Here is a 101,789-nt window from a genome sequence, read left to right as displayed (position 1 = left end):
CCGACCGGCGCGGCCCGGCCCGACGCGGCCCCGGCGGCACCGGCGTGCGTGCGCGGGGGTGGCGGTGGGCGGCGGCCGGCCCGCGACCGCACCTGGCAGGATGGATGGGTGACTTCCCCAGGCGAGTCGATGACCCTCTTCGAAGCGGTCGGCGGTGAACCCACCTTCCGCAAGCTGGTGGACGAGTTCTACGCCGGTGTCGCCACCGACCCGTTGCTGCGGCCGATGTATCCGGAGGAGGACCTCGGCCCGGCGGCCGACCGGTTGACCCTCTTCCTCATGCAGTACTGGGGCGGCCCGCACACCTACTCCGAGCAACGCGGTCATCCCCGGCTGCGGATGCGGCACGCGCCGTTCCGGATCGGGGCGGCCGAGCGGGACGCCTGGCTGCGCCACATGCGGCGGGCGGTGGACCGGCTGGACCTGCCGCCGGAGATCGCCGCCGCGTTCTGGGACTACCTGGAGCGGGCCGCGTACTTCATGGTCAACGTGATGGAGGATCCGGCGGCCGGGGCCTGACCGCGCCCGGCCCCGACGTCCCGCCGGTCAGAGCAGCGCGCCCTCGTCGTGCAGCCAGTCGACGAACGTGGTCGCCACCGCGGCGCCGCAGTCGAGCATCTCGACCAGCAGCGCGTCGTGGGTGCCCGCGCCGAGCGGGACCTGGAGCTCCGCGTAGATCGGCAACTGGCCGCGCTCGGTCGGGTCGCCGATGTACGCCTTGCAGAACCGCCGGGTGTGGTTCCACTCGTTGACCACCCGGTAGGCCCGGTCGGCCCAGTCCGGCGGCACCGTCGCGTGCGGCCGGGCCCGCATGACCAGGATCTCGTCCTCCGGCCCCTCCAGGGTGACCAGCACGGCGTGCCGCTCCCACATGGCCAGCAGGTTGCCGTCGCCGTCGGCCAGGTAGCGCACGTCGAGCAGGTCGAGCGCCTCGCAGACCCGGCTGAGCGTGACCGGTGCGACGGTGGCCGGCATGTCGGTGATCACCGACCGCTCGGCGGCCACGTCGTCCGCCGGCTGGCGGGGGGTCGGTGGTCCGACCCGGACGTTCTCCTCCACTGTGATCCCGGTTCGAGTTTCCGGATCGCCGCCGCCGGCGGCGGGACCTGGGCGCCATGACCACCACGGCATCGCTCGCGCACCTCACTCCCCAGCGGATCCAGCCGCCTACGGTGCGTTGGATCCGAGGATGGACGGTACCCGGACAGCCGGGTTGAGGCATCCCCCCAACGGCCGCCCCAAACCGGAAGAACGAATAGGGGTCATCCTTTCGGCTGACCCACGGTCGGCCTCAGCGCGAGTTCCGCGACCTTCCGCGACCAGGTCGCTCCGTACGGTCCAACGAGTCCGACCCATCGGCCGGCCACCCGCACCTGGACGTCGCCGGGGCCGAGAAAGCCCATCCGGACCAACCCTTGGACCAACCGCTGCGACACCTCCACCGGCGTGTCCGGCGCGTCGTCCGGGGTGACCACCACCGCCACGTGGTCCAGCAGGGCGTCCCGCAGCATCCGCTGCCCCACCGCGCGGCCACCCACCCCGTGTGCGACCGCCTCGCGCAGCGTCCCGGCCGCCGCGGCGGCGATCCGGCGTACCTCGTCGGCGGGCAACGTCTCCACCGCCCGGGTCGCCGCCGGCGGCAGCGCCCAGCGCCACCCGTCGTCCCGGCGCCGGGGCAGCGCGGATCCACCCGCCTCCAGCTCGCCGAGCAACTCGGCGGCGGCCACCGTGACGTCGCCGGGGGCCGAGCCCGCGACGGTACGGACCACCAGCACCTCCCACGGGAGCCGGGCCCAGAGGGCGGTCCGTCCCGCGTCCGGCACCGGCCGGAGCCGGACCAGGGCGCCCCGGTCCAGCCGGACCAGCCGGGCCAGGAAGGCGCCTGCGTCGGTCACCCCGGACAGCCCGTGCCCGACCGCCGGCCCGGCGCCCCCGGTCACGGCGCCAGCCCGGGGGCGTACCGGAGCAGGAAGGCCCGCTCCTCCGGAGAGATCCGGCGCGGTCGCTGCGCGGCCAGGTCGAACGGGACCAGCACCGACCGGGCGGTGCTGGCCAGCACCTCGCCGTCGTACAGCTCGTAGGCGACGGTGAACGACGCGGCCCGCAGCTGCTCCACCCAGAGCTCGATCCGGACCGCCGGGGCGGCCTCCGCGGTGGCCCGGCCCAGCGCGTAATCGACCGGGCGCAGGTAGTCGACCTCGTGCCGACGGATCACGACCCCGTCCGCGAACGAGCCCACTCCCCAGGCCCGGCCGCCGGCGAACATCATCGCCACCCGGGCCTCCTCGTAGAGGGTCAGGAAGCGGGCGTTGTTGACGTGCCCGTACGCGTCCAGGTCGGACCAGCGCAGCGCGCAGTGGTAGACAAACCGGTCAGCCAACGGTCAGCACCGGTCAGTCACGGGTGAGCTTGCGGTAGGTCACCCGGTGCGGACGGGCGGCCTCGGCGCCGAGCCGGTCGATCTTGTTCTTCTCGTACGCCTCGAAGTTGCCCTCGAACCAGAACCACCTGGCCGGGTTCTGGTCGTCGCCCTCCCAGGCCAGGATGTGCGTGGCGACCCGGTCCAGGAACATCCGGTCGTGGGAGATGACCACGGCGCAGCCGGGGAACTCCAGCAGCGCGTTCTCCAGGCTGCCGAGCGTCTCGACGTCGAGGTCGTTGGTCGGCTCGTCGAGCAGGATCACGTTGCCGCCGATCTTGAGGGTCAGCGCCAGGTTGAGCCGGTTCCGCTCGCCGCCGGAGAGCACCTTGGTCGGCTTCTGCTGGTCCGGCCCCTTGAACCCGAACGCCGCGATGTAGGCCCGCGACGGCATCTCGACCTTGCCCACCATGAGGTGGTCCAGCCCGTCGGAGACGACCTCCCAGACGGTCTTGTCACCGGCCAGGCCCTGCCGGTTCTGGTCGACGTAGGACAGCGAGACGGTGGGGCCGACCTTGACCTCGCCGCTGGTCGGCTGCTCCAGCCCGACAATGGTCTTGAACAGGGTGGTCTTGCCGACGCCGTTCGGGCCGATGATGCCGACGATGCCGTTGCGCGGCAGCGAGAACGACAGGTTGTCGATCAGCACCCGGTCACCGAACGCCTTGGTCAGGCCGTGCGCCTCGATGACGGTGCTGCCCAGGCGCGGGCCCGGCGGGATCTGGATCTCCTCGAAGTCCAGCTTGCGGGTCTGCTCCGCGGCGGTGGCCATCTCCTCGTAGCGGTCGAGGCGGGCCTTGGACTTGGTCTGCCGCGCCTTCGCGTTGGAGCGGACCCACTCCAGCTCCTCGTCGAGGCGCTTCTTCATCTTCGCGTCGCGGCGACCCTCGACCGCCATCCGGGCGGCCTTCTTCTCCAGGTAGGTGGAGTAGTTGCCCTCGTACGGGTAGGCGCGGCCCCGGTCCAGCTCGAGGATCCAGTTGGCCACGTTGTCGAGGAAGTACCGGTCGTGGGTGATCGCGATCACCGTGCCGGCGTACTTGGCCAGGTGCTGCTCCAGCCACTGCACGCTCTCCGCGTCCAGGTGGTTGGTGGGCTCGTCGAGCAGCAGCAGGTCCGGGGCCTCCAGCAGTAGCTTGCACAGCGCCACCCGGCGCCGCTCGCCACCGGAGAGCTGGGTCACGTCGGCGTCCGGCGGCGGGCAGCGCAGCGCGTCCATGGCCAGTTCCAGCTTGGAGTCGATGTCCCACGCGTCGGCGTGGTCCAGCTCCTCCTGGAGCTTGCCCATCTCCTCCATCAGCTCGTCGGAGTAGTCGGTCGCCATCTGCTCGGCGATCTTGTTGAACCGCTCCAGCCTGGCCTTGGTCTCGGCGACCGCCTCCTCGATGTTGCCGAGCACGGTCTTGGCGTCGTTGAGCGGCGGCTCCTGGGCCAGCATGCCGACGGTGTAGCCGGGCATGAGCCGGGCCTCGCCGTTGCTCGGCTGGTCCCAACCTGCCATGATCTTGAGGAGGCTGGACTTACCCGCGCCGTTCGGGCCGACCACACCGATCTTGGCCCCTGGCAGGAAGTTCAGCGTCACGTTGTCGAGCACGACCTTGTCGCCGTGCGCCTTGCGCGCCTTTTCCAGGACGTAGATGAACTGGGCCACGGTGCGGGCTACCTCCGTCGGTTGCGATCGCGAGCTTGCGGGGCGCGGGCGCGGGCGGCGAGGTCCGCCCGCCGCCGGCCGGGAGCCGGCCGCGCGCACGCCATCGTCAATCCTGACAGGTACGCCCGGCTGCGCCCACATCGCCCCGCCCGCGGGGCCGGCCGGCGGGCCGGGCCGTGCCCGGTGTCGACAAGATCACGAGGGGGGTTCGGTGGATCTGGAACGGGTAGGTGACTCCGGCACGGGGGAACAGACGCCGCAGCTACGCTCAGTACGCTCATCGCGGTGGACCCGTCAGCACCCGGAGGTGGCCGATCGTGACCGTCCGTAGCTCCTTTGTCGTAGTGGCGAACCGCCTGCCGGTCGACGAGGTGAGCACACCCGAAGGGCGGCAATGGCGGCGCAGTCCGGGCGGGCTGGTGACCGCGCTGCATCCCGTCCTGGCCGAGCATCAGGGCACCTGGGTCGGCTGGGCCGGCGGCACCGGGGCCGCCCCGGAGCCGTTCGACCTGGAGGGCATCCGGCTGCACCCGGTGCCGTTGAGCGCCGAGGAACTCGAGCGCTACTACGAGGGCCAGTCGAACGCGACGATCTGGCCGCTCTACCACGACGCGGTGGAGACCCCTGCCTACAAGCGCCGCTGGCGCGAGGCGTACCGGCTGGTCAACGCGCGGTTCGCGGAGGCCGCGGCGGACGTGGCGGCCGAGGGGGCGACGGTCTGGGTGCAGGACTACCAGCTCCAGCTGGTGCCGGCGATGCTCCGCGAGCTGCGGCCGGACCTGCGGATCGGGTTCTTCCTGCACATCCCGTTCCCGCCGATCGAGCTGTTCATGCAGATGCCGTTCCGCACCGAGATCCTGCGCGGCCTGCTCGGCGCCGACCTGGTCGGCTTCCAGCAGCGGCTGGCGGCGCAGAACTTCGTCCGGCTGGCCCGGCACCTGCTCGGCCTGCGCTACGAGGGCCAGATGATCCAGGTCGACGGCCGGCAGGTGAAGGCGGGCGCCTTCCCCATCTCGATCGACACCAGGGAGATGGAGCGGCTGGCCGAGGACCCGGCGATCCAGGCCCGGGCCAAGCAGATCCGCGAGGAGCTGGGCAACCCGAAGACGATCGTCCTGGGCGTCGACCGGCTCGACTACACCAAGGGCATCGAACTCCGGCTGAAGGCCTTCCGGGAACTCCTCGCTGACGGAAAGTTGACAGTTCCGGACGCGGTTATGGTGCAGGTCGCCACGCCCAGCCGCGAGCGCGTGGAGCACTACCAGGCACTTCGCGTCAAGGTGGAACGCGAGGTTGGTCGGATTAATGGCGAATTCGGACGGGTCGGCGTGCCGGCCGTGCATTATCTGCATCAGTCGTACAGTCGCTCCGAACTCGCCGCGATGTACGTCGCGGCAGACGTGATGATGGTGACCCCGCTGCGAGACGGAATGAATCTGGTGGCCAAGGAGTACGTCGCATCGCGCGCCGACCAGGGCGGCGCGCTCGTGCTCAGTGAGTTCGCCGGCGCCGCCACCGAGCTGCGCCAGGCGTTCCTGTGTAACCCGCACGACCCCGACGCGGTGAAGGACGCGCTGCTGCGCGCCGTGCACGTCGAGAAGCCCGAAGCCCGCCGCCGGATGCGGATCATGCAGCGCCACCTCCGCAGCCACGACGTGGGGCACTGGGCGAAGTCCTTCCTGACCGAACTGGGCGTGCCCGATGCGGAGGCCGCGTGAGCGCGAGCAGTGCGCCCGTCCTGCGAGCCCCGCAGTCGCGAGCAAAGGTGATGCCGTGAACGCCCCTGCCCCCACCACCGGGCACGTCGGGACGCTGGACCCCGAGCTGCGCGCCGCCATCGGCCGGATCGCGCGCGTCCCGCAGCTCCTGGTCGCCTGTGACTACGACGGCACCCTCGCGCCGATCGTCGAGGACCCGAGCAAGGCCGTACCGCTGCCCGAGTCGGTGGCCGCGGTCCGCGCCCTCGCGTCGCTGCCACAGACCAGCGTCGCGGTGGTCTCCGGGCGGGCGCTGCGCGACCTGGCCACGCTCTCCCGGCTGCCCAGCGAGGTCCACCTGGTCGGCAGCCACGGCTCCGAGTTCGACATCGGCTTCGTGGAGCGGCTCACCCCCGAGCTGATCGCGGTGCGCGCCCGGCTCCGCGCCGAGCTGCGCGACATCGCCGCCGCGCACCCGGGCATCCGGCTGGAACGCAAGCCGGCCAGCGTGGCCGTGCACACCCGCGGGGTCGACCCGCAGGTCGCCGCGGCGGCCGTCGAGGCCGTCCGCAACGGCCCCGCCACCTGGGACGACGTCACCGTCACCCAGGGCAAGGAGGTCATCGAGCTGTCCGTGGTGGCCACCCACAAGGGCACCGCCGTCGACCAGCTCCGCACCCAGCTCGCGGCGAGCGCGGTGCTCTTCATCGGCGACGACGTCACCGACGAGAACGCCTTCGGCAACCTGGCCGGACCGGACGTCGGCATCAAGATCGGTCTCGGGGACACCCGGGCGGACTACCGGGTGGCGGAGCCGATCGAGGCGGCCCGGGCACTCGGCCTGCTGCTGGAGACCCGGCGGCACTGGCTCTTCGGCGAGCGGGCGGTGCCGATCGAGCGGCACTCGATGCTGGCCAACGGCCGGACCGTCGCGCTGGTCACCCCGGCCGCCAAGATCACCTGGCTGTGCCACCCGAAGCCCGACTCGGCGGCGATCTTCGCCGACCTGGTGGGCGGCAGCCCGGCCGGGCACTTCACGGTGGGCCCGGAGCGCGCCGGCATCCCGCTCGGCCAGCGCTACCGCAGCAACACCATGACCGTGGAGACCCGCTGGTCCGGGCTGACCGTGACGGACTGGCTGGACCTGCCGGCGCGCGAGACCACCCCGGACGGCCCGGCCGTCGTCACCGGCGACTCGACGCTGGTCCGGGTGCTCAGCGGCACCGGCCGGGCCCGGGTCGAGTTCGCCCCGCGGCCGGAGTTCGGCCAGGTGGCCGTGCAGCTCCAGCCGCTCGACGACGGGCTGCTGGTGCTCGGCTCCAACGAGCCGGCCGCCCTCTACTCCCCCGGCATCGAGTGGGAGGTCACCAACGACGGCGGGTACGAGTCCGCCAAGGCCGTGGTGGATCTCGCCGCGGCCGGCGGCCAGGTGGTGCTGGAGCTGCGCTTCGGCACGCACAGCCTGGAGCACCACCGGGTGCCGATCCACGAGCGGCAGGCCACGGCCGAACAGCCCTGGAAGGACTGGGTCGGCACGCTGCGGCTGCCGACCACCGCCCGGGATCTGGTGGCCCGCAGCGCACTCACCCTGCGCGGGCTCTGCCACGAGCCGACCGGCTCGATCCTCGCCGCCGCGACCACCTCGCTCCCCGAGGAACTGGGCGGGGTCCGCAACTGGGACTACCGCTACTGCTGGCTGCGGGACGCCGCGATGACCGCGCGGGCGCTGGTCGACCTCGGCTCCACCGAGGAGGCCGAGGGCCTGCTCCGCTGGATCGACGGCGTGATCGAGCGCACCGGCGGCCACCCGGAGCGGCTGCACCCGCTCTACACCGTCGACGGCTACGAACTCGGCGCCGAGGCGGTCATCGACACCCTGCCCGGGTACGCCGGCTCCCGGCCGGTCCGGGTCGGCAACCTGGCCAACCACCAGCTCCAACTCGACGTCTTCGGCCCGGTCGCCGACCTGATCGCCGCGGTGGCCGACGCCCGGGGCTCGGTCCGGGAGGACGAGTGGCGGGTGCTGGAGAACATGGTCGAGGCGGTCCGCCGCCGCTGGCACGAGCCCGACCACGGCATCTGGGAGGCCCGCCTGCCGCCCCGGCACCACGTCTTCTCCAAGGTCATGCTCTGGATGACCGTGGACCGGGCGCTGCACGTGGTGCGCCAGCACGGCGGCGAGGACCGGCCGGAGTGGGTGGAGCTGCGCGACCGGATCGCCGACAACGTACTGGAGCACGGCTGGCACCCGGAGGCGGAGGCCTACAGCGTCGCCTACGGGCACGAGGAGATGGACGCCTCGTCGCTCTGGATCGGCATCTCCGGCCTGCTCGCCGGCGACGACCCGCGGTTCCTCTCCACCGTGCTGAAGATCGAGGCGGAGCTGCGCAGCGGCCCGGTCGTCTACCGGTACCACTGGGACGACGGCCTGCCGGGCCGGGAGGGCGGCTTCCACATCTGCACGGCGTGGCTGATCGAGGCGTACCTGCGCACCGGCCGGCGCGGCGACGCCGAGGAGCTGTTCGCCCAGATGATCGACACGGCGGGCCCCACCGGGCTGCTCCCCGAGCAGTACGACCCGCTCGCCGAACGGGGCCTGGGCAACCACCCTCAGGCCTACAGCCACCTGGGCCTGATCCGCTGCGCCCTGCTGCTCGACAACCTGCTCAAGCAGTAACCCCAGGGGCGACCCCCGCCCCCGCCCGCTGATCATGAGGTTGTTGTCACCCGCACCGCGGCGGCGTGACAACAACCTCATGATCAGCCCTCGGCGTCCTCCGCCAGGGCGCTGGGGGGCGGTGGGGTGAGGGCGTGGACGACGTCGCCGATGACCACGATGGCCGGTGGGCGGAGGGCGGCGGCGGCCACGTCGGCGGCCACCGCATCCAGGGTGGAGCGGAGGATCCGCTGGCCGCTGGTGGTGCCCTCCTGGATCACCGCGGCCGGGGTCTGCGCCGGCCTGCCGTGAGCCACCAGGGTGGCGCTGATCGCGGCCAGGTTCTTCAGGCCCATCAGGACCACCAGGGTGCCGCGCAGGCCGGCCAGCGCGTCCCAGCGGACCAGTGAGGCCGGCGAGTCGGGCGCGACGTGTCCGGAGACCACGGTGAACTCGTGCGCCACCGCCCGGTGGGTGACCGGCACACCGGCCACCGCGGGCACCGCGACCGCGCTGGTGACCCCGGGCACCACGGTCACCGGCACGCCCGCCGCGGCACAGGCCAGCAGTTCCTCGCCGCCCCGACCGAAGACGTACGGGTCGCCGCCCTTGAGCCGTACCACGACCTTGCCGGCCAGGGCCCGGTCGACCAGGATCCGGTTGATCTCCTCCTGGCTGCGGGACGGCCCGTACGGGATCTTGGAGGCGTCGACCAGCTCGACGTCCGGGCGCAGTTCGTCCAGGAGCAGCCCGGGGACCAGTCGGTCGGCGACCACCACGTCGGCCTCGGTGAGCAGCCGCCAACCCTTCAGGGTGATCAGCTCGGGGTCGCCAGGGCCGGCACCGACCAACGCCACCCGACCCCCGGCCGTCCCGGCCGAACCACCGGACCCCGCAGGACCACCAGCGGCGAGCGGATCACCCGGCACGGCGGGGCCGCCCGACGCGGCGGGATCACCAGGCGCGGTAGAGCCGCTGGTCGAGACCGGGCTACCGGGTGCCGTGGGGAGCCCGATCCGGGCCGCCAGCAGCTCGCGGACCGCGTCGCGGACGGCCACCGCGCGGCGCGGGTCGCCGCCGCCCAGCACGGCCACGGTGACCGGGCCGTGCCGGGTCACCGCCGGGGTCCACGCGGAAGCCGCGGCCCGGTCGTCGGCGCGGACGCAGAAGACCCGGCGTTCGGCGGCGGCGGCGCTGACCGCCGCCGCGGCCATCCGGTCGTCGATGGCCACCTGGACCAACCAGGCGCCGTCCAGGTCCTCGGGGACGAACCGGCGCGCCGCCCAGTGCAGCCTTCCGGCGTCGGCGTGCGCCCGCAGCGCCGGGGTCAGCTCGGGGGCGACCAACAGGACGTCCGCGCCCGCGTCGAGCAGCGCCGGCACCCGCCGGGTGGCCACCGCTCCCCCGCCCACCACGACCACCCGGCGGCCGGCCAGCCGCAGCCCGAGGGGGTACGGGTTGCCCGACCCGCCCGGCGCGCTCACGCCGCCGCTCCGGGCGAGGCGGGCCGACGCCGCCGGGCCACGCCATGGGATGCCCGCTGCCGGGCCGGTGCCCGACCGCAGGCGGAGCAGGACCGCCGGGCCACGGCGTGAGGGGCCCGCTGCCGGGCCGACGCCCCGCTCACTTCTCGGCCACCCCGGCCGAGTCGAAGGTGGCCACCTCGTGCAGCACCCGGACCGCCCCGGTCACCACCGGCAGCGCGAGCAGCGCGCCGGTGCCCTCACCGAGGCGCAGCCCGAGGTCGACCAGAGGTTCGAGGGCGAGGTGCCGCAGCGCCACGGTGGCGCCCGGTTCGGCGGACCGGTGGCCGGCGATCATCGCGCCGACCGCGTCCGGGGCGAAGGCGGCCGCGGCGAGCGCGGCGCTGACCGCGATCACCCCGTCCAGCAGCACCGGCACCCGGCGGGCGGCGGCACCGAGGATCAGCCCGGCCAGCGCCGCGTGCTCCAGCCCACCGACGGCGGCCAGCACGCCCAGCGGGTCGGTCGGGTCGGGGGCGTGCCGCGCCAGCGCCGCCCGCACCACGCCGACCTTCCGGGCGTACGTCTCGTCGTCCACCCCGGTGCCGCGCCCGGTGACCTCGGCCGGGTCGGCGCCGGTGAACGCGGCGACCAGAGCGGCGGCCGGGGTGGTGTTGCCGATGCCCATGTCGCCGGTGAGCAGGATGCCCGCCCCGGCGGCGACCAGTTCCCCGGCGACCCGGATGCCGGTCTCCACCGCGGCCCGGGCCTCGTCCCGGGTGAGCGCGGCGGTGCCGGTCATGTCCCGGGTGCCGGCCCGGACGTTCGCCGCCACCAGCCGGGGACCGGCGGCGCCCGTGGCGGCCGGGTCCACCGGCAGCGGGGTGGCCACCCCGACGTCGACCACGGTGACCGAGGCGCCGGCCTGCCGGGCGAACGCGTTGACCACCGCGCCGCCGGCCAGGAAGTTGCCGATCATCTGGGCGGTGACCTCCTGCGGCCACGGGGTGACGCCCTGGGCGTGCACGCCGTGGTCACCCGCGAAGATCGCCACGGCGGCCGGCTCGGGCAGCGGCGGCGGGCAGCTGCCGGCCAGCCCGGCGAGGCGGACCGAGAGGGGTTCCAGGGCACCCAGCGAGCCGGCCGGCTTGGTGAGCCGGCCCTGTAGTTCCCGCGCCGCCGCCATGGCGGCCTCGTCCAGCGGCCGGATCGCCGCGACGGTGGATTCCAGCATCATGCCTCCAGGATCTCGGCCAGCACGTCGATGAACGCGTCGGTCGTCGCCGGATCGCGCACCGCGATCCGCAGCCAGTCCGGGCCCAGCCCGGGGAAGGTGTCGCCCCGGCGGACCGCCCAGCCGCGCTCGCGCAGCCGCTCCCGGACCTGGTCGGCGCCGGGCCGGTGGATCAGGACGAAGGCGCTGGCCGGGCGGCCCGCGACGCGTACCCCGGGCAGGGTGGAGAGGCGTGCCACCAGGTGCTCGCGGTCGGCGGCGAGTCCGGCGGCGATGGCGCGCTCGGCCGCGACCGCGGCCGGTGAGGCGCAGGCGGTGGCGGCGGCGAGCGCCGGGGTGGAGACCGCCCAGAGCGGCTGGGCGGCGGCCAGCCGGTCGAGCAGCGCCGCCTCGCCGAGCAGGTAGCCGACGCGCAGCCCGGCCAGCCCCCAGGTCTTGGTGAGGCTGCGCACCACCAGCAGACCGGGCAGGTCCCGGCGGTCGGCGAGGGACTCGGGCTCGCCCTCGACGCCGGGGGCCAGGGTGGTGTCGGCGAACGCCTCGTCGACGACGAGCGTCCGGCCGGGGCGGGCCAGTTCGGCGAGCGCGCCGGCGGGGTGCAGCACGGACGTCGGGTTGGTGGGGTTGCCGACGATCACCAGGTCGGCGTCGGCGGGCACCCGGGCCGGGTCGAGGCGGAAGTCCTCGGCCGGGTCGAGCAGCACCCGCTCGACGGTGTGCCCGGCGGCGCGCAGGGCGGCCTCCGGCTCGGTGAACTGCGGGTGCAGCACCACCGGCCGGCGGGCGTCGCGCAGCGCCCGGGCGATCAGCACGAAGCCCTCGGCCGCGCCGGCGGTGAGCAGCACCTCCTCCGGGGGGCGGCCGTGCCGGGCGGCGACGGCGGCTCGGGCCGGCGCCGGGTCCGGGTACGCGGCCAGCCCGCCCAGGGCGGCGACCAGCGGGTCGGCCAGCCAGTCCGGCATCGGGGCGCGGCGCACGTTGACCGCCAGGTCCACCAGGCCCGGGGTGGCCTCGGCGTCGCCGTGGTGGCCGAGGTCCGGCTCGCCGGCTGCCGGCCGCGGCGTGCCGCGCTGGGGTTGCCGTAGGTCCGGACCGGCTTCGGTCGTTCCGGTCAGCTGAGCACGCATGTCCGCGATCCTGCCGGGAAGGCGACGCCCGGGACAGCAGGTGCCGGCGTGGGCCGCGTCACCACCGCGCCACCCGGTCGCCCGTTTATGAATTCTTCTCATTTCCGAATCGGAAATGTCATAGCTTGGCCCTGTGAGCAACCGACCCCTTGCCTCCGCCGGTCGTGCCATTCCTCTCCTCCGCGCCGGGCTGATCGCCGGCATCGTGGTCGCCGCCGCGGCGTACCCACTCGCCGCCGTCACCGGCCTCGGCGCCAAGGCCACCGCGCACGCCGTGCAGCAGAAGACGGACATCCTGAAGACCGCCGTGCCCGCCGAGACGTCCTACGTCTACGCGCCGGACGGCAGGACCGTGCTGACCATGTTCTACGAGGAGTACCGGCAGTACACCAAGATCGAAGACATGTCGCCGAACATCCAACAGGCGATCGTGGCCGCCGAGGACAACCGCTTCTACCAACACCACGGCGTCGACCCGAAGGGCGTCGCCCGCGCCTTCGTCTCCAACGCCCGCTCCGGCGGCGTCTCCCAGGGCGCCTCCACCATCACCATGCAGTACGTCCGGATGGCCCTGCGGGACAGCGCCAAGACGCCGCAGGAGGTCCAGGAGGCCACCCAGCAGACCAGCCTGCGCAAGGTCAAGGAAATGCGGATGGCGCTGGACATCGAGAAGCACCTGACCAAAGAGCAGATCCTCGAGCGCTACCTCAACTCGGCCTACTTCGGCCACCGGGCGTACGGGATCTACGCGGCCTCGCAGATCTTCTTTTCCAAGACCCCGGCCACCCTCAGCCCCGTCGAGGCGGCCACCCTCGCCGGCCTGGTCAAGTCGCCCTCGGAGTACGACCCGATCACCTCCGACCAGAAGGACGCCACCGGCCGGCGCAACTACGTGCTCGACAACATGGCCCGCCTCGGCTACCTGTCGCCCGACGCCGCCACCGCGGCCAAGGCCGAACCGATCCGGCTCAAGCTCACCGACCCGCCGAACGACTGCGCCTCGATCGACGACAAGTACCGCACCTGGGGCTTCTACTGCGACTACCTGAAGAACTGGTGGAGCGCCCAGCCGGCGTTCGGCGAGAACCGGCTGGAACGGATGGACAAGCTACGCCGCGGCGGCTACCGGATCGTGCTGGCCCTCGACCCGAAGATCCAGGCGGCGGCCGAGAAGAACGTGGGCGCCAAGGACGGCACCGGCAACCCGTTCGCCAACGGCGTGGTGGTCGCCGAACCGGGCACCGGACGGATCAAGGCGATGGCGGTGAACCGCACCTACTCGCTGGACCTCAGCCAGAACGGGCCCAGCTCCAACCCCGAGGCCGGCCCCAAGGTCAAGGCCAACTATCCGAACACGGTCGCGCCACTGCTCGGCGGCGGCACCCTCCCCGGCTACCAGGCGGGATCGACGTTCAAGATGTTCCCGATGCTCGCCGCGCTCAACGCCGGCATGCCGCTGTCCACCGCGTTCGACTCGCCGTACCGGTACAAGTCCGCCGTGTACGACGGCTGGGCCCCGTCCAACGCCAGCGGTGCGATGACCGGCCGGCAGACCATGTGGTCCGGCTTCGGCAAGTCGGTCAACACGTACTTCGTGCAGCTCGAGGAGAAGGTCGGCGCGGACACGGGGGTACGCCTCGCCGAGCAGCTCGGCCTGCGCTGGCGCACCGACGTGGACCGCGACCAGGCGTCGCCGGGCAAGGCGAAGAAGTGGGGCGCGTTCACCCTGGGCGTCTCCGACGCCACCCCGCTGGAGATGGCCAACGCGTACGCGGCGGTGGCCGCCGACGGGCGGTACTGCGAGGCGATCCCGGTGAACTCGATCATGAACCGGGACGGCACGCCGGCCACGTACACCACCCCCGGCGGGGTGCAGCGCGAGGTCGCCAAGCCGCGCTGCCGGCAGGTGGTCAGCGCGGACGCGGCCCGGGCGGCCACCGACGCGGCCCGCTGCCCGACCGGCGACACCCCGGCCAAGGGCAGCTGCGGCGGCTGGTCGACCGCGGACAGCGTCCGGGGCACGGTCGGCCGGCCGGTCGCCGGCAAGACGGGTACCACCGACAGCACCCGGTCCGCCTGGTTCGTCGGCTACACCCCGGAACTGGCTGCGGCGAGCTTCATCGCCGACCCGGACAACCCGTTCAACGCCGTCGGCGACGGCCAGTCCCAGATCCCGGTGAACGCGGTCGCGATGACCCTGCGGGACGCCCTGAAGGGCCAACCCACCCGCCAGTTCACCCCGCCGTCGGACCAGATCGTCGGCTGACCCACCCTGGACCGCCCGGGGGTGCGCCCGGGTTAGTAGATCAAGAGGTTCGCGCGCGGGAACTCCCGGCGCGAACCTCTTGATCGGTCTTCCGGAGACTCCGCTTGATCGGTCTCCCGGAGACTCCGCTTGATCGGTCTCCCGGAGGCTCAGCGCAGGTCGGCGGCGACGAAGGACCAGAGTTCCAGGTCCACCCGGGCGCCCCGGACGAAGCCGGCGTTGCGCAGCAGCCCCTCGTAGCTGAAGCCGGCCTTCTCCGCCACCCGCCGGGAGGCCACGTTCCCCGGCGCCACCCGCAGCTCCACCCGCTGGAAGCCGTGCTCCAGGATCAACGCGATGGCCAGCGCGTCCACCGCCTCGGCGGCCAGGCCGTAGCCGCGGGCGTCCGGGGCGATCGCGTACGACACCTCGGTGAGCCGGGCGCCCCAGTCGGTGCGCCGGGTCCACAGGCAGCCCACCACCCGCTGGTCCTCCCGGCGGAGCACCCCGTAGTGGTCACCCTCCCCGCTGTCCCGCCGCTGCCGGGCCAGCTCGGTGCACCAGGCCCGGCCGTCGATCTGCCCGGACGACTCCGCCAGCGGCAGCCACCGCTGGGTCTGCCGGTCGGCGAAGACCGCGTCGACCGCGTCGGCGTCGGCTGCCGCCAGCGGGCGGACCTCGGTGCGCGGGGTGGAGACGGTCAGCGCCGGGAAGCGGCGTACGGCGACCTGACCGATCACGCCGTGGCCTCCGCCGGAACCAGGGCCGCCGCGACCAGCCGGGCCGCGATCTCCGGGTACGCGGCCCAGTGCGGCACGAGCTGCGAGGCGTGCACGCCCCGCCAGACGAAGCCCTCCGGCGCGCCACCCTCCCAGCTCCACGCGGCCCGCTCGCCGGCCCGCGGGGTGAGCACCGCGGCGTGCTGCTTGTGCCCGACCACGGTGGCCCCGGCCGGCGCCACCACGCTGTCGGTGCGCGCGGTCGCCGCCCGGTAGCCGATCACCAGGCCGTCCCGGCTGGCGCCCACCGCGTCCAGCACCCCGCACATCGGCAACCCGTCCAGCTCGCGGGCCAGCCAGAGCAGGCCGGCGCCCTCGGCGATCACCGGCCGGCCGGTACGCGCCAGCTCGGCCACGGCGATGCAGAGCCGACGGTTGGCGGAGAGGCGTTCCGCGTACGCCTCGGGGAGGCCGCCGCCGACGACCAGCGCGCGGGTCCCGGCCGGCAGGGCCTCGTCGCGCAGCGGGTCGACGATGACCACCTCGGCGCCGGCGGCCCGCAGCAGCTCGGCGGTCTCCGGATGGCTGTAGCTGCCGCCCGGGCCGCCGGCCAGCGCCACCACCGGCCGCTCCCCGGCCGGCACCGCTTGGCCGGGCGGCGTTCCGTCGGGCGCGGTGCCGTTGGCGGCGGCACCCGGCGCGGCTCCGGCGGGCGCCGTTCCGCCCGGCGCGACTCCATTGGGCACGGCTCCGTTGGGCGCGACTCCGGCGGGCGCGGCTCCGGTCGGCTGCGGTGACCACGGCGTGACGGGCAGCTCCGGGGCCGAGCCGGCCAGCGCCAGCAGCCGGTCCAGGTCGACGGTGGCGGTGACCGCCTCGCCGAGCCGGCGCACCGCGCGTTCCGCCTCGGGGTCCCGCTGGACGACCGGGACCATGCCGTGCCGCCGGGCGGGCAGCACCGGGGGCAGCTCGTGGCGGCGCAGCGCGCCGTAGACCGGCACGCCGACGTCGTCGAGCGCCTCGCGCAGCATCGCCTCGTGCCGGGGCGACGCCACCCGGTTGAGGATCACCCCGCCCAGCCAGAGCTGCTCGTCGTACGCCCGGAAGCCGTGCACCAGGGCGGCCACCGACTGACCCATCGCGGCCACGTCCACCACCAGCACCACGGGGCTGCGCAGCGCGGTGGCCACGGCGGCGGTGGACTCGGTCTCGGGGTGGCCGGAGATCGAGTCGTAGAGCCCCATGGTGCCCTGCACCAGCGCGAAGCCGGCCCCAGCCGCGCCGTGCGCGAAGAGCGGCGCGATCCGCTCGGGGCCGACCAGCCGCGGATCCAGCACCCGCCCCGGACGCCCGGCCGCCAGCCCCAGGTAGGCCGCGTCCACCTGATCCGGGCCGATCTTGAAGCCGGCCACGTCCAGCCCCCGGTCGGCGAGGGCGGCGAGCAGGCCGAGCGAGAGGGCTCCGGTGCCGTGCCCCGAGGAGGGGGCACTCAGCACCACGCGCGGCACGACGGTCATCATCGACTCCTGGTCCGGGTGGTTTTCCGCCCGCGTGACCATACCCGCCCGAGCCGGCACGTGGCGGCCGCCGGCCGGCCCGATTCGGCCCGCCGCAGCTCAGTGGCGCCGCTCATACGGGTAGCCTTGGCCAACGTGTACCGGTTCCTGCTGACCCCGCGCTGGCTGGGCTATCTCGCGCTGACCCTGGTCGCCGCCGCGGTGATGGTGTTCCTCGGCAACTGGCAGCTGGACCGCTACCGGGCCCGCACGGCGGTCAACGAGCGGATCGACGCGGGCGCCACGATGAGCCCGGCCCCGCTGCGTGACGCCCTGCCCGCCCCCAGCGGCGGGCCCGGCGGCACCGGCCCGGCCCCGGTCGAGCGGGTCACCTGGACCAAGGTGACCGCCACCGGCCGGTACGACACCGCCAACGTGGTCCTGGTCCGCGGCCGGACCGTCGACAACGAGGTGGGCTTCGAGGTGCTCACCCCGCTGGTGCTCGCCGACGGCACGGCGGTGCTGGTCGACCGGGGCTGGATCCCGGTGGCCCCCGGCGCCGGCGCCACCGCCCAGCCGTCGGTGCCGGCCGTGCCGGCCGGCGACGTCACGGTCACCGGCCGGGTGGTGCCCAGCGAGAACGGCGGCACCGTCGGCCGGCGCGACGGAAAGCTGGAGACCCGGCGGATCAGCGTGACCCGGATCGCGAAGCAGTTGCCCTACCCGGTGGCCGGCGGCTACGTCCTGCTCGACGAGCAGACGCCGGCCGCCGACCCGGCCTTCCGCGCGGTCCCCATCGGGCACACCAACAACTGGCAGAACTTCGGCTACGTGGTCCAGTGGTGGATCTTCGCGGCCATGAGCCTGGTCGGCTACGGCTGGGTGGCCCGCCGCGAGGCCCGCCGGCTGGCCAACCTCGACGGCCCGCGCCAGCCCCTCGACCGGGCCGCCGAACCGGCCCCCGCCACCCCCGCCTGACGGTCCCGCCACCGGCCCCGGCCACCCGTCCCGGCCGATCTCGACCACCCGTCCCGGCCGCCCCTCGGCCACCCGCCCCGGCCGGCCTCAGGATCACCCGCCCTGGCCGGCCTCAGGATCAGCCGGCCCGGCCGGCGTGGAGGGCCCGGACCGCGTCGATCGTGTCCGCCTCGGCGGCGGTCTTGTCGTGCCGGTAGCGCACCACCCGGGCGAAGCGCAGCGCCATCCCGCCCGGGTAGCGGCTGCTCGTCTGCACCCCGTCGAAGGCGATCTCGACCACCTGCTCCGGCCGGACCCGAACCACCCAGTCACCCTTCTCGACCGCCAGGTCGAGGAAGCGCTCGGTCTGCCACCGCAGCACCTCGTCGGTGAGCCCCTTGAACGTCTTGCCGAGCATGACGAACTCGCCGGTGCGCGGATCCCGCGCGCCCAGGTGCAGGTTGGACAGCCAGCCCTGCCGCCGGCCGCTGCCCCACTCCACCGCCAGCACCACGAGATCCAGGGTGTGCCGGGGCTTCACCTTCACCCAGGCGGTGCCGCGCCGCCCGGCGTCGTACGGGGCGGCCGGGTCCTTGACCACCACCCCCTCCTGGCCGGCGTCGATCGCCGCGGCGAAGGCGGCACCGGCCTGCTCCGGGCCGTCCACCTCCAGCCGGCCGACCAGCAGGGTCGGGTCGACCGCGCCGGCCAACGCCGCCCACCGCTCCCGGCCGGGCAGGTCGATCAGATCGGCGCCGTCCAGGTGCAGCAGGTCGAAGAAGTACGGCGTGAGCACCGTGTCGCCGGTGCGCTCGGCGGCGGCGAGCACCGCGGGCGCCACCGGGGTGCGGCCGGTGGTGCTGGGCGTGGTGCGCCGGGCCGCCCGGCTGGACGTCTCCTGGAACGGCAGCGGCCGCCCCTCGGCGTCGAGCCCGATCGCCTCGCCGTCGAGCACCAGCTCCCGCGCGGGCAGCGCGCGCACGGCGGCCACCACCTCGGGCAGCCGGGTGGTGATCTCGTCGAGACTGCGGGTGAACACGGCGATGTCCTGCCCGGACCGGTGCACCTGGATGCGGATGCCGTCCAGCTTGACGTCGACCACCGCCGGGGTGCCGGTGGCGGTCAGCGCCTCGTCCACGGTCGGCGCGCTCTGCGCCAGCATCGGCGCCAGCGGGCGGCCCACCTGGAGCCCGAACCCGGCCAGCGCCGCGGCACCGCCGGAGAGCGCCGCGACCGCCACCGCGCGCAGGTCGCCGGCGAGCAGCAGGGCCCGGCGTACGGCGGTCAGCGGCACCTCGGCGGCCCGGGCCACCGCGTCGGCGAGCAGCCCGGCCTGGGCGCCCTGGCGCAGCTCGCCGCTGAACAGGCCGACCAGCATCCGCTGCTCGTCGGCGGTGGCCGCAGCGAAGAGACGGCCGACCAGCTCGCGCCGGCGGGCCTGCGAGCCGGCCCCCCGGACTGCGGCGATCTCCGCGACGGCCGCGTCCACCCCGCCCACGGTCAGGGTCGGCTCGGCGGCCGGTGGCGGCAGGTCACGCAGCCCGGCCCAGCCCACCCCGGTCTGTCGTTGGCGCAGCTCACCGGCGAGGTAGCCGGCGCCGGCCGGGACCTCGTCGGGGTCGAGCGAACGCAGCGCCGCGGCGAGCAGCTCCACCTTGGCCCGTCGGCCGCTGGTGGCGCCCACCGCGGCGGAGGTCGCCGCCAGGTCGAGGAACCGCACGTCCCTCATCCTGCCAGCCACACCGACACGGCGGGCTCTCCCCGGCCGGGCGACGGATCCCGAAACGCCGCCCGCCCGGAGCCACCGCCGGCCGGGCTGCCGCCCCCGGACCGGCAACCGGCGTCGGCCCGGCTCAGACCGAGACCGGCTCAGACCGAGACCGGCTCAGACCGAGACTGGCTCAGACCGGGACCGGCTGAAGACCGGACCGGCTCGGGCCGACACCGGCTCAGGCCGACACCGGCTCAGGCCGAGACCGCGGTTCAGACCGGGACCGGATCAGGCCGAGACCGGCTCCTCGATCCGCAGGCCCCGGCCGCGCACCTCCTCGGCGATCCGGCTGAGCAGGCCGTCGAGCGTGACCAGCGCGGCCGACAGGTCGCCGAGCTGTGCCTTGAGCGTGTCCTCGGGCCACGCGGAGACATCGACGTCCCCCAGAGCGCTGACGGCCGCCTGCAGCCGCGCCATCTCGTCATTCGTACGCATGTACGAGAGGCTATAACACCCCGTCGCCCGACACACCGCAAACTCCGACATCGACCGCGAAGTTACGGTTCCGACACCTCAGGGCCGATTTCGCGGTCTGCCGTGGCCCGCCGGCCAGCCGTCCTGGACTACCGGTCCACGCCCGCCTCGGCGACCTTGGCCAGCAGCAGCGCCTCGGCCAGGCAGACCCGCGCGAACTCGCCCAGGTGCAGGCTCTCGTTCGGGCCGTGGGCCCGGGCGTGCGGGTCCTCCACCCCGGTCACCAGGATCGCCGCCCGCGGGAACATCTCCTGGAAGGTGGCGATGAACGGGATCGAGCCGCCGACGCCGATGTCGACCGGGTCGGTGCCGTCCCAGGCGCCCCGGAACGCCGCCCGCGCCGCGTCGAACATCGGACCGGTGGCGTCGATGACGCACGGTGCGCCGTCGTGCTCGAAGGTCACGCTGACCTGCGCGCCCCACGGGGCGTGCCGCTCCAGGTGCGCGGTGAGTGCCGCGTACGCCTTCTTCGGGTCGTCGCCCGGCGCCAGCCGTACGCTCAGCTTCGCCTTGGCCGACGGGACCAGCGCGTTCGGCGCCTCCCCGGTCGCCGGGGCGTCCACGCCGAGGATCGCCAGCGCCGGCTTCGTCCAGAGCCGGTCGGTGATCCGGCCGGTGCCGAAGAGCTGTGCCCCGTCGACCAGGCCGGCCTCGGCGCGGAACCGCTCCTCCGGGTAGTCGACGGTGGCACCCTCCCGGCCGACCAGGCCCTCCACGGTCACGTTCCCGGCCTCGTCGTGCAGCGTGCCGAGCAGCTTCACCAGCGCGGTCAGCGCATCCGGGACGGCGCCGCCGAACATCCCGCTGTGCACGGCGTGGCCGAGGGTGCGTACCTCGACGAAGCAGTTGACGATGCCGCGCAGCGAGGTGGTCAGTGCGGGCACGCCGACATCCCAGTTCGCGGAGTCGGCGATCACGATCACGTCGGAGGTCAGCTCGTCGCGGTGCTCGGCGAGCAGCCGCTCCAGCGAGTCCGAGCCGTACTCCTCCTCGCCCTCGATGAAGAGCACCACCCCGACCGGGAGCCGGTCGCCGAACGCGCGCAGGGCGGCGACGTGCGCCATGATGCCCGCCTTGTCGTCGGCGGCGCCCCGCCCGTAGAGGCGGCCGTCCCGCTCGACCGGCTCGAAGGGGTCCGACTCCCACAGCGCGGGGTCGCCGACCGGCTGGACGTCGTGATGGGCGTACAGCAGCACGGTGGGCGCGCCGGGCGGGGCCGGCTTCGTCCCGATCACCGCCGGCTGGCCACCGGAGCGCACGATCTTCGTGTCGAGGCCGCAGCCGCGCAGCAGCTCGGCCACCGCCTCGGCGGACCGCTCGACGTGCGAGTGGTCGAAGCCCTCGAAGGCGATGCCCGGGATGCGGACGAGGCGTTCGAGGTCGGCACGGACTCCGGGCAGTTCACGCTCGACGGCGGCCCGCACCTCGGACTCGGAGATGATCGGTGTGGTCATGACCGGCATCGTATGCCGGCCTTACCGACGCCAGCCCCCGAGCCCGGCAGTGGCCGGCTGGCCCCGGTGCGGGTCAGGCCGCGGGCCGGGTGGACGCGGCCCGGGTACCCCGGCGGAGGTAGTAGCGGTCCGGGTCGTGCGGGAGCTGGGGAGCGCCGTCGACCACCACGTCCGCGGCCGCCTCGGTGCCGTCGGCCGCGAAGTGCGCCCGCTCCCCCGCGTGCCAGCGGCGCAGCTCGGGCCCGATCTCCGCGCCGTCGCGGGCGAGGGCGCGGGCCCGCCGCAGCCCGGCCGGCGCGGTGACGAAGACCGACAGGGTCAGCTCCGGCCGCACCTGGGCCCGCGCGGCGCTCACCCCCTCCACGATCAGCAGCGGCCCGGCGGGGACCGGCACCGGCCGGTCCAGGAAGGTGCGGCGCACCCAGCTGTACCGGCGGTAGCCGCCGGGCCGGCCGGCCCGTACCGGCGCGAGCACCCACTCCTCCAGCCGGGGCCAGAAGGTGAGTTGGTCGTCCCAGCCGTCGAGCAGGTCGTCGGTGCGGACCACCGGCGGCCGCTCACCGCCGGGCAGGGCGGCGACGGCGTCCGCGAGGCGGGTCGCGAAGACGCTCTTGCCCGCGCCGCTCGGCCCGTCGACCGCCACCAGGCGGGTACGCCCCAACCGCGCCGGCCCGGCCAGCACCCGCTGGGCCAACCCGGCGTACGCCTCGACCACCGCGACCGTCACCCGCCCGAGGCTAGCCGCCGGTTGGCGTACGCCCAGGGCGTCCCCCGTCCGCTGGATCCTGCGGTGGCGCGGCCCGTTCGCCGGGCGGGGCCGCGTCGCCGGCGTCATCATCGGGTGGTGCTCCATGACGTGATGTGTCCGGGCGTCGACGCCCTGCTGGAACAGGCCCGGGCCGGGCTGCGCCGGCTCACCCCGCACCAGACCGTCGAAGCGGTCCGCAACGGGGCGCTGCTGGTCGACACGCGAAGCGAGACGCAGCGCCACGAGCAGGGCGAGCTGCCGGGCGCGATCGTGATCGACCGGACGGTGTTGGAGTGGCGGCTCGACCCGGCGAGCGACTGGCGGATCCCCGAGGCCACCGGTTACGACCGGGAGATCGTGCTGGTCTGCCGGCAGGGCTACAGCTCCAGCCTGGCCGCCGCCAGCCTGCAGACGCTCGGCCTGCGCCGGGCCACCGACATGATCGGTGGCGTGCAGGGCTGGCGGGAGGCCGGGCTGCCGATGTCCGACCGCCCGGCCGACGTGCGGCTCTGAGGGGCGCACCCGCGCCGGCGGTCGTGGCGCGGCCGGGCACCACCAGGTCCGGCCGGCCGGCACTCGCGGCGCGGCCGGGGGCGGCGCGGCGCACGCCTCGCCCGCGGACCTCAGTGGGGCGCGCCGGGCGGGACGAACGGCAGGCCCGGCGGCGGGCCGGCCTCGATCAGCCGCCACAGCGCGTCGGTGTCGAGGTGTTCCTCGACCAGGTCGCCGAGCAGGTCGAGGGTGCGCTCGCGGGCGGTGGCGAACGCGGTGTCGGGCGCGACCTTGAAGCCGGTGCGTCCGGCGAGCCGGGCCACCTCGGTGAGGAACCGGCGGCGGAACTCGTCGGATTCGAAGGCGCCGTGCCAGTGGGTGCCGTGCACCGCGCCGAGCCGGGCGCCCTCTCCGGTGCCGTCGGCGTGGCGCAGCAGCGGCGGCAGGGCCGGGTCGGCCGCCGAGACGTACCCGTGGTGGATCTCGTAGCCGTGCACCGGGACGTCCCCGTCGGCGGTGCCGGCGGCCCGGCGGACGGTCTTGCGCGGGTCGAAGGTGATCTCGATGGGCAGCAGCCCGAGCCCGGGAACGCTGCCCCGCCGGCTCTCCACCGGGTCGTGGATCGCCCGGGCCAGCATCTGGAATCCGCCACAGATGCCCAGCAGGGGCCGGCCGGCGGCGGCGTGCGCGGTCACGGCGTCGGCCAGCCCGGTCTCCCGCAGCCAGGCCAGGTCGGCCACGGTCGACTTGGAGCCGGGCAGCACCACCAGGTCGGCGGCGGCCAGTTCGGCGGGCTCGACGGTCAGCCGGACCCGGACGCCGGGCTCGGTCGCGAGGGCCTCCACGTCGGTGGCGTTGCTGATCCGGGGCAGCCGGACCACCGCCACGTCGAGCCAGTCGGTGCCGCGTGGCGCGGCCGGCCGGCCCAGCACCCGCCCGTAGGCGAGCGAGTCCTCGGCGTCCAGCCAGAGGTCCAGCTCCCAGGGCAGCACCCCGTAGGTGGGGCGTCCGGTGACCCGGTGCAGCATGTCCAGCCCCGGCTGGAGCAGCCCACGGTCGCCGCGGAACTTGTTGATCACGAAGCCCGCGACGAGGGCCTGGTCGGCCGGGTCGAGCAGGGCCACCGTGCCGAACATCGAGGCGAACACGCCGCCCCGGTCGATGTCACCCACCACGATCGTGGGCAGGCCGGCGTGCCGGGCCAGGCCCATGTTGACGTAGTCACCGGCCCGCAGGTTGATCTCGGCGGGGCTGCCGGCGCCCTCGCAGATCACCACCTCGTACGCCGCCCGCAGCTCGGCCAGGGCCGCGTGCGCCGTCTCGGCGAGCCGGGGACGCAGCTCGTGGAAGTTGCCCGCGGTGACCGTGTCGATCGCCGTGCCGAGCAGCACCACCTGGCTGGCGTGGTCGCTGCCCGGCTTGAGCAGCACCGGGTTGAACCGCAGGTCGGGGGCGAGCCCGCAGGCGGCGGCCTGCATGGCCTGGGCCCGGCCCAGCTCGCCGCCCCGGCCGTCCGGCCCGACCACGACCGCCGAGTTGTTGGACATGTTCTGCGCCTTGAACGGCGCGACCCGCACCCCACGGCGGTGCAGCCACCGGCAGATGCCGGCGGTGAGCACGCTCTTGCCGGCATCGGAGGTGGTGCCGGCGACCAGCAGCCCGCCGCTCACCGGTGCGTCCGCCCGGAGGCGGCCGCCGGGGCCGCACCGGGCCGGGGCAGCGCGCCCGGGCGGTGGCCCGCGCCGCCGCGCTGGTCAGGGCACCGGTGCGTCGCGGCGCCGGGCCGGTGCCGGAGCAGTCCGCGCAGCGCGGCGCGGCCGGCCATGCCGACCACGCGGCCCACGGTCACCGGGTACGCCGCGGCCAGGCCGAGCGCGGCCAGGCCGACGGCACCGGAGATCCGGGCGGCACGGGTGAGGTGCCGGGCCTCCGGACGGGGACCGTCGCCGAGGAACGGCCGGGTCTCGGCGCGGCCGAAGTAGACGTTGCGCCCGCCGAGCCGGACGCCGAGGGCACCGGCCATCGCCGCCTCGCACTGGCCGGCGTTGGGGCTCGGGTGGTCGTTGCGGTCCCGCCGCCAGACGTGCAGGGCGGCCCGGCGGTCCCCGTGCGCGACCGGCGCGACGGCGATGGTCAGCAGCCCGGTGAGCCGGGCCGGGGCCAGGTTGAGCAGGTCGTCCAGCCGGGCCGCCGGGGTGCCGAAGTGGGCGTACCGGGGCGAGCGGTGACCCACCATGGCGTCGAGCGTGTTCGCCGCGCGGTAGCCCAGCAGCCCGGGCAGCCCGGCGACCGCACCCCAGAGCAGCGGCGCGACCACCGCGTCGGAGGTGTTCTCCGCGACCGACTCGACGGTGGCCCGGGCCAGTTCCGGCTCGTCCAGGGTCGACGGGTCCCGGCCGCAGAGGTGGTTGAGCCGGCCCCTGGCGGCGGGCAGGTCGCCCCGGCGCAGGGACCGCGCCATCAGCCGCGACTCGTGGCGCAGGGTGCGGCCGCCCAGCACGCTCCAGGTCCCGGCGGCCACCAGGACCGCGCGGGCCAGCGGCCGCCGCCGGGTGGCCAGTGTCGCGGCGACGCCGAGCAGCACCGGGCCACCCACGGCGAGCGCGGTGAACCCGGCCCCGGCGGTCCGGTCGGGGCGGTAGACCCGCCGCTCCAGCGCGCCGGCGACCCGGCCGAAGCCGGCCACCGGGTGCCAGCGGCGGGGATCGCCGAGCAGCGAGTCCAGGGCGTACCCCGCCACCAGGCCCGCCGCGTTCGCCACGGCGTTCGCCATGGGGTTCGCCTGCCGCACCCGCATCACCTCCGGCCGGCCAGCCTAGTCGTACGGCGGGGTGGCCACGTCGGGCTCGTCGCCACCCCGCTCAGGGCAACCGGATCCACCGGCTCAGGCCGGCACCGTCGCCCGGCGCCCACCCCGGCGGCCCCGACCCGCGCGGGTGACGCCGGCGGCGGCCCCGTCGTCGCCGCCCACCCCGTCCGTGTCGTCGCCGCCGACCCCGTCCGCGTCGTCGCCGCCGACCCCGTACGCGTCGTCGCCGCCGTCGACGTCGTCGCCGTCGGGGCCGTCGGGGCCGTCGTCGCCAGGGCCCGTGGCGAGGCCGTCGCCGCGGTCGGTGGTCAGCTCGTCGAAGGGATCGGCCGGTTCGCCGAAGGCGCCCGACGGGGGCTCGTCCAGGTCGTCGTGGATCGGCGGGCGGGTAGCCGGTCCGCCCAGCTCCAGCGGGTCGAACTCGTCGTCGATCGGCCGGTCGTCGAACGAACTGGGCGCGCGGGTGACCGGGACCGGCTCGGTCGCCTCACCGTGCACCCGCCGTTCCGCCTCGGCGTCCTCGACGGTGCTGGTCGCCAGGCTCGGCCGGTTGCGCATGAAGCGGGCCCGGCCGCGGGACAGGTCGTGCCCGACCGCGACCGCCTCCAGCTCGTAGAGGGTGCGGTGGTTGCCGGCGTCGTCCGTCCAGTCGCGGGTGTAGAGGCGGCCGGCGACGACCACCGGGTCGCCGACCGCCACCGAGGCGGCCACCCCCTCGGCCAGCTTCCGCCAGCAGTTGACCCGGACGCGCAGGCTGTTGCCGTCGACCCAGCGCCCGGAGTCCCGGTCCAGCCGGCGGGCCGTGGAGGCGACCTTGAAGTTGGCGACCAGGGTGTTGCTCTGCGTGGTGCGGCGCCACTCGGGCGCGGTCAGCACGTTGCCGACGATGGTGACGTACGTATCGAACATCGGCCCTCCCAGGGGAACTCGGCTTTCGGACCGAGCCTCGACGCCGGCCGGGACGCGGGCCAGCGGTTTCGGCCGGCCTGTGGAGGACCGAGCCGCCTGTGGATAACCGCCTGATCAAGGTCCCGCCTGCTAGGGACCACCGGCCCTACGGCCCTGACCTGCGGCGAAACATGATCAAAAGGTCGGCGGGTGAGGCGGTTCCGGACCGGCGCCGATTGGGTATGGACTTGATCAACCGAGAGAAAGGGAGTGCCGATGCATCTCCGAGACGTCAGCGAGGTTCGGCGATGAGCGCCGTGACGAACCCCGCGACCGTGGCCGAGTGCCTCCGGGTCGGCGCCGGGTTCTCCCAGGGCGACCGGAACTGGATCGCGGAGCGGTTCGCCACCCTCGACGCCCGGCTCGCGGGCTTCCACGCCGACGCCACCGAGCTGGAGGTGTCGGTCAAGGACCGGGAGGCCAAGGGACAGAAGGTCACCCTGGAGTGCTGGATCGCCGGCCGCCAGAAGATCGTCACCACCTCCGGGGAGGAGGACCTGCACGCCGCCCTCAACGACGTCCGGGACGACCTGCGGCGCCGGCTCAACGACGCGAAGACCCGACAGGAGCCGCGCCACAACAAGCACATCCGGGAGCTGCCCGAGCCGGACGCCGCCCAGCTGGCGGACGGCGACGTCGACCCGGACCGGGCCGACGCCGAGACCGCCTGACCGCACCGACGGTCCGGCCCGGCCACCGGTGGTATCCACCCGTGTCGCGGCAGGTCGGGGTATCCGCGCTTCCGGATACCCCGACCTACCGCAACCGGCGAAGGATGGTCCCGCTGGGGCTACCGCCCGGTAGCGTGCCGGCGTACCGTCGCGGTCGTGGAACCGGACGTGCTGGGACCGCCGTACGAGCGGCACACGATCGACCTGGGCACCGACGACGAGGGACCGGTCGTCGCGACCCTGGTCCGCCGCCGGGCCGCGCGCCCGACCGGCCGGGCCGTGCTCTACGTGCACGGCTTCGTCGACTACTTCTTCCAGACCCACGTCGCCGACTTCTTCGCCGAACGCGGCTGGGACTTCTACGCGCTCGACCTGCGCAAGTACGGCCGCAGTCTGCTGCCCCACCAGACCCCGAACTTCTGCCGCGACCTCAGCGACTACTTCCCGGAGCTGGACGCCGCCGCCCGGATCGTCCGCACCGAGGACGGGCACGACACCCTGCTCGCCATGGGCCACTCCACCGGCGGTCTGGTCGTCTCGCTCTGGGCGCACGCCCGCCGCGCCGACGGCCTGGTTGACGGGATCGTGCTGAACAGCCCCTTCTTCGACATCAACGCCCCCTGGCTGGTCCGCCGACCCCTCGCGGCCGCCGTCTCCCGGCTGGGCCGCCGGGCGCCGCACCGCATCCTCCCCTTCGGGTTGGGCACCGTGTACGGCGAGAGCCTGCACGCCGACCACCGCGGCGAGTGGCGGTACGACCTGGCCTGGAAACCGCTCGCCGGGTTCCCGGTGCGGGCCGGCTGGATCAACGCGATCCGCTCCGGTCAGCGCCAGCTCCGGGCCGGCCTGGACATCCCGGTGCCGGTGCTGCTCGCCTGCTCCACCCGCAGCTACCGGGGCACCCGCTGGCACGAGTCGGCGACCCTCGCCGACGCCGTGCTCGACGTGGAGCACATGGTCCGCTGGGCACCCCGGTTGGGCCGGCACGTCACCGTGGCCCGTTTCGACGGCGGGCTGCACGACCTCACGCTCTCCGGCCCCGCCGTACGCGAGAAGGTCTTCGCGGAGGTCGGACGGTGGGCGGAGGGCTTCCTCGGCGCGGGGCCGACCGGTGCCGCACCGGAGCGCCCGCCGGCGGCGCGGCGGCCGGCCGACGACCGGGCCGGCGCAGCCACCGACGGCTGAACCGGAGACCGGTCAACCGACGTCGGCGGTAGCCTCGGCGAGGGCGGCCCGGATCCGGTCGAACGTCGCCACCGGGTGACCGCCCGGCACGGCCGGCAGCAGCAGGCCGAGGCAGTGCAGCGCGGCCTCCCCGTCGGGGCCCGCCTCGACGCCGAAGACCGGTGCGCCCACGTACCCGGCGGGCAGCTCGGTGTCGACCCGCAGCCCGTCGCCGTCCCGGACCACCCGCTCGACCACCGCTTCCAGCGGCCGCGACCCGTCCTCACCGACGCCGAGGGCCAGCACGAACGCCGACGCCAGCGCGGCACCGACCCGGCCCACCGCGTCGGCCCGCGCGGCCACCGCATCGCTCACCTGCTGGGTACGCCAGCGCCAGCCTTCGTCCTCCGCGTGGCCGTGCAGCCCACCCGTGGGCATCGCGGCCACCCCGACCTGCGGCAGGTGCAGCCAGTGATCGGCGAAGCGCGGCAGCGCGATCGGCTCCTCCGCCGCGCCCGCCGGCTCGGTCACGCTCGGCCGCACTCCGATCTCGCCGTACGCCGGCCGGGTGGTGACATCCGCGGTCAGCAACCACTCCCGCACCACCTCCCCGTCGTCGGCGACGCCGACCACCTCGGTGTAGAAGAAGGCGGTGCCCACGGCCTCGCCGATCCCGCCCGGCCGGTCGTACCCGCCGAGCGGGAGGATGGCCCGCCCCAGCAGCTGGCACAGCTCGTAGACGATCTCGTTCTCGGTTTCCTGATCGAGCAGCACGACGCCGAGGGTACGGACGGGGACCACCGCCGCGACCCGGGACCCGGGGTATCCCGGATGCGCCGGCACGGGCGCACCTGGCACGCTGATCGAGACGTGGCCGCGACCACCCGTTCCGCCGAGAGGCCAGAGCTCGGCGGTACCCTCTTGGCGCGACTGCGTCGCCGCGCGCCCGTAGCTCAGCGGATAGAGCAGGGGACTTCTAATCCCAAGGCCGCAGGTTCGAATCCTGCCGGGCGCACCACCTCCTAGCTGCGGTAACGCTGATCGGCGCTGTTGCCCGACCGGGGCCGGACCCACCCGGGACCCACCACGTCACGCGTGGCCAGCCGCACCAAGCGCCGCAACAGGTGCACGGTGATGGCTGCCTGGCGGGTGCTCAGCGCCAGCAGGGCAAGCGGGTTCGGGTCCTTGGCGGGGTCCTGGTCGAATCCCTCCACGCACAGCACCGGCAGGCCGGTGGACTGGTGCAGGGTCACCCGCAGGTACATCGCCTCGCGGTCCTCCGGCCGCAGCAGCACCGGCCGCGAGCAGTGCGCGCCAGCGGGTCGGTCCGGGGTAACGGTGCACTCCTGGCGGTCGCACCAATGAGGATGCGTAGGTACGTTGTTCATGGGCCGGGGCTCCTTCCCGGTCAAGGCCCCGCCCGGTGTCGCTAGCACCGCGTGCGGGGCCGACTACTTAACGTGACCGCACGGTAGCCGCGCCTGCCGATGGCGAGCAAGGAAGGCAGCACTGTCGCAGGTGGTCCGTAGACTCGCATCCATGCGCCCTGCGGTTGCCATCGAGGAACTGACGAAGCTCAAGGCGGAGGCCGAAGCCGCTGACCTCTTCCGCCGCGACTCGGCGCTGGACTCGTGGAGGCCCCGAGTCCGACTGATCTTCGTTCGCGCCCTTGGCGAGGACAACCACATCGTGAAGAGCCTCGACGAGGTCAAGTATTGGCCGACGATCAGCTCCCCTGCGATGCAGCGTTCCTACTACGAGGACGCGCGCCGGGGTGGCGTCCGTAAGGCAATCGGGCTGATCGACGCCGCCATCTACGAACTCGGCCTCGCGGGCGGGGACGAGCCGGTGGACGAGCACGCTTACGACCCGGAGCTGTGGGCGCACGTCAAGGGCTTGGTCGAGGACGGCGAGTGGGGCAAGGTCGCCAGCCAGACGGCGATCTTCGTGGAGAGTCACATCCGCGTGTGGGCGGGCAGCCCGCTGGACCGGAACGGCAACAACCTGATCGGCAAGCAGCTCTACTCCGAGGTGTTCGGCGACGCCAGCGACTACCGGCTCGGCCGGCAGGCCAGCGAGCGGGAGGGGTGGCGGGCGCTCGGCGTGGGCTTTGCGCAGGCGCTGAGCAACGTCGACCGGCACCGGATTCAGACCCGGGATGACGCCAAGCTCTACGCCCTCGGGGTGCTCGGTCTGGGGAGCCTGCTGCTGACGCAGCTCCGGCACGAGCACGGGGACATCCTGAAGACGGAGTAATGGGCTCGGGGTCGCTCACCACCACGGGCAAGCGACCCCGAGTCACTGCTCATCACGCGAGGCGGATGAGCTCCCACGTCACGGCCTGGCCGTTGTACGGCGGCATGACGTTGTTCACCGCGATGGGGGCCGTCGTGGACGGCGTGCCCACGACCTTCCAGACACCGCTCTCCGGGCAACGCTCGCCCGTACGCGCCCGCGAACCGATTGCTGCCATAAGGCAACACCTCCTCATAAACGTTTGCGCCAAACGCCGAGAAGGACCAATCGCCCACACGGGACGACGGAAGCCTGTTACCGTAGCCGCCTCACTGCCAATGAGAACGGACCCCGGCTCGACGTCCAGACCTTCGGTCACGGGACGTCCGTGCTCGGGGTCTGCTTTTTTGCGCAGGCACGCCGCGTTGACGTGCCGAGATCAGAGTTTATGCGACCGACCGACGGTGATCTTGCGCCGATACGGCCACTGTGCACGGACCCCCACCCTCTCCCATATCGCGGGATATACCTAAATCGATCATCCAGCCTTTGGACATACGTTCTAATGAGGGCGGTGGATGGACAAGCTGCCGCCCCTTGGCTTGCGCAGGTCGTTGACCTGCCGATTCATCGACCGGCATGCCCAAACGCGAGCATCGATCACATGTCGCAAGGGGAGCGTACCGGTGAGTAGTTTGCAGTTCTGGATTGAGTCCAGATAACGGAATGGCTTTACCTCCCGTTCACTCGGTCCACATGGGATCGCTCCCACGTTCCTCGAGGCCGCCAGCCCGCAGGCCAGGCGACCCCGAAACGACCGCTTCGGGCGCTAGCCCGCCCTGCGCCTGCGCCGCTCGGCGGCCAGGTCGACCACGGCACCCGCCATCGGCCCTGTAGTCGACGCTGCCGGGCGAACCGGTGCGGGCTCGGCTGCGGCTACCTGCCGGCGGCCCTCGGCCCGCAGCTCGGCGAAGGCGGCCGATACGTCGCTGCCCTGGTGGTCGAGCACGTGCCCGTACACCTTCAAGGTGACGGACGGGTCGGCGTGCCCTAACCGCTTGGCCGTGCGGACCGCGTCGCCGGTCAGCAGCAGGTACGCGCTGGCGTGATAGTGGCGCAGGTCGTGGAACCGCACGCCGACCAACCCGAGCGCGTCAACGGTCGGTCGCCATACCCGGTTGTTCCACGCGTTGTGTCGATAGGGCGTGGCCCCGTCACCGAACACGTAGTCATCCGGCCCCATGCCGTCAACGTGGGCGGCGAGGCGGCGGCACAGGTCGGCGTTCAGCCCGTCCACCGTGCGGAGCCCGGCCTTGGACTTCGGCGTGCCGATCCGCATCTCTCCGTTGATCTCCTGCGCGGTGGCCTCCACCTTCAGCCGGCGACCGGCCGTGTCCAGGTTGCGGACGCGCAGCCCGGCCAACTCGCCCGCTCGGCAGCCGCTCTCCACCGCCAGTTCCACCAGCAGCCGCCAGCGGTCCGGGCGCACCCCACGGGCGTCCGGCATGGCGGCGATGATGCGCTCCACGTCCGGCGGCTGGAGGACCACGGTCTCCCGCTTGGCCCGGAGCTTCGGCTTGGCCACCTCCCGCGCCGGGTTGGCCCGCAGGTAGCCGCTCCGCACGGCGTGGTCGAGCACGCAGCGCATCACGTGGAGGATGTGCCCGACGGTGGAAGGCGCGCGGCCGTCCATCACCTGCCCGATCAGTGTGGAGCACTCGGCGTAGCCAAGCCGACCGACCTGCACCCGGTGGAACGGCGCGAGGTAGTTGTGCAGGATCCGCGTGTACCCGTACCGGGTGGACGGCTTCAGCCCCTGCACGCGCGGGCTGGCGAGCCACGTCCGCCCCACGTCCAGGAACGTCACCGCCCCGGCGCTGCGCGCCACGTACGTCCCAGCCTGCACGCTGGCCCGTGCCTCGACGCTGGCCCGGCGGGCGTCGTCCTTGGTGTCGTACGTGCCGACGTTGTGCAGCCTGCCCAACGCGTCCTTGACGCGCACCTCCCACCGCACCATCTGGCGGCCGTCCGAGTACTTACGGATCACCTTGCGGACGCCCGGTATCTCAGTCCCGTAGCGGTCAACCTCCGGCCGTGCCATGTCAACCCTCCTCCTTTGTCTGCGAAGCGCCCGGCGTCCGCGATTGGCTGGTCTCGCGCGCCACAGCAGCGGCCAGGTCGAGGGCGTGGCCACGCAGCAACCGGCGCACGGTGGACGGGTGCCAGGGCCGCCCGCCCAGAGTCGGCACAGCGCGGCTAGACAGTTCTGCGGCTATGGCGCGGCACCCCATGCCCTCTACGTCGGCCAGCGTGGCGACCAGGGCCACCACGTCGGCGCTGTACTGCCGGGGTCGGCCTAGCCGTACGCCCTGGCGCTTGAGCGCCTGGAGCCCTTCGCTGGTGCGCTGGCCGATCAGCTCGCGTTCGAGCTGCGCCCAGACCGCTGCCATCCCGGCGAACGCCCGGCCGTACGGCGTGCTCAGGTCGAAACGCGGATCGAGCACCACGAGGTTCCACTTGCGCTTCTGGGCGCGCTCGACCATCGTCGCGAAGTCGATCACGCTGCGGCTCAGCCGGTCGAGCTTGGCGACGACCATCCCCGCGTACTCTCGGCGGTGCAGCGCGGTCAGCGCCCGCTGTAGGTCCGGGCGGTTGGTGTCCTTGGCGCTGTAGCCGGGGTCCACGAACCACGTGAGCTCCCAGCCGTTTCGGTCGCCTTCCTGCTCGATGGCGTACCGCTGCGCGTCCAGGCCGTTGCCGTCCTCGGCCTGCTCCTCGGTGCTGACCCGCAGGTAGCCGATCATCGGGGTCATCGGCCTTCCTCCTTCGGGCGGTACACGGGCGGGTCCTCCGCGTACAGCGGGGCGACCTCCCACAGCGGCTCGTCCAGGTCGGCGCGGGCCACCTCGATACGCACCAGCCCGGCCGGGCCGTGGTCGGCATCGAACCGTGGGCGCAGCAGGTACACCGCCACGCCCTCGGCCGTCTGGTAGCGCTTGTGCAGTTCCAACCGCTCCCCGTCCACGAGGACCTCCGCGCCCACGGGGTAGTCGGCCAGGTCGTTAGTGCTGACGGTTGGCATCAGGCGTCCCCGTCCTCATCCGCCTCGGCGCCGAACACGATCTCGGTCACGTCCTCCGCGTACAGGTCGTCGTGCAGGCCGTCCGTGATCTCGTCCATGAGCGCCAGGGTGTTCAGCGCGCGGCGCACGGTGGCCTTGCTGGTGCCGTGGTCCTCGGCAACCTGCTTCACGGCCGCGCCCTGGTCGACGCACAGCCGGTACCACTCGGCGGTCTCCAACGCTTCGCCGGCGAGCCAGGGCAGCCGCCGCATCGTGCCGGTGCCGCGCAGGCGGAACAGCTTGACCGTGCCAGCGGCGCAGGCGGCGGCGAGCGGGCTCTCCTCGTACCAGGCGTCGATGGCCTCGGCCATCTCCTCAGCCGTGGGCAGCGGCAGCGCCGGGCCTTCCTCCTCCGGGGCCGTCACGTTCAGGTCGACGTGTCCGAACGCCTCAGCGGGCGCAGGGGCCTCGGCGGGTGCCTGCTCGGCCGTGGGCGCAGCTGGGGCCGGTTCGGGCGTCTGGGTCGGGATGGGGTCGGTTGCCTCGGTAACCGGGGCGGTGGTGGTGCTGGTGCTGGTGGACATGCTGGGCTCCTTGGCCTCCCGGGCGCTGCGGTCGAGCGCCGTGCATGACCAGTTAATAGAGGATCTTCGATGAAGTTCAGCGTTCGCCGGAAGCTTTCTCGCGTAGTCCCGGCAGCCGTGGCACCAGACCACGTCGCCGGGCAGCGGCGGCGGGTCGTAGTAGGCCAGGTGCCCGCAGGCGAGCGGCGTGCCGGAGGCCGTGGGGCGGGCCGGGCGAGGGGTGGCCGGGCGTCGTCCTACCCGTCGTCGGCGCTTGGCGTCCGACCGCCGAGCAACCCGGCCCATGCCCCTCCTTACGCTGCGTGGTCGCCTACCTGTCCGCGTTACCGGCGCATCGCGCGACGGCGGCCTACTCGTCGTCCTCCTCGGGGTCGTGGCCGCGATACACGTCGTACCGACGCCGCTCGTAGTGCGGCATCCCTGCGTACTCCTCGGGATAGGCCTCGGGGTTGTGGACGAAGTCCGCCATGCTCTCCCGGAGCAGGCGCTCCCACGGACGCTCTTCCATCTCGACCTTGGCGCTGGGGCCGTGGCCGGTGCGGTCGAGGACGGCGATGGCGGCGCGGATGCGCTCCTTGTCGCCTGCCTTCAGGTCCCGGTCGTCTTCCAAGATCCGAGACAGCAACGCCACAGCGGGCTCGGCCAGGGCGTTGAGCCGGCGACGGGCCGCGTTCTTGACCTGCCGTGCACTGCCGCCGTGCTTGTGACAGACCGTGCCACCCTTGATGGGTGCGAGCTCGCAGGGCTCGCCGTGCCGGTTCTCTGCCGTGCACTGGCGCTTCATGGGTGCATTGCTTCTAGGGTCTTCCACGGCTGGCGGATTCTCTGGGGCAGCCGGGCGGCGGGTGCGCCGCTTCCTTGGTTCGGTGCTCATCACTTCTCTCCTACTTGGAGCCGACTAGGTGCCCTGCCCCAAACCTTGAGCTTCTAGTGGCATGTAGCACTAGGAGCTACTAGAGGCTCACTAATTGGGGGTGGCCTTCTGGCTTAGCGCCTGGACCTTGAGCTTCTAGGCGCATCTAGTTCAATCACCGTTGTCTTCTGGATGGTCCAGAGCCACTTGTCCACCGCTCCGCTCTCCTTTCGCTCGGGGATGGCCTGCACCCCGGCCCCGTCCTTGGCCCGCCGAACGGTCGCCCACTTCAGCCCGGCGGCCTCGGCCTGGCGCTGCACCTCGCTGACTGGCACCGGCTCCTGCCCACGCAGCAGGGTGATGAGGAAGCGCTCCGCCTCGTCACGCTCCGGCGAACGCTTGCGGCCGTCGGGCTTCTTGAGCAGGTCCTCGGCCGTTAGCTCGATGGTTTCGCCCCAGCGCACTACCGGGATGGCGTCGTCCCGCTCCCAGCCCTCGACGTGATAGACGATGCTCGGCCGGTGGTTCTTGGCCAGGTTCGCCTTCACCTGCGCGAGGACCCGCACGTTCACCGGGTCGTCGGGGTGCCTGTCCACGACCAAGCCGCTACGGGCTGCGCCGATGAAGGCGATGGATCCACCGCCCCGGTAGAGCGCCTTCATGTCCCCGCTCTTGTTCAGGTGCCGGATCATCAGCACCGCCGCCCCGGTGGTCTGCGCCATCTCGGCCAGTGGAGTCATCGCACGGCGCACGCTGGCGTCGTTGTGGCTGTTGATGGACTCGCTGAGGAAGGCGGTGATGGGATCGATAACCACCAGACCGGCGCCGAATCGCTTGACGCCATCTCGCATGCGGTGAAGGTCTTCCGGGATGCTCAGCGGGAGCAGGTTGCCGTCGTCATCTCGCCCGAGGGCAATGCTGTGAACCCGGTGCAGATCCGCTCCGGCTGCCCGCAGGCGCGGGCGGACGGTGTCGTTAAGGTCGTCCTCCGCCAGCACGATGATGACGTCCTGCGGCTGCCTGCGCTCGCTCGACCCCGGGAAGGGCGCGCCCGTGGTCACCCTGGCCACCAGGTCGCAGGTCACCATGGACTTTCCGAGGTCCGGGTCACCTTCCAAGATCGTCAGCTTGCCGCGCGGGATGCGGCCAGACCACAGCCACCTCAGTTCCTCTTCCTCGACATCAGCAAGGGTGATGAAGCCACCCGCGCTAGCCCGGCCGCCGTCCTCTCCTCCCCACGGCTGCGCCTGGCCGACAACGGCCATCAGGTCGTCGGCAGTGCGCCCGTGGGTGATGAACCAATCGCGTACGTCGCCCTTGTCCGGCAGGCCAAGGTCCGCGACCCGTACGGATCGGGCGATCGGCGCAAGCGCCTTGGCGAGCTTGGCAGCGCCCGCCTGGCCCGCCCCGTCACTGTCGTACACGGTGACCACGTCGCAGCCCTGCAAGGCGGACAGATCACCGGGCACGGCACCCGCGCCGCCGGTCACGCCAACCGCGTTCAGCCCGTGCTCTCGGGCGGCCAGCACGTCCCACGCCCCCTCACAGACCAGCACCGGGCGCGAGCTGTCGAACCCGTCCGGGGCGTACAGGCGCGGCGTGCCGCCCCTTCGGTGGTGGAGATGCCCGCCGATGCGGTACGTCTGTAGGTCGACCAGGTCGCCGCTGCCCGCGTCGTACACCGGCAGCACGTACCGCTCACCGTCCCAGCCGATCCCGGCCGCCGTGATGATCTGCGGTTTCAGTCCGCGGTTGGTGGCTAGCTCCCGGGTCAGCGCCCCGGTCATCGCCCGGGCTCGCGTGCGTTGCGCACTCTCGCTGGGCGGGGCAGCCGTCGCCCGCTGTCGGGGCATGCGCTGTGCTGCACGGGCCGTAGGGCGCGTAGAACGGCTGCCAGCACCCCGCGCAGGGGCAAGGCAGTCAGCGGGCACGCCAGCGGTTATCAGCTTGCGTCGCGCTCTGGCGTACCACCGGGAGCGGTTGCGTTCGATGGCGTCGGCGCAGCGGGTGTGGCAGGTGAGCACCGGCCATCCGTCCTCGCCTGCCCCCACGCTGAACGCGGATGCGTTGTCGCCACCGTGCACCGGGCACGGACCGTATGCCTGACCGGAGTCGTTGACCGGCCAGCCGAGGGCGTCCACCAACTGACGCCAGCGTTGCCCCGCCATTGGACCGAAGCCCCGCTGCTGAGGTGCGTTACGCTGCCTCACAGTTCACATCGCTTTCTGTCAGGGCCGGTCCGCCAACCGGCCCTGACGACTATTCGTCGCTGTCAGTTGGCGCAGAGCGGTGAGCCCAGCGCGCGGCCTGAGCCGCCCGCATCCGTTCCGCCTGCCGCGCCCTGTCTTCCGGCGTGGCCTTGTCCCAGCGCTTACGCGCCAGCGCCCGCGCGGCCTCACTCGCAGCCGGGTCGATGCTCTTCTCCCGTTGCATGATTGATGCCCTTCTATCGGTTGCGCAATTAACCATAGCTGCGCAACCGACCTCTTCCGGCGGTCATTTCTTTGCGCGAGGGAGCCGGGTAACGGCGAACAATCCACGTCCCTCCAATAGGGCGCTCATCATCAGCCGGTCGGCGTCTAAATCTGTGTCGGCGTACCCGTTGCGCCGCAGCCAGGCGGTCAGGAGCCAGGTCGGCGCGCTGCCGTCGAAATGCTGTAGTGCCAGGTAGGTCCAGCTAACCGGATTGGTCCATTGTGCCTGCTGGAAGCGGTCGGGATTGACGGTTAGGGCGCATTTTTCCCAGACCCCGTAAGGCACCATTCCCGCTGGTAAACTGGCCGTGGCAGCGATGGCCATCTTGTTCCTCCCTTCATCTCGGCGGGCCGGTCTTCCCATCCCAGGGACCGGCCCGCCGACGATTGATGGCTACTTCTGGCGGCCGGCGAGCCAGGCGGCCCAGCTCGCCGGGTCCACCCGCAGCACGTTGAGCCGGAAGGCGCTCAGGTCCCCGGCGGCGATGGCGCGTCGGATGTACCGGCCGCGCACGCCGAATTCGGCTTCCAGATCCGCCACGGTGGGCCAGTCCGCAGCGGTCCGTGCCCGGGCGAGGACGTCGGGCTCATGCTCAGCCATTGCTGGCCTCCTCGGTGGTGTCGGGCGTGGGGGTGGGCAGGATGAGGTGCAGGGCTGGCCGGTACTTCTTGTCGAGTTGGCCGGTGCACCCGGCGCACAGCGCCAGGGCCACGACGCACGCGCTGCCGCTGACCGGCAGGAGCGCCGCGACCGCTGCCCACGTCTCGCAGTAGTCGCAGTACGCCAGCCGTGGGGCGGCGGAGCGGATGACGGCGTCCAGGTCCGGGGTGTCCGGGCCGATGGGCACCTGCCGACCGTTGGCCGGGACCAGCAGGTACGCCTGACCGGGCAGCCGGTCGAGCAGCGCGGGGAACGCCTCGCCCTCGTCGGTGGTCGCCCGCCGGATCAGCTCGATCACGTGCTCGTCGAAGCTCTGGACCGGCCAGTTGGCCGGGTACTGGTCCCGCGCCCACCGGGACGCGTCCGCGTGCACGTTCATCCCGGCGGCGACGACCGCCTGATGCACGCTGGTCGGGATCATGTCCATGTCAGGCCACGACCCGCGCGTACTTGGCCGGGGTGGTGTAGGTGGTGGCCGTCGTCACCTGCATGACGGCCGCCGCGCCACGATGCCGGACGCCCGTGCCGAAGGAACGCTGGTAGTAGCTGTGCTGGAGCGGGTAGTCCGGGCTCGGGCCGGGGATGGTGCGGAGCCCCTGGTACTCGGTGCGCGGGTGCTGGCGGAAGCCGACCGGGTTGCGGGTGCCGTTGGCTCCGTCGCTGGCGACGACCAGCACGTAACCGGCGGGCATCAGGTGCGTCTCGTGCACGTACGCAGGCCCGAAACCTCCGATTAGCGAGAGCCGGCCGTACTGCGCGGGCGGGGTGTCGCCGACGATGGTCTGGTCGGTCAGGTAGGCCGGGGTGTTCTCCCCGGGGATGAAGTCGTACGGGCTCCCGCTGGCCACCCGGAACCCGCGCACCTCCTCGCCCTCCTGCGGGTTGACCACGGCCAGAAGCTGACTGCCCGCGTCCATGCCGTACCCGTGCTCGCGCACCTTGCCGATCAGCTCGGCCAGGTCCACCCCGTCCAGGGTGTCCGCGCCGCTGGCCAGGTAGTGCGTGTGCGTGCCCGGGAACTCCTTGCCCTCGAAGGCGGGCGGGATCGTGCCGTCGCCGTTGTACAGCGGCTGAACCGCCATGCCCTCCGGGTTGCTGCGAACGGTGTTGTTCAGCAGCGCCCCGAGCACCGCCTCGAAGACCTGCCGGTTGTCGGCTTCCAGCACCGTGTCGAGCACGTTGCGGATCTGCTCGGCGCTGGCGTCGCGGAGGAACTTCCAGGTGTACCGGGTGGCCGTGTCGAGGTCCTTGAAGCCGAAGCCCATCTTCAGGGGCGTCACGTCCGGGCGCATGGCGGTCGGCACGCCGAACTCGCTGGCCTCCTCGAAGACCTCGCCGTAGATCGTCTGGAGGACGTCCTCGCTCGGCGTGGTCACGTTGTAGCTCAGCAGGCCGCGCAGGTTGTCCCGCTGGCCGTTGTACAGCTTCAGGGCCTCAGTGACCTCCCGGTACATGGCGGCCAGGTCGGTGCCGTCCGCGCTCCGGGTGACGACGTCAGCCGCCGTGTTGAAACCGCGTGCCATCGCAGTTCTCCTTTGTCCGTGTTGTCCGTATTGGCCACCACAGCATATGAGCCCTCTGTCCATGTAGGACGATCGATTCTGGGGCGCTGGGAAATTCGGCGGTGCTGGGCGTCGCTCGTCCCCACGGCCAACACGCGGACCGTGGGGACGGGCAATGCGGGAGGGGACGAGGGTCAGGCGACGTCGCGCTGTCGGGGAACGAGCCCGGCAGCCTGCTGCCCTATGGAAGGCTCACAAAAGCAGCACGGCTCTCCGTTGGCCCGGTGCGTGCAGTGCGCCGGGGCGACCGGGCATTCGGCCGCCTGCATCGCCTGCTCTCGCTGCTGAAGGATGTACGCGTCCAGGTCTTCGCGGGCGACCCTAATCTGATAGCCCACCTTGCAGCCGAGCAACTCCCCGCGCTGCACGAGCCGGCGAGCGGTGGACTTGCTGACGTTCAGCTCGTCGGCCACCTGGCCGAGCCTGAGCATCTCCCTTGCCATCTCTCTTCTCTCGGGGTCGGGCCGTGCCCCAGAGACGAAAAAGCCCGGGAGGCCACGGCATCACTTGGTGTCGATGCCATCGGAGGGCCCTCCCGGGTAGTGGTTGCGATCGCGCTTGCAGCTTGCGCGTGGACTCGCATACCAACGATGGTCTTGTCATTCAGTTGTGAGCGGCCCGAGCCACGGGGCGGCGTGACCGATGGTCTGAGGTGCCGCGCCCGGCTGCCCGTGGGCTGCCTGCGCCCACGAGGTTAGCCGTGGCCACGGGTGCCGAGCAACCGAATCGACTGAAGTGGACACCAGGCGGCCACCGGCCCCACCCGGCCCCACCCGTGTCACCCGTAGCCACCTGTGGTCAGGAGCGCTCAACCGCGCCGTTTCGCCTGGTCAGACGGCGGATTTGGTCACCGTTGGTAACGGCTGACGCGGCCAGATTACGCCTTCTAATCCCAAGGCCGCAGGTTCGAATCCTGCCGGGCGCACCCACCCCACCGCGGGTCAGCGCCGTCCCGACCGTGCCGACCAGGAGATCAGTTCCTTGGCCGTACGTGTTGCCGGTCCACACCGAGGCATCGACGACTGATGCCGCGTCGCCCGGCGAAGAAGAGCTGGAAGTAGCAGGGCGGGTCGGACTGCTCCACCTGGCCGAGCCGGATCGGCTGCTCACCGAGCGCGCGGAGGGCCTCGACGGCCGCCGCAAAACCGAGGGTCGGCGTACCGCGCTTGCTGATGAGCGCCATCCGCCGGGCGGTCAGCCAGCCTGCCGGACGAGGCGGTACAGCTCCCGGCGCACCGCCGGCCACTCGTCGACGAGCGGGTACCGCGCGGCGCCCACCGCGTCGACGACGGCCGCGCCCGCTACGGCCGCGTACAGGGCGTGGACGGCGTCGGTGCCGGCTCGATCCTCGGCGCCGTGGGCGGTGAGCCGGATGATCCGCGACCGGGTTTCCTCGTCCACGGTCAGGCCCTGCTCGACGGCCTCCACCACCTGCCGCGCCAGGTTGTCGTCGCTGAAGCTGAACCGCGTGGTCACCGCCCGCACGGCGAGCGCGAGCGCCGCCCGGCGCACCGGCTCCGGTGCGGCCCGCAGTCGCGCGTCGAGGTCGGGCTCGTAGTGACCGAAGTTCGAGGGCGGCCGTGGTTCCGGGGGAAACGACCCCAGCCTGACCGTCACCCACGGTCCGGCCTGCGGGTCGGCGCCCTCGTCGCTCATCCACTCCGCCGGCAGCCGCACGCCGGTCCGCCGCTCGACAAACGCCATCACCGCGGCTTTCACGTACCCGGTGCCCTGCGCGGCGCGCACGTCGTCCAGGTCGTCGTCGAACGCGGCCGGGTCGTCACCCCGCCGGCGGTCGGGATCGTTCATGTCCATCCAGGCGAGCACCTTGCCGTACACCGCGTAGGTGACGCCGCCGTTGCCGTTGATGGTCCAGTCGACTGTGTGCACCCGTACGCCGTCGCTGAGCCACCGCAGCACCTCAGGCTGGCCCAGCGCGCAGCCGTCGTCCTGGAACACCACCACGTTGGGGCCGATCTGCGCCAGGTCGGCCAGCTCACCCGGACGGTTGTCGCCCGGCTCCACGCGCCTGGCCCGCAGCCGCTTGATGACCCCGTCGACAGTGGCCTCGGCACTCGCCGGTTGGACCACCGCCCAGTTCAGTCCCTCCGCGAGCCACTCCCGATCGGCCAGGAAGTCGTCGTAGTAGCGCACCATGCCCGACACCATCCGCAGACAGTACGACGACCGTGTCCACCGTCGGCGCCCGTCCAGCGCCCACGGGGGCGGTGTAACCAGCGCCACCGGTGCGGACGCCCGGCGCGGTCCACGGGTCACCGGGGGCGCGCCCGTTGAGGAGATTGGCTCCAACCGGCCGGTACGGTTGTCGGCCATGCAGCGGTTGGCGCTCTTCGATCTCGACAACACGCTGGTGGACCGTACGGAGGCATTCCGGCGCTGGGCCGTCGAGTTCTGCGCCGATCACGGACTGCCGGACGACGAGTTGGCGTGGCTTCTCGTCACGGATCAGGACGGGGCCGTGCCCCGCGACCGGTTCTTCGGCGAGGTGACGGCGCGGTTCGGCCTGGCATCGGCGGACGACACCTGGAGGCGGTACCGACAACGGATGCCGGAGTTGGTGAGCTGCCGCCACGAGGTGCTGAGCGCGTTGACGCTGCTGCGTGCGGAGGGCTGGACGGTGGCGATCGTGACCAACGGCCAGGCCGACAACCAGCTGGGCAAGATCAGGCGTACCGGGCTGGACCGGTGCGTCGACGCCTGGGCAGTGTCCGGAGAGCTGGGTATCCGGAAGCCGGCACGCGAGATCTTCGCGGCGGCAGCGCGTGGCTGCGGCCTCGAGCTGCGGCACGGTGGCTGGGTGATCGGTGACAGCCCGGTGCTTGATGTCGAGGGTGGCCGCGCGGCAGGACTTGCCACCGTCTGGGTCGGTCGCGGGAAGGCATGGCCGGCGGAACTCGCCCCGCCGGACCGCACCGTCATGGACGTCGTGGCCGGTGTCGAGGTACTGCGCGGCTGGGACTCAGCCCGGTAGCCGACGGGCCAAGGCCGGGACGGCCTGGCGAGGCAGTCGAGGGGAAGGCCGGCGGTCCAGGACTTTCGTCGACGAGATCAGGTCGAGGGTGCGATGACCGCGTAGGCGGCCGTGACATCGGTCAGGTCCGGCCCGAGGTTGACCTGGATGCCGGTTGCGGGCAGCGGCATGCTGTTCCGGATCACGCTGCCGTCGCAGGGCAGGTCGCCGCTCGCCACGGGCACGTTCGCGTCCTGCCCGGTGCTGAGCACTTCGTACCGGATGACCCTGCGCGGACTCGCGGACAGGCACGCGGCGTCAATGGTGTACGGCCGGCCCGCGGTGGCTGCTCTGCGCGCCGTGCTGCTCATCGTCTGGGTTTTCGGGAGGTAGACGGTGCGGCTGATCTCGTCGGGGGTGACGGCGGGCAGCGCAAGATCCGGCGGGACCGCGGTCGTGGGCGGGGAAGACACGGTGCTGGCAGGCTGCGCCGAACTCGCTTGCGACGTGGGAGCGGCGGCGTCGCTTGCGCAGCTCGTACCGAAGGCAAGCAGGAGCGCCGAGAGCAAAGTGCACGCGCGGTGCGCGGACGGCATGGCGCTGATCATCGCAGGCCGCACACGCTATGGGCGATTCGGGCACACGGTCATGGCGTCCCGGTGCCAGTCGCTTCCGAGCAGGGTGACGGGATAGCTGACCGCTCTGGTCCGCGCGTCCCCGGTCTCCACCGAGAGCCGCAACGACAGTGGATCCGGCTGGAACGCGATCGCGCAGTCGAACCGCAGCTCGACCATGACCTGGCCGGTGCCGCCGGCGGGTAGCAGCCGGGAATCCTCGATGCTGCGCAGCACGACGCCGGGCCGCTCCGCGGTGACCCCGCGGACGGTGATCGGCGCGGGTCCGGCGTTGACCACCATCAACAGTCCGGACAGTTGCACGTAGCCCTGGGCGGACGAGCCCTCCAGGTTTGCCGATCGGGGCACGGCCACCAGTGCGACCACGGCGTTCCGCTCCCGCTGTGCACGCGAGTCCCGCAGCTTGCTGATGCCGACCCCGCCGAGCGCGACGCCGGCCACGAAGGCGGCGACGAGCCCCAGGGCGATCTTCCGGCCGGCCGTCACGGGGGCGGCGCCCGGCCGGGCCGGCCGCTGGTCCTGGTCGTCCAGGTCGATCATTGGCTGCTCCGCGGCATGGCGTGAGCCTAGGGCGCGCCGCACCGGCGCGCGGCCCGCCGCAACGGTGGGCCGCCGGCGCGCGGCCCGCCGCAACGGTGGGCGGGCGGCGCGCCGCAACGGTGCGCGGGCCGGGTCAGAGGTGCCCGATGTCGTTGAAGCACACCAGCGCGGGCGACCGCCCGGTCTCCCACCGCACGATGGTCAGCCCACAGTTGTCCTGGTTGAGGCCCGCCCACCGCCACGTCGGGGCGTCCAGGACGTGCCGGACGAACCAGCCGATCACGAAGTTGTGGGTGACCACGAGTTCGTGCCGATCCTCCGTGCCGACGGTGCCGAGCCGCTCGACGGCGGCCTGCAGGGCGACGGCGTCCTCGTCCCGCTCCTCCCCCGGCACCTCGTCCAGCCACGGCAGCAGCCGGCTCGGGTAGTCGTCGCGGCGTGCGGCGGACGGCACCGGCGTACGGTCCGCGGCCAGGTCGCAGGGGTGCCGGGGAACGCCCGGCAGGTAGTCCGCGATCACCTCGGCGGTCTCGGCCGCGCGGGGCAGCGGACTGTGGTGGATCGTCGTGAACGGCACGCCCTTGAGCCGGCGGCCGAGCCGATCCGCCTGGAGGCGGCCCAGCGCGGAGAGGCCACCGGACCCGGAATGGCCCTGCGCCGGATCCTGCTCACCGTGGCGGACCAGGTACAAAAGCGTGCGAGCCATCCATGCCCCCTCGTCGGAACCGGTGTTCCGCTCGATCCTGACAAACGGCGCAGCCCTCGGCCGGGCCGGGTCCGCGCTCCCCTCGACCGCCGTGCAACCTTTCCCTGGCCGGCGCCGACATAAGGACGACCAGAGCCCACCGTCCATGCCGTCTGAACAAGGGAGCAGGATGCGGCCCGACCTCGAACGGGACTACGTCGAGTACGTGCAGGCGCGGCTGCCCCGCCTGCACCGCACGGCGTACCTCCTCTGCGCCGACGCGTTCCAGGCCGATGACATCGTCCAGGCCACGCTCACCGCGCTCTACGTCAACTGGAAGCGCGCCACCAGCGCCGACAACCTCGACGGGTACGTGCACCGGATCCTGGTCCGGCGCTACCTGGACGAGCGACGGCGCGGGTGGTCCAGGGTGCTGCTCGGCGATCGCCTGCCGGAGGTGTCCGCCCCGGCCGGTCACGACGTCGAGGAACGGGACGCGCTGGTGACGGCCTTGCGGGCGTTGCCGAAGGGCCAGCGGGCCGCGGTGGTGCTGCGCTACCTCGACGACCTGTCGATCGAGGCGACGGCGGCGGCCCTCGGCTGTTCGGCGGGGAACGTCAAGAGCCAGTGTTCGCGAGGGCTCGCCGCGCTGCGCGAGGTGCTCGACGGGCGGCATCCGGTCGCGGTCGCAACGAAAGCGAAGGAGCGGTGATGAACGAGGAACAGGAACTGCGGGCCCGGCTCGAGGCGGTGGACGTGCCGCCCAGCCGTCTCGAGGTCGAAGCGCTCGTCCGCGCCGGCCGGCGGCGCGTCTTTCGCCACCGCTCGTTTCAGGGCGCCGGCGGCGTGGCGCTGGCGACAGCCGTGCTGCTCGCGGCGCCGTCGATCCTGACCGGCGCGGGGGGCGCGCAGCCGGCCGCGGGGCCGGCCGACCCGTCGGCCGCGACCGGCCCGGCTGCCGGGCCCGCCACGCGGCCGGCTCCGACCGGGCCGGCGACTCCCGGCGGCGCCGGCCGCGCGCCGACCGCGCCGGGCACCGGCTGCCCGGTCACGGAACTACCCGTGCCGCCCGGGATGACCGACGTCGCGGTCTCCGCGGTGGACCCGACCGGCCGGTACGTCGTCGGCAACAGCACGGTCGGCCAGAACTTCCGGCCGCTGCTCTGGACCGACGGGCAGCCGAAGGCGTTGCCGGTGACCGCCGCGTCGGTCCAGGCGACCGCCGTCAATCCCGCCGGGGTGGTGGTCGGCCTGGTCCAGGACGGGCCGGTGGAGTACGTCTTCCGCTACGAGAATGGCCGGTACACGCGGCTGCGCACCCCGGCGGGCAACTGGCACGTGTACCCGAGCCCGGCGATCAACGAGGCCGGCGACATCGTGATCAACGCGGAGCCGAGCGGGAACTCGGGCGGCGAGGGCAGCATCGTCCTGTTGTGGCCGGCCGGCTCGACGGCGGCGCAGAAGCTTCCCCTTCCCCCGGGTGCCAACGCCTACGCCGTCACCGACGACGGCACGATCGTCGGCGCGATGTACCGCGACGGCGCGGCCGTGGCCGCGTACGCCTGGGACCAGCGCGGCAAGGGCCGGAAGCTGATGGTGCCGGCGGGCGCGAAGGCGGCCGCCTACGCGGCGCGGGGCGGATGGGCCACGGGCGGCCTGTGGCCGTCGCAGACCGCCGCGCGGTGGGATCTGCGTACCGGCAGGGTCGACGAGCTGAAGACGGCGGGGCCGGGTGACGCGGTCAACGCGGCCGGCTGGGTGGTGGCGCACGGCTCGCTCGTGAGCGCGGACGGGCCCGTCGGGCTCGACGTGCCGAGCGGGCAGCGGGCGGTCGCGGTCGCCGTGTCCGACACCGGGCTGGTGGTCGGTCAGGCCCGCAGCGACGACGACGCCGGATGGCGGAACCTCGGACCGCGCGCCTGGCGGTGCTGATCCGGCGCCACGCGGTGGCGGGCCGGCCCGGCCCGGAGCCCGGCCGGCCGGAGACGACGTGCTCCGTCGGCCGGGCTCGGCGACCGTCGACGGGCGAACGTCGACCGTCCGGAGCAGGTGCTGGCGCCGTTCCGCCAGGTACGGGCTCTGCGCAGCGACGCGCCGCGTACGGTGGGTGACCGGCTGTAGGTCGACATGCTATTCTCCGTCGTCGATCTAGGCCGTGCGGACCCGACCGGGTCGCTGCCGGAAGGACACTCCCCCGATGCCGGTCGTAGCCGCCACGACCTCGCCGCCGACTCCGCTGGACCGGCCGGCCGGCGGCGCGTTCACGCTGATCTTCACCACCCTGCCGGCGCTGTTGCGGCTGACCTGCGGGCTGGCCGGCGGCGTGGCGGCCCTCGCGGTGAGCAGCCCGCCGGTCCGGGTCGCGCTGCTGCTCCCGGCGGTCGCCGCGCTGACCGCCTGGTCCGTCTGGTACGCGGTCCGCGCGTTCCGGCACGGCATCGGTGGCGCGCTGGTGGCCGGGGACGTCGCGCTCACCACCGCCGCCGGGTTGGCGATGCCGTGGCTGGTCGCGCCGGAGGTGCTGCCCGGCGAGGGAAGCTGGATCGCGGTGCTGGCCAGCACCACGGTGATCAACGCCCAGGCCACCGCGCCCGCCCGCTGGTCGGTGCCGGCCGGGCTGCTGGTGACCGCCGGTTACGTCACCGGCGCGACCGCCGCCGGGAACCCGGCGGAGGCCCGCGCGCACGCGGCCACCCTGCTGGTGCAGACCGCCTGCACGGCCGTGATGACCGCGGTGATGCGGCGTTGGCTCGGCCGCGCCGACGCCGCCTTCGCCGACTACCAGCGGCTGGCCCGCGACGCGGTGGTGGCCCGCACCGCCCGGGAGGCGGAGCGGCGGCAGAACCGGGACCTGCACGACACGGTGCTCAGCACGCTGACCATGGTCGGGCTCGGCGCGGTGGCCGGCCCGTCGGCCCGGCTGCGCGAGCGGTGCGCCGCCGACCTGCGCAGTCTCACCGCCCTGGCCGACGCCCGATCCGCGCCGGCCGGTGGCGCGACGGCCCTGGACGAGCGGCTGCGCGCGGTCCTCGCCCGGCTGCCCGAGCTGCCGGTCACCGCGACGCTGGTGCCGTGCACGGTGCCGGCCGTGGTCGCCGACGCGCTCGCCGACAGCGCGGCCGCCGCCCTCGCCAACGTGGCGCGGCACGCGGCGGGCGCGCCCGCCGCGCTGCGCCTGGACCGGATCGCGGGGACCGTCGTGGTCGAAGTGGTCGACGAGGGGCCGGGCTTCGACCCGGCCACCGTCCCCGCCCACCGGTACGGCCTGCGCGAGTCGATCCACGGCCGGATGTCCACGGTCGGTGGCCGCGCCGTGGTGACTTCCGCCCCTGGCGCCGGCACCCGCATCCGGCTGGAGTGGTCCGGTGGCCACTGAATCCGGTACGGCGCTGCCCCCGGCCGTCGCGGCGGCCGGTGCGGTGGCGGCGGAACCGGTCCCCGCCGGCGCGGCCCGCCGGGCCGTCCCGCGGTCCCGGGGGTCCGCGCCGGGCGCGGTGCCGGCCGCCCGGCCCGAGGCCGCGACGGTGGCCAGCGCCGCCGCCGACGCCTCCGACCGGGGTGCCCGGATCGCCGCGGTCACCATCGCGCTGGCCTGGCATCTGGCCATCAGCCTGCCCGCGGTGCTCGGCGCGTGGCAGCGGATGGCCGCCCCGGTGCTGGTCGGGGCCGGCTGGCTGGTCACCGCCGGGGTCGGCGTGGCGACCGGCGTACGCCTGCTGCGCGGCGGCCCGCCCCCGGCCCGGCGGCTCGCCGTGGCGCTGCTGGTGGTCGACGCCGTGGTCTTCGCAGCGGCCGGCAAGGCCGTCCTGTTCACCCCGGCGAACTGGGTGTGGAGCGGGCTCGCCTGGTTCTTCCTGCTGGTGCTCTGGCGGCGGCCGGTGGGCTGGCTGCTCATGCTGCTCGGCGCGCACGCGTCGATCGCCCTCGGCGCGGTGCTCACCCACGGCGCCACCGCCCCGGCCGACCTGACCCGCTACGCGATGTACGTCTACGGCACCTCCTCGCTGCCGGTGGCGGTCTTCGCCGGCGCGGCGGCGCTCGCCGCGCTGGCCCGGGACCGGACCCGTACCGCGGCGGCGGCCGGCGCGGTGGCGGCGGAACGGGTCGCGGCGGAACAGGCCCGCCAGGAACGGCAGGCCCGGCTCGCCCTGGTCAGTGGCACCGCCGAGGAGGTGCTGGCCGCCCTCGCGGCCGGCGACGCCGACCCGGCCGATCCGGAGGTACGCCGCCGGTGCGTGCTCGCCGCGGCCCGGCTGCGCCGGCTGATCGCCGAGGCCGACGACGTGCCGGACCCGCTGCTGCACGAGTTGCGGGCCGCCGCCGACCTGGCCGAACGCAACGGCCTGCCGATCGAGCTGATCGCCGTCGGCGCCCCGCCCGAGCTGCCCGTCGAGGTACGCCGGCGGCTGGCCGACCCGCTCACCGCGGCGCTGGCCGCCGCGCGGGACTGGGCCCGGATCACCGTCCTGGCCGGCCCGGACGAGGTGGTGGTCAGCCTGGTCACCCCCGACCACGACGGCCCCGACCCGATCGGCCTCGATCCGCCCCGGGACGGCACCGGCCGGCGGGACGACCCACCGGCCGACGGCCCGCGACCGGCCCCGAGCGCCGCCTGCCGGCGCGGCGGCCAGGTCACGGCCGGCGACCCACCCGAGCCGGACGGTGGCGGTCCGGTGGAACACGTGCACGAGCGGGACGGGGAGATCAGATGGACGCAGACGCGGTGGCGGAGGACGTGACCGGCGGACGGCCGATCGGGGTGGCCATCGTGGACGACCATCCGGTGGTGATCGACGGGGTGCGGGCCTGGCTGGCGAGTGAGCCGCGGCTGCGGGTGCTGGCCACCGGCGACGATCCGGACGTGGTGCTGCGGGCCGCCCCGGAGGCCGACGTGGTCCTGCTCGACCTGCGGCTGCACGGGCGGATGGTGCTCGACAAGCTGGCCGAGCTGAGCGCCGCCGGGTGGCGGGTGGTGGTCTACTCCGAACACGGCGACCCGGAGACCATGCTCGCCGCGCTGGACGCCGGCGCGGCCGCCTTCCTGGCCAAGCACGAGGGGCGCGAGCACTGCGTGGCGACCGTGCTGGCCGCCGCGACCGACCGCCCGTACGTGCCGCCGACGCTGGCCGGCGCGATGGTCGGTGACCCCCGGCCGGACCGGCCGGCGCTGTCCGACAAGGAACGCGAGGCGCTGCTGCTCTGGTTCCAGTCGATGTCGAAGGCGTCGGTGGCGCGCCGGATGCGGATCAGCGAGCACACCGTGAAGCAGTACGTCGACCGGGCTCGGATCAAGTACACCCGGGCGGGCCGACCGGCCGCCACGAAGGCCGCCCTGCTCGCCCGGGCGATCGAGGACGGGCTCGTCCGGCCGGAGGAGATCGGCATCTACCGGTCACACGCGCAGACCGACCGGCCGACCCCCTAACGGGTGTCATGACAGCGGCTGTCGGCTGGGCGACGCTTGACGTACCGCCGACAGACTCCGGGGAGGTCGTGACCGTGCTGGAGGACGCCGCTCCCTTCTTCATCGGCCCGCACCGCTTCGACGCGGACGACGAGCCGGCCCGTCCCGTGCTCGACCGCCGCTACACGCTCGTCCCCGAGCCGGGCGAACGGGTGCTGGGGCAACACCAACTGCGGGTGACCGGGCACCTGCTCGGGCCGACCGAGCGCACCCGCGTCTGGCGCCTCCCGTCGCCGGCCACCGTCACCGTGACGGACCGGCGCCTGGCGTACGTCTGCTCCGGGTCGGAGCTGTCCCTGGTCCCCGGGCGGGGCGGCCGGACGGGGGCCCGGCACCGGCGCCCGGCCCGGCTGTCCCGCCTGGTCAGCGGGCAGATCCGCTGGCAGTGGCCGTCCCGGCTGGAGCTGGTCGACGGCCCGGACGGCGGGGTCGAGCTGCTGGTGGTGTGCGACGCGCTGCGGACGATCCGGCAGCCGGCGCTGGCACTCACCGGCCCGGTGGCCCAGATCGGCCCGCTCTTCCGGCAGGTACGCCGCGCGGTGGCCACGTTCCGGCTGGTGCACGCCGAACTGGTGGACCTCTCCCGGCAGGAGCGGGACGCCCTGCTGAGCCGGGTGGACGCGGCCGGGCCGGCCCGCGGCACGGTCACCCTGCCCGGGGCACTGCCGGTGGAGTTCCTGTCCCGGGACGACTACTACCGCCCGACGGCGCAGGAGTCGCCGGCCTGGGCCCGCCCGGAGTCCCCGGCCCGGGACCGTCCCGGTTCGGCCTGCTGACCTGCCCGCTCGGCCCGGCCAGACTCGGGCTCTGCCGACCCCGCGCCGGACCGGTCGCGGGGGTAGGAGTCGACCGTCAGGAGGCGCTGGACGTGCGGCGGCCCGCCCGGTCCAGCTCGGCGGCCTGCTCGGGGGTGGGCGCGGTGCCGCCCAGGTGGGCCGGCTGCCACCAGGCGTCGTCGGGGCCGGCCGGCTGCTCCGGGTAGTCCCGCTGCGCCTGGTCGACCAGCGCGGTGAGCCGGGCGCGCAGCGCGGCGGTCATGGCGTTCGCGTCCGGGTGCTCGGCCGGGTCCATCGGCTCGCCGACCAGGATGGTGATCGGGGTGTGCCGCCGGGTCAGGGTGCGCGGCCGGCCCTTGGTCCAGAGCCGCTGGGTGCCCCAGAGCGCGACCGGCAGCAGCGGCACGCCGGCCTCCTGGGCCATCCGGGCCGCCCCGTTCTTGAGGTCCTTGACGGTGAAGGAGCGGCTGATGGTCGCCTCGGGGAAGACGCCGACCACCTCGCCCCGGCGCAGCGCGCTGACCGCCGTGGCGTACGAACCGGCGCCGGCCGACCGGTTCACCGGGATGTGCTTCATGCCGCGCATCAGCGGACCGGAGATCTTGTGCCGGAAGACGGCGTCCTTGGCCATGAAGCGGACCAACCGGCGGGACTCGTGCGCGCCGTACCCGCAGAAGATGAAGTCCAGGTAGCTGACGTGGTTGCTGGCCAGCACGGCACCGCCGGTGCGCGGCACGTGGTGGCTGCCCCGCACGTCCAGGCGCAGGTCCAGGATCCGGAACATCGTCTTGGCGGCGGTGATCACGGGCGGGTACACGAGTTCCGACATCCACCAACTTTACCCCGAGTAGGTTACGGGACCGTAGGCACGAGCTGCGTTCCTCGACACCGTCCTTCGGGCCGGCGGGCCCGACTACGGTGCAAGGCATGCCCGAGCTCGCCTCGATCGTGATCCACTGCCGTGATCCCTACCTGCTCGCCCCGTTCTGGAGCGTGGTCACCGGCCTGCCCGTGGCCGACGAGGACCGGGTGAAGCTCGCCGAGCGTTCCCTCGGCCCGGACGAGGCGGTGCTGCTGCGCGACCCCGGCGGGCGCCGCCCGGACGTCTGGCTCACGCCCGCCGCGCAGCTGCCCGGCCCGGGCCGGATCCACCTCGACCTGGTCGGCGACGCCGAGGAGCGGGCCGCCGTGCTGGAGGCGGGCGCCACCGTGATCCGCGAGCTGCCCCGCTGGACCGTACTGGCCGACCCGGAGGGCAACGAGTTCTGCCTGATCCCGCGCAACGAGCCGGACCCACGACCGGTGGACTGACGGCGCCGGGACACCACCGGCGCGGCGGCACCTCGGGACCGGCGGCACCCCAACGGCCAGCGGCGGCCCAGGACCAGCGGCACGTCGCGACCGGCCGGCCGGGTCAGCCGTCGAGCTTGTCCAGCTCCAGCCGGCCCCGCGCGAAGGCGTCCACCCGGCCCCACCGGCCCGGGATGTCCAGCACCTCGATCCGTCCCATGCCGATGGGCAGCCGCGGGTCGACGGCCAGGTGCCCCTCGTGCGGCTCCAGCCCCAGCATGGTCCGCAGCAGCAGCAGCGGCGTCCCCGTCGACCAGGCCTGCGGGCTGCACGCCGTCGGGTACTCGACGGGGAACTTCGTCAGCTCCCGCTGGTAGCCGCCGAACGCCTCCGGCAGCCGGCCGTCGAAGTACCGCGCCGCGTCCAGGATGCCGCTGGCGACCTGGGCCGCCTCCTCGGCGAAGCCGTACCGGCGCAGCCCCCAGGCGATGAAGGAGTTGTCGAACGGCCAGATCGTGCCGTTGTGGTAGCCGATCGGGTTGTAGCGGATCTCGCCCTCGGCCAGCGTCCGTACCCCCCAGCCGGACCAGAGCCGGGGCCCCACCAGGTGCTCGGCGATCTGGCCGGCCCGATCGTCGTCCACGATCCCGCTCCAGAGCAGGTGCCCGATGTTGGAGCTGAGCACGTCGCACTGCCGGCCGTCCGGGTCCAGCGCCAGGGCGTAGTAGCCGTGGTCGGCGACCCACCAGTCGCGGTTGAACCGCTCCTTGAGCGCCGCCGCCTCCCGCTCCAGCTGCTCGGCGTACGCCGGGTCGCCCCAGAACTCCCGGGCCAGCCGGGCGGCGCGCATCTTCGCGTCGTACGCGTACCCCTGCACCTCACAGGTGGCGCGCGGGAAGGGCGGCAGCGTGCCGTCGGCGTACGAGATCGAGTCCCAGGAGTCCTTCCAGCACTGGTTCTCCAGGCCGGTGTCGGTGTTGCGGCGCTCGTACCAGATGTAGCCGTTGCCGAGCAGGTCGGCGTAGGTGTCCATCCAGCGCAGCGCGGCCCGGCACTCCTGCTCCAACTCCTTGACCAGCGCGGCGTCCCCGGTCCACTTCTCGTACTCGTCGAGCAGCACCACGAACAGCGGCGTGGCGTCCACCGAGCCGTAGTACGGCGAGTGCGGCTGTTCCTCGAAGGCGGCCGTCTCCCCGTAGCGCATCTCGTGCAGGATCCGGCCCGGGTCCTCCTCCCGGAAGTCGTCGAACCGGGTGCCCTGGAGGGCGCCGAGGACGCGCAGCGTGGTCTTGGACAGGTCGGGCGTGAACGGCAGCACCTGCAGGCAGGTGAGGATGCTGTCCCGGCCGAACATGGTCATGAACCAGGGCAGGCCGGCGGCGGGGAGGGTCTGGCCGCCGAGGGAGAGCGGCGAGAAGCGCAGCGCCGCCAGGTCGATCAGGCTGCGCCGGTACGTCGAGCCCAGCTCGACGTGCTCGGTGTTCACCTTCGGTGCCCGGCGGATCCACTCCTCCAGGTCGTGCTGGAGCGCCGACCGTTCGCCGCCGTGCGCCCGCAGCCCCATCCGCAGGTCCCGGCCACCCGGCCCGACGGCGAACGTCTGCACGTCGATGGCGGTGTCCCACTGCTCGTTGGGCTCCAGCCGGATGCTGTACGCGAAGCCGTTGCGGTCGTACCGGGCCGGCTCGGACGACGAGATGACGGTTTCCCGCTTGAAGTTGCCGCGCCGGTAGCCCAGCCGCAGCTTGTCCGGCTCGGCCTGGCTGTAGATCTCGCCCTTCTTGTTGAGGATCTCGTCCTTGACCTCGAAGAGGTCGGCGAAGTCGGAGGCCGCGTCCATCCGGATCTCCAGCTCGACCGGCTTCTCGTCGTGGTTGAGGATGGTCAACCGCTCGCGGAAGCTGCCCCCGACGGCCCGCTCCCGGATGATCGACAGCTTGGCGTCCACGTAGTGGGTGGCCAGGCCGGGCACCAGGAAGAAGCGCGCCTCGTAGTACTGGAGGTCGTCGTAGGAGAGGGCGTTGAGCCGTTCACCGTTGACCGTCAGCACCCACTTGGACAGGAAGCGGGTGTCGATGGAGAAGAGCCCGGTCGGCTCGGTGGGGGTGGCCTCGATGTCGCCGGTGTCCTCGGAGACCACGAAGGTGTTGCCGTCGAGGATCCGGATCGTATTCGTGTCCGCCATCAGCGGGCCTCCTCTCGGAACGCGTGGTGCGGACCCTGGGAGTCCGGCGGGCCGGGAAAGAGCCGCTCGACCTGGAGCACCAGGCGCAGGTCGCCGGTGACGGTCATGTCCCCGCGCAGCAGCGCGGCGATGGCGTTCTCCTCACCGCTGACCAGTTCGCCGAAGAGCCGCGGATCGGCGCCCACCACCGTGTCCGCCTCCTGGTCCTGCTGCCGGACCCGGAGCTTGCCCCGATCGATCTCCAGCAGCCAGTGCGTCGTGTGCGCCCCCTCGTGCAGGTCGAACCGCATGGTGCCGGCGGTCTTCGCCAGCAGGGGCTCGTACCCCCGCCGGTCCATCTCCTCGAAGAACCTCGTGGTCGCGTCCACCATCGGGTCCACTCCTCCCGCGAGCCGCGGCGTTCGACGTCGGAGAAGGGGTCCCCGCCGGACCCGGCGTCAACCTCGCCCGGTTCGGGTGAGCTGGTCCGGGTGAACCAGCCCCGGGCCCGCACCGGCGCCGGGCACCCGGGAGCGGGATGCGGCACATCGTGGCATCCCGGCGCAGGGATGCCACGATTTAGCCGCAATCCGTGACGCCGCCCCGCCCGGCGGGGACGGCACGCGAACGCCGGCCCCCGAACCGGGGGCCGGCGTCACCGCGGCGGTCAGCTCAGTTGTTCGGATCGTCGGCGCTGATGTCGGCCAGCACCGACTGGGGCTCGCGCTCCACGGCCAGGTCACCCATCGAGACCAGCCCGATCAGCCGGCCGTCGTCGAGCACCGGCAGCCGGCGGACCGCGTACGTCCGCATCAGGTCGGCGGCGGCCACCGCGTCGTCGTACTGGCTGACCGTCACCACGTCCTTGCTGGTGATCTCGTTGAGCCGGGTGGTGTTCGGGTCCAGGCTCTCGGCGACGCCCCGTACCGTGATGTCCCGGTCCGTGACGATGCCGACCACGTTGTCGCCGTCGGTCACCACCACGTCGCCGATGGCGCTGTCGCGCATCTCCTGGGCCGCGGCGGTCAGGGTGTCGTTGCCGTCCATCGTCACCAGCCGGGTCGTCATGAATTCTCCGACCGTTGTCATGGTGCTCCCCTCTCGGTGTCGGCACCGCCGTCTACCCGCCGCCCGGGGCGGGGTAACCGTCCCGCGCTCACCGCCGGCGGGCCGGCCGGACCGGCGCCGACGGGCCGGCCGGAACGGCAACCGGCGGGCCGGCCCGAACGGCAACCGGGCGGGCCGGCCCGAACGGCGCGGGCGGGCCGGAACGGCGCCGACGCCGGAGGGGGGTCAGCGGCGCTCGGCGGCGACCAGTTCGGCGAGCTGCACGGCGTTGAGCGCGGCGCCCTTGCGCAGGTTGTCGTTGGCGCAGAACAGGGCCAGGCCGTGCTCGGCGGTCTCGTCGGCCCGGATCCGCCCGACGTACGTCGGATCCTGGCCGGCGGCCTGCAGCGGGGTCGGCACGTCGGAGAGCGCCACCCCGGGCGCGCCGTCGAGCAGTTCGCGGGCCCGCCCGGGGCTGATCGGCCGGGCGAAACGCGCGTTGATCTGCAGCGAGTGGCCGGTGAAGACGGGCACCCGCACGCAGGTGCCGGAGACCTTGAGGTCCGGGATCTCGAGGATCTTGCGGCTCTCGTTGCGCAGCTTCTGCTCCTCGTCGGTCTCGAAGGAGCCGTCGTCCACGATCGAGCCGGCGAGCGGGAGCACGTTGAAGGCGATCGGCCGGGCGAAGGAGCGCGGCGCGGGAAACTCCACGGCCGAGCCGTCGAAGGTGAGCCCGGTGGCGTGCTCGGCCACCTTGCGGACCTGCTCGTCCAGCTCGGCCACCCCGGCCAGGCCGGCGCCGGAGACCGCCTGATAGGTGGCGACCACGAGGCCGACCAGCCCGGCCTCCCGGTGCAGCGGGCGCAGCACCGGCATCGCGGCCATGGTGGTGCAGTTCGGGTTGGCGATGATGCCCTTGGGCCGGTCGGCGATCGCGTGCGGGTTGACCTCGGCGACCACCAGCGGCACCGCCGGGTCCGTCCGGAACGCCGACGAGTTGTCGATGACGACCGCACCGGCCTCGGCGACCCGGGGGGCCAGCTCCCGGGCGGTGCCCTTACCGGCCGAGAAGAGCGCGATGTCCAGGCCGCGGTAGTCCGCGGTGGCCGCGTCCTCGACGGTGACCTCGCCGTCGCGCCAGGGCAGCGTGCGCCCGGCCGACCGGGCCGAGGCGAACAGCCGCAGCTCCTCCACCGGGAAGCCGCGCTCCGCCAGCACCTGCCGCATCACGCCACCGACCTGGCCGGTGGCCCCCACAATGCCGATCCTCATGCCCGCGAGGCTACCCAGCGGGGCGGCCGGACCGGGAACGCTTTCCCACCGCCCGGGCCGCCCGGCGGGCACCGGGGGCCGGCACCGGCCGGGCGTGGCACCGGCAAACGATCGGGCGGCCGGAGCACGGCACCCGGAAGATCGCCCGCCGCCGGCCCGTCCGGCCGCAGCATCCACGGCCGCGACCGGCCGGCCCCGACCACCCGACGCGACCAGGATCACACCTCAGGCGGTGTGGTCGAGCACCTCGCCGAGCCCGGCGGCGACCAGGTCGTCGCGGATGACCGCCGCGTCGCCCTCGACCACCAGGGTGAGCGAGTCCGGGTGCAGGTGCGCCGCGGCCGCCGCGGACACCTCCTCGACGGTCGCGGCAAGCAGCGCCTCGCGCAGCCGGGCGTGGTAGTCGTCCGGCAGGTCGTGCACCACCAGCGTGGTCAACGCCGACGCGATCGCCCGCGGGCTCTGCAGCTCGACCGAGAGCTGGCCGGCCCGCCAGGACCGGGCCACCGCCAGCTCGTCCTCGGTCACCCCCGTCGCCTGGGTACGCGACACCTCGCCGACCGCCTCGACCAGCGCCGGCGCGGTCACCGCGGTCTGCACCCCCGAGCTGATTCCGAACCGCCCGAACCGGCGGGACGAGGCGAAGTCGCCCCGGATGCCGTACGTGTAGCCGCGCACCTCCCGGATCAGGTGGTTGAGCCGGGAGGTGAACGCCCCACCGAGCACCGTCCCGGCGAGCGTCATCGGCACGTGGTCCGGGTGGGCACGGTGCGGCGACGGGTGGCCGAGCCGGAGGGTGGACTGCACCGAGCCGGGCCGGTCGACCAGGATGACCTTGCGCCGTCCGGCGAGCGGCACCTCGATCGGCTCGCCCTTCACCACCGGACCGCCGCCGCTGCCCGCGAACGCCGTGGCGGCGAGCGCGTCCAGGTCGATCCGGTCCAGGTCGCCGGCGACGATCAGGGTGCCCGGCCGGATGAACCACTCGGAGTGGAAGACGGTCACGTCGTCCACGTCCAGGGCCGCGACGCTCGCCGGGTCGCCGTACATCGGCCGGCCCCAGCGGTTGTCCGCGCCGAACAGGTCGGCCCGGAGCACCGCGTCGGCCCGTGGGCCCGGGTTGGCCCAGTCCATCCGCAACGCGGTGGCCTCGTCGTCGCGGACCCGCAGCACGTCGGCCGGGTCGAGCCGGGGCGTCCGGACGGCCTCGGCGAGCAGCGCGACGGCGGCGCTCAGCCGGTCCACCGGGACCTGCACGCTGACCTGGAACGAGTCCCAGTCCAGCCCGGTCACCAGCTCGGTGCCGAGCGCCTCGATGGCCAGCGCGTACGCGGTGCCGTCCCGCTGCGCGGTGCCTTCCTCCAGGGCCTTGGCGAGCACCCCGCCGAGCCCTTCCTTGCCGACCGGCTCCCGCCCGGCGCCGGCGTCGAGGAGCAGCAGCGCGACGGCCAGGTTCTGCCCGGGCAGGTGCGCGGCGACGACCTGGCCGCCGGCCGCGCTCCGGCGGACGACCTGCGGGAACCGGTACGGTCGGGCCGCGCCGGGGCCGGGGCGGGTGGCGATCAACGTCATGACTGCTCCTCGGGCAGGTAGGTCAGGGTCGCCCGGTCGGCCGCACCGAGCAGCTCGGCGGCCTGCTCGGCGATCTGCCCGGCGGTGACCGCGAGCCAGCCGGGCAGCCGCTCACCGATCTTCGCCGGGTCACCGAACTGGGTGGCGTACCGGCCGAGCACGTCGGCCCGGCCGTCCACGGTGGACATGTGCCGCCACCACTGGGTGCTCAGCAGCGCCTTGGCCCGGTCCAGCTCGGCGGCGGTCACCGGCACGGTGGCCAGCTCGTCGACGACCTCGGCCAGCCCGGCGCGCAGCCGCTCGGCGTCCACCCCGGGGCGGGCGGTGGCGGTGGCGATCAGCGGGGCGGGCGCGTACGCCAGGTCCACCCCGTACGCCCCGACCAGGTCCGGCTGGGCGATCCGCTCGCCGTCGGCGAGCCGCTGGTAGAGGCGGCTGCCCCGGCCGGTGCCCAGGACGGTGGCGAGCACGGTGGTCACGTCGTACCCCGGGGTGCCGTAGGGGTGGGTGCGGTGCGCGAGGTAGACGCGGGGCGCGGGCACGTCGGCGACGACGGTCTCCGTGGCGGGTTGCCCGGCGGGTGGCACGCTGCGCCCGTCCGGCGCGGCGGGGATCTCCGCGCGCGCCGGGATGGCCCCGAAGTACTTCTCGGCCAGCGCGAACACCTCGGCCGCCGGGGCGTCGCCGACGACGGTGAGCACCGCGTTGTTCGGCGCGTAATAGGTGGTGTGGAAGGCCTGGAAGGTGGCCAGGTCGGCGGCGTTCAGGTCGGCCATCGACCCGATGGTGGCGTGATGGTAGGGGTGGCCGGGCGGGTAGAGCAGCGGGAGCAGCCGCAGCCAGGCGTCGCCGTACGGGACGTTCTCGTAGCGTTGGCGGCGCTCGTTCTTCACCACGTCGCGCTGGTTGTCCAGCGTCTCCTGGGTCAGCGCCGGCACCAGGCCGCCCATCCGGTCGGCCTCCAGCCAGAGGGCCAGCTCCAGGTGCTCGGCCGGGACCGTCTCGAAGTAGTTGGTCCGGTCCGGGTTGGTGGTGGCGTTCAGCGAGCCGCCGGAGCCCTGGATCAGCTTCATGTGCTCGGTCTTCGCGACGTTCACCGAACCCTCGAACATCAGGTGCTCGAAGAGGTGGGCGAAGCCGGTCTGTCCGTCGGGTTCGTGCCGGGAACCCACGTCGTACCAGAGGTTGACCGCGACCGCCGGCGCGGTGCGGTCCTCGCTCACCACCACCCGCAGGCCGTTGTCCAGTCGGGTGGTCTCGATCGGCCAGGGGTAACCGCTGTCGGGCATGGCACGACGCTATCCGATCTCGCGGGCGGAAAGGGGACACGTGGAAGCATCGTCGGCCGGTGCCGGGGTACCCGCCCAGCATGCCCACCCCCGCCTCCACCGCCCGGCCGCTGCGGGCCGCGGCGCGCCGCCGGGCCGGGGCGGCCGTCGAGCGGGCGGCCGCCGCGCTGGCCCGCCGCCGGCACGCCCGGCTGCTGCATCCGGCCGGCCGCACGTTCGCCGCCGAGGTCCTCGTCTGGGGTACGCCCGGCCGGCCCACCGGGATCGACCTGCTCGACCGGCCCGGCCGCTGGCCGGCCACCGTACGGCTCTCCAAGGGGGTGCCCACCCCGGGGAGCTGGCCCGACGTGCTCGGCCTGGCGGTGCGGCTGCACCGGGACCCCGAGCCGCCGGTGGACCTGCTGGTCAGCTCCAGCGGCGCGGCGCCGGTGCTGCGCCACCTGCCGCTGCCCCGGCGCCGCTTCACCGGGACGTACACCTCGATCATGTCGTTCCGGGCCGGCCGGCGGCGGCTCTACCTGGCCGCGCTGGCCGATCCGGAGTCGCCGGAGCTGGGCCGCGACCTCGCCGCCGTCGCCGCGACGGTGGCCACCGACCAGCCCCGGCTGGTGCTCGCGGTGGCCTCGGCGGCCGGACCCTGGCGTCTCTTCGGCGAGGTACGCCTGGACCGCCGGCGCGGCGCCCGGGAGGACGCCGCGCTGGCCTTCGATCCGATCGGTAACGCGCCCCCGGGGCTGCGCGTCCGGGGCCTGCTGGGCTGGCTGCGGGACACCAGCTACCGGGGCTCGCGGCGGGCCCGGGGCGCGAGCGCTCAGTCGGGCGGCTCGACGGGGGTCACGGTCTGATCGGAGGTGCGGTGCTCCAGCACCGTGTCGGGCGCGGCGTTGCGGTCCTCCTCCCGGATGTCCGATTCGGTGAGGATCGCGTCGGCCTGGGCCTCGGGATCGTCGCTGCCCGCCGCCGCTTCCTCGGGCAGCAGGTGGGCGCGGGACTCGATGCGTTCCTGGTCGCTCTGCTCGTGGGTCATGCCGTACCCCATACCCCCGTCGGGGCGCGGCGGAACGGCCGGGCGGCGCCCGGCGCGAGCGTCACGTCCCAGCATCCGAAACAGCAGGGTGAGAGCGGCCCATCACGTCGGGTACGCTGGCCCCCGTGACGCGGTCGTATCGATGGTTTAGGCAGCCGGCTGGAGGAGCCGGTGACTCGACCATGAGCTGACGTCACTTCCTCTTCGAGCCGGCCGGGCAGGGATCATTCCCTGCCCTTTCGCGTACGAGCAGCCGGCTCGACCTCGGGCGCCGGCCCCGGGGGCACGGTCGGCGGAAGGAACCCCACCGTGACGACCCCGGACGCCCATCGCGTCATCGACCAGCGGATCGACCGTGTCGTGCCGCTGACCACCCCGGCTCTGCTGCTCCACGAACTGCCCCTGGACCCGGCGCGCACCGACGCGGTGCTGGCCGGCCGGCGGGCCGTCGGCGGCGTGCTGGACCGCGCCGACGACCGGCTGCTGGTGGTGGTCGGCCCCTGCTCCGTGCACGACCCGGCCGCCGCTCTCGAGTACGCGGGCCGGCTCCGCGCGGCCGCCGACCGGCTCGCCGACGACCTGCTGGTGGTGATGCGCGTCTACTTCGAGAAGCCGCGCTCGACCGTGGGCTGGAAGGGGCTGATCAACGACCCGGGGCTGGACGGCTCCGGCGACGTCAACGGCGGTCTGCGGACCGCCCGGGCGCTCCTGCTCGACGTGCTGCGGCTGGGCCTGCCGGTGGGCTGCGAGTTCCTCGACCCGATCACCCCGCAGTACATCGCGGACACCGTGGCCTGGGGCGCGATCGGCGCGCGGACCGTGGAGAGCCAGGTGCACCGCCAGCTCGCCTCCGGCCTGTCCATGCCGATCGGGATGAAGAACCGTCCGGACGGCAGCATCTCCACGGCCGTGGACGCGATCCGCGCGGCGGGGGTGCCGCACGTGTTCCCCGGCATCGACGTCTCCGGCACCCCGGCGATCATGCACACCCGGGGCAACGCCGACGGGCACCTGGTGCTGCGCGGCGGCGGCGGCCGGCCCAACTACGACGCCGGGTCGGTGGCCGGGGCGCTGGACCTGCTGCGCGCCGCCGGGCTGCCGGAGCGCGTGGTGATCGACGCGAGCCACGCCAACAGCGGCAAGGACCACCGCAACCAGCCGCGGGTCGCCGCCGACGTGGCCGCCCAGCTCGAGGCCGGCCAGCGCGGCATCGTCGGCATCATGCTGGAGAGCTTCCTCCAGCCCGGCCGCCAGGACCTCGATCCCACCCGCGAGCTGGAGTACGGCAAGTCGGTCACGGACGCCTGCATCGGCTGGGACACCACCGCCGACGTCCTCGACCACCTCGCCACCGCCGTCCGTGCGCGCCGCGCCACGCTGCCCACCCCGGCCTGACGTCCCGAGCGCGCCGAAGGTGACGGGGGCCACACCGGCGGGCGGAAGATGTCGGCCGGCCGCGCCGTTGTGCAGAGCGTCGGTGTGTCCAGTGTCCCCGGGCCTCACCCAATTTGCCTTCGCGGAATTCCGTCCGGCTGGAGCCGCGTCGCGCCACTCGCCGAGAGGCGACCTGCACACCGGCACCCAGCGCCGCCCGTTCCCTCCGGGACCGGGCGGCGCCGTGCATTCCCTCCCCCGCATCCCTCCGCCATCCCCGGGTCAGGCGCATCGTGGCCAACGCGGCCAACCGGCGGCTGGCGGGACGGCGACGTTTGACCGATTCGGGCCCGGGTAGCTGACCGGCGTGACCGACGACGCGCCCGTGACCGAGCAACCGGACACCCGGCAGCTCGACGACCTGCTCGACGACCTCTACCGGGGTCAGGAACGGATCACCCAGGCGATGATCTACCGCCGGGCGGTGGCCGCCGAACTCCCCGCCGAGCTGCTGGCCCGGATCGCCGCGCTCCCCGAGGGCGAGTACGCCGTCGACGAGGCGGCCGACCTGCTCGGCGGGACGGTGGCCTGAGACCCCGGCCAACCCCCAACCGGACCACGGAGAGGACAGTGGGATGACCGACAGCGACGACGCACGGCGGCACCACATCGAGGCGCTCGGCCAGCCACCAGAGGGCAGGGACACGCTGCCGGAACCGGACTTCGCCAACGAGCACGACCGCACCGCGGTGGACCGCGAGGTGATCACCGGGGCGGACGAGGACGAGCGGGAGCCGGAGGCGTCCCGGGGCTGGGCCGGCGAGGACCACGGCACCACCCCCACCTGAGCCCGTACGCCGCCGGCCCGGTGCCGGCCGGCGCACCCGGACCAGCCTGCGCTATCCGGACCGGAACGACCGGGGGCCGCCGCGTTCGCGGCGGCCCCCGGTGTCGTTCGTCGGTCACTTCTCCCGGTGGCCGCCCTCGGCCGCCTGCTGGGCGACGGCGTAACCCATCTGGAGGAAGTCGGAGGCCGCGACCGCGGTGAGTGCCGTGGCGATCAGCCGGGTGAGCCGGGGCGCGAGCACCAGCCCGCCGGTGAGCCCGGTGGCCACCCAGACGGCCAGGCAGAACGGGCAGCTGACCAGCTCGCCGAGGGCGTGCCGGGTAGGGCTGCCCTGGTCCCGCACCTGTTCCATCACCTCCCCGCTGCCGATCGGGTGGTCGTAGCGGGTGAACGGCGCGCGCAGCGGGCTGGTGATGGCGTCCTTGGACAGCAGCCGGCTGAGCTTGTGCGTCGCGATGCTGAGCAGCACCACGTCGCCGGGGGACGGCCGCTCCGGCACCGGTCGCCCGGTCGCCTTCACCAGCCCCACCAGCGACGCGGTCACCATCGCGTACGTGCCCATCGCCTTGAGATAGCCCTCCAGCGGCCGCTGCTCGTTCGGCGCGTACGCCTGGCGCAGGCGCGCCACCTTCTGCTTCAGGCCACTCCCGGTCACCCGGCCTCCTCGTTGGTCGTCGTGGTGGCGCCGGCTCGGCCGCGCACCAGGGTCGGTCATCGGGGCGCCGGCTCAGCCGGCGGTCAGGTTGTCGGCCACCTCGCGGGCGAGGCTGTTCAGGATCTCGTCGGCCATGCCGTGGTCGGTGCCGGAGAGGTCGAGCCGGACCCGGGCGCCACCGGCGTCGGCCGGTTCGACGTCGATGTCCGCCGACCAGCCGGCGGCCTCGGAAATCCACCGCGCCCGCATGTCCGCGGCGTCGACGACCTCCACCCGGTGCGTGCCCGCCCGCCGCAACTCCTCCGGCAGCCAGGCCGCCGACCGGTCGGGGTCGGTGGCGGTGTTGAAGACCACCTCGGGTGGCGCGGACATGCCGCGCTCGGCGTGGTTGGCCATCAGGCGTCCCGCAGTCGGCTCGGGTCGACCTCCCGGCCCGGGTGCCGGGCCAGGTACTCGGTCTCCAGCTCGGCGGTGCGGCGCAGGTGGTTGGCGAGCGCCGAGTCGGTGGCGTGCCGCAACGTGTCCAGCCGGGTCCGGTGCAGGCTCTGCATCTCCCGGATCAGGTCCTCGTCGCCGAGCTCCGCCGGGTCGATGCCGAGCAACTCGCCGTCGCCGTCGGCGGTCGCGGTGTCGGTACGGGCGTGGTCGCCGTCCCACTCGGGCAGCCGCTGCTCCGGGCTGGCGTCGCCGGCACGGCGTACGGATTCGGTCATCGTCGGCCCCCTCGTCTCGTTCGGGCTGGCGTCTAGACGGATGCCCACCCGCGGTGTGGCCAAACCCCGCCACCTACGACACCGCGTCGGAGACGGCCGCGGGCCCCGGTACCCTCGATGGCATGAAACGGCTCTGGACACCGGCGTGGATCGCCCGCCACGTGGCCATGGTCGTGCTGGTCGTGGGCTTCCTCGGCCTCGGGTGGTGGCAGGTCACCCGGGCCGCCGAGGGCAACTCGCTGAGCTTCGGGTACGCGATCGAGTGGCCGGTCTTCGCCGGTTTCGTGGTCTTCGTCTGGTGGCGTGAGGTCCGGCACGCGCTGCGCGGCACGCCCGACGCGGCGGCCACCCCGGCGCCGCCGGCGGCCGCCGGGCCCGAGCCGCCGGCCACCACCCCGGCGGTACGCCGGCCGGTGCGGGTCGGTCGGGCGCCGTCCGCCCCGGTCGACGGCGCGGACGACGGCGACCTCGCCGAGTACAACCGCTACCTGTCATGGTTGAACGCCAATCCGGGCGCGCGGCCCGGTGACTATCCCGGCTGAGGCCGGCTTCGGAAGGACGGACGACGGTGGGCGGAGCCCTTACCCGGTACCGCGTGATCGCCTGGATCGTGGGCGTGGCGCTGGTGGTGCTGGTCCTGATCGGCATGCCGCTGAAGTACTTCTTCCACGACCCGACCGTGGTGGCGGTGGTCGGCACCGCGCACGGCTGGCTCTACATGATCTATCTGGCGCTCACCTTCGACCTGTCCCGCCGGGTGGAGTGGCCGTTGAAGCGGATGCTGCTGGTCATGCTGGCCGGGACGGTGCCGTTCGTGTCGTTCTACGCCGAGCGCCGGGTGAGCCGCTGGCTGGCCGCGGAGGACCGGGCGCCGGCCCCGGAGCCGGTCGCCGGCTGAGCCGGCCGGGCCAAGGGTTCGGTCGCCACCCGGCGAGCCGTTCCGGTTCAGCGGTTCGGCCGCCACCCCGGGCGAGCCGGCCGGTCAGCGGTTCGGCCGCCAGACGCCGGCCGAGGCGACCGGGTCGGTCCAGCCGCCGCCCAGCCGCGCCCCCTCCCGGGCCCGTTGCAGGGCCCGGGTGACCTGACCGAACTGCCGCTCGTCGTCGCTGCTGAACAGCAGCACCTCGGCGTCGCGGTGCCGGCCCCACAGCTCGTACGCCGGTGGCCGCCAGCGGTCGCCGGCCATCACCAGCAGCATCGGCAGCAGCCCCACCGCGCCGAGCATCAGGTAGGCGGTGGCGGTGAGCCGTTGCAGCCCGCCGGTGAAGCCGAGCAGCACCCCGACCGCGCCGATCAGGGCGCCGGAGATCGTGACGGCCCGCAGGGCGAGCCGGTCGTGCGGCCCACGGGTGGTCCAGACCTGGGTGAGTTCGGCCACCGGCCAGCTGGCCCGGCCCACGCTGAAGCGTTCGGCGGTCACCACGATGCCCGGCCGGGCGTACAGCAGGGTCGGGGCGGCCGGTCGGGTCGACCGGGGTGGGCGGGTGGTGGAGCCATCGGTCTGCACGGCGTCCTCCCAGGGCTCGCGCGCCGGGCTCCCCCACCACCGACGAGCTGCGCCGATGCCGGTGGCGGGATTCCCGGCTCCGCGCTTCATTGTGTTGCGGGCGCGCCACCCGGACCGGTCGTTTCCCCTGCTCACCGGCGTGCCGTCCGGCCGCCTCGGGCGGTTACCAGCGCCCATTTACCACTTTGTCGATATTTTGCGGCGCGAGCCCTCGCGACATCCGTCCAGAACGACGAATCGGGCCACCCGCACTATTCACGCAACCGGCACCCGCGCCCGTACCGTCCGCCCGGCGAGCGGTCACCAGACGTCACCGGCACCGCCCGCACTTCCTGACACTTTGCCAACATTCGCCCCTGCTTCCACTCCCGCCCTCACCCGTCCCGGGTTAGGTTGGGCGAGCCGGTCCGGTCCACCGCCATCCACCGGGATGGCCCCGGGCGGTGTCGCCGGGCGGCCCAGCGCGGCCCGGGCGACCGTGGGAGAGGAGCTTTCCGCTCTTGTCGTCACTACGGATCCTGCTGCGCGGCCTCGCGGTGGCCGGCCTCTCGGCCGTGCTCCTCGCCCCGGCGTCGGTGGCTCGGGCCGAGCCCACCCCCGCCGAGCTGACGAAGCAGATCGAGAAGTCCTCGACTGAGCTGGAGCGAATCGTCGAGTCCTACAACAAGCTCAACGAGCAGATCAAGGCCAACAAGGCCACCGCGGCCACGTTGCAGGCCCGGATCGGCCCGTTGCAGGCGCAGGCCGAGCGGAGCCGGGCCGACGTGGGCCTGCTCGCCGCCACCGCGTACAAGACCGGTGGGATGCGCACCGCCAAGGCGCTGCTGGAGCCGGGCGGGACGACCTCGCTGCCGGAGCGGCTCGGCGCACTGGACCAGTTGAGCCGGCAGCGGCAGCAGACCATCGACGGTTTCACCGCCGACCAGCGAAAGCTCATCGATCAGAAGACCCAGCTGGACGCCACGCTGGCCCGGCAGGCCGCGCAGGCCAAGCAGCTCAGCGTGGGCAAGAAGAAGATCGAGGCGGATCTCGCCCGCCTCTACCAGCTACGCCGCCAGGCGTACGGGCGGGCCACCGAGGCGCCGTCCAGCGCCGGCTCGGCCGGCACCCCGCCGGCCATCTCCGGCTCGGCCGGCACGGCGGTGCGGTACGCGTACGGGGCGGTCGGCAAGCCGTACGTCTACGGGGCGGAGGGCCCCGGCGGCTACGACTGCTCGGGCCTGACCCTGGCCGCCTGGCGGGCGGCCGGCAAGTCGCTGCCGCACAACGCCGCCATGCAGTGGGACGCCACCACCCGGATCAGCCGCAGCGCGCTGCGCCCCGGCGACCTGGTCTTCTATTCGGGTCTCGGGCACGTGGCGATCTACGTGGGCAGCGGCCAGATCATCGACGCGCCCAGCGCGGGCCGCAACGTCAGCAAGCGCGGCATGGGCATCATGCCGATCGCCGGCTACGGCCGGGTCCGCTGACCGCCTCCAGGTACGGCGAACGGCCGGCGTCCCCCTATCGGACGCCGGCCGTTCGTGTTGCCATTGTTCCCTGGTCAGGCCGCCTGCAGTCCCTCGGCCCGGGCCAGCTCGCGGAGCCGGCCGAGGGCCTGGATCTCCAGCTGGCGGATCCGCTCCCGGGAGAGCGAGAACCGCGAGGCGACCTCGGTGAGCGAGTGCTCCCGGCCGTCCTCCAGGCCGTACCGGGCCCGCATGATGCCGGCGGACCGGTCGTCGAGGTGGTTGAGCAGGCCCTCGATCCGCTGCCGCTCCAGGCCGGTGAGGACGATCTCCTCCGGCGACGGGGCGTCGCTGTCGGCCACCAGGTCGCCGAGGTTGGTGTCGCCGTCGTCGCCCACCGGGGTGTCCAGCGAGACGGTGTCCTGCGACCAGCGGACCAGCTCGTTGACCCGCTCGACGGTGACCCCGAGCGCGGTCGCGATCTGCTCCGGCTCCGGGTCGCTGCCCAGCTCGCGGGTGAGCTGGCGGGCGACGTTGCGCATCCGGTTGACGTCCTCCACCAGGTGGACCGGCAGCCGCACGGTCCGCTCCTGCTGGGCGATCGCCCGGCTGATCGCCTGGCGGATCCACCAGGTGGCGTAGGTGGAGAACTTGTAGCCGCGCTCGTAGTCGAACTTCTCGACCGCCCGGACCAGGCCGGTGTTGCCCTCCTGGATCAGGTCCAGCATGGGCATGCCCGAGCGCACGTAACGGCGGGCGATCGACACGACCAGTCGCAGGTTGGCGCGGATGAACAGGTCCTTCGCGCGCTCCCCCTCGACGACCAGCCGCTCCAGGTCCTCCCGGTCGACGCCGGCGGGCACCCGGTCCTCGCCGAGCAGGTGCTCGGCGTAGAGGCCGGCCTCGATCGCCTTGGAGAGTTCGACCTCCTTGGCGGCGTCCAGCAGCGGCGTCCGGGAGATCTCGTGCAGGTAGACGCCGACCAGGTCCCGCTCCTCGGCGACCTCGTCGGTACGCATGCCGATGTTCTTGTCCACGATTGCCACGGTCCCCTCGCTCGCGCCGGTTGCCCGGTTCCTTGCCATCCCCACGTTCATCAGCCCTCCCCGTAACCTCCGCTGTGCCCGTAGGTGCTGACACCTACACAACAGATGAGACGCGTCGGGGATTCCATGTCGTGAGTCGAAACTGTCACGAATGCCTGAGTAGTAGCTGAGAGCCCGATCCATGTTCCCTGTCAGGACCCCTGCTCGGACGACTCGCGTACCCCCCGCTGAACGGGGTGTCGGAGCTGCGGAATCGTCGTCCGCCCATGGAACCGCACCATTGCGAGATCCATGGGCCCGTCCGACCCGCGTCACCGGGCACTGCGATCCTGGTCACTGCGAGATACGCGGCCGCGGACCGGTCGGTTCAGCTCGGGTGAGGATTACCCCACGCCTGGTTGAACAATCCGCAGGGCACCGGACGTCCCCCCGGACGAGTGATCCGCGTCGCACCTCGTCGTCACCGTCGGTGGCCGGCGGGGGTGTGCAGGGCGGCCAGCACCTGGGGGCGCGACCGCGGCGGGGCAGCTCGGGGGGCGAGCAGGGGGCAGCTCGGGAGGCGAGCAGGGGGCAGCTCGGGGGGCGAGCAGGGGGCGGCTCAGGAGGCGAGCAGGGCGAGCGCGCCGCGCACCTGGTCGGCGGAGCGGGCCAGCGCGGCGCGGGCGGCGGAGATCTCCGCGCCGGAGACGAGCGCGACCAGCGCGGTCTTGAGGTCGCCGTCGGCCTCGTGCAGGGCCGCCTGGCAGACCTCCTCGGCGCAGCCGGTGGCCTCCATCAGGATCGAGATCATGCGGCCGCGGAGTTTGGCGTTGGTGGCCACCATGTCGATCATCAGGTTCGAGTAGACCCGGCCGAGTCGCACCATGACGGCCGTGGAGAACGTGTTGAGCACCAGCTTCTGCGCGGTGCCCGCCTTCATCCGGGTCGAACCGGTGACCACCTCCGGCCCGGTGTCCACCCCGATGAAGACGTCGACCGACGAGGCGGCCTCGGCCTCCGGATTGGCGCAGAGCAGCACCGTCGAGGCGCCCTGGGCCCGGGACGCGGCGAGCGCCCCGAGGACGTACGGGGTGCGCCCGCTCGCCGCCAGGCCGACGACCAGGTCGCCGGTGCCGACGCAGTCGGCGGCCTCGGCGGCACCGCCGTCCTCGGCGTCCTCGGCGTCCTCCACGGCGTGCCACATCGCCTCGGGCCCGCCGGCCAGGTGGGCGCAGAACCAGTGCCGTGGCGAGTTGAAGGTGGGGGCCAGCTCGGCGGCGTCGAGCACGCCCAGCCGGCCGGACGTGCCGGCGCCGAAGTAGTGCACCCGGCCACCACCGCGCAACGCCGCAACCGCCAGGTCGACGGTCTCGGCGATCTCGTCGAGCACGGCGGCCACCGCGGCCGGCACCCGCCGGTCCGCGTCGTTGATCACGGTGAGCACGTCCCGGGTCGACATCAGGTCGAGATCGACGCTGTGCGGGTTACGCCGCTCGGTGGGGGCGCCGACGCGCACCACGGGTCGCACCGTGGCCACCTCGTCCGGCTCCACCCGACCCGCCGTCATGCCCGCCTCCGCCCGGCGCCCACCCGGCGGGACCGGACGGCCTCGGCCGTCGCCTCCAGGGCCTTGCGGGCCTTGGCCCGGTTGCGGGCGGCCACCCCCACGAAGAGGCAGTCGACCACGGTCAACTGGGCCAGCCGGCTGGCCATCGCGCCGGAGCGGTAGGTGGTCTCCCGGGCGGCGGTGGTGAGCACGAAGTCGGCGACCTCGGTGATCGGCGAACGCGGGAAGTTGGTCAGCGCCACCGTGGTGGCACCCCGCGCCCGGGCCTGCTCCAGCACCTCGATCGCGTCGGAGGTGGTGCCGGTGTGCGAGATGCCGATTGCGACGTCGCCGCGGCCGAGCAGCGCGGCCGAGGTCAGCGCCGTGTGCACGTCCGGGAAGTAGAAGGCGGTCCGGCCGATGCGGTGCAGCTTCTGCTGGAAGTCGGAGGCGACGAAACCGCTGGCGCCGGCGCCGTAGACGTCGATCCGCCCGGCCGCGACGATGGCTTCGACCACCTGCTCGCAGACCGCCGGGTCGAGCTGCTCCGCGGTCTCCTCGACGGCGCGCGCGTCGTTGAAGGCGATGGTCGCGATGATCTGGGCGAGGTCGGCGCCGGGCGGGATGTCCCCGCCGACCACCCGGGCGTCCGGCGGCTCGATCCGGCGGGCGGCCTCGGCGGCGAGCCGGATCCGCAGCTGCGGGTAACCGTCCATGCCGACCGACCGGCAGAACCGGATGACGGTGGCCTCGGATGTCTCGGCGGCGGTGGCGAGGTCCGTGATGGTGCGCCGGGCGGCGTCGGCCGGATCGGAGACGACCAGCCGGGCCACCCGCTGCTCGGCCGGGGACAGCGAGGGGAGCAGCCCGCTGATGTGGACGATCAGTCCACCAGGCTCGTGACTCGCAGAAATCTTCGGACTCTTCGCCACGGATGAAACTTACTTTCACGAGCGCGGACCGTCAACCATGACGCCGCGTATCGGGAAAAGTACCGCCTTCCGCACGCGGCCCGCCCGGCAAGGGTCCCATTCCCGCAGCCCGGCCGCCTCCTCCGGACCGGTCGACTCGACCATCCCGGCCCACCCGCGGTTCGGCTGTCGTGCACGCGACACCGGCCGGACGGCCGGGTCCGGGTCACCGGACGGGATGGGCGGACCCGGCGCCGCCCGCCGGGCCCATCGATCAGCGCAGATCCCGCCCCGCGCACCTACCGGTCCGCGCCGGCCGCTAGCGTGGGGCCCATGGCGCAACGCACGGTGCTGGTGACCGGAGGCACGGGCGGGCTGGGCGGTGCGGTCACCGCGGCCTTCCTCGAGGCCGGCTGGCGGGTGGTCGTACCGGAACGGGACGGCGCGGGGACGGCGCCGGCGGGCGCGGCGCCCGTCCGGGTCACCGCGGACCTGCTGGAACCCGCCGGGGCGGCCCGGGCGGTCGAGGCGGCCACCGCCGACCCCGCGGCGCCGCTGCGCGCGGTGGTCAACCTCGTCGGCGGGTACGCCAGCGGCGGGCTGGTGCACGAGACCCCGGTCGACGAGTTCGACCGGATGCTGCGGCTCAACCTGCGCCCGACGTACCTGGTCACCCAGGCGGCGCTGCCGCATCTGGTGGCGGCCGGCGGCGGCGCGGTGGTCTGCGTCTCGGCCCGGGCCGCGGTGGCGCCGTTCCCCGGCGCGGCCGGCTACGTCACCGCCAAGGCCGCCGTGCTCGCCTTCGCCAACGCGGTGGCGGTGGAGTACCGGCAGCGCGGCGTGCGGTGCAACACGGTGCTGCCCAGCGTCATCGACACCCCGGCCAACCGGGCCGCCCAGCCGGACGCGGACCACCGGCGCTGGGTCCCGCCCGCCGAGATCGCCGCGGTGATCCGCTTCCTGGCCTCCGCGGACTCCGCGCCCACCAGCGGGGCGAGCATCCCGGTCTACGGCCGGGCCTGAGCCGGCACCGGGCCACCGCGGTCCGGCCGTGCCCGCCAGCCGGCCAGGAAGGCCACCCGCGAGCCGCCGCCCGGCGGCCGGGTGCCGCCCGGCGACGGGCCGGCCGACGCCGGTGGATCGTCCGGGAACCACTCGGTGAGGTGGGCGCGGATCCGGTGGGAGACCTCCTCCGGGCTGCCGTTGGCGTCGACCACCACGAAGCTGGCGTACTCCGGCAGGGTCCGGTAGGCGGTCGCGGCGGCGGTGAGCCAGCGCATGCTCTCGTGGTCCGTGCCGCGCCGTTCGATCCGCCGGTACGCCTCGACCGGATCGACGGCGAGCAGGAAGGTGACCCGGGGCGCCGGGAAGAACCGGTAGCCGGCCCGGGCCAGCCGCTCCCAGCGCTGCCCGCCGTGCGCCCGGATGCTGGCGTACTGGCACGCCGCATAGCGGTCCATCACCGCGGTGCGGCCGGTCACCAGGCAGCTCAGCAGGGCCAGCGCGATGGCGAGCCAGCGCAGCACGGACTCGACGGCGAGCAGGCCGTCCCGCCCGACGAGGCGTTGCGCGTCCGGCCGGCCGAGGCGGTGGGCGAGCCGGCCCAGCCAGCGGCGGCCGCCCGCGTTGCGGTGGTAGGTGGCGGGGTGGCCGGCGGCGGAGAGCGCCGCGGCGAGCCGGTGCGCCTGGGTGGTCTTGCCCGAACCGTCGATGCCGATCAGGGCGACGGCGCGCAGTCGGGCCCTGCCGCGCCGCACCCGCAGTGACCTGGCCACCTCCCCGAGGTTATCCGACCCGCACACCACATCGCCGATTTGTCCGTTACTGCCCCCCTCCCGCACCCGCGGAGCAGGGACAGGTGTGACCGACCGGCACGCCGGGTACGCAACTTCATTCCCACCGCCACCCACGACGACGGGAGAACCAGATGGCCGAGCGCGGGGACGAGACCCTGGTGCACACCCTCAAGAAGGTCGCCGCCGTGCTCAAGCAGTCCGACATCCCCTTCGCGCTCGGCGGCAGCTTCGCCGTGTACGCCCACGGCGGCCACTCCAGCGACCACGACGTCGACTTCCTGATCCGGGAGCAGGACGTCGACCAGGCGCTGGAGGCCCTGGTGGCGGCCGGCTTCACCGCCGAGCGCCCGCCCGAGGACTGGCTGGTCAAGGTCTACGACGAGGGTCGGATGGTCGACCTGATCCACCGCCCGATCGAGACCCCGGTGACCGAGGAGACCTTCGCCGACACCATCGTGCGGCCGGTGGACGCCATCCACATGCCGGTTCTCTCGGCCAGCCAGCTCATGGTGCACAAGCTGCTCAGCTTCTCGCAGCACTACTGCGACTTCGCCCGCGCCCTGCCACTGGCCCGTTCGCTGCGGGAACAGATCGACTGGGACCGGGTACGGAAGGAGACGCAGCACTCGCCGTACGCCGAGGCGTTCCTGGTGCTGCTCGACCGGCTGGACGTGCTGCCCGCGTCCGCAGGAAGGGAGACCCCGTGACCGGACCGTACGGCGACGCCCCGCCGGACGAGTACCTCGAGGCGGAGATCCAGAGCATGCTCGCCGAGGATCCGTCCGTCGCCGAACAGGGCATCACCGTGGTGCGCCGCGAGCGTGGGCTGGTGATCTACGGCGAGGTGGAGAGCCCGCACCGGCGGGAGGAGATCCTGCGCCGGGTCGCGGAGCGCTTCCCCGACGTGCCGGTCACCAGCGACATCGGGGTGATCCGCACCCAGGCGCCCAGCCAGGTCGAGGAGCTGCCGTGAGGGGGGTTCGATGGTGATCCGGATCGCCGCCGTCGGAGACGTACACCTGGACGAGGACGTGGTCGGCCGGTTCCGGCCGGCGCTGGAGGAGCTGCCCGACTGCGCGGACGTGCTGCTGCTGGCCGGCGACCTGACCCGGCACGGCACCGAGGCCGAGGCGCGCTGCGTGGCGCAGGAGTTCGGCAACCTCGGGGTGCCGGTGATCACGGTGCTCGGCAACCACGACCACCAGTGCGACCAGGTGCCGCAGGTGGTGAAGGTGCTGGAGGATGTCGGGATCACCGTGCTGGAGGGGACCGGGATCGTCCTCGACTGCGCCGGCGGGCGGCTCGGCGTGGCCGGGGTGAAGGGCTTCGGCGGCGGCTTCGCCGGCCGGTGCGCCAGCGACTTCGGCGAGCCGGAGATGAAGGCGTTCGTGCGGACCACCCGGGAGAGCGCCGACGCGCTCGCGGCGGCGCTGCTCGGGCTCGACTGCGACCGGCTGGTCGCGTTGACCCACTACTCGCCGGTGCCGGACACGCTGGCCGGCGAACCGCTGGAGATCTATCCGTTCCTCGGCTGCTACCAGCTCGGTCAGGCGATCGACTCGGCACCCACCGCGCTGGCCCTGCACGGGCACGCCCACCACGGCAGCGAGCGCGGCACCACCCCCGGCGGGGTGCGGGTCCGCAACGTCGCCCACCCGGTGATCAAGCAGGCGTACAGCATCTTCCACCTGGGCGATCAGCCGGACTGACCGGCAGGTTTCCTGAATCGGGCCACCGGGTATTCAGCCGCCATGGAGCTGATTCTCTGGATTCTCGCAGTCGTACTGGTGGTCGCCGGCATCCTCGCGCTGTTCCGCCGGCAGATCCTCTGGGGCATCGTCCTCATCGTCGTCGGTCTGCTGGTCGGCCCGGGTGGCGTCAGCATCTTCAACAATTAGCCGACAGGTCGTTTCCACCCCTGACCCGCCGGGGTCGTCGGGCCCGGAGCTCCGTCCTCCCAGACAGGAGCTTCCGGCCCCGGCGACCTCGGCGTTCGGCGTGCCCGGCCCGGTTTGCCGACCGGTAGGCCGGGGCATGCCGACGGTATGACGATCTCAGGGAGCATCCGGCGGGCCGGCCGAGGCGCGCGGAGGTGGTGGGCCCTGCTCGGCTTCGGCGCGGCGGTGACCGCGGCCGCGGCGGTGGGTGGGCTCGGCGTGCGGGGCACCAGCGAGGAGTACGCGGGCCTCGCGCAGCCGTCCTGGGCACCGCCGTCCTGGCTCTTCGGCCCGGTCTGGACCGTGCTCTACGGGCTGATCGCGGTCGCCGGCTGGCTGGTCTGGCAGCGGGCCGGCTGGGGCCCGGCGCTGTGGGCCTGGGTGATCCAGCTGGTGTTGAACGCGATCTGGACCCCGCTCTTCTTCGCCGCCGGCCGGTACGGCCTCGCGTTCGCCGAGATCGTGCTGCTGTGGCTGGCCGTCGGGGCGACCGTGGTGCTGTCCGGGCGGGTCTCCCGGCCGGCGGCCGGGCTGCTGGCCCCGTACTGGGCCTGGGTCACCTTCGCGGCCGCCCTCAACTTCACCATCTGGCGGCTGAACAGCTGAGCCGGTGGGGCCCCGGGTCGGGGCCCCACCGCCCGGGTCAGCAGCGGGGCACGCCCGGGATGTAGCCGTCGTAGCCGGTGTAGACGTAGGCGTCGGAGATGAACCGGCCGGAGCCGATCCGGTCCCAGATCGTGCTGGTGCCGTAGGTGCCGCTGACCGAGGTGCCGCTGGTCTGGCAGTAGATGGTCACCTTCGCGCCGTCGGCCACCGTGCCGACCGCGCTGTAGCCGGTGCCCGGGCCCGAGCGGACGGTCAGCGCCACGCCGGAGGTCGTGTTCACGGTGCCGGCGCCGGTGTTCGCACCGGAGCAGCCGTTGTCGCTGGTGTAGGTCTTGGTGCCCCAGTAGAGGGCCAGGGCCCCGTTGAACCGGACCTGGATGTCGCTGCCGTTGAGCCGCTGCTCGTAGTGCAGGTGCGGGCCGGTGGAGCCGCCGGTGCTGCCCACGTACCCGATCACCCGGCCGTAGCCGACGGTCTGCCCGACCGAGACGTTGAAGCTGCTCAGGTGCGCGTAGTAGGTGGTGTAGCCGTTGCCGTGGTCGATCCGGACGTACTTGCCGTAGCTGGTGCCGCCGAGGTCGGTGACCCGGTCGACGGTGCCGGGGGCGCTGGCCACCACCGGGTCGCCGAGGTCGTCGGTGCGGTTGAAGTCGACGGCGTACGCCGGGCTGTGGTCGGACCGGGTCTGCCCGGACCAGGACTGGTTGCACGGGAAGGGGACCTTGAAGGTCGGCGCCGCCATGGCCGGGGCCGCCGGCACCAGGGTGGCCGCGAGGACCGCGCCCACGGTTGCGAGGCTGAACCACCGCTTGCGCATCCACTACCTCCTATGTCGAATTCTTTCGATTGGGTAGGGACAGGGTGACAGAAACCTCCATCGATGGGAAGGGACCGCCGGCGCTGGGACGTGCGGAGCATGGGAGCGTGTCCACTGCCGGTTGGCGGGTTTCGGGATTGTTACCGGGCCGTGTCCGCCAAGGGGTGGACCTGAGCGGATGCAAGCGCTTACATGTGGGGACGACCATCGGACCGGCGCGGGTTCGATTCCCTCCACGCGCCGGCTAGGAAGGAGATCGGCATGGCGTTTGCCAGATCGCGCCAGGCTCTCGCGATCGCCGGCGTGCTGGGCCTGGCGCTCGGCGTCACCGCCTGCGGCACGGGCAACGACAAGAAGAGCAGCAAGGCGGGCTCCGCCGAGTGCGCCGCATACGAGAAGTACCAGGGCCACGACGGCAAGAAGGTCAGCATCTACTCGTCGATCCGGGACATCGAGGCCGACCGCCTCAACCAGTCCTGGAAGGAATTCGAGGACTGCACCGGCATCGACATCGACCACGAGGGCAACGCCGAGTTCGAGGCGCAGCTCCCCGTGCGGGTCGACGGTGGCAACGCGCCCGACCTCGCCTTCATCCCGCAGCCGGGCCTGCTGAAGCGGTTCGTCGACTCGGGCAAGCTCAAGCCGGTCGGCGCCGACACCAAGGCCATGGCGGAGCAGAACTACTCCCCCGACTGGCTGAAGTACAGCACCGTCAACGGCCAGCTCTACGGCGCCCCGCTCGGCTCCAACGTGAAGTCCTTCGTGTGGTACTCGCCGAAGACCTTCAAGGAGAAGGGCTGGACCGTCCCCACCACGTGGGACGACATGATCAAGCTCTCCGACCAGATCGCGGCCAGCGGCACCAAGCCGTGGTGCGCCGGCATCGAGTCCGGTGACGCCACCGGCTGGCCGGCCACCGACTGGATCGAGGACGTGCTGCTGCGCACCGCCGGTCCCGAGGTCTACGACCAGTGGACCACCCACCAGATCCCGTTCAACGACCCGAAGGTCGTTGACGCGGTCAACCGGGCCGGCAGCATCCTGAAGAACGAGAAGTACGTCAACGGTGGCTTCGGCGGCGTGAAGAGCATCGCCACCACCGCGTTCCAGGAGGGCGGCACGCCGATCACCACCGGCAAGTGCGCGCTGCACCGGCAGGCGTCCTTCTACGCCAACCAGTGGCCGCAGGGCACCAAGGTGGCCGAGGACGGCGACGTCTTCGCGTTCTACTTCCCGGCCATCGACCCGGCCAAGGGCAAGCCGGTGCTGGGCGGCGGCGAGTTCGTCGGGGCGTTCAACGACCGGCCCGAGGTCCAGGCGGTGCAGACCTACCTGGCCTCCGGCGAGTACGCCAACAGCCGCGCCAAGATCGGTGACTGGGTGTCCGCGAACAAGAAGCTGGACCTGAACAACGTCCCGAACCCGGTGGACAAGCTCTCCGTGGGCATCCTCCAGGACGAGAAGACGGTCTTCCGCTTCGACGGCTCGGACCTGATGCCGGCCGCGGTCGGCGCCGGCACCTTCTGGAAGGGCATGGTGGCCTGGATCAACGGCAAGGACACCAACTCCGTCCTGAACGGCATCGAGGGCAGCTGGAAGTGATCTGAGCAGGTGGCCCGGTCCGCGACGCGGACCGGGCCACCTCTCACAACCGAACCCTTGAAGGAGGGTTGATGGAGTTCGACTTCGCGGCGGAACAGCCGAAGTTCCTCATGCTGATGTACGGGCTGATCGCTTTCGTCGCGGTGGTGGGCGGACTGCTCCTGCTCCTCGACGTGGTGCCGAGCTGGTTCGCCCGGCGCCGGGAGGCACAGCTGGTCGCCGCCTCGGTGGGCGGCGGCGTGGCCCTGCCCCGCCGGCGCAAGCAGCGCGAGGGCGCGTTCGCGTTCTTCTTCCTGCTGCCGACGCTGCTGTTGCTGGCCATCGGGCTGGTGGTCCCGGCCATCCGCACCACGCTGCTCTCCTTCATGGATTCCAGCAGCACCAACTGGGTGGGCCTGCAGAACTACGAATGGATGTTCTCCGAGGACTCGATCGTCCGGGTCCTGATCAACACGCTGATCTGGGTGATCCTGGTGCCGCTGGTGGCCACCGGGTTCGGCCTGATCTACGCGGTCCTGGTGGACAAGGCCCGGTTCGAGGCGGTCGCCAAGTCCCTGATCTTCCTGCCGATGGCGATCTCGTTCGTCGGCGCCTCCATCATCTGGCGGTTCGTCTACGCCTACCGGGGCGAGGGCGACCAGATCGGCCTGCTCAACCAGATCGTGGTGAGTCTCGGCGGCGAACCGAAGCAGTGGCTGCTCGAATCGCCGCTCAACACGTTCCTGCTCATTGTGATCATGGTCTGGATCCAGGCCGGTTTCGCGATGGTGGTGCTCTCCGCCGCGATCAAGGCCATCCCGGCCGACATCGTCGAGGCGGCCCGCCTGGACGGGGTCAGCCCGTGGCAGATGTTCTGGCAGATCACCATGCCGAGCATCCGGCCGGCGCTGGTCGTCGTGGTGGTCACGCTCTCCATCGCCACGCTCAAGGTCTTCGACATCGTCCGGACCGCCACCAACGGCAACTACGACACGAACGTCATCGCGACCGAGATGTACAACCAGGCGTTCCGCTACCAGGAGAACGGGCAGGGCTCGGCCCTGGCGGTGTTCCTGTTCGTCCTGGTGATCCCGATCGTGATCTACCAGATCCGCAACCTGCGCAAGCAGCGGGAGGGCTGAGATGACCACCGCCACGCCCACCGTCGGAGTCGGCGCCCAGGCCACCGAACCGGTCACCCGGGCCGGCCGGGTCCGCAAGCGCCTGAACAGCCGCACCGCCACGCTCGTGTCGATCGTCATCGCGGTGCTCTGGACGATCCCGACCTTCGGCCTGTTCATCTCCTCGCTCCGGCCGGAGAACGAGATCAAGACCACCGGGTGGTGGACGTTCTTCAGCAACCCGCAGGTCACCCTGGAGAACTACCAGGAGGTGCTGTTCAGCACCGGCTCGTCCGGTCAGCTGGCCAGCTACTTCATCAACTCGCTGGCGATCACCATCCCCTCGGTGCTCTTCCCGCTCGCGTTCGCGTCGCTCGCGGCGTACGCGCTGGCGTGGATGAACTTCAAGGGGCGGGACTGGGTCTACATCGGGATCTTCGCGCTGCAGATCGTGCCGCTGCAGATGGCCCTGGTGCCGCTGCTGCGGTTCTTCTCCACCGGCGTCACCGTCGCCGGCGTGCAGATCCTCCCGGCCTGGGACCTGGTCGACGAGCAGAAGTTCGCCCAGGTGTGGTTCGCGCACACCTGCTTCGCGCTGCCGTTCGCCGTGTTCCTGCTGCACAACTTCATCTCGCAGCTGCCCGGCGACCTGATGGAGGCGGCCCGGGTCGACGGGGCCACCCACCCGAAGATCTTCCGCACCATCGTGCTGCCGCTGATCACGCCCGCGCTGGCGGCGTTCGGCATCTTCCAGTTCCTCTGGGTCTGGAACGACCTGCTGGTCGCGCTCATCTTCGCGGGCGGCGGCAACGAGACCGCCCCGCTCACCGTGCGGCTGGCGGAGCTGGCCGGCACCCGGGGCAACGAGTGGCAGCGGCTGACCGCCGGCGCGTTCGTGTCGATCGTCGTACCGCTGATCGTGTTCCTGTCCCTCCAGCGCTTCTTCGTGCGAGGTCTGCTCGCCGGCAGCGTCAAGGGTTGATCCGCGACGCCGCCGCCGGCCTCCGGCGGCGGCGGTCGCGGGCCGGAGGCGGGAACACCGATGACCAAGATTGACGACGTCGCCCGGCTGGCCGGGGTCTCCACGGCCACGGTCTCCCGGGCGCTCCGGGGCCTCCCGACGGTCTCGGCGGCCACCCGGCACCGGGTGCTGGCCGCGGCCGAGCAGCTCCAGTACGCGGTCTCGCCGAGCGCCTCCCGGCTGGCCGGGGGGAAGACCGGCACCGTCGCCGTGGTGGTGCCCCGGATCACCCGCTGGTTCTTCGCCACCGTGGTGGAGGCGGTCGAGGCCCACCTCCACGAGAACGGCTACGACCTGCTGCTCTACAACCTGGGCGGCCGGGAGCAGACCCGGCGCCGGGTGCTGCGCACCGCCAGCCTGCACAAGCGGGTCGACGCCATCGTGCTGGTGGCCACCCCGCTGCGCCCCGCCGACGTGACCGCGCTCACCAAGCTGGAGCTGCCGGGGGTGACCGTCAGCTCCGGCAGCGGGGTGCCCGGCTGGCCCTGCGTCCGCATCGACGACGTGGCGGCCGCCCGGACCGCCACCCGGCACCTGCTCGACCTCGGCCACACCCGGATCGCGCACATCTCCGGCGACCCGGACGACGAGCTGGCCTTCACCACCCACCTGGACCGCCGGCGGGGCTACCAGGCGGAGCTGCGCGCCGCCGGCATCCGGCCCGACCCGACCCTCGACGTCGAGTCGCAGTTCACCATCGACGGCGGCAGCCGGGCCACCGCCGAACTGCTGGCCCGGGGCGAGCCGCCGACCGCGATCTTCGCCGCCTGCGACGAGATGGCGATGGGCGCGATGACCGCGTTGCGCGACGCCGGGCTGCGGGTGCCGCAGGACGTCAGCGTGATCGGCGTCGACGACCACGACGTGGCGGCGGCGCTCGGGCTGACCACCATCGCCCAGCCGGCGGCCGAGCAGGGGCTGCTCGCCGCCCGGATCCTGCTCGATCCGCTCGGCGTCGGCGCCGCCGAGCCGTACCCGGGGCTGGTGCCCGCGCCGCGCGGCGCCGCGGCCCCCGACGACCCGCCGACGCCACCGGTGATCCTGCCCACCCGGCTGGTGGTGCGCGAATCGACCGCGCCGCCCCGGGCACACTGAAGGATCCGGCCGCCCGCGCGGCGGCCGAAAACGACCGAACGGTCACCGCACGACACAGGGAGAACGCTCTGAACACCGACGCGAGGCAACAGGAACCGGCCACCGGCTGGTGGACCGAGGCCGTCATCTACCAGATCTACCCGCGTTCGTTCGCCGACTCCGACGGCGACGGCATCGGTGACCTCCCCGGCATCACGGCCCGCCTCGGTCACCTCGCCGAGCTGGGCGTCGACGCGGTGTGGCTGTCACCGTTCTACCCGTCACCGCAGGCCGACGCCGGGTACGACGTGGCCGACTACCGGGACGTCGACCCGCTCTTCGGCACCCTGGCCGACGCCGACAAGATGATCGCCGAGGCGAAGGCGCGCGGGCTGCGGGTCATCGTCGACCTGGTGCCCAACCACACCTCGTCCCGGCACCGCTGGTTCGAGGCCGCGCTCGCCGCCGCCCCCGGCAGCGCCGAGCGGCAGCGGTACGTGTTCCGGGACGGCCGGGGCCCGCAGGGCGCGCAGCCGCCCAACGACTGGCAGAGCGTCTTCGGCGGCCCGGCCTGGACCCGGCTGCCGGACGGGCAGTGGTACCTGCACCTGTTCGACTCCGGCCAGCCGGACCTGAACTGGGACAACCCGGAGGTGCGCGCCGAGTTCCTGGACATCCTCCGGTTCTGGCTGGACCGCGGGGTGGACGGCTTCCGGGTGGACGTGGCGCACGGCCTGATCAAGCAGGCCGACCTGGCCGACTGGCAGGAGCCGCAGGAGATCCTCTCCGGCCAGGAGGTCGACCAGCCCCGCCCGCCGATGTGGGACCAGGACGGCGTGCACGAGATCTACCGGGAGTGGCGCCGGCTGCTCGACGGCTACGCCGGCGAGCGGGTCCTGGTCGCCGAGGCCTGGGTCGAACCGGCCGAGCGGCTGGCCCGCTACGTCCGCCCCGACGAGATGCACCAGGCGTTCAACTTCGAGTACCTGCTCGCCTCCTGGACCGCCCCGGCCCAGTACGCGGTGATCACCCGCTCGCTGGAGGCCACCGACTCGGTCGGCGCGCCGACCACCTGGGTGCTCTCCAACCACGACGTGGTCCGGCACGCGTCCCGGCTCGGCCTGCCGGTCAGCGGTGGCCGGCCGAACGGCATCGGCATCGGCGACCCGCAGCCGGACGCCGCGCTCGGCCTGCGCCGGGCCCGGGCGGCCAGCCTGCTGATGCTGGCCCTGCCCGGCTCGGCCTACCTCTACCAGGGTGAGGAGCTGGGGCTGCCGGAGCACACCACGCTCCCCGACGAGGCCCGGCAGGACCCGACCTGGGAGCGCAGCCTGCACACCCAGCGCGGCCGGGACGGCTGCCGGGTGCCGATCCCGTGGGAGGCCGACGCGCCGTCGTACGGTTTCGGACCGACCGACGCGAGCTGGCTCCCCCAGCCCCCGAGCTGGGCCGAGTACGCGCTCGACCGGCAGCAGGGCGTGCCCGGCTCGACCTACGAGCTGTACCGGACGGCGCTGCGGCTGCGGCGCGAGCACGGCCTCGGGCGCGGGCCGCTGCGCTGGCTCTCCTCCGGCGACGAGGTGCTCACCTTCACCAACCGGGGGCTCACCGTGCTGACCAACTTCGGCGCGGCGCCGGTGCCGCTGCCGGCCGGCGCCGAGGTGCTGGCCGCCAGCGCCCCGCTGGACGGCGACGCCGTCGGCACCGACGTCACCGTGTGGTACCGCGGCTGAGGTGTGCGGCGGGTCCCCGGTCCGCGCCGCGTGACGTGGACCGGGGATCCCGTGCTCACAGGCGGTCGGCGCGGGCGTGCAGCAGGTCGTGGACGGCCTCGATGTCCCCCGGCGAGGTGCGCGCGGCCCGCCAGTACATGACGCCGGTGGGGATGAAGAAGAGCTGGAACGCGGCCAGCCCGACGGCGTAGTTCAGCGGCGGCGGGAAGGCCGCCCGCAGCCCGGCGAAGGCCACCCCGACCAGCCCGTTGCCGGCCGCCCGGCCCACCCCGTTGACCAGGTTGCCGAGGCTGTAGACGGTGCCCCGGTGCTCCGGCGGGTTGACGTCCGCGATCAGCGCGAACCAGTTCGGCGAGTTGGCCGACGTCAACGCGAGGGCGAGCACGGCCGCGAGCAGGCTCAGCCCGACCGTCGGCTCGGTTACCACGCTGCGCAGCACCGCGCCGATCACCGCGCCGGAGCTGCCGCCGTCCGGCACGTCGATCCGGATCGGCACGAAGAACAGGACCAGGTAGAACGGTACGGCCGCGAGGATGCCCACGGCCGCGACCAGGGCCCGCCCGCTCGGGGTACGCCGTTGCAGCGCGTCGCCGGCCAGCCCACCCACGATCGACAGCACCCCGCCGAGCTGGAACAGGGTGGCGAAGACGCTGCCGACCACCACGGCGGTGGCCGCCGAGTAGCCCTGCGCCTCGGCCCGCTGGCTGAACAGCACCGGCAGCCAGACCAGCGAACCGAACGCGGCCTGCGCGGTCAGCCCCTGCAGGATCAGCCAGCGGTTGGTCCGCCGGGCCAGGATCCGGGGCAGGTCGGCGCGGCTGATCCGGTAGTCGTACTCGCCGCCCGCGTCGAGCGCCGCGGCCAGCTCCGGCTCGCTCTGCCCGCGCCGGATGTCGTAGGTGAACAGGTACGCCACGGTGGCGGCCAGCCCGACCACGGTGAGCACCAGGAACGGGCGCCGCCAGTCGACCGCGCCGAGGAGGCCGCCGGCCAGCGTGCCGGCCAGCGTGCCCACCCCCTGCGACAGCCCCCAGAAACTCATCACCAGGCCCCGGCGGCGCGGCGAGATCAGGTCGGTGACCACCGAGAAGCCGACCGAGCCGACCGCGCCCAGCCCGACCGCCGCGACCAGCTGCGCGGCGAGGAACGTCGGGTAGTGCTGGGCCAGCGCGCTGCCCCCGGTGCCGGCCGCCCAGATCAGCGTGCCCACCATGAGCAGCGGCTTGCGGTTGGTCCGGTCACCCACGTACGCCCAGCCGACCGCGGCGACCGCGCTGACCAGGAAACTCACCGCGGTGACCAGCCCGAGCAGCCGCTGCGGCACGCCGAGCGCGCCGGAGATCGGCCCGTACAGCGGGGGAACCAGGCCGATCGCCACGTTGTCCAGGGAGGCCAGCAGCACGAACACGACCACGCTGTAGAGCCGGTGGGCCGCTCCCCCGCCCCGGGTGGTGCGCTCGGTGCCCAAGGTCATGCCTGGCACCCAACCAGGATCGGCCGCCGGCCGCCAGCCGACCCGGCGGAACCGGGCGGGGCGCCGCCGGCGGTACGCCGACCGCCGGCGGCGCGTGCGACTCAGCCCGCTACCCGGTCGACGACCAGGTCCCGGGCCCGCGCGTAGCGCTCCCGGATGGCGGGCACCGGCTGTGCCGCGTACTCCTCGGTGTCGGCGAGGGTCCACGACGGCGGCGTCGCGCCGCCGAGGGCGACCCAGGCGGCCTGGCGGGCGGCCCCGTCGGCGACGTACTCGCCGGGCGGCGGGACCACCACGGGGCGGCCGAAGACCTGGGGCGCGATCCGGCGTACGGCCGCGGAGCGGGCCCCGCCACCGACCAGGATGATCCGGTCCGCGCGGGCCCCCTGCGCGGTCAGCGCGTCGAGGCCGTCGGCGAGCGCGCAGAGCATGCCCTCGACGGCGGCCCGGGCCAGGTGGGCCGGGCTCGACGTGCCCAGGGTGAGGCCGTGCAGGGCGCCGGTGGCGGTGGGCCGGTCCGGGGTCCGCTCCCCCTCCAGGTACGGCACCATGACCAGCCCGTCCGCGCCGGGCGGGGCGGCCAGCGCCAGCTCGCTCAGCTCGTCGTGGCCGACCCCGAGCAGGGTCCCGGCGGCGTCCAGCACCCGGGCCGCGTTGAGCGTGCAGACCAGCGGCAGGAACCGGCCGGTGGCGTCGGCGAAACCGGCCACCGCGCCGGTCGGGTCGGCGGCGGGCGTGTCGGCCACCGCGAACACGGTGCCCGAGGTGCCGATCGAGACGACCACGTCGCCCGGCCCGGCCCCCACGCCGAGCGCGGCCGCGGCGTTGTCGCCGGTGCCGGGCCCGAGCAGGACGGGTCCGGCCGCGCCGTCGGATCCCGGTAGCACCGCCGGGTCGAGCCGGCCGGCCGGCTCCGCCGGGCCGAGCACCTCCGGCACCCGCACCCGCCGCCCGAGGGCCCGCTCCAGCAGGTCCAGCCGGTATCCGCCGGTCCGGGGCGACCAGTAGCCGGTGCCGCTGGCGTCGCCCCGGTCGGTGCGCAGCGCGTCCAGTCCGGGCGCGCCGGCGAGCCGCCAGGTGAGCCAGTCGTGCGGCAGGCAGACCGCCGCCACCCGGTCGGCGTTCGCCGGCTCGTGCCGGGCCAGCCAGCGCAGCTTGGTGGCGGTGAAGCTGGCCACCGGCACGGAACCGGTCTCGTCCGCCCAGAACCGGCGGCCGGACTCGCCGGCGCCGGCCTCGGCGACCAGGTCGCGGGCGGCGTCGGCGGACCGGGTGTCGTTCCAGAGCAGCGCCGGCCGGACCACCTGGCCCGCCTCGTCCAGGCAGACCATGCCGTGCTGCTGGCCGGCGACCGCCACGACGGCCACGTCGGCCAGCCCGCCGGCCTGGTCGACGGCCGCCAGCAGCGCGTCCCACCAGGCGTGCGGGTCGACCTCGGTGCCGTCGGGGTGCGGCGCGCGGCCCTGCCGGACCAACGCGCCGGTCTCCGCGTCCCGGACGACCACCTTGCAGGACTGGGTGGACGAGTCCACCCCGGCGACGAGCGGCATGGCGGCCGGCCTCAGCGCGCGCCGAGCAGGTGCTCGACGGCGAGCTGGTTGAGCCGCACGAAACCGAAGCCCTTCGCCCCGGCGGCCGCCGGGTCGAACTCCTCGAACGCGGCGCGGTCGGCGAGCAGCTCGGCGTAGCCCTCGCCGTCGCCCAGGGTCGGCGTGGCCAGCTCGCCGACCTTGCTGGCGGCCAGCGCCTCGACCACCTCCGGGTCGGCCCGGAACGCCGCGGCCCGCTCCTTGAGCAGCAGGTACGTCTGCATGTTCGCGGCCGCCGAGGCCCACACCCCGGTCATGTCCTCGGTCCGGGACGGCTTGTAGTCGAAGTGCCGGGGCCCGTCGTACGCGGGGCCGCCGTTCGGGCCGCCGTTCTCCAGCAGGTCGACCAGGGCGAACGCGTTGAGCAGGTCACCGTGGCCGAAGACCAGGTCCTGGTCGTACTTGATGCCGCGCTGGCCGTTGAGGTCGATGTGGAACAGCTTGCCCTGCCAGAGCGCCTGGGCGATGCCGTGGGCGAAGTTCAGCCCGGCCATCTGCTCGTGCCCGACCTCGGGGTTCAGCCCGACCAGCTCCGGGCGGGCCAGGGTGGAGATGAAGGCGAGCGCGTGCCCGACGGTGGGCAGCAGGATGTCGCCGCGCGGCTCGTTCGGCTTCGGCTCGAGGGCGAAGCGCAGGTCGTAGCCCTGGTCGACGACGTACTGGCAGAGCAGGTCCACGGCCTCGCGGTAGCGGTCCAGGGCCGAGCGGACGTCCTTGGCCAGGTCGTACTCGGCGCCCTCCCGGCCGCCCCACATCACGAAGGTCTTGGCGCCCAGCTCGGCGGCGAGGTCGACGTTGCGCAGCACCTTGCGCAGCGCGTACCGGCGCACGTCACGGTCGTTGCTGGTGAAGCCGCCGTCCTTGAAGACGGGGTGGGTGAAGAGGTTGGTGGTGACCATCGGCACCACCAGGCCGGTCTCTTCGAGGGCCTTGCGGAACCGGGCGATGTGCTGGTCCCGGGTGGCCGCGTCGGCGCCGAACGGGACCAGGTCGTCGTCGTGGAAGGTGATCCCGTAGGCGCCGAGCTCGGCCAGCTTGTGGACGGCCTCGACCGGGTCCAGGTCGGGCCGGGTCGCGTCGCCGAACGGGTCGCGGGCCGGCCAGCCGACCGTCCAGAGCCCGAAGGAGAACTTGTCGGCAGGGGTGGGACGGGGTGCCATGGCGGACCTCCGGTGGTGTTGTCGCCAATTTGTTCAACGGTTGAATTAAATGACTGCGGTGTGGCAGTGTCAAGGGGTGACCAGCACGAGCACCGCCGGGGCGGTCCGGCAGGGCAGCCTCCGCGAGCTCAACCTCGCGGTGGTGCTCCGGCGCATCGCGGCCGCCGATCGCCCGCCCTCGCGCGCCGAGCTCGCCGCCGCCACCGGGCTGACCCGGGCCACCGTCTCCGCCGTCGTCGACGACCTGATCGCCGGCCGGCTGGTCGCCGAGGCGGACCCGGCGCCCCGCAGCGGCGCCGGGCGTCCGGCCCGCGGGCTGGTGCTGGCCGCCGACGGCCCGGCCGGGCTCGGGTTGGAGATCAACGTCGACTACCTGGCCGCCTGCGTGGTCGACCTGACCGGCACGGTCCGCCACCACCTGGTGCGCCGAGCCGACCTGCGCCCGGTCTCCCCCGCCGACGCGCTGGCCCGGCTGGCCGCACTCGCCGCCGAGGCCCGGGCGGCGGCGGTACGCGACGGCCTGACCCTGGCCGGCGCCGCGCTCGCGGTGCCCGGCCTGGTGGGCGAGGGCGGGCGGGTGCGGCTCGCGCCCAACCTGGGCTGGCGGGACGTGGACGTTCCCGCGCTGCTCGCCGACCGGCCGCTGGTCGAGCCGGTGGCGGGGATCCCGCCGCTGCTGGTGGAGAACGAGGCGAACCTGGCCGCCCTCGGCGAGCTGCACGCCGGGCCACCCGGACCGGCCAGCTTCCTGCACGTCTCGGGGGAGATCGGCATCGGCGCCGGGATCGTCCTCGACGGGGCGCTCTACCGGGGCGCCCGCGGCTGGAGCGGCGAGATCGGGCACATCCCGGTGGACCCGCGCGGGCGTCCCTGCCGCTGCGGTGGCCAGGGCTGCCTGGAGCGGTACGCCGGCCAGGAGGCGATCCTGGCCGCCGCCGGGCTGGCCGGCGCCGACCTGCCCGCCGACACCGCCGCGGCCCGGCTGGCGGACCTGGCCGGGGCCGGCGACCCGGCCACCCTGGCCGCCCTGGCGGACGCCGGCACCGCCCTCGGGGTGGCCGTGGCGGGCGTGGTCAACCTGCTGGACCTGGACACCGTGGTGCTCGGCGGCGGATACGCCCCGCTCGCCCCCTGGCTGCGCCCGCCGGTGGTCGCGGAGGTCTCCCGGCGGGTCCTCACCGCCGCGTGGTCACCGGTCACCGTCCGCCCGGCGGCGCTCGGCGCCCAGTCCGCCGCGGTCGGCGGGGCCGCCTCGATGGTCCGCCGCATCGTCGACCAACCGGTCGGCTGGTTGGCCCGTCCCGGCTGACCTGAGGCTTGCTCGGTGCGGCGCCGGGACGCCCCTCGGTACGCTGGCCGGCAGGCAACCGACCCGGCAACCGAGAGGTGCACCGACAGCATGCGTACAGGTCCGCCGGCCGGGGCGCGCCGCGAGCGGCGGTGACCACGACACCCCGGGGTGGCCTCGCCGGGCCGGTCAACGGCGGCGACCGGACCTCCCCGTCCGACGCGGCCGGGAGCACGCTGCCGGCCGACCCGCACCTCGCCCGGGAGCTGCTGGACGGCCTCGCCGAGGCGGTCGTCACCACCGACCACGACGGCCGGGTGACCCTGGTCAACGCGCTCGCCGGCGCCTTCTTCCCGGAGCTGCGCCCCGGCGCCGACCTGGCCGCCGGCGCGGTGCCCGGCCTGGCCGACGCGGTCCGCGAGGGCGCCGACAGCTTCGACGCCGAGCACCACGGCCGGCACCTGCACGGGCTGCGGCGTGAACTGTCCGGCGGGCGCAGCGCCTGGTACGTGCGGGACGTCACCGAGGAGCGGGCCCGGGCCGCGGCGCTGCTCGCCGAACGCTCTCGCACCGACTTCCTGGCCCAGGCCGGCAGCCGGCTCGGCCTCTCCCTGGACCGGGACCAGGCGCTGCGGGCCGCCGTCACCCTGCCGGTGCCCTACCTGGCCGACGCCGCGCTGGTCGTGCACCGCCCGCCACCCCCGGCCGGGCCGGTCCCGCACTGGATCCGGTACGCCGCCGGGGACCCCGGTCCGGCCACCGGCGTCGGCGACCCGGCCCTGCTCGACGCCGTACCGGGACTGGTCGAGGCCCTCGACGGTGCCGCACCGGAACCGGTCCCCTGGTGGGCGGCCGAGCTGACCGCGGTGCTGCCCGCCGGCTTCGGCCGGCCCGGCGCCGTGCTGGTCAGCCCGATGGGCGGTGCCGGCGGCGCGGCCGGCGCGCTGATCCTGGTCCGCCGCCCCGACCGGCCCGGGTTCGACCAGCGGGAGCTGGCCCTGGCCCGGGAGTTCGCCGCCCGGGCCGGCGCCGCGCTCGCCGCCGCCCAACTCTTCGGCGAGCAGACCCACCTGGCCCGCGTCCTGCAACACAGCCTCCTCCCGCCGGACCTGCCACCGGTGGCGGGCATGACGCTGGCCGGCGGCTACCGGGCGGCCGGCGACGGCCTGCGCATCGGCGGCGACTTCTACGACCTCTTCCCCACCGGGGCGGGCGCGCTCTTCGCCCTCGGCGACGTGTGCGGCAAGGGGGTCGGGGCGGCCGTGCTGACCGGCCGGGTACGCCAGTCCCTGCGCACGCTGCGCCTGGTCGAGCCGCGGCCGCGGGAGCTGCTGAGCCTGCTCAACCGGGCACTGCTCGACGCGCCGGGCGCGGCCCGGCGGGCCCAGTTCACCACGCTGCTGCTGGGCGCCCTCACCCGCGAGCCGGACGGCGGGCTGCGGGTCCGGCTGGCCGGCGGCGGCCACCCCGACCCGCTGGTGGTCCGCGCCGGCGGCGGGATCGAGCCGGTGCGGGTGGGCGGCATGCCGGTCGGGGCGCTGGCCGCCGCCCGGTTCGGCGCGGCCGAGGTACGGCTCGCGCCCGGCGACCTGCTGGTGGCGTACACCGACGGGGTGACCGAGGCCCGCGGCGGCCCGGGCGGGCTGGAGATGTTCGGCGAGCCGCGGCTGCGGGCGGCGCTGGCCCCCGCCGCCGGCCAGCCGCCGGCCGTGCTGGTGGACCGGCTGCTCCGGCTGGTGGACGGCTGGCTCGGCGAGCAGGTCCACGACGACATCGCCATGCTCGTGGTGACCCCGACCCGGGTCTGACCCGCCCGGCCGGCTCGTGGTGACCCCGACCCCGGCCTGACCCGCCCGGCCGGCTCGTGTTACCCCGCCCCGGCCTGACCCGCCCGGACCTGACCTGCCCGGACCTGACCTGCCCGCCGACCGGGGCCCGGACGTGGGCCGCTGGGTCGACGGAGCCCGGACCCGGACGGCCGGGCCCAGGCAGGGCCGCGGTCAGGCGGTGCGGGCCACGGGTGGCTCGCCGGTCTGCGCCGGACCCCGCTCGCCCGGCGCGGTGCCGGCCGGTGCGGTCCCCACCGGCTCGCCGGCCGGCTGGAGCAGCACCACCCCCTCCGTGGCGGCGGCCTCGCCCCGCCGGGCGGCCTCGTCGAACTCCCGCATGCCGCGCAGCAGGGCGGCCCGGCCCTCCGCGCTCATCCCGGCCAGGATCCGCTCCAGCCGCTGCCGCCGGTCGGTTCGCAGCTCGTTGAGGAGGCGGATCGCCGCCGGCGTGAGGTGCAGCGAGATCTCCCGCCGGTCGTACCGGCCGGGCTCGCGCTCGAGCATCCCGGCCGCCACCAGGCGGTCGCAGAGCCGGCTGGCCGAGGAGAGCAGCATGTCCGTCAGCGTGGCGAGGCGGCGCAGGTTGATCCCGTCGTACTGCTCCACGACCATGACCGCGCGCAACTGGGCGCCGGAGAGCCGGCTCGTGGTCCGCTCCCGGGCGGCCTCCCAGACAGCCAGCAGGGTGGCCGCCGCCTCGTCCAGCGCGGCGGCCATACTCGCATCAGGTCCGTACGGACCGCGTTCTTCGGCCATGGTGGGCCCGAGACTACCCGCCCCACCAGGCCGACGACCTGTGCAAAGGAGCAAAGATGAGCGGACCGGAGGATCGGGCGCGGCGGACTCTCACCGAGGCCCCGACGGATCTGCTCGTCGACCGGCTCGCCGCCGAGCTGGAACGGTCGTACGGCATCACCCGGACGGAGCTCTACCAGGTCGACTACCGGCTGGCCGTACTGCTGCCGCTCGGCGAGGGCGAGCCCGTCTCCGGGCCGGGCCACCCGGCCTGGCGCTGCTTCGACCACCAGGAGCCGGTCGTCGCGGCGGGCACCGGCTGGTTCCCGGTGGGGATGCGCGGCGAGCGGCGCGGGGTGCTGCACGTCTCGCCGGTGCCGAGCGATCCGGACGCCCTGCGCGAACTGGACGCGATCGCCACCGCGCTGGGCCACGAGCTGGCCGCGGTGGCCGCCACCACCGACATCTACCTCACCGCGCGGCGCGACCGGCGGCTCACGCTCGCCGCGGAGATGCAGTGGGAGCTGCTGCCCGGCCGCAGCCGGATCCGGCCCTCGTTCAGCCTCGCCGGGCAGCTCGAGCCGGCGTACGCGGTGCGCGGCGACGGCTTCGACTGGTCCGACGACGGCACCCGGCTCTGGCTCTCGGTGATCAACGGCTCCGGGGAGGGGGTGGCCGCGTCGATGCTCACCTCGCTGGCCACCCACGCGCTGCGCAACGCCCGCCGGGCCCGGCTCGCCCTGGCCGACCAGGCCGCCCTGGCGGACCAGGCGGTCTACGCGCTGCACCGGGGCGGGCAGCACCTCTCCGCGCTGCTGCTGGAGCTGGACCTCGCCACCGGGACGATGACCGTGGTCGACGCCGGGTCGCCCCGCCTGCTGCGGCTGCGCGACGCCGAGGTGACCGAGCAGGCGCTGACGAAGCAGTTCCCGCTCGGCATGTTCGACGGCACGGACTACCAGGAGCAGCGGTTCCTGCTCCGTCCCGGCGATCGGCTCTTCGTGGTCAGCGACGGGGTGATCGACGCGACCGCCGAGCGGGTCCGGTACGGCGAGACCGCGCTGGACCGGTTCCTGCGCCGGACCGGGCCGATGGAGCCGCTGGACGCGGTCCGCTCGCTCATCGGTGACCTGCGCGCCTTCGTCACCGGTGACCTGGTCGACGACGCCGTGGTGGTCTGCCTGGACTGGTTCGGCCCGCAGCCCTGACCGGCCCGCCGGCTCAGTACGCGCCGCGGCTGCGCAGCACCGCGCCGAAGGTCTTCCAGAGGATGGTCAGGTCGGCGGCGAGCGACCAGTTCTCCACGTAGTAGAGATCCAGCCGGATGCCGTCCTCCCAGCTCAGGTCGGACCGGCCGCTGACCTGCCAGAGGCCGGTCATGCCGGGCTTGACCAGGAGGCGGCGGGCGACATCGCCGTCGTAGCGGGCCACCTCGGAGGGCAGCGGCGGCCGGGGGCCGACCAGGCTCATCTGGCCGAGCAGCACGTTGGCCAGCTGGGGCAGCTCGTCCAGGGACCATTTGCGCAGCAGCCGGCCGACCCGGGTCACCCGCGGGTCGTCGCGCATCTTGAACATCAGCCCGTCGGTCTCGTTCCGCGCGGCCAGCTCGGCCAGCAGGGCGTCGGCGTTGACCACCATGGTCCGGAACTTGAAGACGCCGAACTCCCGGCCGCCCTGGCCGACGCGGACCTGCCGGAACAGCACCGGCCCGCGGCTGTCCAGCTTGATGGCGAGCGCGATCACCAGCAGCGCCGGCAGTAGCAGGAGCAGCGCGACCAGCGACACCGACCGGTCCACGAAGCCCTTGACCAGCTTCCGGGCACCCCGGAACTCGGGCGCCTCGACGTGGATCAGCGGCAGGCCGGCGACCGGGCGGGTGTGGATCCGCGGGCCGGCGACGTCGGTCAGCGCCGGCGCCACGACCAGGTCGACCCCGGTGCCCTCCAGCTGCCAGCCGAGGCGACGCAGCCGGGTCGCGGTCAGCTCACCGGACGCCGTCACCGCGACGGTGTCCGCGCCGATGGCGGTGGCCGCCTCCGGGATGCCGCGGAACGACCCGACCACCGGCACGTCGCCGAGCCGCTGCGGCACCGGGGCGAGCAGCGCGTCCGGGATGCAGGCGCCGACCACCCGGTAGCCGGCGTACGGCTCGCGGTGCAGGGTGTGCACCAGTTCCAGCACGTGGGCGGTGTCACCGACCACCAGCACCTTGCGGGACCAGCCCCGGCCCCGGTACCGGGCCCGGTGCAGCCGCTTGCGGGCACCGAACCGGGCCACCTCCAGGCCGAGGGTGCCCACCACGAAGGAGATGGCCAGGAAGCCCCGGGAGACGCCCACGTCGGCGATGTACCCGGTGATCGCGATGCCGCCGGCCAGCCGCAGGCTCGCCGAGCTGACCCGCCGGTACTCGTCCGCGCCGTAGCCCAGCACGCGGTCGTCGTAGCAGCCCATCGCGCGCAGCGAGATCAACCAGACCACCAGGAGCCCGGGCGCGAACAGCACGTACGGGATCTCCGAGCCGCTCGGCCGGTCGTCGCCGAACCGGCCGACGTACCCGACGAGGATCGCCACCGCCAGCACGGCGGTGTCCAGCACCACGAGAGTCCGGAGGTACGCCCGTTCGGCGGCGCGGGTTGCGGAGCCGGGGCCGCCGCCACCGGGCCGCGCCGAGGTGGTGGCGGGGGTCAGCAGCGTGGCCGTGCTCATCGGCCCTCCTCCCCACCTCGCGCCGGACGGCTCCGCGGCGGGCGACGCCGACGGACGGTCGCCGACCCGGAGCGCACCGAGATCCTGCCTCGATAATTATTGATGATGATTGATGCCGACGTGTTGCTGTGTCACTTTCCGGCCCGGAAAGCGTTCCGCCGCACCGGTTCACCGGTACGGCGGATCGCCTGTCGCGAGCCGGCGGATCAGCGCGGCGCCTGGGGGCGCAGCGCGATCGCCTGGAGGAAGATCTCACCGATCTTGGTCGGGTCGGTGGCCACGAAGGCCGCCCCGTCGGCCTCGTGCGCGATCGCGTCCAACTCGGCCTTGTTGACCTCGGTGCCGATGCCGATGACGATGGCCCGCACCGGCTGCTCCGGGTCCTTGATCTTCCTGAGCTGCTGGATGAGCTGGGCCCGGCTGATGCCGTTGTCGTCGTCGTTCTGACCGTCGGTGAAGAGCACCACCGAGTTGACCTTGCCCGGCTCCCAGTCCCGCTGGACCTCCTTGTAGGCCGCCAGCAGGGTGTCGTAGAGCCCGGTGTCGCCGTTGGAGGGCTTGATCGAGGCCAGTCCGCGCTGGATCGGCGCCCGGTTGCTCGACAGCGGTCTGATCCCCACCACCTCGTTCCAGTCCTGCGACCCGCGCAGGTTGGTGGAGAAGGTCCAGAGGCCGATCGACCAGGAGTCGTCGAACAGGTCCAGGCCGCCGGTGGCGGCGGCCACCGTGACCTGCTCCCGGCTGGCGCCGTTGGCGGTCGCCACCGGCTTCTTCATCGAGCCGGAGACGTCGATGACGCAGAGCATCCGGCCGGACTGGGTGGCCGCCGACCAGGTCGTGGTGGCCTTCGCGATGGCGATCGGGTCGAGGTCCGCCGCGCCGCCCTGGCCGACCGGCGGGACGGCGCTCGCGCCGCCGTTGGCCGGGCTCGGGGCACCCTGCGGCGCCTTGAAGCCCTCACCCCAGTTGCCGTCCGGGGCGCGCAGCGCCTGCACGGCCAGCCGGTCCTTGAACTTCTGGGTGGTGAGCACCTCGAAGAGCACCCGCGCCGCGGACGCCTTGACCGGCTCGATGCCCGGCAGCACCGCGAACGGGTAGTCCAGCGGCATCGGCGACGGCTCGGGGTAGAGCGCGGCCAGCGGGATCGGCGGCTTGGTGTTGTTGTAGGCGATCACGTCCTCCTCCGACAGCGCCGCAGCGCCCAGCCCGTTGATGACGGACGTCGGATCGGAGGAGCGCGGGAAGCGGGCGAGCAGGTCCTGCCGGAGCGAGGAGCGGTTGGTTGCCAGCGCCCGCAGCGCCGCCACCATGGCCTCCTTGGCCTGCGGTGAGCCGGCGGAACCGCTGGCGCTCGCCGCGGCGGTCAGCGAGAGCAGCCCGGACAGCCCGGCGGCGTCCTGGGTCGGCTCGACGATGCCCGCCCGCAGCGGCTGCTTGCCGGTGGTCACCTGGCGCAGCAGGTCGGTCCAGGTGACCTTCTTGCCCGGCCAGCCGATCCGGGACGCCAGCGGCTCCGGCATGGCGACCACCACCGGGCTGCGCGCGATGGACACCCCGTTCGCCGGGGCGAAGGCGGTCGCGCCGCCGCTCTTGAGCCGCAGCAGCCAGGTCGAGGAGTCGGGCACCCAGACGTCCGGGGTCACCGCCGTGCCGTTGGCCTGCCCGACGCCGGCCAGCGTGGCGCCGTGCTTGCTGGCCACGGTGGCCGCCACGTCCACCGCGTCGGAGGAGATCACGTTCACCGCGATGCACGTCCCGCCGACCGCCGCGCCGTCGGCGACCCACTGGTCGGCGGCCCCCTTGATCGCCGGGGCGATCTCCGGCGCGGCCGCCACCGACAGTTGGATCCGACCGGAGCAGGACGGGCCCGCCAGCTGCTGGTAGCCGAACCAGGAGCCGGCTACGACGACGACGAGCGCGGTGGCCGCCGCGGCGGCACCTGCTCCACGGAGGCTTGAACGCATGCGATGGCGGCCAGACACGGTGACCATCTTGCGTATCTCGTGGGGTTACTGCCACAACCGTTCGGACGAAAGTTACTCAGGAGCAATAGTGGATCGGCAAAAAACTACTTTGAGTGATCAGTCAGTCATCGGGCGTGGCCGGAGTCCACGATGGACAGCGGTCCGGAGCCGGTCCGTCACGGCAGCACGCAGGTCGGGCTCGGCACCGGCACCGGCTCACCCAGCGGCTCCGGAACCCCGGTGTCCGGGTCCACCCGGAAAATCCTGATCATGTCGGCGCGCTCGTCGGCCACGTAGAGGTGCTCGCCGGTGAGGGCGAAGTGCCGCGGCCACTCCCCGCCGGTGTCGACCTCGGCGACCAGCTCGGGCACCGCACCCGCCAGCGCGAAGACCGCCACCGTGCCGACCCCCCGGTTGCCGACGTAGAGGAAGCGCCCCCGCGGATCCACCGCCACCTCCGAGGGCTGGACGTGGCCGGTCCGCCCGCTGGCGTCCACCCGCACCCGCTGGTGCAGGGCGCCGTCGTCGGTCAAGTCGTACCCGGTGACCGTGGCGTCCAGCTCGCCGACCAGCCAGCAGCGCCGCCCGTCCGGATGCCGGGCCAGGTGCCGCGGCCCGGTGCCCGCCGGGGTGCGCAACCGGGGCGCCCGGGGCACCAGCCGGCCGGTGGCGGCGTCGAGGTCGTACCGGTAGACCGAGTCGGTGCCCAGGTCCACGGCGAGCAGCGGGCCGCCCGCCGGCCCGGGCGAGACCATGTGGCAGTGCGCCCGCTCCTGCCGCCGCGGGTCGGCCCCGTGGCCCTCGTGCCGGACCAGGTCGGTGCGCTCCCCCGGCGCGCCGTCGCCGTCGAGCGGGAAGACGGCCAGGCTGCCGCCACCGTAGTTCGCCACCACGAGGTGCCCGCCGTCCGGCGTGACCGCAAGGTGGCAGGGCTCGGCCCCACCGGTCGGGCGGACGCCGAGCGGAGCGAGGTCGCCGTCCGCGGCGACCCGGAACGCGCTGACCCGGCCGTCGGCCAGCTCGTTGACCGCGTACAGGACGGGCAGCGTGGGGTGCCGGACCAGGAACGAGGGCGCGGGGGTGACCGCCGCGGTGCCGAGCGGAGTCAGCGCGCCGGTCACCGGGTCGCGGCGGGCCGCGACGATGCCCTCGGCCCGCCCGCCGGCCTCCGCCGTGTAACCGCCGATATGGACGATCGCGCCCGTTCCGGTCACCGCTCCCACCTTCCGCCGTCCCTGCGTCGATCCAACCAGAGGCATCCGGACGAGCCGCCCGGTTGGCCGGCTTTCCCGCCGGTCCGCCCGCGTCCGGCGCGGTCAGCCCACCGGCACCGGCTCGCCCCGCTGCCGGGCGACGTGCTCGACCAGGGAGATCAGCACCAGCTTGCCGGACTGCCGGTCCCGGGCGTCGCAGAGCACCAGCGGCACCTCCGGATCCAGGTCCAGCGCGTCACGCACCGCCTCCAGGCCGAACCGCCGCGCCCCGTCGAAACAGTTCACCCCGACCACGAACGGGATGCCGCGTTGCTCGAAGTAGTCGATCGAGGGGAAGCAGTCGGCCAGCCGGCGGGTGTCGGCCAGCACCACGGCGCCCAGGGCGCCGAAGGCCAGCTCGTCCCAGAGAAACCAGAACCGGTCCTGGCCGGGGGTGCCGAACAGGTAGACCTGGAGGTCGTCGTTGATGGTGATCCGGCCGAAGTCCATCGCCACCGTGGTGGTGGTCTTCTCCTCGACCCCCGAGGTGTCGTCGGTGCCGATCGAGGCACCGGTCAGCACCTCCTCGGTCTGCAACGGCCGGACCTCGCTCAACGCGCTCACCAGCGTCGTCTTGCCGGCGCCGAAGCCACCGGCAATGAGGATCTTGAGGGCCAGCGGGACCTGCGGGCTGGCCGCGTCCCGGTCAAAGCGCACGGAGTCCACTGACCACCGCCTTGAGGATGTTGTCGTCGGGCAGATACGCGGCGGGCGGCGGCTGGTGCACCGCGACGAGCCCCCGGGCGAGCAGGTCGCCGAGCAGCACCCGGACCACGCCGACGGCGAGGTCGAGGTCGGCGGCGAGGTCGGCCACCGCGACAGGTTGCCGGGCCAACTCGACCAGGCGCCGGTGCTCCGGCTGCAGGCCGGGCCCGCCGGTCCCGCCCCGGGCCGACGTGGCGAGCACGAACGCCACCAGGTCGAAGCCGTCCACCGGCGGCCGCACCCGGCCGCCGGTCAGCGTGTACGGGCGGACCACCGGGCCGGCCGCGCCGTCCAGCCACTCGTGCTGCGGGCCCGGCGACTCAGCCCGCATCGCCGGCCCCGGACGCCGTACGGGCCGGTGCGCTGAGGTTCTCGCCGACCCGGATCACCAGCATGGCCATCTCGTACGCCACCAGCCCGATGTCGGCGTCGGCGTCGCTGACCACGGCCAGGCAGGCGCCCTGCCCGGCCGCCGTCACGAACAGGTACGCAGAGTCCATCTCCACCACCGTCTGGCGGACCGCCCCGCCGTCGAGGTGCCGGGTGGCGCCCTTGGCCAGGCTGGAGAAGCCGGAGGCCAGGGCGCAGAGATGCTCCGCGTCGGTGCGGCTCAGCTCGGCGGAACCACCGAGCAGCAGCCCGTCCGCCGAGAGCACCACCGCCTGGCGGGCGGCCGGTACCCGCTCCACCAGGTCGTCGAGCAGCCAGTCGAGATCGGCGTTCTGCCGCGTCGTGTGCACCACTAGGCGTCCCTCTCAGTCGCGGTCGGGGGTTGCGGAGCCCGCACCGGCTCCGGCGGGGAGGGGGCGGTCCCGGCGGCCGCTTCGGCGGCCCGGGCGCCGTCCCGGCGGCCCCGGGCGGTCCCGGCCTGCAGGGCGGACATGGCCTGGCGGGCCTCGTCGGGGGTACGGGACGACGGGGCGTCCGCGGGCGTCGGCCGAGGGCGGGCGACGGTCCCGCGCCGGCGGATCCGGCGGGGCAGGCCGTCGCCGTCCGCGGCCGGTTCGACCCCGGAGGAGGTACGGGCCGCCGGCAGCGCCACCACCGCCGAGTCGCCGCGCTCCCGCCCGGGACGGCCGGGTCGCGTCCGGGGCCCCCCGCCCAGCCGGGTCACCCGCGCCATCCGCCGGCCGTCGGGCACCGCACCCCGCGGGCCGGGACCGGTGGATCCCAGCGCCGGCTCTTCGGTGATCAGGTCGGCCGGCAGGTGCACCACGGCGGTCACCCCGCCGGGCGTGCCCGGCCGCAGCTCGACCCGGACGCCGTGCCGGGCGGCGAGCCGGGCCACCACGAAGTGACCCAGCCGGGCGCTGTCCGCCGGGTCGAACTCCGGCGACCGGGACAGCTTGCGGTTGGCGGTCGCCAGGGCCGGCGGCGACATGCCCAGGCCGTGGTCGGTGATCTCGAAGGCGTACCCGTCGGGCGTGGCCCGGCCGGTGACGTCGATCCGGCTGGCCGGCGGCGAGAAGGTGGTGGCGTTCTCGACCAGCTCGGCGAGGAGGTGGATGACGTCACCGACGGCCCGGCCGAGCACCCCGGCGGGCTGCACCTCGCCCACGTCCACCCGGTCGTACGACTCGACCTCGGAGATCGCGCCGCGGACCACGTCGACGGCGGCGACCGGGTTGCGCCAGCCCCGACCGGGCGCCGCGCCGGCGAGGATGACCAGGTCCTCGGCGTGCCGGCGGAGCCGGGTGGCCAGGTGGTCGACCTGGAAGAGGCCGGCCAGCTCGTCCGGGTCCTCGGTCTGCCGTTCCAGCCGGTCCAGCAGCGCGAGCTGCCGGTGTACCAGGCCCTGGCTGCGCCGGGCGATGTTGAGGAAGACCTCGTTGAGTCCCCGGCGCAGGGTGACCTCGTCGACGGCGGACTGCAGGGCGGTCCGGCGCATCTCGTTGAAGGCCCGCCCCACCTCGCCGATCTCGTCGCCGCCGTGGTCCAGCTCGGGCGCCTCCGCGGCGACGTCCACCTCCTCGCCGCGGCGCAGCCGGGCCACCACGTCGGGCAGCCGGTGCTCGGCCATCTCCAGGGCGGCGGTGCGTACCCCGGTGAGCCGGCGGGCCAGTGAGCGACCGACCCGCAGCGCGACCAGCACGCAGCACACGATGGCGAGCAGGCCGAGCACGCCGGCGGCGCCGAGCCGGACCAGGATGCCCACGGCCATCGGCACGGACCGCTCGGCCAGCCCGTCGGCGCCGCGCAGCTCGAAGTCCCGCATGCTCCGCCAGACGCCGATCTGGCTGGCGTCCCAGCCCGGTACGTCGAACCGGGCGGGCAGCTCGGGGCTGCGGATCAGCAGGTCCTCGAGGGCGCGCAGCCGGACGAAGTCCGGGCCCTCGGTGAGCCGCTGGTACTCCGTGCGTTCTCCGGCGGGCAGGTCGGCCACCGCGTCCTCGGCCAGGAACCGCCCGTTGTTGATGGTGCGGACCAGCTGCTCGTGCTCGCCCTCGGCGTACCGGCCGGCGGTGATCGCGCCGGCCAGCAGGGCGTCGGTCTGGCCGAGCAGCTCCCGGGCCCGCCCCAGCGCGGTGAGCGCCAGGGCCTCCCGGTTGAGCTGGGTGTCGGGCGAGTTGGCCATGGCGGCGAAGGCCTGGAAGGCGGAGCTGATCATGCCGCTGTAGAGGCCGATGGCGCCGGCCCGGTCCACCTTGCGGGCGTCGATGAAGCCGCGCCCGGCGGGCAGCGCGTCGAGCGCGGAGGCGAGCTGGTCCAGCCGGGTGTCGAGCAGCCCGTCGGCGGCGTCCCGCAGTGCCTCCCCGTCGACCCGGCGGCGCAGCTCGGCGACCGCCCGGTCGGTGCGGGCCCGCTGCTCGGCCAGCGCCGGCAGGGCGGCGTCACCAGCGAGCTGGACCACCGACAGGCGGCGCTCCCGTTGCAGCTCGGTGACCGCCGCCTCGCCCGGGCGACCCAGGTCGTAGAGGTAGGTGCGGGCGGCGAGCAGGTCGAGGGCGGGCCCGAAGGTCAGCGTCGTGGCGAAGAGCCAGAGCGCCAGCAGCGCGGTCACCGGACCGATGACCAGCGCGGTCAGCTTGGCGCGGATCGGCCAGTCACGGGTGTTCATCCAACCTCGCCCGGAGGGTGTCGCAGGGGTGGCGTGGCCCGGGGGCCGGGAGCGATCCGGCCAGGACGCCGGGCCCCGCCTCGGGCGCCCTGGGCAGGATACGTAATCACCGCCCGAAGCACTACCGGCCGTCTCGCTCGTCACTACCGTCCGAGATGTTCCCCCCTGAGACCTTTCGGCGTGGCCGCCGGCGGATCGGGTACGGGAAATCGCCCGGGAAAGTGCCTCGGATCGGGATTGGCGATCAGTGCCCGCAGGGAATACCAGCGACGAAGGAGGAGCCATGTCGTCCACCCAGGTAGTCGTCATAGTCGTCGTCGTTCTAGTGCTCGCGGCGCTGGCCGCGGTCGCCGTGATCGCCAGCCGCCGGCGCGCGCTGCGCCAGCGCTTCGGCCCCGAGTACGACCGGGCCGTCGAGGAGCAGGACAGCCGCAGCGCCGCCGAGCGGGAGCTGCGGGAGCGGGAGCGCCGGCACGCCGAGCTGGAACTCACCCCGCTGAGCCCCGAGTCCCGGGCCCGGTACGCCGCGGCCTGGGAGGAACTCCAGGTCCGCTTCGTCGATTCCCCCGCCGAAACCGTCGGCGAGGCCGACGAGCTGGTCAGCCAGTTGATCGCCGAGCGGGGCTACCCCACCGGCGACTTCTCCGAGCAGCTCGCCCACCTCTCCGTCGAGCACGCCCGCACCCTCACCCACTACCGCGACGCCCACGAGATCCGGCTGCGCAACGAGCGCGGTGAGGCCGGCACCGAGGATCTCCGGCAGGCGCTCGTGCACTACCGGGCCCTCTTCGCCGACCTGCTCGGCGAGGAGCCCGTCGGCCACCGGCCGCCGGAGCCGCGCCACTCCGACCCCGAGCACGACGTCCCGAGCCGCTGAGGAGGCCGCCACCATGCGCCAGCACGAGCAGCAGGTCACACCCGACCACCCCGAGGCCGTCCGGTCCGCACCGGTGCCGGTCCCGGCCCCGGGTGACGCCGACGGGCACCGGACCGACGCGGACACCCGCGCCGACGTGCCCGAGGACGCCCTGGACGACCGGGGCACCTTCGACGACCCGGCGGTCGCCGACGACCGGGTGGCCGACGACGCGGAGCCCGACGAGACCCGGGCGTACGACGCCCGGGAGAGCGCCGACGCGGAGGCTGCCGCCGACGTCGACGACCGGACGGCGACGACCGACGCGGACGACCGGACCGACGACGACCGGACCGACGACGACCGGATCGGGACCGACGCCGACGACCGGACCGAGTACCACGACCCGGCGCCGGCGCCGACGTCCTTCGCGGGCGCGACCACGGTGGGCGACGCGGTGGCCGCCTCCGCGCTGGCCAGCGGCCGGCCGGTGGACGAGCGGGACCCGCGCGACGAGGACACCGCGGCGCCGGGCGACGGCGCGCCGGGACGCACCGACGCCTTCGACGACGAGCGCGCCGACCCCACGGCCGGGGACCGGCTGCACGACGGGGACCGTTGGGACGCCGAGCACGCCGCGGTCACCGACGACGAGGCGGCCGCCGGGGCCGCCGGGTACGGCAGCGCCGAGCCGGCGATGGTCGACCCGGACGCCAGCACCGCCGGGGCCGGCGCGGGCGCGCTGGCCGGCGCGGAGCGGCCCGCCCCGGGGCCGGTGCCGACCGACGCCGCCACGCTCTTCGCCCCGGAGGCCGCGCAGGGCTTCCGGGACCGTTGGCGGGACGTGCAGCTCCGCTTCGTGGACGACCCGCGCGCCGCGGTCGGCGAGGCCCAGGCCCTGGTCGACGAGGCGATGGAGGCGCTGGCCACCGCGCTGCGCGAGCAGAAGAGCCGGCTGGGCGGCTGGCAGGAGTCCGGCTCGACGGACACCGAGCAGCTCCGGGTGGCCGTGCGCGGTTACCGGGACTTCCTGGACCGCGTCCTGGGCCGCTGAGCCCAGCGGTCCCGACACCACCCGAGCCCCGGCCGCCGCGGCGGCCGGG

General features: G+C 73.8%; 101 protein-coding genes, 1 tRNA gene and 2 pseudogenes. 41 read left to right on the top strand and 63 right to left on the bottom strand.

The window, feature by feature from the left end; all coding sequences use genetic code 11:
* Positions 1 to 129 precede the first annotated feature (129 nt).
* Positions 130 to 519 carry a globin gene (locus LQ51_RS15105; protein ID WP_046566257.1) on the top strand — a complete coding sequence of 130 codons (390 nt, stop codon included), beginning with the start codon at positions 130 to 132 and terminating at the stop codon, positions 517 to 519.
* A gap of 27 nt (positions 520 to 546) precedes the next feature.
* On the opposite strand, the gene LQ51_RS15100 is transcribed toward LQ51_RS15105, so the two are convergent.
* The 4 genes from LQ51_RS15100 to ettA form a co-directional block, all read right to left on the bottom strand.
* Positions 547 to 1,131, bottom strand: a complete 585-nt coding sequence (locus tag LQ51_RS15100; RefSeq protein WP_046566256.1) for a type III secretion system chaperone family protein — start codon at positions 1,129 to 1,131, stop codon at positions 547 to 549.
* 131 nt (positions 1,132 to 1,262) lie between these two features.
* A complete protein-coding gene (locus tag LQ51_RS15095) occupies positions 1,263 to 1,904 on the bottom strand; it encodes a hypothetical protein (protein ID WP_369799858.1) in 642 nt (213 codons plus the stop codon).
* A 32-nt stretch (positions 1,905 to 1,936) separates the two neighbouring features.
* Positions 1,937 to 2,380, bottom strand: coding sequence for an acyl-CoA thioesterase (locus tag LQ51_RS15090; RefSeq protein ID WP_046566254.1), 444 nt, complete (start codon positions 2,378 to 2,380; stop codon positions 1,937 to 1,939).
* A 13-nt stretch (positions 2,381 to 2,393) separates the two neighbouring features.
* Positions 2,394 to 4,070, bottom strand: a complete 1,677-nt coding sequence (gene ettA / locus LQ51_RS15085) for an energy-dependent translational throttle protein EttA (protein WP_046566253.1) — start codon at positions 4,068 to 4,070, stop codon at positions 2,394 to 2,396.
* 317 nt (positions 4,071 to 4,387) lie between these two features.
* Between ettA and LQ51_RS15080 the strand changes: the two genes are divergently transcribed.
* Positions 4,388 to 5,788 (top strand): alpha,alpha-trehalose-phosphate synthase (UDP-forming), encoded by a 1,401-nt coding sequence (locus LQ51_RS15080; RefSeq protein ID WP_046566252.1) that lies wholly within the window; start codon positions 4,388 to 4,390, stop codon positions 5,786 to 5,788.
* Between the two features lie 55 nt (positions 5,789 to 5,843).
* Complete coding sequence (gene otsB, locus LQ51_RS15075) at positions 5,844 to 8,444, top strand: trehalose-phosphatase (RefSeq protein WP_046566250.1); 2,601 nt, start codon at positions 5,844 to 5,846, stop codon at positions 8,442 to 8,444.
* Between the two features lie 83 nt (positions 8,445 to 8,527).
* Here the strand turns inward: otsB and cobA are convergent, their stop codons facing one another.
* The 3 genes from cobA to cobC all read right to left on the bottom strand — a co-directional run bounded on the left by cobA (position 8,528) and on the right by cobC (position 12,247).
* A complete protein-coding gene (cobA, locus tag LQ51_RS15070) occupies positions 8,528 to 9,907 on the bottom strand; it encodes a uroporphyrinogen-III C-methyltransferase (protein ID WP_046566248.1) in 1,380 nt (459 codons plus the stop codon).
* Between the two features lie 139 nt (positions 9,908 to 10,046).
* Positions 10,047 to 11,120 (bottom strand): nicotinate-nucleotide--dimethylbenzimidazole phosphoribosyltransferase, encoded by a 1,074-nt coding sequence (gene cobT / locus LQ51_RS15065; protein WP_046566285.1) that lies wholly within the window; start codon positions 11,118 to 11,120, stop codon positions 10,047 to 10,049.
* Entirely contained in the window at positions 11,120 to 12,247 is a 1,128-nt protein-coding gene (cobC, locus tag LQ51_RS15060; protein WP_046566246.1) for an Rv2231c family pyridoxal phosphate-dependent protein CobC, read from the bottom strand. Before cobC ends, cobT begins: the two co-directional genes overlap by 1 nt.
* A gap of 133 nt (positions 12,248 to 12,380) precedes the next feature.
* Between cobC and LQ51_RS15055 the strand changes: the two genes are divergently transcribed.
* On the top strand, positions 12,381 to 14,513 hold the full coding sequence (locus LQ51_RS15055; RefSeq protein ID WP_046566244.1) for a transglycosylase domain-containing protein: 2,133 nt from the start codon (positions 12,381 to 12,383) through the stop codon (positions 14,511 to 14,513).
* A gap of 149 nt (positions 14,514 to 14,662) precedes the next feature.
* Here the strand turns inward: LQ51_RS15055 and LQ51_RS15050 are convergent, their stop codons facing one another.
* Positions 14,663 to 15,232 (bottom strand): GNAT family N-acetyltransferase, encoded by a 570-nt coding sequence (locus LQ51_RS15050; RefSeq protein WP_046566243.1) that lies wholly within the window; start codon positions 15,230 to 15,232, stop codon positions 14,663 to 14,665.
* Positions 15,229 to 16,728, bottom strand: a complete 1,500-nt coding sequence (locus LQ51_RS15045; protein WP_046566284.1) for a cobyrinate a,c-diamide synthase — start codon at positions 16,726 to 16,728, stop codon at positions 15,229 to 15,231. Before LQ51_RS15045 ends, LQ51_RS15050 begins: the two co-directional genes overlap by 4 nt.
* Before the next feature lie 135 nt (positions 16,729 to 16,863).
* On the opposite strand from LQ51_RS15045, the gene LQ51_RS15040 reads away from it, so the two are divergent.
* Positions 16,864 to 17,685 (top strand): SURF1 family cytochrome oxidase biogenesis protein, encoded by an 822-nt coding sequence (locus LQ51_RS15040; RefSeq protein WP_046566242.1) that lies wholly within the window; start codon positions 16,864 to 16,866, stop codon positions 17,683 to 17,685.
* Between the two features lie 118 nt (positions 17,686 to 17,803).
* Here LQ51_RS15040 and LQ51_RS15035 read toward each other — a convergent pair whose 3' ends face one another.
* The 4 genes and pseudogenes from LQ51_RS15035 to LQ51_RS15020 all read right to left on the bottom strand — a co-directional run bounded on the left by LQ51_RS15035 (position 17,804) and on the right by LQ51_RS15020 (position 22,090).
* Positions 17,804 to 19,384, bottom strand: a complete 1,581-nt coding sequence (locus tag LQ51_RS15035) for an ATP-dependent DNA ligase (RefSeq protein WP_046566241.1) — start codon at positions 19,382 to 19,384, stop codon at positions 17,804 to 17,806.
* A 279-nt stretch (positions 19,385 to 19,663) separates the two neighbouring features.
* The gene (locus tag LQ51_RS15030; RefSeq protein ID WP_046566239.1) at positions 19,664 to 19,870 is read right to left on the bottom strand and encodes a hypothetical protein; all 207 of its coding nucleotides are present in this window, start codon (positions 19,868 to 19,870) and stop codon (positions 19,664 to 19,666) included.
* Positions 19,871 to 19,998: 128 nt separating this feature from the next.
* On the bottom strand, positions 19,999 to 21,363 hold the full coding sequence (locus LQ51_RS15025) for a dipeptidase (RefSeq protein WP_046566282.1): 1,365 nt from the start codon (positions 21,361 to 21,363) through the stop codon (positions 19,999 to 20,001).
* A pseudogene (locus LQ51_RS15020) lies at positions 21,311 to 22,090 on the bottom strand (uridine kinase). Before LQ51_RS15020 ends, LQ51_RS15025 begins: the two are co-directional and overlap by 53 nt.
* 132 nt (positions 22,091 to 22,222) lie before the next feature.
* Between LQ51_RS15020 and LQ51_RS15015 the strand changes: the two are divergent.
* Positions 22,223 to 22,624 (top strand): rhodanese-like domain-containing protein, encoded by a 402-nt coding sequence (locus LQ51_RS15015; protein ID WP_046566235.1) that lies wholly within the window; start codon positions 22,223 to 22,225, stop codon positions 22,622 to 22,624.
* 110 nt (positions 22,625 to 22,734) lie between these two features.
* Here the strand turns inward: LQ51_RS15015 and LQ51_RS15010 are convergent, their stop codons facing one another.
* The 3 genes from LQ51_RS15010 to ssb all read right to left on the bottom strand — a co-directional run bounded on the left by LQ51_RS15010 (position 22,735) and on the right by ssb (position 26,321).
* Positions 22,735 to 24,273 carry a cobyric acid synthase gene (locus LQ51_RS15010; RefSeq protein WP_046566234.1) on the bottom strand — a complete coding sequence of 513 codons (1,539 nt, stop codon included), beginning with the start codon at positions 24,271 to 24,273 and terminating at the stop codon, positions 22,735 to 22,737.
* Positions 24,270 to 25,376, bottom strand: coding sequence for a cobalamin biosynthesis protein (locus LQ51_RS15005; protein ID WP_156313088.1), 1,107 nt, complete (start codon positions 25,374 to 25,376; stop codon positions 24,270 to 24,272). Before LQ51_RS15005 ends, LQ51_RS15010 begins: the two co-directional genes overlap by 4 nt.
* A gap of 111 nt (positions 25,377 to 25,487) precedes the next feature.
* Positions 25,488 to 26,321 carry a single-stranded DNA-binding protein gene (gene ssb, locus LQ51_RS15000; protein WP_046566232.1) on the bottom strand — a complete coding sequence of 278 codons (834 nt, stop codon included), beginning with the start codon at positions 26,319 to 26,321 and terminating at the stop codon, positions 25,488 to 25,490.
* A gap of 287 nt (positions 26,322 to 26,608) precedes the next feature.
* Here ssb and LQ51_RS14995 point away from each other — a divergent pair, with 287 nt between their 5' ends.
* Together LQ51_RS14995 and LQ51_RS14990 are read left to right on the top strand one after the other, a co-directional pair.
* Positions 26,609 to 27,031 carry an HPF/RaiA family ribosome-associated protein gene (locus tag LQ51_RS14995; RefSeq protein WP_046566231.1) on the top strand — a complete coding sequence of 141 codons (423 nt, stop codon included), beginning with the start codon at positions 26,609 to 26,611 and terminating at the stop codon, positions 27,029 to 27,031.
* A 156-nt stretch (positions 27,032 to 27,187) separates the two neighbouring features.
* Positions 27,188 to 28,216: an alpha/beta hydrolase gene (locus tag LQ51_RS14990; protein ID WP_046566229.1), complete on the top strand. Its 1,029-nt coding sequence runs from the start codon at positions 27,188 to 27,190 to the stop codon at positions 28,214 to 28,216.
* Between the two features lie 12 nt (positions 28,217 to 28,228).
* Here LQ51_RS14990 and LQ51_RS14985 read toward each other — a convergent pair whose 3' ends face one another.
* The gene (locus LQ51_RS14985; RefSeq protein WP_046566278.1) at positions 28,229 to 28,969 is read right to left on the bottom strand and encodes a hypothetical protein; all 741 of its coding nucleotides are present in this window, start codon (positions 28,967 to 28,969) and stop codon (positions 28,229 to 28,231) included.
* Between the two features lie 168 nt (positions 28,970 to 29,137).
* On the opposite strand from LQ51_RS14985, the gene LQ51_RS14980 reads away from it, so the two are divergent.
* Positions 29,138 to 29,213, top strand: a tRNA-Arg gene (locus LQ51_RS14980).
* A 4-nt stretch (positions 29,214 to 29,217) separates the two neighbouring features.
* Here LQ51_RS14980 and LQ51_RS14975 read toward each other — a convergent pair.
* Positions 29,218 to 29,583 (bottom strand): hypothetical protein, encoded by a 366-nt coding sequence (locus LQ51_RS14975; RefSeq protein WP_156313087.1) that lies wholly within the window; start codon positions 29,581 to 29,583, stop codon positions 29,218 to 29,220.
* Positions 29,584 to 29,734: 151 nt separating this feature from the next.
* Between LQ51_RS14975 and LQ51_RS14970 the strand changes: the two genes are divergently transcribed.
* Positions 29,735 to 30,451: a TIGR02391 family protein gene (locus LQ51_RS14970; RefSeq protein ID WP_082159428.1), complete on the top strand. Its 717-nt coding sequence runs from the start codon at positions 29,735 to 29,737 to the stop codon at positions 30,449 to 30,451.
* 52 nt (positions 30,452 to 30,503) lie between these two features.
* On the opposite strand, the gene LQ51_RS33405 is transcribed toward LQ51_RS14970, so the two are convergent.
* The 14 genes from LQ51_RS33405 to LQ51_RS14910 form a co-directional block, all read right to left on the bottom strand.
* Positions 30,504 to 30,668: a hypothetical protein gene (locus LQ51_RS33405; protein WP_197087732.1), complete on the bottom strand. Its 165-nt coding sequence runs from the start codon at positions 30,666 to 30,668 to the stop codon at positions 30,504 to 30,506.
* A gap of 591 nt (positions 30,669 to 31,259) precedes the next feature.
* Positions 31,260 to 32,531, bottom strand: coding sequence for a tyrosine-type recombinase/integrase (locus LQ51_RS14965; protein WP_046566226.1), 1,272 nt, complete (start codon positions 32,529 to 32,531; stop codon positions 31,260 to 31,262).
* A gap of 1 nt (position 32,532) precedes the next feature.
* Positions 32,533 to 33,243: a recombinase family protein gene (locus LQ51_RS14960; RefSeq protein ID WP_046566225.1), complete on the bottom strand. Its 711-nt coding sequence runs from the start codon at positions 33,241 to 33,243 to the stop codon at positions 32,533 to 32,535.
* Positions 33,240 to 33,512 (bottom strand): hypothetical protein, encoded by a 273-nt coding sequence (locus LQ51_RS14955; RefSeq protein ID WP_046566222.1) that lies wholly within the window; start codon positions 33,510 to 33,512, stop codon positions 33,240 to 33,242. Before LQ51_RS14955 ends, LQ51_RS14960 begins: the two co-directional genes overlap by 4 nt.
* Positions 33,512 to 34,075, bottom strand: a complete 564-nt coding sequence (locus LQ51_RS14950) for an HU family DNA-binding protein (protein WP_046566219.1) — start codon at positions 34,073 to 34,075, stop codon at positions 33,512 to 33,514. The genes LQ51_RS14955 and LQ51_RS14950 overlap by 1 nt, the downstream gene beginning before the upstream one ends.
* 349 nt (positions 34,076 to 34,424) lie before the next feature.
* Positions 34,425 to 34,859, bottom strand: a complete 435-nt coding sequence (locus LQ51_RS32750; RefSeq protein ID WP_156313086.1) for a hypothetical protein — start codon at positions 34,857 to 34,859, stop codon at positions 34,425 to 34,427.
* Between the two features lie 203 nt (positions 34,860 to 35,062).
* Positions 35,063 to 36,715 carry an AAA family ATPase gene (locus LQ51_RS31265; RefSeq protein WP_052744876.1) on the bottom strand — a complete coding sequence of 551 codons (1,653 nt, stop codon included), beginning with the start codon at positions 36,713 to 36,715 and terminating at the stop codon, positions 35,063 to 35,065.
* 709 nt (positions 36,716 to 37,424) lie between these two features.
* The gene (locus LQ51_RS32745) at positions 37,425 to 37,727 is read right to left on the bottom strand and encodes a hypothetical protein (protein ID WP_156313085.1); all 303 of its coding nucleotides are present in this window, start codon (positions 37,725 to 37,727) and stop codon (positions 37,425 to 37,427) included.
* 69 nt (positions 37,728 to 37,796) lie between these two features.
* The gene (locus tag LQ51_RS14935; protein ID WP_046566217.1) at positions 37,797 to 38,003 is read right to left on the bottom strand and encodes a hypothetical protein; all 207 of its coding nucleotides are present in this window, start codon (positions 38,001 to 38,003) and stop codon (positions 37,797 to 37,799) included.
* Positions 37,996 to 38,490 carry a hypothetical protein gene (locus LQ51_RS14930; protein ID WP_046566216.1) on the bottom strand — a complete coding sequence of 165 codons (495 nt, stop codon included), beginning with the start codon at positions 38,488 to 38,490 and terminating at the stop codon, positions 37,996 to 37,998. The genes LQ51_RS14935 and LQ51_RS14930 overlap by 8 nt, the downstream gene beginning before the upstream one ends.
* A gap of 1 nt (position 38,491) precedes the next feature.
* A complete protein-coding gene (locus tag LQ51_RS14925; RefSeq protein ID WP_046566215.1) occupies positions 38,492 to 39,586 on the bottom strand; it encodes a hypothetical protein in 1,095 nt (364 codons plus the stop codon).
* Positions 39,587 to 39,759: 173 nt separating this feature from the next.
* Entirely contained in the window at positions 39,760 to 40,056 is a 297-nt protein-coding gene (locus tag LQ51_RS14920; RefSeq protein ID WP_255352236.1) for a helix-turn-helix domain-containing protein, read from the bottom strand.
* Between the two features lie 542 nt (positions 40,057 to 40,598).
* Entirely contained in the window at positions 40,599 to 40,808 is a 210-nt protein-coding gene (locus LQ51_RS14915; protein WP_046566211.1) for a hypothetical protein, read from the bottom strand.
* Positions 40,809 to 40,819: 11 nt separating this feature from the next.
* Positions 40,820 to 41,794, bottom strand: coding sequence for a DUF6461 domain-containing protein (locus tag LQ51_RS14910; protein WP_046566210.1), 975 nt, complete (start codon positions 41,792 to 41,794; stop codon positions 40,820 to 40,822).
* Between the two features lie 163 nt (positions 41,795 to 41,957).
* Here LQ51_RS14910 and LQ51_RS14905 point away from each other — a divergent pair, with 163 nt between their 5' ends.
* Positions 41,958 to 42,617 (top strand): HAD family hydrolase, encoded by a 660-nt coding sequence (locus tag LQ51_RS14905; protein WP_046566208.1) that lies wholly within the window; start codon positions 41,958 to 41,960, stop codon positions 42,615 to 42,617.
* A 77-nt stretch (positions 42,618 to 42,694) separates the two neighbouring features.
* Here LQ51_RS14905 and LQ51_RS14900 read toward each other — a convergent pair whose 3' ends face one another.
* From LQ51_RS14900 to LQ51_RS14890, 3 genes are all read right to left on the bottom strand, one after another.
* The gene (locus LQ51_RS14900; protein WP_046566206.1) at positions 42,695 to 43,204 is read right to left on the bottom strand and encodes a hypothetical protein; all 510 of its coding nucleotides are present in this window, start codon (positions 43,202 to 43,204) and stop codon (positions 42,695 to 42,697) included.
* A gap of 15 nt (positions 43,205 to 43,219) precedes the next feature.
* Positions 43,220 to 43,771 carry a hypothetical protein gene (locus tag LQ51_RS14895; RefSeq protein ID WP_046566204.1) on the bottom strand — a complete coding sequence of 184 codons (552 nt, stop codon included), beginning with the start codon at positions 43,769 to 43,771 and terminating at the stop codon, positions 43,220 to 43,222.
* A gap of 133 nt (positions 43,772 to 43,904) precedes the next feature.
* Positions 43,905 to 44,477 (bottom strand): histidine phosphatase family protein, encoded by a 573-nt coding sequence (locus LQ51_RS14890; protein WP_046566202.1) that lies wholly within the window; start codon positions 44,475 to 44,477, stop codon positions 43,905 to 43,907.
* Positions 44,478 to 44,646: 169 nt separating this feature from the next.
* Between LQ51_RS14890 and LQ51_RS14885 the strand changes: the two genes are divergently transcribed.
* The 6 genes from LQ51_RS14885 to LQ51_RS14860 all read left to right on the top strand — a co-directional run bounded on the left by LQ51_RS14885 (position 44,647) and on the right by LQ51_RS14860 (position 50,696).
* Entirely contained in the window at positions 44,647 to 45,168 is a 522-nt protein-coding gene (locus LQ51_RS14885) for a SigE family RNA polymerase sigma factor (RefSeq protein ID WP_046566200.1), read from the top strand.
* The gene (locus LQ51_RS14880; protein ID WP_046566198.1) at positions 45,168 to 46,388 is read left to right on the top strand and encodes a hypothetical protein; all 1,221 of its coding nucleotides are present in this window, start codon (positions 45,168 to 45,170) and stop codon (positions 46,386 to 46,388) included. The genes LQ51_RS14885 and LQ51_RS14880 overlap by 1 nt, the downstream gene beginning before the upstream one ends.
* 265 nt (positions 46,389 to 46,653) lie before the next feature.
* A complete protein-coding gene (locus LQ51_RS14875; RefSeq protein ID WP_046566195.1) occupies positions 46,654 to 47,832 on the top strand; it encodes a sensor histidine kinase in 1,179 nt (392 codons plus the stop codon).
* A gap of 118 nt (positions 47,833 to 47,950) precedes the next feature.
* On the top strand, positions 47,951 to 49,195 hold the full coding sequence (locus LQ51_RS14870) for a hypothetical protein (RefSeq protein ID WP_082159432.1): 1,245 nt from the start codon (positions 47,951 to 47,953) through the stop codon (positions 49,193 to 49,195).
* Complete coding sequence (locus LQ51_RS14865; RefSeq protein WP_046566194.1) at positions 49,165 to 49,881, top strand: response regulator transcription factor; 717 nt, start codon at positions 49,165 to 49,167, stop codon at positions 49,879 to 49,881. The genes LQ51_RS14870 and LQ51_RS14865 overlap by 31 nt, the downstream gene beginning before the upstream one ends.
* A 74-nt stretch (positions 49,882 to 49,955) precedes the next feature.
* Positions 49,956 to 50,696 carry a hypothetical protein gene (locus LQ51_RS14860; RefSeq protein ID WP_046566269.1) on the top strand — a complete coding sequence of 247 codons (741 nt, stop codon included), beginning with the start codon at positions 49,956 to 49,958 and terminating at the stop codon, positions 50,694 to 50,696.
* Positions 50,697 to 50,772: 76 nt separating this feature from the next.
* On the opposite strand, the gene LQ51_RS14855 is transcribed toward LQ51_RS14860, so the two are convergent.
* On the bottom strand, positions 50,773 to 51,525 hold the full coding sequence (locus LQ51_RS14855; protein ID WP_046566192.1) for a lysophospholipid acyltransferase family protein: 753 nt from the start codon (positions 51,523 to 51,525) through the stop codon (positions 50,773 to 50,775).
* 98 nt (positions 51,526 to 51,623) lie between these two features.
* Here LQ51_RS14855 and LQ51_RS14850 point away from each other — a divergent pair, with 98 nt between their 5' ends.
* Entirely contained in the window at positions 51,624 to 52,007 is a 384-nt protein-coding gene (locus LQ51_RS14850; protein ID WP_046566190.1) for a VOC family protein, read from the top strand.
* A 103-nt stretch (positions 52,008 to 52,110) separates the two neighbouring features.
* Here the strand turns inward: LQ51_RS14850 and LQ51_RS14845 are convergent, their stop codons facing one another.
* From LQ51_RS14845 to LQ51_RS14820, 6 genes are all read right to left on the bottom strand, one after another.
* A complete protein-coding gene (locus tag LQ51_RS14845; protein ID WP_046566188.1) occupies positions 52,111 to 54,171 on the bottom strand; it encodes an amylo-alpha-1,6-glucosidase in 2,061 nt (686 codons plus the stop codon).
* Positions 54,171 to 54,542 (bottom strand): SCP2 sterol-binding domain-containing protein, encoded by a 372-nt coding sequence (locus LQ51_RS14840; protein ID WP_046566268.1) that lies wholly within the window; start codon positions 54,540 to 54,542, stop codon positions 54,171 to 54,173. The genes LQ51_RS14845 and LQ51_RS14840 overlap by 1 nt, the downstream gene beginning before the upstream one ends.
* 280 nt (positions 54,543 to 54,822) lie before the next feature.
* A complete protein-coding gene (locus LQ51_RS14835) occupies positions 54,823 to 55,239 on the bottom strand; it encodes a CBS domain-containing protein (RefSeq protein WP_046566186.1) in 417 nt (138 codons plus the stop codon).
* 204 nt (positions 55,240 to 55,443) lie between these two features.
* Entirely contained in the window at positions 55,444 to 56,469 is a 1,026-nt protein-coding gene (locus LQ51_RS14830; RefSeq protein ID WP_046566185.1) for an aspartate-semialdehyde dehydrogenase, read from the bottom strand.
* 225 nt (positions 56,470 to 56,694) lie between these two features.
* Positions 56,695 to 58,041, bottom strand: coding sequence for a M16 family metallopeptidase (locus LQ51_RS14825; RefSeq protein WP_046566184.1), 1,347 nt, complete (start codon positions 58,039 to 58,041; stop codon positions 56,695 to 56,697).
* Positions 58,038 to 59,330: a M16 family metallopeptidase gene (locus tag LQ51_RS14820; protein ID WP_046566183.1), complete on the bottom strand. Its 1,293-nt coding sequence runs from the start codon at positions 59,328 to 59,330 to the stop codon at positions 58,038 to 58,040. Before LQ51_RS14820 ends, LQ51_RS14825 begins: the two co-directional genes overlap by 4 nt.
* Positions 59,331 to 59,410: 80 nt before the next feature.
* Between LQ51_RS14820 and LQ51_RS14815 the strand changes: the two genes are divergently transcribed.
* Positions 59,411 to 60,175 carry a phosphodiesterase gene (locus tag LQ51_RS14815; protein WP_156313084.1) on the top strand — a complete coding sequence of 255 codons (765 nt, stop codon included), beginning with the start codon at positions 59,411 to 59,413 and terminating at the stop codon, positions 60,173 to 60,175.
* Here the strand turns inward: LQ51_RS14815 and LQ51_RS14810 are convergent.
* Positions 60,142 to 60,357, bottom strand: coding sequence for a hypothetical protein (locus LQ51_RS14810; RefSeq protein WP_046566263.1), 216 nt, complete (start codon positions 60,355 to 60,357; stop codon positions 60,142 to 60,144). The genes LQ51_RS14815 and LQ51_RS14810 overlap by 34 nt on opposite strands.
* A gap of 309 nt (positions 60,358 to 60,666) precedes the next feature.
* Between LQ51_RS14810 and LQ51_RS14805 the strand changes: the two genes are divergently transcribed.
* From LQ51_RS14805 to LQ51_RS14795, 3 genes are all read left to right on the top strand, one after another.
* On the top strand, positions 60,667 to 61,752 hold the full coding sequence (locus tag LQ51_RS14805) for a 3-deoxy-7-phosphoheptulonate synthase (protein WP_046566181.1): 1,086 nt from the start codon (positions 60,667 to 60,669) through the stop codon (positions 61,750 to 61,752).
* Positions 61,753 to 62,089: 337 nt separating this feature from the next.
* On the top strand, positions 62,090 to 62,323 hold the full coding sequence (locus LQ51_RS14800; RefSeq protein WP_369799857.1) for a hypothetical protein: 234 nt from the start codon (positions 62,090 to 62,092) through the stop codon (positions 62,321 to 62,323).
* Between the two features lie 43 nt (positions 62,324 to 62,366).
* A complete protein-coding gene (locus LQ51_RS14795) occupies positions 62,367 to 62,579 on the top strand; it encodes a hypothetical protein (protein ID WP_046566178.1) in 213 nt (70 codons plus the stop codon).
* A gap of 114 nt (positions 62,580 to 62,693) precedes the next feature.
* On the opposite strand, the gene LQ51_RS14790 is transcribed toward LQ51_RS14795, so the two are convergent.
* The 3 genes from LQ51_RS14790 to LQ51_RS14780 all read right to left on the bottom strand — a co-directional run bounded on the left by LQ51_RS14790 (position 62,694) and on the right by LQ51_RS14780 (position 63,946).
* Complete coding sequence (locus LQ51_RS14790; RefSeq protein ID WP_046566177.1) at positions 62,694 to 63,233, bottom strand: DUF1360 domain-containing protein; 540 nt, start codon at positions 63,231 to 63,233, stop codon at positions 62,694 to 62,696.
* Between the two features lie 72 nt (positions 63,234 to 63,305).
* Positions 63,306 to 63,629, bottom strand: coding sequence for a hypothetical protein (locus tag LQ51_RS14785; protein ID WP_046566175.1), 324 nt, complete (start codon positions 63,627 to 63,629; stop codon positions 63,306 to 63,308).
* Positions 63,629 to 63,946 (bottom strand): DUF6158 family protein, encoded by a 318-nt coding sequence (locus LQ51_RS14780; RefSeq protein WP_046566174.1) that lies wholly within the window; start codon positions 63,944 to 63,946, stop codon positions 63,629 to 63,631. The genes LQ51_RS14785 and LQ51_RS14780 overlap by 1 nt, the downstream gene beginning before the upstream one ends.
* A 122-nt stretch (positions 63,947 to 64,068) precedes the next feature.
* On the opposite strand from LQ51_RS14780, the gene LQ51_RS14775 reads away from it, so the two are divergent.
* Together LQ51_RS14775 and LQ51_RS14770 are read left to right on the top strand one after the other, a co-directional pair.
* Complete coding sequence (locus LQ51_RS14775) at positions 64,069 to 64,488, top strand: hypothetical protein (protein WP_046566261.1); 420 nt, start codon at positions 64,069 to 64,071, stop codon at positions 64,486 to 64,488.
* A 26-nt stretch (positions 64,489 to 64,514) separates the two neighbouring features.
* Complete coding sequence (locus LQ51_RS14770; RefSeq protein WP_046566172.1) at positions 64,515 to 64,844, top strand: DUF3817 domain-containing protein; 330 nt, start codon at positions 64,515 to 64,517, stop codon at positions 64,842 to 64,844.
* 84 nt (positions 64,845 to 64,928) lie between these two features.
* On the opposite strand, the gene LQ51_RS14765 is transcribed toward LQ51_RS14770, so the two are convergent.
* Entirely contained in the window at positions 64,929 to 65,453 is a 525-nt protein-coding gene (locus tag LQ51_RS14765; RefSeq protein WP_046566169.1) for a DUF6232 family protein, read from the bottom strand.
* A 500-nt stretch (positions 65,454 to 65,953) separates the two neighbouring features.
* On the opposite strand from LQ51_RS14765, the gene LQ51_RS14760 reads away from it, so the two are divergent.
* Positions 65,954 to 66,922, top strand: a complete 969-nt coding sequence (locus LQ51_RS14760; RefSeq protein ID WP_046566168.1) for a C40 family peptidase — start codon at positions 65,954 to 65,956, stop codon at positions 66,920 to 66,922.
* Between the two features lie 74 nt (positions 66,923 to 66,996).
* Here the strand turns inward: LQ51_RS14760 and LQ51_RS14755 are convergent, their stop codons facing one another.
* From LQ51_RS14755 to LQ51_RS14745, 3 genes are all read right to left on the bottom strand, one after another.
* A complete protein-coding gene (locus LQ51_RS14755; RefSeq protein WP_046566165.1) occupies positions 66,997 to 67,986 on the bottom strand; it encodes a sigma-70 family RNA polymerase sigma factor in 990 nt (329 codons plus the stop codon).
* 559 nt (positions 67,987 to 68,545) lie between these two features.
* Positions 68,546 to 69,493, bottom strand: a complete 948-nt coding sequence (gene murQ / locus LQ51_RS14750) for an N-acetylmuramic acid 6-phosphate etherase (protein WP_046566163.1) — start codon at positions 69,491 to 69,493, stop codon at positions 68,546 to 68,548.
* Positions 69,490 to 70,404, bottom strand: a complete 915-nt coding sequence (locus LQ51_RS14745) for a MurR/RpiR family transcriptional regulator (protein WP_046566162.1) — start codon at positions 70,402 to 70,404, stop codon at positions 69,490 to 69,492. Before LQ51_RS14745 ends, murQ begins: the two co-directional genes overlap by 4 nt.
* Before the next feature lie 312 nt (positions 70,405 to 70,716).
* Here LQ51_RS14745 and LQ51_RS14740 point away from each other — a divergent pair, with 312 nt between their 5' ends.
* Complete coding sequence (locus LQ51_RS14740) at positions 70,717 to 71,406, top strand: SDR family NAD(P)-dependent oxidoreductase (protein WP_046566160.1); 690 nt, start codon at positions 70,717 to 70,719, stop codon at positions 71,404 to 71,406.
* Here LQ51_RS14740 and LQ51_RS14735 read toward each other — a convergent pair.
* A complete protein-coding gene (locus tag LQ51_RS14735) occupies positions 71,391 to 72,158 on the bottom strand; it encodes a dTMP kinase (RefSeq protein WP_082159425.1) in 768 nt (255 codons plus the stop codon). The two genes, LQ51_RS14740 and LQ51_RS14735, sit on opposite strands and share 16 nt — an antisense overlap.
* A 149-nt stretch (positions 72,159 to 72,307) precedes the next feature.
* Between LQ51_RS14735 and LQ51_RS14730 the strand changes: the two are divergent.
* The 5 genes and pseudogenes from LQ51_RS14730 to LQ51_RS14715 all read left to right on the top strand — a co-directional run.
* Positions 72,308 to 72,886, top strand: a pseudogene (locus tag LQ51_RS14730) (nucleotidyltransferase); the annotation flags it as partial.
* Between the two features lie 56 nt (positions 72,887 to 72,942).
* Positions 72,943 to 73,152 carry a hypothetical protein gene (locus tag LQ51_RS14725; protein WP_231605751.1) on the top strand — a complete coding sequence of 70 codons (210 nt, stop codon included), beginning with the start codon at positions 72,943 to 72,945 and terminating at the stop codon, positions 73,150 to 73,152.
* 10 nt (positions 73,153 to 73,162) lie between these two features.
* On the top strand, positions 73,163 to 73,888 hold the full coding sequence (locus LQ51_RS14720) for a metallophosphoesterase family protein (protein ID WP_046566156.1): 726 nt from the start codon (positions 73,163 to 73,165) through the stop codon (positions 73,886 to 73,888).
* 42 nt (positions 73,889 to 73,930) lie between these two features.
* A complete protein-coding gene (locus LQ51_RS33400) occupies positions 73,931 to 74,077 on the top strand; it encodes a GPGG-motif small membrane protein (RefSeq protein WP_165949678.1) in 147 nt (48 codons plus the stop codon).
* Positions 74,078 to 74,224: 147 nt separating this feature from the next.
* The gene (locus tag LQ51_RS14715) at positions 74,225 to 74,722 is read left to right on the top strand and encodes a TspO/MBR family protein (RefSeq protein ID WP_046566155.1); all 498 of its coding nucleotides are present in this window, start codon (positions 74,225 to 74,227) and stop codon (positions 74,720 to 74,722) included.
* 37 nt (positions 74,723 to 74,759) lie between these two features.
* On the opposite strand, the gene LQ51_RS14710 is transcribed toward LQ51_RS14715, so the two are convergent.
* On the bottom strand, positions 74,760 to 75,539 hold the full coding sequence (locus tag LQ51_RS14710) for a M23 family metallopeptidase (RefSeq protein ID WP_046566154.1): 780 nt from the start codon (positions 75,537 to 75,539) through the stop codon (positions 74,760 to 74,762).
* Positions 75,540 to 75,800: 261 nt separating this feature from the next.
* Here LQ51_RS14710 and LQ51_RS14705 point away from each other — a divergent pair, with 261 nt between their 5' ends.
* The 5 genes from LQ51_RS14705 to LQ51_RS14685 all read left to right on the top strand — a co-directional run bounded on the left by LQ51_RS14705 (position 75,801) and on the right by LQ51_RS14685 (position 82,069).
* Positions 75,801 to 77,141 (top strand): ABC transporter substrate-binding protein, encoded by a 1,341-nt coding sequence (locus tag LQ51_RS14705; protein WP_046566153.1) that lies wholly within the window; start codon positions 75,801 to 75,803, stop codon positions 77,139 to 77,141.
* Positions 77,142 to 77,212: 71 nt separating this feature from the next.
* Positions 77,213 to 78,262, top strand: coding sequence for a carbohydrate ABC transporter permease (locus LQ51_RS14700; protein WP_046566152.1), 1,050 nt, complete (start codon positions 77,213 to 77,215; stop codon positions 78,260 to 78,262).
* A 1-nt stretch (position 78,263) separates the two neighbouring features.
* Entirely contained in the window at positions 78,264 to 79,223 is a 960-nt protein-coding gene (locus LQ51_RS14695; protein ID WP_046566151.1) for a carbohydrate ABC transporter permease, read from the top strand.
* A 60-nt stretch (positions 79,224 to 79,283) separates the two neighbouring features.
* Entirely contained in the window at positions 79,284 to 80,357 is a 1,074-nt protein-coding gene (locus LQ51_RS14690) for a LacI family DNA-binding transcriptional regulator (protein ID WP_046566150.1), read from the top strand.
* Between the two features lie 68 nt (positions 80,358 to 80,425).
* Complete coding sequence (locus tag LQ51_RS14685; protein WP_046566148.1) at positions 80,426 to 82,069, top strand: glycoside hydrolase family 13 protein; 1,644 nt, start codon at positions 80,426 to 80,428, stop codon at positions 82,067 to 82,069.
* A 55-nt stretch (positions 82,070 to 82,124) separates the two neighbouring features.
* Here LQ51_RS14685 and LQ51_RS14680 read toward each other — a convergent pair whose 3' ends face one another.
* The 3 genes from LQ51_RS14680 to xylA all read right to left on the bottom strand — a co-directional run bounded on the left by LQ51_RS14680 (position 82,125) and on the right by xylA (position 86,292).
* Positions 82,125 to 83,543, bottom strand: a complete 1,419-nt coding sequence (locus LQ51_RS14680; RefSeq protein ID WP_046566147.1) for an MFS transporter — start codon at positions 83,541 to 83,543, stop codon at positions 82,125 to 82,127.
* Positions 83,544 to 83,644: 101 nt separating this feature from the next.
* Positions 83,645 to 85,093: a xylulokinase gene (xylB, locus tag LQ51_RS14675; RefSeq protein WP_046566146.1), complete on the bottom strand. Its 1,449-nt coding sequence runs from the start codon at positions 85,091 to 85,093 to the stop codon at positions 83,645 to 83,647.
* A gap of 11 nt (positions 85,094 to 85,104) precedes the next feature.
* On the bottom strand, positions 85,105 to 86,292 hold the full coding sequence (gene xylA, locus LQ51_RS14670) for a xylose isomerase (RefSeq protein WP_046566145.1): 1,188 nt from the start codon (positions 86,290 to 86,292) through the stop codon (positions 85,105 to 85,107).
* A gap of 49 nt (positions 86,293 to 86,341) precedes the next feature.
* Between xylA and LQ51_RS14665 the strand changes: the two genes are divergently transcribed.
* Positions 86,342 to 87,601 carry an ROK family transcriptional regulator gene (locus LQ51_RS14665; protein ID WP_046566144.1) on the top strand — a complete coding sequence of 420 codons (1,260 nt, stop codon included), beginning with the start codon at positions 86,342 to 86,344 and terminating at the stop codon, positions 87,599 to 87,601.
* Between the two features lie 131 nt (positions 87,602 to 87,732).
* Entirely contained in the window at positions 87,733 to 89,388 is a 1,656-nt protein-coding gene (locus LQ51_RS34375) for a PP2C family protein-serine/threonine phosphatase (RefSeq protein WP_082159424.1), read from the top strand.
* Positions 89,389 to 89,580: 192 nt separating this feature from the next.
* Here LQ51_RS34375 and LQ51_RS14655 read toward each other — a convergent pair whose 3' ends face one another.
* Complete coding sequence (locus LQ51_RS14655) at positions 89,581 to 90,126, bottom strand: MarR family winged helix-turn-helix transcriptional regulator (protein WP_046566143.1); 546 nt, start codon at positions 90,124 to 90,126, stop codon at positions 89,581 to 89,583.
* 95 nt (positions 90,127 to 90,221) lie between these two features.
* On the opposite strand from LQ51_RS14655, the gene LQ51_RS14650 reads away from it, so the two are divergent.
* The gene (locus tag LQ51_RS14650) at positions 90,222 to 91,352 is read left to right on the top strand and encodes a PP2C family protein-serine/threonine phosphatase (RefSeq protein WP_046566142.1); all 1,131 of its coding nucleotides are present in this window, start codon (positions 90,222 to 90,224) and stop codon (positions 91,350 to 91,352) included.
* A gap of 13 nt (positions 91,353 to 91,365) precedes the next feature.
* Here the strand turns inward: LQ51_RS14650 and LQ51_RS14645 are convergent, their stop codons facing one another.
* From LQ51_RS14645 to LQ51_RS14615, 7 genes are all read right to left on the bottom strand, one after another.
* Entirely contained in the window at positions 91,366 to 92,850 is a 1,485-nt protein-coding gene (locus LQ51_RS14645; RefSeq protein WP_046566140.1) for a sugar transferase, read from the bottom strand.
* Between the two features lie 206 nt (positions 92,851 to 93,056).
* Positions 93,057 to 94,814 (bottom strand): VWA domain-containing protein, encoded by a 1,758-nt coding sequence (locus tag LQ51_RS14640; RefSeq protein ID WP_046566138.1) that lies wholly within the window; start codon positions 94,812 to 94,814, stop codon positions 93,057 to 93,059.
* 176 nt (positions 94,815 to 94,990) lie between these two features.
* Positions 94,991 to 96,028, bottom strand: a complete 1,038-nt coding sequence (locus tag LQ51_RS14635; RefSeq protein WP_046566136.1) for a lactonase family protein — start codon at positions 96,026 to 96,028, stop codon at positions 94,991 to 94,993.
* Positions 96,029 to 96,130: 102 nt separating this feature from the next.
* Positions 96,131 to 96,733: a GTP-binding protein gene (locus LQ51_RS14630; protein WP_046566134.1), complete on the bottom strand. Its 603-nt coding sequence runs from the start codon at positions 96,731 to 96,733 to the stop codon at positions 96,131 to 96,133.
* Complete coding sequence (locus LQ51_RS14625; RefSeq protein WP_046566133.1) at positions 96,714 to 97,103, bottom strand: DUF742 domain-containing protein; 390 nt, start codon at positions 97,101 to 97,103, stop codon at positions 96,714 to 96,716. Before LQ51_RS14625 ends, LQ51_RS14630 begins: the two co-directional genes overlap by 20 nt.
* Positions 97,093 to 97,515 carry a roadblock/LC7 domain-containing protein gene (locus tag LQ51_RS14620; RefSeq protein ID WP_046566132.1) on the bottom strand — a complete coding sequence of 141 codons (423 nt, stop codon included), beginning with the start codon at positions 97,513 to 97,515 and terminating at the stop codon, positions 97,093 to 97,095. Before LQ51_RS14620 ends, LQ51_RS14625 begins: the two co-directional genes overlap by 11 nt.
* The gene (locus LQ51_RS14615) at positions 97,515 to 99,830 is read right to left on the bottom strand and encodes a sensor histidine kinase (protein ID WP_046566131.1); all 2,316 of its coding nucleotides are present in this window, start codon (positions 99,828 to 99,830) and stop codon (positions 97,515 to 97,517) included. Before LQ51_RS14615 ends, LQ51_RS14620 begins: the two co-directional genes overlap by 1 nt.
* A gap of 283 nt (positions 99,831 to 100,113) precedes the next feature.
* On the opposite strand from LQ51_RS14615, the gene LQ51_RS14610 reads away from it, so the two are divergent.
* On the top strand, positions 100,114 to 100,707 hold the full coding sequence (locus LQ51_RS14610) for a hypothetical protein (protein ID WP_046566130.1): 594 nt from the start codon (positions 100,114 to 100,116) through the stop codon (positions 100,705 to 100,707).
* Between the two features lie 13 nt (positions 100,708 to 100,720).
* Entirely contained in the window at positions 100,721 to 101,740 is a 1,020-nt protein-coding gene (locus tag LQ51_RS14605; protein WP_046566129.1) for a hypothetical protein, read from the top strand.
* The last annotated feature ends 49 nt before the right edge of the window (positions 101,741 to 101,789 follow it).

This window comes from Micromonospora sp. HK10, assembly GCF_000982955.1.
Taxonomy (GTDB): domain Bacteria; phylum Actinomycetota; class Actinomycetes; order Mycobacteriales; family Micromonosporaceae; genus Micromonospora.
The sequence above is the reverse complement of the archived record's forward strand: the minus strand, read 5'-3'. Positions and strand labels throughout refer to the sequence as shown.

Excerpts from the sequence above, each read along its gene's own strand:
- LQ51_RS15105 (WP_046566257.1), top strand. The coding sequence starts at position 130 with ATGACCCTCTTCGAAGCGGTCGGCGGTGAACCCACCTTCCGCAAGCTG.
- LQ51_RS15100 (WP_046566256.1), bottom strand. The coding sequence starts at position 1,131 with ATGCCGTGGTGGTCATGGCGCCCAGGTCCCGCCGCCGGCGGCGGCGAT.
- cobT (WP_046566285.1), bottom strand. The coding sequence starts at position 11,120 with ATGCTGGAATCCACCGTCGCGGCGATCCGGCCGCTGGACGAGGCCGCC.
- cobC (WP_046566246.1), bottom strand. The coding sequence starts at position 12,247 with ATGCGTGCTCAGCTGACCGGAACGACCGAAGCCGGTCCGGACCTACGG.
- LQ51_RS15045 (WP_046566284.1), bottom strand. The coding sequence starts at position 16,728 with ATGACCGTCGTGCCGCGCGTGGTGCTGAGTGCCCCCTCCTCGGGGCAC.
- LQ51_RS15030 (WP_046566239.1), bottom strand. The coding sequence starts at position 19,870 with ATGCGTACGAATGACGAGATGGCGCGGCTGCAGGCGGCCGTCAGCGCT.
- LQ51_RS15025 (WP_046566282.1), bottom strand. The coding sequence starts at position 21,363 with ATGACCACACCGATCATCTCCGAGTCCGAGGTGCGGGCCGCCGTCGAG.
- LQ51_RS15015 (WP_046566235.1), top strand. The coding sequence starts at position 22,223 with ATGTGTCCGGGCGTCGACGCCCTGCTGGAACAGGCCCGGGCCGGGCTG.
- LQ51_RS15005 (WP_156313088.1), bottom strand. The coding sequence starts at position 25,376 with ATGGCGAACGCCGTGGCGAACGCGGCGGGCCTGGTGGCGGGGTACGCC.
- ssb (WP_046566232.1), bottom strand. The coding sequence starts at position 26,321 with ATGTTCGATACGTACGTCACCATCGTCGGCAACGTGCTGACCGCGCCC.
- LQ51_RS14995 (WP_046566231.1), top strand. The coding sequence starts at position 26,609 with ATGAGCGCCGTGACGAACCCCGCGACCGTGGCCGAGTGCCTCCGGGTC.
- LQ51_RS14975 (WP_156313087.1), bottom strand. The coding sequence starts at position 29,583 with ATGAACAACGTACCTACGCATCCTCATTGGTGCGACCGCCAGGAGTGC.
- LQ51_RS14970 (WP_082159428.1), top strand. The coding sequence starts at position 29,735 with ATGCGCCCTGCGGTTGCCATCGAGGAACTGACGAAGCTCAAGGCGGAG.
- LQ51_RS33405 (WP_197087732.1), bottom strand. The coding sequence starts at position 30,668 with ATGGCAGCAATCGGTTCGCGGGCGCGTACGGGCGAGCGTTGCCCGGAG.
- LQ51_RS14965 (WP_046566226.1), bottom strand. The coding sequence starts at position 32,531 with ATGGCACGGCCGGAGGTTGACCGCTACGGGACTGAGATACCGGGCGTC.
- LQ51_RS14960 (WP_046566225.1), bottom strand. The coding sequence starts at position 33,243 with ATGACCCCGATGATCGGCTACCTGCGGGTCAGCACCGAGGAGCAGGCC.
- LQ51_RS14955 (WP_046566222.1), bottom strand. The coding sequence starts at position 33,512 with ATGCCAACCGTCAGCACTAACGACCTGGCCGACTACCCCGTGGGCGCG.
- LQ51_RS14950 (WP_046566219.1), bottom strand. The coding sequence starts at position 34,075 with ATGTCCACCAGCACCAGCACCACCACCGCCCCGGTTACCGAGGCAACC.
- LQ51_RS32750 (WP_156313086.1), bottom strand. The coding sequence starts at position 34,859 with ATGAAGCGCCAGTGCACGGCAGAGAACCGGCACGGCGAGCCCTGCGAG.
- LQ51_RS31265 (WP_052744876.1), bottom strand. The coding sequence starts at position 36,715 with ATGACCGGGGCGCTGACCCGGGAGCTAGCCACCAACCGCGGACTGAAA.
- LQ51_RS32745 (WP_156313085.1), bottom strand. The coding sequence starts at position 37,727 with ATGGCCATCGCTGCCACGGCCAGTTTACCAGCGGGAATGGTGCCTTAC.
- LQ51_RS14935 (WP_046566217.1), bottom strand. The coding sequence starts at position 38,003 with ATGGCTGAGCATGAGCCCGACGTCCTCGCCCGGGCACGGACCGCTGCG.
- LQ51_RS14930 (WP_046566216.1), bottom strand. The coding sequence starts at position 38,490 with ATGGACATGATCCCGACCAGCGTGCATCAGGCGGTCGTCGCCGCCGGG.
- LQ51_RS14925 (WP_046566215.1), bottom strand. The coding sequence starts at position 39,586 with ATGGCACGCGGTTTCAACACGGCGGCTGACGTCGTCACCCGGAGCGCG.
- LQ51_RS14920 (WP_255352236.1), bottom strand. The coding sequence starts at position 40,056 with ATGCTCAGGCTCGGCCAGGTGGCCGACGAGCTGAACGTCAGCAAGTCC.
- LQ51_RS14915 (WP_046566211.1), bottom strand. The coding sequence starts at position 40,808 with ATGGCGCTCATCAGCAAGCGCGGTACGCCGACCCTCGGTTTTGCGGCG.
- LQ51_RS14910 (WP_046566210.1), bottom strand. The coding sequence starts at position 41,794 with ATGGTGTCGGGCATGGTGCGCTACTACGACGACTTCCTGGCCGATCGG.
- LQ51_RS14905 (WP_046566208.1), top strand. The coding sequence starts at position 41,958 with ATGCAGCGGTTGGCGCTCTTCGATCTCGACAACACGCTGGTGGACCGT.
- LQ51_RS14900 (WP_046566206.1), bottom strand. The coding sequence starts at position 43,204 with ATGATCAGCGCCATGCCGTCCGCGCACCGCGCGTGCACTTTGCTCTCG.
- LQ51_RS14895 (WP_046566204.1), bottom strand. The coding sequence starts at position 43,771 with ATGATCGACCTGGACGACCAGGACCAGCGGCCGGCCCGGCCGGGCGCC.
- LQ51_RS14890 (WP_046566202.1), bottom strand. The coding sequence starts at position 44,477 with ATGGCTCGCACGCTTTTGTACCTGGTCCGCCACGGTGAGCAGGATCCG.
- LQ51_RS14885 (WP_046566200.1), top strand. The coding sequence starts at position 44,647 with ATGCGGCCCGACCTCGAACGGGACTACGTCGAGTACGTGCAGGCGCGG.
- LQ51_RS14880 (WP_046566198.1), top strand. The coding sequence starts at position 45,168 with ATGAACGAGGAACAGGAACTGCGGGCCCGGCTCGAGGCGGTGGACGTG.
- LQ51_RS14875 (WP_046566195.1), top strand. The coding sequence starts at position 46,654 with ATGCCGGTCGTAGCCGCCACGACCTCGCCGCCGACTCCGCTGGACCGG.
- LQ51_RS14865 (WP_046566194.1), top strand. The coding sequence starts at position 49,165 with ATGGACGCAGACGCGGTGGCGGAGGACGTGACCGGCGGACGGCCGATC.
- LQ51_RS14855 (WP_046566192.1), bottom strand. The coding sequence starts at position 51,525 with ATGTCGGAACTCGTGTACCCGCCCGTGATCACCGCCGCCAAGACGATG.
- LQ51_RS14850 (WP_046566190.1), top strand. The coding sequence starts at position 51,624 with ATGCCCGAGCTCGCCTCGATCGTGATCCACTGCCGTGATCCCTACCTG.
- LQ51_RS14845 (WP_046566188.1), bottom strand. The coding sequence starts at position 54,171 with ATGGCGGACACGAATACGATCCGGATCCTCGACGGCAACACCTTCGTG.
- LQ51_RS14840 (WP_046566268.1), bottom strand. The coding sequence starts at position 54,542 with ATGGTGGACGCGACCACGAGGTTCTTCGAGGAGATGGACCGGCGGGGG.
- LQ51_RS14835 (WP_046566186.1), bottom strand. The coding sequence starts at position 55,239 with ATGACAACGGTCGGAGAATTCATGACGACCCGGCTGGTGACGATGGAC.
- LQ51_RS14830 (WP_046566185.1), bottom strand. The coding sequence starts at position 56,469 with ATGAGGATCGGCATTGTGGGGGCCACCGGCCAGGTCGGTGGCGTGATG.
- LQ51_RS14825 (WP_046566184.1), bottom strand. The coding sequence starts at position 58,041 with ATGACGTTGATCGCCACCCGCCCCGGCCCCGGCGCGGCCCGACCGTAC.
- LQ51_RS14820 (WP_046566183.1), bottom strand. The coding sequence starts at position 59,330 with ATGCCCGACAGCGGTTACCCCTGGCCGATCGAGACCACCCGACTGGAC.
- LQ51_RS14815 (WP_156313084.1), top strand. The coding sequence starts at position 59,411 with ATGCCCACCCCCGCCTCCACCGCCCGGCCGCTGCGGGCCGCGGCGCGC.
- LQ51_RS14810 (WP_046566263.1), bottom strand. The coding sequence starts at position 60,357 with ATGACCCACGAGCAGAGCGACCAGGAACGCATCGAGTCCCGCGCCCAC.
- LQ51_RS14795 (WP_046566178.1), top strand. The coding sequence starts at position 62,367 with ATGACCGACAGCGACGACGCACGGCGGCACCACATCGAGGCGCTCGGC.
- LQ51_RS14785 (WP_046566175.1), bottom strand. The coding sequence starts at position 63,629 with ATGGCCAACCACGCCGAGCGCGGCATGTCCGCGCCACCCGAGGTGGTC.
- LQ51_RS14780 (WP_046566174.1), bottom strand. The coding sequence starts at position 63,946 with ATGACCGAATCCGTACGCCGTGCCGGCGACGCCAGCCCGGAGCAGCGG.
- LQ51_RS14775 (WP_046566261.1), top strand. The coding sequence starts at position 64,069 with ATGAAACGGCTCTGGACACCGGCGTGGATCGCCCGCCACGTGGCCATG.
- LQ51_RS14755 (WP_046566165.1), bottom strand. The coding sequence starts at position 67,986 with ATGGCAAGGAACCGGGCAACCGGCGCGAGCGAGGGGACCGTGGCAATC.
- murQ (WP_046566163.1), bottom strand. The coding sequence starts at position 69,493 with ATGACGGCGGGTCGGGTGGAGCCGGACGAGGTGGCCACGGTGCGACCC.
- LQ51_RS14740 (WP_046566160.1), top strand. The coding sequence starts at position 70,717 with ATGGCGCAACGCACGGTGCTGGTGACCGGAGGCACGGGCGGGCTGGGC.
- LQ51_RS14725 (WP_231605751.1), top strand. The coding sequence starts at position 72,943 with ATGCTCGCCGAGGATCCGTCCGTCGCCGAACAGGGCATCACCGTGGTG.
- LQ51_RS14720 (WP_046566156.1), top strand. The coding sequence starts at position 73,163 with ATGGTGATCCGGATCGCCGCCGTCGGAGACGTACACCTGGACGAGGAC.
- LQ51_RS33400 (WP_165949678.1), top strand. The coding sequence starts at position 73,931 with ATGGAGCTGATTCTCTGGATTCTCGCAGTCGTACTGGTGGTCGCCGGC.
- LQ51_RS14715 (WP_046566155.1), top strand. The coding sequence starts at position 74,225 with ATGACGATCTCAGGGAGCATCCGGCGGGCCGGCCGAGGCGCGCGGAGG.
- LQ51_RS14710 (WP_046566154.1), bottom strand. The coding sequence starts at position 75,539 with ATGCGCAAGCGGTGGTTCAGCCTCGCAACCGTGGGCGCGGTCCTCGCG.
- LQ51_RS14705 (WP_046566153.1), top strand. The coding sequence starts at position 75,801 with ATGGCGTTTGCCAGATCGCGCCAGGCTCTCGCGATCGCCGGCGTGCTG.
- LQ51_RS14700 (WP_046566152.1), top strand. The coding sequence starts at position 77,213 with ATGGAGTTCGACTTCGCGGCGGAACAGCCGAAGTTCCTCATGCTGATG.
- LQ51_RS14695 (WP_046566151.1), top strand. The coding sequence starts at position 78,264 with ATGACCACCGCCACGCCCACCGTCGGAGTCGGCGCCCAGGCCACCGAA.
- LQ51_RS14690 (WP_046566150.1), top strand. The coding sequence starts at position 79,284 with ATGACCAAGATTGACGACGTCGCCCGGCTGGCCGGGGTCTCCACGGCC.
- LQ51_RS14680 (WP_046566147.1), bottom strand. The coding sequence starts at position 83,543 with ATGACCTTGGGCACCGAGCGCACCACCCGGGGCGGGGGAGCGGCCCAC.
- xylB (WP_046566146.1), bottom strand. The coding sequence starts at position 85,093 with ATGCCGCTCGTCGCCGGGGTGGACTCGTCCACCCAGTCCTGCAAGGTG.
- xylA (WP_046566145.1), bottom strand. The coding sequence starts at position 86,292 with ATGGCACCCCGTCCCACCCCTGCCGACAAGTTCTCCTTCGGGCTCTGG.
- LQ51_RS14665 (WP_046566144.1), top strand. The coding sequence starts at position 86,342 with ATGACTGCGGTGTGGCAGTGTCAAGGGGTGACCAGCACGAGCACCGCC.
- LQ51_RS14655 (WP_046566143.1), bottom strand. The coding sequence starts at position 90,126 with ATGGCCGCCGCGCTGGACGAGGCGGCGGCCACCCTGCTGGCTGTCTGG.
- LQ51_RS14650 (WP_046566142.1), top strand. The coding sequence starts at position 90,222 with ATGAGCGGACCGGAGGATCGGGCGCGGCGGACTCTCACCGAGGCCCCG.
- LQ51_RS14645 (WP_046566140.1), bottom strand. The coding sequence starts at position 92,850 with ATGAGCACGGCCACGCTGCTGACCCCCGCCACCACCTCGGCGCGGCCC.
- LQ51_RS14640 (WP_046566138.1), bottom strand. The coding sequence starts at position 94,814 with ATGCGTTCAAGCCTCCGTGGAGCAGGTGCCGCCGCGGCGGCCACCGCG.
- LQ51_RS14625 (WP_046566133.1), bottom strand. The coding sequence starts at position 97,103 with ATGCGGGCTGAGTCGCCGGGCCCGCAGCACGAGTGGCTGGACGGCGCG.
- LQ51_RS14615 (WP_046566131.1), bottom strand. The coding sequence starts at position 99,830 with ATGAACACCCGTGACTGGCCGATCCGCGCCAAGCTGACCGCGCTGGTC.
- LQ51_RS14610 (WP_046566130.1), top strand. The coding sequence starts at position 100,114 with ATGTCGTCCACCCAGGTAGTCGTCATAGTCGTCGTCGTTCTAGTGCTC.
- LQ51_RS14605 (WP_046566129.1), top strand. The coding sequence starts at position 100,721 with ATGCGCCAGCACGAGCAGCAGGTCACACCCGACCACCCCGAGGCCGTC.